The organism is Amycolatopsis sp. CA-161197 (genome assembly GCF_050942255.1).
Taxonomy (GTDB): Bacteria; Actinomycetota; Actinomycetes; order Mycobacteriales; family Pseudonocardiaceae; genus Amycolatopsis.
In genome coordinates this window covers 2,405,001-2,515,691 of record NZ_CP192059.1, presented here as the reverse complement: position 1 = coordinate 2,515,691, position 110,691 = coordinate 2,405,001, and the positions used below count along the sequence as shown (strand labels likewise).

Below are 110,691 nucleotides of genomic sequence, written 5' to 3'. Positions count from 1 at the left end.
CCGGGCCAGCTCCACCGGGTCGCCCGCGTCGCGCAGATCGGCGAAGTTGACGCCCTTCACCACGCGACCCGCGTCGACGTCCAGACACGGGATCACCCTCACCGCCACAGCCATGCCACCAGGGTAGCCGTCCACCTGCGACGGTCCGCCCGCCCGGTCGGGGCACGGGCGGTCAGAGCACGGGCGGCGTCCAGTCCCACAAGGGCGCGGCCTGGCCGCGGATCACCGACGCGGGCATCAGCGGCACGGTCACCGTCAGCAGCGCGTGCAGCCACCACGCCGACGACGTGTCCGCCACCGCCTTGCCGCGCGCCTGCTTCGTGACGTACGCCGCACGCGGGCGGCGCGCGGCGTCGTACGCGGCGAGTGCCTCGGGCACGGGGTGGTCCCGCAGCGAGGCGGCGAGGACCACGGCGTCCTCGATCGCCTGGCACGCGCCCTGGCCGAGGTCCGGCGGCACGGCGTGAGCCGCGTCACCGAGCAGCGCGACGCGTCCGCTCGTGAACGCGGGCAGCGGGTCGAGGTCGAGGATGTCGTTGTGCAGCACGGCGTCCGGCCGCGTCGCCGCCACGAGCTCGCGGGTCTCGGCGGGCCAGTCCGCGACGCGGCGGGTCACCTCGGCGTGCTCGCTCGGGTAGCGCACGCCGGGTGTGGACTCGGCGGTGCCGAGGGCCCAGCAGGCCCGGCCGCCGGGCAGCGGGTGGATCATGAAGTACGCGCCGCGGCCCATCGTGAAGCTGCCGCCCACCGGCGGCGCCGCGCCGGGCTCGGTGACGCCGCGCCAGGCCGTGTAACGGAACCCCGGCTCGGGCGCGGCGGGGAAGAGCCGGCGGCGAAACCCGCTGTGGACTCCGTCGGCCGCCACGATCACGTCCGCGTCCACTTCGGACGGATCGGTCACCTCGGTTCCCGTGTGCACCAGGGTTTCCGGCAGCTCCGCGAGCAAAGCCGAGTGCAGCTCCGCGCGGTGGAACGCGGCGAGCGGCTCGTCGCGGCCCTCCCGGAACCGGCGCAGGAACCGGCCCGAGGACGTCCGCAGCGTGCCGGTGACCTCCGACGGCGCCGAATGCTTCCGCACCCGCTCCCCGATCCCCAGCGCGTCGAGCGCCCGCATCGCGTTGGGCGCCAGGGAAAGCCCGGCGCCGATCTCCCGCAGCTCGGGCGCGCGCTCCAGCACCGTGACGTCGTGTCCGGTGCGGCGCAACGCGATCGCGGCCGTCAGCCCGCCGATCCCACCGCCGACCACCGTAGCCTTCAAACTGGCCTTCACTCTGCCCTTCACTGTGCCGTTCACTCTGGCTCCCCCGCGTCCGCGAACGCCTCGGCCAGCCACGCGAACGCCGCGTCGGCACTGCGCACCCGGGCCGCCCGGGCGCCGTCGCGTTCGAGCAGCTCGATGCCGGCGTTGGTGATGTCGCGGAACGAGCCCAGCGTGGCGATGCGGCGGCGGATCACGCGCTGCCACGCGTCGTCGTCCACGCGGTAGTAGGCGGTGCGCTCGCCGCGGCCGGGGCGTTTGCCGACGAGCCCGGCGTCGAGCAGCAGCCGCAGGTTCGTGGTGAGCGACGCGCGGCTCGCGCCCACCGCCGCGGCCAGCTGCGCCGCGGACTGCTCCGGCGGGTCGCACGCCATGAGCCAGCCGAGCACGCGCCCGGCGATCGGCGGCAGGCCGTACTCCTGCGTGAGGAAGCCCGCGACCCGCTCGACCCACACGAGCACCTCGTCGTCCATGAGTGTCAGCATAGGCTAGTCGTCACTGAAATTCGCCCGGAATGCATCAGAACGGGTCCCTCGCGCGTCTGAGGGAACGTGACCACCAGCTTCGACGAGTTCGTGGCGGAGCGCCTCGACGGGCTCCTGCGCTACGCGACCGTCCTCACCGACGATCCGTACCTGGCGCAGGACATCGTGCAGGACGTGCTGCTGCGCGCCCAGGAGCGCTGGGCGAAGATCGACTCGCCGCCCACGTACGTGCGCCGGATGGTCACCAACGAGTACCTGTCCTGGCGGCGCCGCGCCGTGCGGCGCGTGGTGCCGTCGAGCCACGAGGTGCTCGACGCGATCAGCCCGCCGGCGGCCGACCCGTCGGTGGCCTACGACGAGCGTGACGAGATGCTGGCCCGCCTCGCGACGCTGCCGCGCAAGCAGCGTGCGGCGCTGGTGCTGCGCTACTACGAGAACTACTCCGACGAGGAGATCGGCGACGTCCTCAGATGCGCCACCTCCACCGTGCGAAGCCAGATCTCGCGCGCGCTCGCGACCCTGCGCGCCACGGCGTACCCCTTGCCCACCGCCCTGACCACCGGAGCCGGAGAATGAGCCAGCCCGCCCGCGACACCGAGACGCTGCTGCGCGACAGCCTCGAACGGCTTGCCGAACGCGCTCCCGACGGTCACGAGGTCCGCAACGCGCTGGCGCGGGCCCGGCAGGCGCGGCGACGTCGGCCCGGGTTGGCGTTGGCCGCGGTGGCTGCTGCGGTCGTTGCGGTGACCGTCGGGGTGTCCGTGGTGGTCACGTGGCCTTCGCGGGTGCCGCCGGCCGCGGGTGAGCCGGTGCTCGGGTACTCGCCGGGGTGGTTGCCGGACGGGTTCACGGAGCAGTACCGCTCGGCCGGCCCGGAGACGGCGCCGCAGGTGCGCCGGTGGTTCGCGGGGCCGAGCCGGATCGAGTTGTCGGCGTTTTCGACGAAGGATCCCGAGTGGTCGGCGACGGCGCTGAGGATCGCGGCGGTGCGTGACCAGGTGCTGGTGCACGGGCGGGTCGCGATGCTGACCGGGTCCACGACGTCGGCGGAGCTGACCTGGTCGCCTGACGAGACCCATGTGCTGCGGGCCGAGGTTGATGCGGTGCCGTCGGCGAAGGAGGTCGCGCAGAGGATCGCGGAGGATGTTTCCCGGTCTCAGCCGATCCCGGTTCGGGGAGAGGTGCGGTTCGGGACGTTGCCGGATGGGCTTCGGGAGACGGGGACGACCGTCAGCGGGATGAGTGCCGCGGAAGCGACGACGACGTTGGAGGCCGGGCCGGTTCGGGTCACGGCGGGGGCGGCGTCGCCCGGACTTGGGGGGTCGGTGCCGGTGACGGTGCGGGGCGTGCCGGGCGCGGCGGTGGCGGATCTGGTGACGGTGCGGTTGACCTCGGGGCGGTGGCTGACGGTGTCGGGGAAGGTGCCGCGGGGGGAGTTGGTGGCGGTTGCCGGGGCCGTGGTGGTGGATTCGGCGCCGGATTACGGCTGGCTGGGGTCTTGATCGCGGCTAATGTGGATCCATGTCTACGGAGCTGAGCCGGTTTGCCGGTGAGAAGTACGTGGTTCTCACTACGTTTCGCCGGGATGGGCGGGCTGTGCCCACCGCTGTGTGGTTCGGGATCGACGGCGACGAGCTGCTGATTTATTCGGAACGCAAGGCGGGGAAGGTCAAGCGGATCCGTAATGGTGGGCGGGTGGAGGTTCAGGCTTCCGATGTCCGGGGGCGGACGCATGGGCCTGCGGTGGGGGGAACTGCGCGGTTGCTGGATGATGCCGGGACTGAGCGGGTTCGCAAGGCGATTCGGCGGCATTATCCGTTGGTGGGGCCGGTGTCGATGTTCTTCAGCAAGTTGCGTGGGGGGCCGGAGCGGACGATCGGGATCGCGGTGAAGCTGGACTGAGGGTCATGGGGTGTCGGTGAGTCCTGCGGCCAGTTTTGCCGGGTCGTGGTCTGGGGCTACGCCGTCGATCAGTACTACGTCGCCGGTCAGGTGGTCGGTGCGGAGGGGGAGGATCTTGCGGTAGGCGGGTGAGTCGTACCAGTTCCGGGCTCGGGTCAGGTCCGGGAAGGAGATCACGACGATCGGGCCCGGCCATGCTCCCTCGACGACTTGTGCTTGTGCTCCGTGGATGAGGAAGCGGCCCTTGAAGGGGTCCAAAGTGGATTGGATGCGGCGGAGGTATTCGCCTACGTCGGGGTGGATGACGCCGGGCTGGCGTAGGTGGGCGATGGCGTAGGCGGTCATTTCGGTCTCCTTGGATGGGGTTTTCTGGGTGGGACCGATGGTGCCTGGGGGACGTAAGGGAGTCGATTACCTGGGGGGTAATGGCTGTTCTCAGGGGTGGTGGCGGCTCGGCGCGCGGAGCGCGCCATTGCGCCGGGGAGTGTGTGGTGGGCACCCCGATTTTTGATTGTGACGACGGTAGAGATCGGCTTGTCAAGGCGGGAAAGCGTGCCTTGACAAGCCGATCTCTACCGTGTGGGGAAAAGAATCGGGGGCTGGGAGGGGGAAGGTTGCGGGGAGGGGTAGGGGGATTGTGGGTTGGGTTGCCGGGTGGGGGTTGGGTGGGGACAAGGGCGCGCGAAGGTCCGTTGTGCGGTGGGGTTGTGCTGGCGGCCGGAGGCTGGGCAGAGGCAAGAACGCGCGCGGGCCCGTCGGGCGCTAGGGATGTGCAGGCGGCCGGAGGCTGGGCAGAGGCAAGAACACGCGCGGGCCCGTCGGGCGCTAGGGATGTGCAGGCGGCCGGAGGCCGGGCAGAGGCAAGAACACGCGCGGGCCCGTCGGGCGCTAGGGATGTGCAGGCGGCCGGAGGCCGGGCAGAGGCAAGAACACGCGCGGGCCCGTCGGGCGCTAGGGATGTGCAGGCGGCCGGAGGTTGAGGTGGGGCCAAAGCGCCCCAATGTGGCGTTCGGTGCGTTGAGCGCACCCAATGCGGCGTTCGGTGCGTTCAGCGCAACCAACGCCGCATTGGGGTGAGGGGGCGTCTAGCGGACGGCGGCTAGGGCTTCCGGGAGGGTGAAGGCGCCGGCGTAGAGGGCCTTGCCGACGATGGCGCCTTCGATGCCGTCGCAGGAGAGGGAGGCCAGGGCCTTGAGGTCGTCCACACTGGACACGCCGCCGGAGGCGATGACGGGGGCGTCGGTGCGGGCGGCAACTTCGCGGAGCAGGTCGAGGTTCGGGCCCTTGAGGGTGCCGTCCTTGCTGACGTCGGTGACGACGTAGCGGGAGGCGCCGTCGCGGTCGAGGCGTTCGAGGACCTCCCACAGGTCGCCGCCGTCGGAGGTCCAGCCGCGGGAGGAGACGCGGTGGCCGGCCTCGGTGATGCGGACGTCGAGGCCGATGGCGACGCGGTCGCCGTAGGTGGTGACGACCTTGGCGGTCCAGGAGGGGTCCTCCAGTGCCGCGGTGCCGAGGTTCACGCGGCGGGCGCCGGTGGAGAGGGCGGCTTCCAGGGAGGCGTCGTCGCGGATGCCGCCGGAGAGCTCCACCTGCACGTCGAGGCGGCCGATCACCTCGGCCAGCAGCTCGCGGTTCGAGCCCTTGCCGAAGGCCGCGTCGAGATCCACCAGGTGGATCCACTCGGCGCCGTCGCGCTGCCAGGCGAGGGCGGCGTCGAGCGGGCTGCCGTAGGACGTCTCGGTGCCGGCCTCGCCCTGGACGAGTCGGACGGCCTGGCCATCGGCCACATCAACTGCGGGAAACAGCGTGAAAGTCACGGCGACAGCGTAAAGGCGCCGGTCACGGTGCCGGCCCACCGGGCCGACCTACCGCGCCGAACCAAGCCGGACTAGAGCGTGTCCAACCAGTTGCGGAGCAGCTTCGCGCCCGCGTCGCCCGACTTCTCGGGGTGGAACTGCGTGGCCCACAGCGGGCCGTTCTCCACCGCCGCCACGAAGTCCTCGCCGTGGTTGGCCCAAGTCACCTTCGGCTGCCGCCCCGCCAGGCCCGACTCCAGCTCCCACCGGCGCGCCGCGTAGGAGTGCACGAAGTAGAAGCGCTCGTCCGGGTCGAGGCCGGCGAACAGCTGCGAGTCCGCGGGCGCACGGACGGTGTTCCAGCCCATGTGGGGCAGCACGTCGGCGTGCAGGCGCTCGACGGTGCCGGGCCACTCCCCCGTGCCCTCGGTCTCCTCGCCGTGCTCGACGCCGCGGCCGAAGAGGATCTGCATGCCCACGCAGATGCCGAGCACGGGACGGCCGCCGGCCAGGCGCTTGCCGATGATGCGGTGCCCGTGCACGTCGAGCAGCCCCGCCATGCAGGCGGAGAAGGCTCCCACCCCGGGCACGACCAGACCGTCGGCCTCGAGCGCGGCATGCGGGTCGGCGGTGACCTCCACCTCGGCGCCGGCGCGCGCGACGGCGCGTTCGGCGGAGCGGAGGTTGCCGGAACCGTAGTCGAGGATCACCACACGAGACACACCTCAAGCGTAGTCCCGGGGCGGGAGCGCACGTCAGCCGCGGCGGAAGGAGTAGACGTCCGTCACGGTGTTGCAGGGCGCGGGCGGCACGACCTCGACGCGCAGCGTGCCCGTCGGCGCGTCGTAGTCCACGCCTTCCGGGGTGAACGCGCCGGCGCACGTGCTCGACAGCGGCAGCTGGCCGAGCTCCTTCACGTGCGCCCGGACGTCGCGGCCGGTGAGCGCGTGGGGCAGATCGACCTGCAGGAGCGGGTAGCTCGTGGGGTACAGGTCGTTGTTGGAGTCCGACGTCGCGCACAGCAGGCGCGTCGCCGAGACGAAGTCGCAGCCCTGCGCCGCGCGGATCGGGTGGTCGAGGTGGATCCGCGCGGCGAGCGGCAGGTCGCCGGCCACGCGCGGGGCATGGCGGTTGAGGAACGGCGTCGGCGAGACGAACAGCTCCGTCGCGTCGCCGAGCGCGCCCGAGACGAGCCACTGGCCGTCGGGGCTCACGGCGACCTGGGCGTTGGCGTTGGGCGCGGGTTCGTCGGCCGCGAGCGGGTGCACGAACTCCGTGGTCTGTCCGGACGGCGAGGTGACCAGGTACATCTTCGACACCGGCGGGTTGGTCACGGTGTCCTGGTAGACGTCGAAGGTGTAGCCGCGCAGAGAATCGGGGTCGCCGACGTGGCCCCAGCCCTCGTCCTTGAGCGGCTGCGGGATGGTGGTGCCGTTGCGGTAGACGGTCTGCGGAGCCTGGCCCGGCAGCCGCAGCGTGGTGATGCCTTCGCCGCTGATCGAGTTGGCGACGGAGACCTCGCCGGTCCGGCGCCAGCCGCCGAGGGAGGCGGCGGGGCTCGCCGCGGCAAGGGAAGCGCAGCTCAGCAAGGCTGCGGTGGAGAGTGCGAGGGCTTTCGCCGCCGACGTCGACAGACGCATGGTTCGCTCCTTCGCGAACGTGACCTTGGCGGCGGCCCGCGAATTTTTGCACGCGACCCCGTTTCACCGGAGGCCCCGCTGGGTATTCACCCGTTCGGCTGAGGCGCAGCGGGCGCCCCCGGACGAGGGAAGAGGAAGACATGTCCGAGTCGGACCTCCTCTGCCAGATGTTCGAAGCGTGGCGGGACGACATCGAAAGCGTGCCGTTTCCGCAGTTCACGACCCTGGTGATCCCTCCGCAACCCTCCCGCGCCCAAGTCGACGCATGTCGTTCTCGTGACGCTCGCAAAGAGAACGTGATGAATCCCACGCACTGGAACCCGGGTCATCTGTGATTTCCTGCTGGCACCGCGTCGAAGCGAGCCAGTAGGAGCAGCCCGATGAGCAAGAACCCGGATCCACACGACTTCCTCGACCTCGACGCCGAACTGGCCGAGGAGGAGCGCGCCATCCGGGACGCCGTGCGCGACTACGCGCGCGACCAGCTCCTCGACCACGTGGCCGACTGGTACGAGTCCGGCTCACTGCCCGCGCGCGACCTGGCCAAGGGCTTCGGGCAGCTCGGCCTGCTGGGCATGCACCTGGAGGGCTACGGCTGCGCCGGCACGAGCGCGGTCGCCTACGGCATCGCGTGCCGGGAGCTGGAGGCCGTCGACTCCGGTCTGCGCAGCTTCGTCTCCGTGCAGGGCTCGCTCGCGATGTTCGCGATCCACCGCTGGGGCAGCGAGGAACACCGGCAGGAGTGGCTGCCGAAGATGGCCGCGGGCGAGGCGCTGGGCTGCTTCGGCCTCACCGAACCCGACGCCGGCAGCGACCCGGGCAGCATGCGCACCCGCGCGGTGCGCGACGGCTCCGACTGGGTGCTCACCGGCACGAAGATGTGGATCACCAACGGCACCGTCGCCGACGTGGCCGTGGTCTGGGCGCAGACGGACGAGGGCATCCGCGGCTTCGTGGTGCCGACGTCGACGCCGGGCTTCACCGCCAACGAGGTGAAGCACAAGCTGTCGCTGCGCGCGTCGCTCACGGCCGAGCTCGTGCTCGACGGTGTGCGCCTGCCGGAATCCGCGGCGTTCCCGGAGGTTCGTGGGCTGCGCGGCCCGCTGTCCTGCCTCAACGAAGCGCGCTACGGCATCCTGTTCGGCGTCGTCGGCGCCGCCCGCGCGTGCTACGAAACCGCGCTGGACTACACGCTCTCGCGCGAGCAGTTCGGCAAGCCGCTGGCGAGCTTCCAGCTCACGCAGCGCAAACTGGCCGATCTACTGGTCGAGGTCAACCGTTCGGGGCTCGTCGCGCTGCAGATCGGCCGGCTCAAGGACTCCGGCGCGCTGCACCACAACCACGTGAGCTTCGGCAAGCTGGCCAACGTCCGCTCGGCGCTCGACGTGGCCCGCACCGCGCGCTCGATGCTGGGCGCCAACGGGATTTCGCTGGAGTACCCGGTGATGCGGCACATGGCGAACCTCGAAACGGTGCTGACGTACGAGGGCACCGAGGAGATGCACGCGCTGTCGCTGGGCCAGTCGGTGACGGGCATCGCGGCGTTCCGCTGATCTTGGGTGAACCTCGGGTCGCCGGGACCCCCAGCCCCGGCGACCCGAGGTTCACGGCCGCAGGAAGTCCTTGAGGGACAACGCGATCGAGCCCGCGTCGAGGCCGTGCGCGAGATCGTGGTCGGCCCGTTTCCCGTAAGTGCGCACTTCCGTGTCGCGCAGGGTGCCGAGCGACAGCAGGCGATGCGGAACGTCTCGCAGCGCTTCGCTCACGTGGTGGGCCGAAGTGCCGTTGAGGTACGGCTCCACGAGCACGACGTCGGCGACGTCCCCCACCGCGGCCCGCAGCCCCGCGGCGTCGAACGGGCGAATGGTCGACGCGTACAGCACTGTCACGTCGAGGTTTTCGCTCGCGGCGAGCACCCGGTCGAGCATCGGGCCCACGGCGAGCACGACGCCGTTGCGGCCGCTGCGTACCCGCTGGAACCCGACGCCGAGGTGCGGCGCGGCGTTCTGGTCGGCCGAGAGCCGCAGGTACACGCGGCTGTCGCCGGGCACGGAGTCGAGCAGCAAGCGGCGGGCCTCGTCGGGGTGCCCGGGCACGTGGACGTACCAGCACGGCAGGGAGTCGATCAGCGCGACGTCGCCCGGCGACTGGTGCGTGCGGCCTTCGGCGGGCATGTCGTAGGAGGAGCCGTAGGACACGAGCACGGCGCCCGCGTCCTGGTGGACCAGGTCGAGCTTGATCTGCTCGAACGCGCGCTCCACGAGGAAGGCGTTGAACGTGTGGATGATCGGCCGCAGGCCGGCGAGAGCGAGCCCGGCGCCCGTGCTCACGAGCAGCTGCTCGCGGATGCCGACGTTCACCACCCGGTCCGGGTGCCGCCGCGCCGCGCCGGCGAGCTGGGCGGCGGAGATGTCGGCGAGGACGACGGCGACGTCCGGGTCGGCGTCCACGATCTCTTCGGTTGTGGCGAGGAAGGTTTCGCGCATGTTCAGCATGTCCGTCAGCCCTTCGGTTCGACGACGGCGACCACGGCCAGCGGGCGCCCCGGGTGTTCGCTGGTGAACGCGTCGTAGAGCGCTTCGTGGTCGCGGCCGGAGACGGTGCGCGTGGCCCAGCCCTCGACCTCGAACCGGCGGGCGATGCCGCCCGGCCAGCCGTGCGTGGACGACTGGTTGTCCACGACCACCGTGGTCAGGTTTTCCAGGCCCAGGCGCGCGGCGACCACGATGGCCTCGGAGTTGGAGCCTTCGTCGAGCTCGGCGTCGCCGACGAGCGTGACGACGCGGCTGTCGTGGCCGCGCGCTCGCAGGCCGAGCGCGGTTCCGAGGGCGATCGGCAGGCCGTGGCCCAGCGAGCCGCTGGAGATCTCGACGCCGGGCGCGCGCTTGCGGTCCGGGTGGTGGCCGAGCCGGGAGCGGGCCGAGGACCAGTCGGCGAGCTCGGCCTCGTCGAGGAAGCCCCTGACGGTGAGCACGGCGTAGTAGGCCATCGGCCCGTGTCCCTTGGAGAGCAGGAACCGGTCGCGGCCGGGGTCGTGGAAGTTCTCGGGTGAGATGTCGAGGACGCGGCCGTAGAGCACCCAGATGACGTCCACTGTGGACTCTGCCGCGGCCTGGTGTTTGTCGTCGCCGGTCATCAGCGAGATCAGCCGGGGCAGATCCGCGTAGGCCGTTGCTGTGGTGGTCATGTTTCCACGGTGCAACCTCGACCAATGTCTAGGTCAAGCGCTAACCTGGACCAATGACGAGGTTGGCGGAGCACTTGAGCATCGGGCAGGTCGCCGAACGCAGCGGCGTCCCGCACACGGCCCTGCGGTTCTACGAGGACAAGGGGCTCATCACCTCCGAACGCTCGGCGGGCAACCAGCGCCGCTACCCGCGTTCGGTGCTGCGGCGCATCGCGTTCATCCGGGCGGCGCAGCGCGTGGGCCTTTCCCTGGAGGACATCAGCGGCGCCCTCGCCACCCTGCCCGCCGACCACGCACCCACGAAAGCCGACTGGGCCCGGCTCTCGCGCGAATGGCAGCACGAGCTCGACGCGCGCATCGACGCGCTGCAGCGCCTGCGCGACCGCCTCACCGGCTGCGTCGGCTGCGGTTGCCTGTCGCTGCGCAGCTGCAGCCTGTACAACGCCGACGACGAGCTGGCCCGCTTCGGCCCCGGCGCGAGCAAACTGCGCCCGGTTGCCGAGGGCGGGATCTGAATTTCCGTTGTGGCGGCGGGGCGGATGTGGGTCACTGGTGTGGTTATGGACGAGAAGCAGATGATCCGCGTCTCGAAGCGGCTCTCCCGCCACCTGCGCCACGACCCCTCGGCGATCGGCCTCACCTTGGACGCCGCCGGCTGGGTCGGAGTCGACGAGCTGCTGGCGGCGTTGCGCCTTCACGGCATGCGCGTGAGCCGCGCCGAACTCGCGGAAGTGGTGGAGCGCAACAACAAACAGCGCTTCGCCTTCGATGAGAGCGGGCGCCGGATCCGCGCCAACCAGGGCCACAGCGTCACCGTCGAGCTGGGCCTGGAACGCCTCACGCCCCCCGAGGTGCTCTACCACGGCACCGCGACGCGCTTCCTGCCCGCGATCTACCGGGAAGGCCTGCGGCCCATGCGCCGCCACGCCGTGCACCTGTCGGCCGCCGTCGAAACGGCGCTCGCGGTCGGGGCCCGACACGGCCGCCCGGTGGTGCTCCGCGTCGCCGCCGGCGCCATGGCGGCTGCGGGGCACGAGTTCCAGCGCAGTGAGAACGGCGTGTGGCTGACGGCGTCTGTCGCGCCGGAGTTTCTGACGGAGAACTAGCCCGATCGCTGAGGCCAGGCGCTACGCACGACTTCATGCGAAGCAGGCCGCGCCGTCTCGGCGAACAACCATCGCGCCCGATCGACTCGACGTCACACCAGTAGCACGCTGCAGCCACAGGTTCCGGCCCAGCGAAAACCCCATCCGCGGAGCCGCCGCGCCGGAGTTCCTGACGAAGAACCAGCCCCAGGCCACGGTGGGCCACGCGCCCGGCGATCCCGAAGGCCACCGCCAGGTGCGGTGAAGCACTCGCACTCACCGAAGCGGGCCGCGCCATCTCGGCGAACAACCATCGCGCCCAGCCAACTCGACGTCACGCCGGCAGCCCGCGCTGCGGGCACAAGTTCGGGTGCAGCGAGAACCCCGCCCACGGCGCCGCCAGGGCTTACAGATCAAGAAGGGCTAGTCGTGGTGCCGACGGGGCCGGCCGAGCAAGCGGCGGCCCGCGTCCACCAGTTCCCGGCGCAGGCTTTCGTCGTCGAGTTGGGCGATGTCCGGGGAGCCGCCCGTCATGGCGAGGCCCGTGAGGGTCACCAGGGCGGCCACGCGGGAGGAGATGTCGGGCTCGGGGCCGGCCAGGATGTCGATGAGGGCGTTCTTGAAGCCCTCCATGCCGCGCGTCGAGTTCTCGATCGCGCGGTTGATGCCCGGGTCGCTGGAGAACAGGGCGACGAGCACGCGGTGGCGCACCACCAGATCCACGAAGCCCTCGAGCAGGTAGTCGACCTGGGTGCCGCGGCGGCGTTGCTTCGCGGCCTCCGACACGATGTGGTCGAGCTCGCGGATGGCGGGCGCCGCGACGGCCTCGGTGATCTCCGCCTTGGTCTTGAAGTGGTAGTACACGGCCGCCTTGGTCACCCCGAGCGCGTCGGCGATCATCTGCAGCGACGTGCCCTCCACGCCGTGTTCGGCGAACAGCCGCAGCGCGGTGCCGAGCAGCCGCGTCCGAGTGTCCTCTGCCGGGGCGGCGGTAGTCATCGTTCCTCCTCGTCAAGCCCAGGAAGCGTACGTGACCGCTTGTCGATCGGCAAACCGAGATACTTGCCGATCGACAAGCAAACTCCTAGCCGTGCGGCTAGTCACATACTTGCCGATCGGCTTGGCAGCCTCCTTGCCGATCGGCTAGCTTCGGCGTCACTGGTTCGTGTGACGAAGGCCCTATCCGGGCGAAACGGAGAAACACTCGTGGCGACATTTCTGTACCGGCTCGGCCGGTTGTCGTTCCGGCGGCGCGCTCTCGTCTCGGCCGTGTGGGCGGCCGTGCTGGTGGCGCTCGGCATCGGCGCACTCACACTGTCTGGCCAGCTGTCGGACTCGGTGACGATCCCCGGGACCGAGTCACAGCAGGCGATCGACCAGCTCCAGGCGAAGTTTCCGCAGGCCGCGGCCGGTGGTGCGACCGCGCGGGTCGTGATCGCGGCGCCGCAGGGCCACACCGTGACCGACGCGGCCGGCAAGGCCGCGGTCGAGTCGACGGTGGCGAACCTCAAGACGGCGCCGAAGGTCTCGAGCGTGGCCGACCCGTTCCAGGCCAAGTCGATCTCGCCGGACGGCCGTGTGGCACTCGCCCAGGTGAGTTACCAGGTCAAGGGCTTCGAGCTCACGGACAGCGACCGCCAGGCGCTGCTCGACAGCGCGACCGGCGCCAAGCAGCGCGGTTTCGAGGTCGAGTTCGGCGGCGACGCGGTGCAGGCGATGCCCGCCACCGGCGCCACCGAGGGCCTCGGCGTGGCCGTGGCGGCCGTCGTGCTGATCATCACGTTCGGGTCACTGCTGGCCGCCGGCATCCCGCTGCTCACCGCGTTGATCGGCGTCGGCATCGGCATGGCGGGCATCATGCTGGCCTCGGGCTCGCTCGAACTGAACTCCAACACCCCGGTGCTGGCCCTGATGATCGGGCTCGCCGTGGGCATCGACTACGCGCTGTTCATCGTCTCCCGCTACCGGCACGAGCTCAGCATCGGACGAGAACCCGAGGAAGCCGCGGGCCGGGCCGCGGGCACGGCCGGGTCCGCCGTGGTGTTCGCCGGGCTCACCGTGATCATCGCCCTGGCCGGGCTCACCGTGGTCGGCATCCCGTTCCTCGGCCAGATGGGCATCGCCGCGGCCGCGACCGTCGCGATCGCCGTGCTCATCGCGCTCACGCTGCTGCCGGCCATCCTCGGCTTCGCCGGTTCCCGCGTGCTGGGCGGCCGCATTCGCTTGCGCCGCAAGACGGACAAGGCTTCGCACGGCGAGCGCTGGGCCCGGCTCGTCGCCCGGCACCGCTGGCCCGTGCTGCTGACCGCGCTCGCCGGCCTCGTCGTAGTCGCCATCCCGGCGCTGAGCATGCAGCTCGGCCTGCCCAACGACAGCACCGCGGCCCCGGATTCCACGCAGCGCAAGGCCTACGACCTCGTGAGCGAGAGCTTCGGCGCCGGCGCCAACGGGCCGCTGCTCGTCGTCGTGGACACCGGGGTGAACCACGACCCCGAGTCGCTGAAGCAAGCCGTCGCGGGCATCAGCACGCTCCCCGACGTCGCCGGGGTGACACCGCCGCGCGTGAACGCCGACGGGGACACCGCGCTGCTGACCGTGATCCCGAAGAGCGGGCCGAGCAGCAAGCAGACCGAGGACCTGGTGGCGGCGATCCGCGCGCAGTCCGAGCCGCTGCACGAGACCACGGGCGCGAGCCTCGCCGTGACCGGCCAGACCGCCGCGAACATCGACGTGTCCGAGAAGCTCTCCGACGCGATGATCCCCTACCTCGCGCTGATCGTCGGGCTCGCGTTCATCCTGCTGATGCTGGTGTTTCGCTCGATCGTGGTGCCGCTGAAGGCGACGCTCGGATTCCTCGGCTCGGTGGTCGCGACGTTCGGCGCCGTGGTCGCGGTGTTCCAGTGGGGCTGGCTGACCGACCTGCTCGGCGTCGCGTCGACCGGGCCGATCATGAGCATGCTGCCGATCCTGCTCATCGGTGTCCTCTTCGGACTCGCGATGGACTACCAGGTGTTCCTGGTGACGCGGATGCGCGAGGAGCACGTGCACGGCGCCGACCCGCAGGAGGCCATGGTCACCGGCTTCCGCCACGGCTCGCGCGTGGTCACAGCCGCGGCCCTGATCATGATCAGCGTGTTCGCGGGCTTCGTGCTGGCGGAGTCGACGCTGATCCAGTCGATCGGGTTCGCACTCGCGTTCGGCGTGCTGGTGGACGCGTTCGTGATCCGGATGACGATCGTGCCGGCCGTGATGTCGCTGCTCGGGCGCCACGCCTGGTGGCTGCCGCGCGGCCTGCACAAGGTGCTGCCGAACGTCGACGTGGAGGGTGAGGGCCTGACCAAGGCGCTCGACGCGTCCGGCAGCCGCGGTGACGACGAGCGCGAGCCCGCTCGCGTGTGAGGCCGGGCCGTCCGCCTGGCGGGTCGCTCAGCCGACCAGCCAGGCGACGGCGCCGCCGACCGCCAGCAGGGCCGCCACACCCAGCGCCACGGCGATGAACTTCGCCGTCTTCCACGTGGAGTAGACGCCGCCGGCCAGGAAGCCCGCCAGGGCCAGCAGCAGGACGGCGACAACCTCTTTGCTCACGAGGCTCAGCGTGCCACACGGCCCTCACCCGGCCGGGACGGGGCAGCGGCGCTCTCAGGTGGGTGCGACGGCGCGCCGAAAACGTGACGCACGTCTCCTCGCTGTTACAGACCTGGACCGACCGTCGCGTCCGGCGCCGCGACGTGGCAAGCTCTCCGCGTGAGCGGAGCGTCCGATTCGGAGATCGTCCTGACCCCCCTCGACGAAGAGGCCTTGGTCCGGCTTCTGGACGTCGCGGTCGAGGGCGCCGACCCGCTCGACGTGCTGCCGCCGATGGACGGCCCGCCGGGCTGGACTCCCGAGCGGCGTGAGGCGTTCCTGACCTTCCACCGGCGGGTTTCGCTCGACCCCGAGACGGCGACCACCAGCGCCTGGACCATCCAGGTCGGCGGCACGATCGTCGGCGGCGCGCGGCTGCACCCCGTCCACCGCGGCAAGTCGGTCGAGATCGAGGCCCAGGTCTGGGTCGCCCGCTGGGCCCGGGGCCGCGGGATCGGCAGGTGGGTCACCGAGACCCTGATCGACGCGGCCCGCGAAGGCGGCGGGGGCCGGTATGTCGCTTCGACCACCACGGACAACAAGGCGGCACAACGCCTGATGAAGTCCGTCGGCGCGAACATCGACCTGCGCGAAGACGGGGTCGACTCCCACCTCGAGATCTAGCGGGCAGTCGACCCCGGCCGGCGCTACAGAACGCCCTTCGTGGACGGGATGCCGCCCGCGCGCGGGTCGGGTTCCGTGGCCGCGCGCAGCGCCCGCGCGACGGCCTTGTACTCCGCCTCCGCGATGTGGTGCGGGTCGCGGCCGTGGATCACGCGGACGTGCAGCGCGATCTGCGCGTGGAACGACAGCGAGTCGAACACGTGGCGCGTGAGCACGAACGGGTAGTTGTTGCCGATCGTGAAGGTGTTGAACTGCTCCGGCTCGCCCACGTGCACGCAGTACGGCCGGCCCGAGACGTCGATCGCCGCGTGGGCCAGGGTTTCGTCCATGGGGATCCACGCGTCGCCGAAGCGGCGGATGCCGCTCTTGTCGCCGAGCGCCTGACGCAGCGCCTGGCCCAGGACGATCGCGGTGTCCTCGACGGTGTGGTGCGCGTCGATGTGGATGTCGCCGGTGGCCTCGACCTGGAGGTCCAGCGAGCCGTGCACGCCGAACGCCGTGAGCATGTGGTCGTAGAACGGCACGCCGGTGGAGATCTCGACCTGGCCGGAGCCGTCGAGGTCCAGCTGGACCAGGATCGACGACTCCTTGGTCGTGCGCTCCACCTTGCCGATGCGGGTCATCGCGGTACTTCCTTACTCGCCTCGAGGAACGCGTCGTTCTCTTCCGGGGTGCCGATGGTCACGCGCAGGTGGCCTTCGATGCCGACGTCGCGGATCAGCACCCCGTGGTCCAGGTAGGACTGCCAGCTCGCCTTCGCGTCGGCGAACGGTCCGAAGAGAACGAAGTTCGCGTCGCTCGGCACCGGCGTGAACCCGAGGCCCAGCAAGGCTTCCACCACGCGGTCGCGTTCGGCGGAGAGCTTGTGGACGGTGGCGAGCGTGGCGTCGGCGTGGCGCAGCGCGGCCCGCGCGGCGGCCTGCGTGAGCTTGGACAGGTGGTAGGGCAGCCGCACGAGCTGCAGGGCGTCGACGATGGCCGGCGCGGCCGCGAGGTAACCCAGCCGTCCGCCGGCGAAGGCGAACGCCTTGCTCATCGTGCGCGAGACGATCAGCTTCGCCGGGTACTCCCCGATCAGCTGGACCGCGCTGGGCTGCGAGGAGAACTCGGCGTAGGCCTCGTCCACCACGACGATGCCCGGCGCCGCCTCGAGGACCCCGCGCAGCTGGTCCAGCGGGATCGACCCGCCGGTGGGGTTGTTCGGGCTCGTCACGAACACGACGTCCGGCTGCCGCTCGGCCACCAGCTCGGCGGCGCGCGCGGTGTCGAGCGTGAAGTCGGGCCGGCGCGGGACCGGCACCCACTCCGTGCGCGTGCCGGAGGAGATGATCGGGTGCATCGAGTACGACGGTTCGAAGCCGAGCGCGCTGCGGCCCGGCCCGCCGAAGGCCTGCAGGATCTGCTGCAGGATCTCGTTGGACCCGTTGGCGGCCCACACGTTCGCCTCCGACAGCACCACACGCGTCGACACCGTGAGGTAATCGGCGAGCTCGGTACGCAGCGCGACGGCGTCGCGGTCCGGGTAGCGGTGCAGCGAAGCGGCTTCGGCGCGCACGGCATCGGCCACGTCGGCCACCAGCTCCGGCGGCGGCGGGTACGGGTTCTCGTTGGTGTTGAGCCGCACGGGCACGTCGAGCTGCGGCGCACCGTAGGGGCTCTTGCCGCGCAAGTCCTCGCGCAGCGGCAGGGCGTCGAGGGTCACCTCGGCGCCGGGCACGGCCGGGGTCTCCTCGGTCATCGGGCCTCCCCCGCGAACCGCGCGGTCACGGCCTCGCCGTGGGCGGGCAGGTCCTCGGCGTCGGCCAGCGCGACGACGTGGCCGGCGACCTGGCGCAGCGCGTCCTCGCTGTAGTCGACCACGTGGATGCCCTTGAGGAAGCTCTGCACGGACAGGCCCGAGGAGTGCCGCGCGAAGCCGGCGGTGGGCAGCACGTGGTTGGAGCCGGCGCAGTAGTCGCCGAGCGACACCGGCGCGTAGGCCCCGACGAACACCGCGCCCGCGTTGCGCACGCGGCCGGCGACCTCCCGGGCGTGGGCGGTCTGGATCTCGAGGTGCTCGGCGGCGTAGGCGTCGACCACGCGCAGGCCTTCGTCCACAGTGGACACCAGGATGATGCCGGACTGCTTGCCGCCCAGCGCCTGCCCCACGCGTTCGCTGTGTTTGGTGGCCGCGACGCGCTCGACGAGCTGCTTGTCCACAGCGTCGGCGAGTTCCTCCGACGTGGTGACCAGCACGCTCGCGGCGAGCGGATCGTGCTCCGCCTGGCTGATCAGGTCGGCCGCGACGTGGACCGGGTCGGCCGTCTCGTCGGCGAGGATCGCGATCTCGGTGGGGCCGGCCTCGGAGTCGATGCCGATCACGCCGCGCACGAGGCGCTTGGCCGCGGTGAGGTAGATGTTGCCCGGCCCGGTGACGATGTCCACGGGGGCGAGCTCGGCGCCGTCGGTGTCCGTGCCGCCGTACGCGAGCAGCGCCACGGCCTGCGCGCCGCCGACGGCCCACACCTCGTCGACACCCAGCAGCGCGGCGGCCGCGAGGATCGTCGGGTGCGGCAGGCCGCCGAAGGCCGCCTGCGGGGGCGAGCAGACCACCAGCGAGCGCACGCCCGCGAGCTGCGCGGGGACGACGTTCATGACCACGGTGGACGGGTACACGGCCAGCCCGCCTGGCGCGTACAGCCCGACGCGCTCCACCGGCACCCAGCGCTCGGTGACGGTGCCGCCCGGGACCACCTGAGTGGTCACGTCGTGGCGGCGCTGGTCGGCGTGCACCTTGCGGGCGCGGCTGATCGACTCCTCCAGCGCGGCGCGCACCTGCGGGTCGAGCGCTTCGAGGGCCTTGGTGAGCTCGTTCGCTTTGACGCGGACGGTCGCCGGGCGGACCTTGTCGAACTGCTCGGTGTACTCGAGGACGGCCTCCACACCGCGGTCGCGGATCGCCTCCACCACCGGCCGAACGTGATGCAGCGCCGCGTCCACGTCGTATTCGGCGCGCGGCAGGGCGGCGCGCAGTTCGGCGGCGGTCGGGACCTGCCCACGCAGGTCGGTGCGGTTCAGCATGGTGACCAGGGTACGAGGTGGCTCTCCGCGTCCGGGCAGGGATACTCGGTGGTGACCTGCCGTCCCACGATGAGGGAGAACGCCGTGCCGCGGATCGCGTTGTGCCAGCTGAACTCGGGCGACGATCCGGAGGACAACCTGAAACTGGTTCGCTCCGGTGTCGAGGCCGCGGCGGCTGATGGTGCCCGGATTGTCGTGTTCCCGGAAGCGACGATGGCGCGGTTCGGGCGGCCGTTGGGGCCGGTCGCGCAGCCGCTCGACGGGGCGTGGGCGTCGGCGGTGTCGGCGATCGCTTCGGAGCATGACGTGGTGATCGTGGCGGGGATGTTCACCCCGGCCGATGACGGGCGGGTGCGGAACACGCTGCTGATCACCGGGCTGGGGGTGCGGTCGTCGTACGACAAGATCCATTTGTACGACGCGTTCGGGTTCGCGGAGTCGGACACGGTCGCGCCTGGGGACAGTCCCGTGACCTTCGAGGCGGAGGGGACGGTGTTCGGGGTCGCCACGTGTTATGACATGCGGTTTCCGGAGCTGTTCCGTCGGTTGGCGGATGACGGTGCGGACGTTGTGTTGGTGCCGACGTCGTGGGGTGCGGGTGAGGGGAAGCTGGATCAGTGGCGGGTGCTGGTGCGGGCTCGGGCGTTGGATTCCGGGTGTTGGGTTGTGGGGTGTGGGCAGGCTGATCCCTCCGTGTCGGGGATCGAGGTGAATCCGAAGGCGCCGACGGGGATTGGGCATTCTCTGGTGGCGGATGGGTTCGGTCGGGTGTTGGTGGAGTTGGGGGATGGAGCGGAGATGGTGGTGGTGGATCTCGACCCATCCGTGGCGGGGAAGGCTCGGGGGGCTACTGGGGCGTTGGCTAATCGGAGGTTGTGAGGGTTTCTCGGTCCTGGGTTCGTGGGTTTCGGTCCTCGCAGGGCGTGTTGCGTCAGGTGTGCACCCCGAAGCTGGATTGTGTTGACGGCCGGTGAGCCGTTGTCAAGGCGGGAAAGCGTGCCTTGACAACGGCTCGCCGGCCGCAAAGAGGCTTCGGATCGGGGTGCCGGGGCGGGGCTGGGTGCAGGTTTCGTCGCGTGGGTGGGCGGCGGTTGGTGAGGTTGGCGCGGCCTGGGCGACCCGTGAGTTGGGCAGGCGGGTGGCGGTTGGTGAGGTTTGCGCAGCCCGGGCGGTCCGTGAGTTGGGCAGGCGGGCGGCGGTCGGGTGGTGGCCAAAGCGCCCCAATGTGGCGTTCAGTGCGTTCAGCGCACCCAATGCGGCATTCGGTGCGCTCGGCGCACCCGAGGTGGCATTCGGTGCGCTCGGCGCACCCGAGGTGGCGGCTGGTGAGGGTGGACCCGGCCCAGGTTGGGCGTGAGTTGGGTGAGCGGCCGGCCGTCGGGTGGTGGCCGGAGCGCCCCAATGTGGCGTTCGGTGCGTTGGGCGCAACCAACGCCGCGTTGGGGAGGGCGGGCGGATGAGGTTAGCGGAGTAAGCCCTCGCGGATGGCGACGCGGACGAAGCCCGCGCGGCGGCGTTCGCCGGTTTTGTCGCGGATGCGGTCGAGGTAGGAGCGTACGGTGCGGACGCTGATGTTGAGGATTTCGGCGACGTCGACGTCGCGTTCGCCGGCGGCGACCAGGCGGAGGACCTGCTTTTCGCGTTCGGACAGGACGATTTTGGGGCCGGCGTGGCGGTCTTCGCTGTCCTGGATGATCATGCCGGCCAGGGTGGGTGAGACGTAGGCGTTGTCCTGGGCGATGGTGCGGATGGCGCGCAGCAACTCGTCGCCGTCGACGTCCTTGGAGAGGAAGCCCTTGGCGCCGGCCTGCATGGCGCCGAGGACTTCGGGCTGTTCGGCGTGGGCGGAGACGACGAGGACCTTGTGGCCCATGTGGCCGACCTCCAGGACGGCGGCCGCGTCCTGGACGCCGCGGAGTTTGAGGTCGAGGACAACGACGCTGCCGGCGGGCTGATCCTGCACGGCGAAGCGGGCGACAGAGTCGGCGACGGCCCCGAGTTCGATGTCCGGGGCCTCGGTCAGCACGCGCGCGACGGCGTCGCGGTAGAGCGGGTGGTCTTCGATCACGCCGACGCGAATCCGCTCGGGAGCGGCCGAACCCTCCGTGCCGCGGTCCGACGCGGGCGAGCCCGCCGTGGTGCCGTGGGGCGCGGTCGAGCCCGCCCCGGTGCGGTTCGTCACGGCCGAGCCGCCCGTCGCGCGGTCCGTTTCGGCGGAGCCCTCCGTGGCGCGGGTCCCTGCCGAGCCAGCCCTGGCACGGTCTGTCACGGCCGAACCCGCCCTGGCACGGTCCGTCGCGGCCGAGCCGCCCGTCGCGCGGTCGATCGCGGCCGAGCCCTCCGTGGCCCGGGTGGTCCCGGCTGAGACCTCCGCGGCGCCTCCCCCAGCGTCGGTCATGTCACGAAGTCCTTCCGGCGCCGCCGACCAGGCCGCGGCGGATGGCTTCCTTCACGAGGCCCGGGCGGCGGCGTTCGCCCGTTTTGTCGCGGATGCGGTCGAGGTAGCCGCGCACGGTGCGGACGCCGATGTCGAGGATGGCGGCGATGTCGATGTCCCGTTCGCCCGCCGCGACGAGGCGCAGGACCTGCTCCTCGCGGGGCGAGAGCTCCATCTCGGGCCGCGCCACCGGCCGTTCGGTGTTGTCCTTGATGATCATCCCGGCGACCACGGCCGACACGTACGAACCACCCTCGGCGACCGCTCGAATCGCGGTCAGCAGCTCGTCGACGTCCACGTCCTTGGACAGGAACCCCTTGGCCCCGGCGGAGATCGCGGCGAGCACCTGCTCCGACTCGGCCTGCGCCGAGACCACGAGCACGTGGTGCCCGAGCTCGCACACCTCCAGCACGGCGGCCGCGCCCGCGACCCCCGGCAGGCCGAGGTCGAGCAGCACGACCGAGCCCGGCGGCTGGCGTTCCACGTGGAAGCGCGCGACGGAGTCGACAACCGCCCCCAGCTCGATGTCCGGCGACTCGGCGAGCACGCGCTCAACCGACCGCCGGTAGAGCGGGTGGTCTTCGATCACCGCCACCCGGATCCGGGCGGACTGCGTCTCTTCGGCGCGTGGCCGTTCCTCTGTCATGTGCACCGACTCGCTCACCCTGTTCCACCCGACGGCACCGGCTGCCCGGCCGTGGCCGGATCCAGCGCGGGTCCCGTCGGCACCAATGCCAGGAGACCGCTCGCGAGCGCTTGCCTGGCCACGGAACCGTAACCGAGCGAGGCCAGCGCCGGGGCGGTCGCGACCGGATATTTTCTCCCCAGGTCCGTGACCAGGTAGGTCGTGCCGGAGCCCGTGTCGGAAACGACGGCGCCCCCCGAGGGCGGCACGTACACCTCGTCGGCCACGCGCGCGTCGCGCCGAGTCGTCACGGGCAGCGCGCGCCCGCCCGGCGGCACCGGGACGTCGGCGGAGACGAAGATCCGGCCGCCCTGCGCGCACAGCGTCACCGACGAGCCGGTGATCGGGGCCTTGCCGGGGATCCGGTCCGGGTAGGCGGCGGGGTCCGCGCCACCGGCCCGCGACGCCGCGACCTTCGGCACCGCGGCGACGTCGGCCGCGCGTACGCGCACCGGTGCCGGGTTGCCGTCGTACGCGCGTTCGTTGTCGGGCGTGGTGACGAGCAGGCTCGCCTCCGTCGGGCCGACGGGCTCGAGGCCGTCGGAGTGCACGAGGTAGTACGAAGCGGCGTCGCCGGCGCTGGCCATCGCGTCGACCACGGCGAGGACTTCGCCCACGCGGGTGTTCACGTCGCCCACCCGCGGGCCGGGGCCGCCGGCACCCGGCACGGCGATCTCGCCGAGGTCGCGCCCGGCGGGCACGGTGTCGATCCACCGCGACGACACGGCGATGGTCGGGTAGCTGTCGAACTGAAGCGCGGCGGCGGCTTCGTCGCTGAGCTGGTAGCGGCGCCCGTCGGTGACGAGGTAGCGCGGGCCCGCGGGCAGCCGGACGATCACGCCCGAGCCGCGCGGCAGCTCCGTTCCCCCGGCCGGCGCGCCGAGGACCACCGCCACGAGGGGTTCGGCGGACGCGGGCGCGTCCTGCGTTGTGCGGCTGCAGCTGGTCCACGGCGCGGAGACCAGTGCGGTCGTGGCCGGCAGGGAGTCGGGGGCGCCGGAGATGCCGATCTCCGTGCCGCGCGGGGCGGTGCCGAGGTCGGTGGAGGACACGGACACCGTCGCGTCGCCGTTGCCGCCCGCGAGGAGGCGGGCCGACGCGTAGTTGAGTACCGGGTGCACCGCGCCGTCGGCGCCGAACACGAACCGCGCGCCCGTGCCCTGCTCGACGATCACGTGCCCGCCGGCCAGCCAATCCTTGCCGCCGGAGGGGTTGAGCAGGCCGATCACGCCGAACACGGCCGTCACGAGCAGCGCGGCGGCCAGGCCCAGCACCGTGCCGAGGACGAGCCGGCGGCTGGGCGAGACGGGGTGATTGGCGTCGGCGGCCACGAGCGCGGAGACGAGCCGGCGCCGGAGGAACTGGTAGGCCTGGATCTGGTCCCGCTGCGTCCACACGCTGCCCTGGCCCCCTCACACCTTGTTCCGGGCGCGAGCGTAGGAGCGCGCGGAGCGGGCGAAGAGGGTAATTTTTACGCCCTCGTGCCGGTGTGTGGAGCACTAGCGTTACCGGTACCGCCCGGGGAAGGGGACGCCGTGTCCGTGTCAGCACCGCCGGCCCCACTCGCGCCGGCGGCCACCACCACGCCGCCTTCGCGGGCCGGCGCCGCCGCGCTGCCCTGGCTGCTGCCGGTCCGGCCGCTTCAGGCCGCGTTGTGGGAGATCGCGACGATCGCGGTGCTGCTGGTGTTCTTCGTCGACGGCGTCACGCAGCCCGCGCGGATCGCCGTGGCCGCGGTGGCCGCGGTGCTGGTGCTGACCACGTCGGTGCGCGTCGGTGGCCGCCACTTCGCCGCGTGGGCCGGCGCGTGGCTCGGCTACCGGCTGCGGCGCCACGACAGCCGCCGTGACAGCCCCGACCCGCTGCACCGCGTTGCCGGGCCCGTGCGAGTACGCCAGCACGTGGACCGCGCCGGCAACCGCTTCGGCGTCGCGGAGGTCGACGGCGACTGGAGCGCCATCGTCCGACTCACGCCCGGCGCGGCCGAGCCCCCGGCCGAGGCGCTGCTCGCCATCCTGCGCAAGTCGTTCCACGGCACCGACATCCCGCTCGCCGCCGTGCAGCTGCTCACCTGGGCCGTGCCCCGCGGCACGCAGGTCTACCGCGCACGCTGGCTCGCCGTCCGCTACCGCCCCGAAGACGCCCCCATCGCCGCCCTCGCCCGCGGCGGCGGCGAGCTCGGCGCACTGCGCAGCACGGCGAGCGCGGCGCTGAGCCTCATGGTCGCGCTGGCCGAGGCGGGCTATCCGTCCACTGTGCTCGAAGCCGGCGAGCTGACCGCGGAACTTCGCGTGGCCCTGGGCGTCCCCGCTTCCCCCGTGCCCCTGGAAACCGACGGCGACGGCTGGCGCGCCTGGTCCTGGGCCGGCGCCACCCAGTCCTGCTACCGCCCCCGCTCGACGCGCGGCCTCGCCGGCATCCTCGGCCTCTCCGTGGCGGACGCCGCCTTCACCGCCACGTCCGCCACCCTGCGCCGCACCCCGGGCGGGCGCGAACGCATCGACGTGACGCTGCGCGTCGGCGCCCGCTCGGGTGCGGAAACGCCGGTGGTGCACGGGGTTTCGGCCGTTCCGCTGCACGGCGGACACGAGGCGGGGGTGCGGCGGACGTTGCCGCTCGCGCTGACCTGAACCCCGCTCCCGCACCGGCCCGATTGGCACTCCGTTCGGCCCCCGAATCGGCCCTTCTGAGAGGGCCACCGGCCGGTTAGGGTCGGGCGCATGACGCTGGATCTCGCGGTGGCCAACGCGGCCGCCTTCTGGACGATCGTCGCCGAGAGCCGCGGCCACGCCGTGACCACGCGGCCCGGGTTCGTGTGCGTGCACGGCAGCGAGCGCAGCGGGATGCGGATCGTGCTGCGGACCGCGACCCCGAGCCCCGACGACGTCGCCGAGCTCACCGAGCTGGCGAAGAACGCGCCGACAGTCCTGGTCGAAGACGCGTACGGCACTGTCGACATGTCTCCCCTCGGCCTCACCGATCGGCAGCTGCCCGTGATGACCCGCACCGGCCCCGGCTTCGGCGAGCGCAGCGCCCTCCGCGCCGACACTCCGGATCTGCTCGCGACGGTGGAAAACGTGGTCGTCCACGGCTTCCCGCTCGGCCGCCACCAGCCCTACGTCCGCGGCGAGGTCTTCCCGCCCGCCCTGCTGAAGCGAGAAGGCGTCACCACCTGGCTCGTCACCCGCGACGACGAACCCGCCGGCGCCTGCCTCGCCATCGACGACGGCACGGCGGTCGGCCTCTACTGGGTCACGACCCTGCCGGCCCACCGTTCCCGCGGCGTCGGCCGTGCGCTCATGCACACCGTGCTGTCCGAAGTGGACGGGCGAACCGTCACCCTCACCGCCGCCAAACCCGGCAAACCGCTCTACGACTCACTCGGCTTCACGGCGGTCGGCTCGGCCACCTGGTGGTCCTAGGTAGGTTGTCGGCATGACGGTGGGCAGCGCGTTCTGGATCGCCGCGGTGCGGGCTCGCGAGTCCGAGCGCGAAGACCGGCTTTTCGACGACCCCTTCGCCCGGGAACTCGCCGGGGAACGCGGCTTCACGACGATGGCCGCGTCCGAACGCGCCACCGGCGGCGAGAACCCGTACATCCCCGTCCGCGTCCGCTGGTTCGACGACCTGGCCACGACGACACGGGACGTGACACAGGTCGTGCTACTGGGCGCGGGCCTGGACACCCGCCCGTACCGGCTGGACCTGCCGGCCACGCTCGACTGGTACGAAGTGGACCGTGCGGAAGTGTTCGCCACCAAGGAACCCGTGCTCGCTCAAGCCGTCCCGCGGTGCCGCCCCCACACCGTCGTCGCCGACCTCAGCACCGACTGGACGACACCCTTGCTCGACGCGGGCTGCCAACCCGGTGAGCGAACCCTCTGGCTCGCCGAAGGCCTGTTCTTCTACCTCACCGAAGACCAGATCGTCACACTGCTGAAGACCGCGGCACAACTCTGCGCACCGGGCAGCCGTTTCGCCGCCGACGTCACCGGCACCACCGGCCTCGACTCCCCCGCGATGCAGCCCTACCGAAACTGGTGCGCCGACAACGGTTTCCCGCCACCGTTCGGCTCCGACGACCCGGCCGCGCTGTTCCAAGCCGGCGGCTGGCACACGGACTACCTCACCGCACCGGGCGCGGCGGACGCGAACCACGGACGCCTCCACCCCCAGCCCGGAGGCGTCGTCCCCGGCCGCACCCACTTCGTGACCGCGACAACCTAGCCGCGCACGGCTTCGTACACCCCCGCGATCATCCCCACGAACGGCACCAGCGCCAGCAACACCAGGAACTCCGACACGTCCAGCAACCGCGACCAGTACGGCGACCGCACGCCCTTCGCCACGCGGGTCGCGTACACCAGGCAGACCACGGCGGCGATCAGCAAAGCCGCACCGGCCGCGAGAAGGACCGTGCGGTTGTCGGTCGCGATGAGCCACGCGCCGGCCGTGAGCACCGTGACGACACCGAAACCGGCCAGCACCAGGCGTTGCAGCCGGCCCGCGTACGACCGCGAACGCTGCACCCAGGCCACGCCCACCAAAGCCGCCAGGCCCGCTTCCCACGGCCCGCCCGAAACCGCGAGCGTCACCGCCGAAGCCAGCACGACGAGGCCCAAAGCCACGAGCAAGGCGGTCAGCAACATCTGCGCGTACGTGGTCCGGCCGATGACCTCCGCCCCGAGCGACGGCTGTTCGTTGGCCCGGAAGGATTCCATGTCGTCCGGCACCCGCGGCAGCGGCAGCCGGCCCAGGCGCAGCGCGAGCATCGGCGCCACGGCGGCCAACGCCGTCGCCAGCACCGCCGCGACCGCCGCCGCGGCGACCGGCTTCACCCCGGACAGCAGCACCACACCGGTCGTCAGCGCGCCGAGCCCCGCCGAACCCGTGATGGCCACGAAAAGCGGCAGCCGGTCGGCCACCGACACCGCGGCCAGCACGCCGTACACGGTCACCGCGGCCAGACCGGCGGCCAGCGGGCCGGCCGACAACGAGAACACGCCGTGCGGCGGCAGGATCGACATCCCCGCCAGCAGCGCGACGAACACCCCCGCCACCGCACCGGCCGCACCCGCGCCGGAATCGCCGTAGGCGCGGCTCAACGCGCCGCCGCCGAGCAGCAGGATCAACGACAACAGCCCCGTCGCGATCGGCGCCAGCACACTGCCCGCCGTCGACGCCTGCACCAGCAGCCCACCGGCCGCCAGCAGCACCACGGCCGCCGCGATGCCGGCGCACCGCGCGATACGAGGGCCCCACGCGGTGGACGCGGCGTCGCCGACACTTGCGATCGAGTCGACGACGTCGTCGAACAGGAGGGGTCCGCGGGGACGTTCGCGCGGCGTCAGGTGCAGCACCTCACCGTCGCGCACCTGCGCGGCGGCCACAGTGAGCCCGAGCGCGAGCGGCGCGCCGCCCAGCCGCGAGAGCACCCACCCCGGGTGCTCGGCCGCGGCCTGGCCCGTCGCGCCCGCGAGCCGCACGAGCTGCGGCACGAGCTCCGCGAACGTGCTCTGCTGCGGCAACGCCACGTCGACGCGGGCGCGCGGCGTCACGATCGTCACGCGCCGGGTGGACCCGGCCAGAGCCGGCGCGCTCACTGCACGGACCTGGACGCCTCGATCACCGGGGCGAACTTCGCACTGCTCGCCTCGGCCAGCTTCTGCAGGCCCGCGTTCACCGCCTCGAGCACGATCTCCGACAGGTTGCGCGCGTCGTACTCGCGGATCGCGCGCGGGTCGATGTCGATGGAGGTGAAGCGGCCGTCGCCGCGCAGCGACACCGTGACCTCGTTCTGCCGCGAAGCTGCCTTGACCTCCATGGCCTCGACCGAGCGCTGGATGCGCTGCACCTCCTCGGTCTGCCGGCGGACCTGCGCCAGCAGCTCGTCCATGTCCGGCACGGCGTACGGGTCGGTCACAGCTGTTCTCCTTCTCCTGCGGGGTGGGTGCGGCGGACGTGCACGCTGGCGACGAACTTCCGGAAGTCGGGGGTGAGGCGTTGCGCGGCCTCGGGTTCGGCCGTGAAGACGAGCTCCAGCACCACGCGCCCGATGGGACCGTCGGCGCCCGGCACGGTGAGGTGCACCTGCGTCTGCACCAGGTCGGTGCCCTCGCCGGTGCGCATCCGCAGCACCTGCGTGAGGCCGGGCGCGGCGGCGTTGCCGACGTCGTGGCGGCTCACCACGTCGAGCAGCGCCATGGTGCGGCCCAGCCGTTCCACGGCCTCGTCGGCGATCTCGGCCAGCGTCGCCGGATCGGGGCGCTGGCGGACGCCGAGCGTGATGTTGGGCGTGAAGCCGGCTTCGGGGTGCACCGCGACGAACGCGACACCCGGCGCGCCCGCCCCCGCCGGGTCGAGCGGCGTCCACCCCTCGGGGACGTCGAAACCCAGCGGGAGCGAGACGGTGTCGGAAGGCAGTTCTGTCACTGTGTCTTCACCAGGACCCCACGTAGTTCACGGCGTCGTCCCACGTGTGCCCGACGTAGTCCGCGGCCTCACCCGCCACGTTGCCGACGGCGTCGACCGCCGCGCCGCCGTACTCGCCGATGGTGTGGCCCAGTTTCGGCAGATCGATGTCGATCTTCGCCCCCACGCCCGCGCCGAGGCCGAGCGCGACGCCCGCCTTGAAGTTCACCTTGATGTGCCCCGCGTCGTACACCGCCTGGCCGTCGAGCTGCGCGCCGAGGCCGTACTGCAGGGTGCCGTTGGCGCCGACCCCGACACCGGCGACGTCGGCCGAGACCTCGCCCTCGACCTTGCCGCCGACGAACGCGTTGCCGTGCAGCCCCAGCCCGTGGGCGCCGAGCTGCGCCGAACCGCTCACCTCACCGCCGGCGAAGACCGACGCCTTCCCTTGCGCCTCCGCGACGCCGTACTCGAGCTTGCCGTCCGCGCTCTTGTCGAGCGCGGCGAGCTGGGCGTGGCCCGACGCCTTGGCGTCCCAGCCCTCGGAGGTGATTTTCCCGTCGTACTCGGGGGAAAGGCCGTCCTGGTCGTGCTGGGTCTTGTAGTAGGTGATCTCGGTGTTCTTGAAGGCCTTGTCCTTCAAGGTTTCCGGCTCCGGCTGGCCGAACGGCGTGTCGGCCTTCTTCGGCGCGCGGGTGCCCTGAAGGCCGTCCCAGGTGAGTTTCTTCCAGCCGGAGTTGCCGAACCACGAGGGCACGGTGCGCGGCCGGCTGCGCCCGTCGAGCGGTTCCCCGTTGAGCCAGTGCAGCGCGCCCGTGCTCCACTTGCCCAGCTCGTGTTCCAGCCGGCCGACGCCCTCGGGCGGGAAAAGCTGTTCCAGCGCTTCGGAAAGCTCGTCAGCCACCTGCTTGGCCATCGCGACGGCCTGTTCGCCGAGCGAGCGCGCGGCCGAGATGAACGCGCCGACCGCGTTGGGGTTGGCGGCCTTGGCCTGGCTGGTGAGCTGCGCGCCGTACTGGTCGAACTGCGCGAGCACGGAATCGAGTGCCTGCCGGGCCCATTGCAGCAGCTGCGCGGCCTTCGCCAGCCGCTGCGCCTGGTCGGCCAGCTTGGTGCCGTCTTCGGTCAGCTCGTCGGCGGACTTCTGCGCGGCCGTGACGTAGGCGGTGTAGGCGGCGCCGTCCCAGTCGGTGTGGAGGTCCTTGGCCGCCTGGGAGATCTCGGTCGCCTTGCCGGACACCGTCGACGCCTGCGTGCCGCACTGCTGCGAAGCGGTGTTCAGCGCAGCCGGGTCGCCCGTGACCCGGCGCTGGTACTCGAGGAGCACCTGCCGATACGACGACAGGACCGAGCTGACGACCCCGGAGGCGTCGACGGCCATGGCCTAGGCGCCCTTCGCGTCGATGCCGACGTGCTGCTGGAAGTGCTGGCCGTTGTAGGTGAGGTCCAGGTCGATGTCGAGGTCCTGGCCCGCGGGCGCCTCGACCGTCGACTGGCCGGTGGACAGGTCGGTGTGGATCACGACCTCGTTGGCGCCGGCGGGGGCGATCGGGCTGACGGTGCCGCCGGCCGGGGGCGTGCTCGGAGCCGTGCCCGGAGCCGAGGTGCTCGGGTCGACGGCGATCCAGCTGTTCGACGGGTCGAGCGGGGTGCCGTTGGCCGTCACCGGCGTGGTCGGCGTGGTTCCCGCGGTCCCGGCCAGCGCGGGCGGCGTGTAGTTCGTGAACGGCGGCTGCCCGGCCGGCGCGGTCGCCCCGCCGCCGACACCGCCGCCGGTGCCCCCGGCGATCGCCTGCTGCCCGGCCGCGCTCGCCACCGACGGCGGCGCCTGCGGAGCCGTGACCGGCGTGCTCGACACGGCCGTGTTGCCCGTCGCCCCGGCCGCGGCGGCCGAACCCGCGTCACCGCCGTGGAACAGCTTCTCGATCTCGCCGATGATCTGCGCGACCTGCGTGATCTGGTTGGCCAGATCCCCCGCGCCGAGCGCCTTGAGCAGCGCGCCGATCGCCATGATGAACGCCTTGAGCGAAGCGCTCGTGGCCGTGGACAGGGCCACGGCGGCGCCGTAGGTCCACCAGTTCGACATGAGCGACGCGACGGTGGGGTTCACCGCCGAGACCACCGAGCGGTAGGCCTCCTGCGCCGTCTTCACGAGCGTGCCGGACACGCCGAGCAGCTGCGCGCCCTTCTCGATCACCCCGATGATCTTCGTGAGCTGGTCGAGCGAGTCGGTGATCTTCTTCAGCGCCGTCTCCGACGCGCCGCCGGACCAGACCTTGCCCAGCTGGTCGGCCGCCTTGCTCAGCTCGGCGTAGAGCGACGCGAACTCGCTCGCCTTGTGCAGCAGGTCGAGCACGTGCTTCGCGATCTGCTCCGGCTGCCCGGTGACGATCTGCGGCAGCGTGGTGATGGGGCCACCCGAGGACGCCGTGGCGTCCATCGCGCTGGAGTTCGGGAATGTCAGCATCGGACCTCACTTGCTCGGGAGTCGGGAGTCAGACGGATGCGGGCCGGTAGACGCTGAGCTTGGCCAGGCCGCCGAGGCCGGGGTCGACGAGTCCGTGGTTGTAGAGGGCGCCGCCGTCGCCGGCCACGCCGATCACCGGGCCGGAGTCGGCGAATAGCAGGGGTTCGACCACCACGACGTCGCCCGCGTGCACGCCACCCGGCACATCGCCGAAGGTGCGGGCGGTGCCGGAGTAGACCTCGATCAGGCCGACCCGGGCCTGGTTGTCGGCGTCTCCGGCGAGCCAGTCGTTGAAGTCGGCGACGCCGTGGAAGCGGGCGTCGGTGATCGGGTGCTCGCCCAGCTTGCCGAGGTCCGCGTCGCCCAGGTAGCGCAGCACGTTGCCGACGGAGCTCGGCTCGCCGTGGGCGCCGGCGCTGTCGTTGATCGCGATGGTGGCCAGCTCGCCGGCGTGCGGGGTGCCCCAGATCGACGACGAGGGCGCGGTCGCGGTGGAGGTGCCGTAGCCGCTCGCCGCGGCCTGGTCGGCCGCCTGGTAGGCGTCGGCGCTGGTCTTGACCAGGCCGTTGATCTGCTGCAGCAGCTGCAGCAACGTGCGCACCGCCGTGACCTGGGTCGACTGCAGCGCCGAGTTGGCCGCCGCGACGGCGCTGCCGAAGGCGGCGAACGACGTCGGCTGGACCACGAGTTTCTCGAGGTCGGCGACCGCGTTGATGCCGTGGGCGACGATGCCGCCGACGTTGCCCACGATCGAGCGCATGGCCTCGGGTTCCGCCCGGTACTCGCCCGCGGTGACCATGGCTCTCCTTCCTGGGTGCGTCGTGCCGCCTCCCCCGCGAGGGTGGCCTCGGCAGAGCGTAAAAGCGTGCCCGGCTGCGAGCGGACGGCAAAAGTACCCACCAGGACGGCCGCGGTGGTGGCGAAAATACGGGGTATGAGCCCGTCGGTCGACCGCCTGGACCTGCTCGGCGAGCAGCCCGGGGAGATCATGCTGCAATCCCCGCCGATGCTGCCCAAGAGCGGCTCGGGCGGGCTGGTCCAGCTCATGATGTTCCTGCCGATGATGCTCGGCATGGGCGCGATGTCGTTCGTCTACATCGGACGCGACGGCGGCGTGATGACCTGGATCTTCGGCGCCCTGTTCGTGACCGCGATGGGCGGCATGGTCGTGATGTCGCTCGGGCGCGGCGGGATGGCCAAGAAGGCACAGATCAACGAGGAGCGCCGCGACTACCAGCGATACCTGGCCGGCCTGCGCACGAAGGTGCGCGCGGTCGCCGACGAGCAGCGCGCGGCGCTCATCGCGCAGCAGCCCGACCCGGCCGACCTGTGGGCGTACGTGGAGACCGGCCAGTACTGGGACCGTCGCCGCGGCGACCGGCACTTCGCGCTGGTCCGGGCGGCCACCGGCCCGCAACCGCTGGCGACGCCGCTGCGCGCGCCGCAGACCGTGCCGCTGGAGGACCTCGACCCCGTCTCGTCGACGAACCTCAAGTACTTCATCCGCACGTATTCCACTGTGGAGGGTTTGCCCGTTTCGCTTTCGCTGCGCTCGTACGCGGCGGCGACGCTTTCGGGCCGGCGCCCGGACGTGCTCGGGATGACGCGTTCGCTGCTGGCGCAGCTGGTGACGTTCCACTCCCCCACCGACCTGCGCGTCGCGTTCTGCGTGGCCCCGGACCGGCGGCACGACTGGGAGTGGGCGAAGTGGCTGCCGCACGCCACCGCGCCCGCCCTGACCGACGCGACGGGCCGGCGCCGGCTCGTGGCCTCGGGCCCGGTCGAGCTGGCGGAGCTGCTGGGCCCGGACCTGGGCGACCGTCCGGCGTTCACGCGCCGGCCGGGCACGCCGCAGGACCCACCGCACGTGGTGGTCGTGGTCGACGGCGGCGGCACGCAGGGCGAGCCGCGGCTGCTCGCCGAGGAGGGCCGGCTCGGGATCACCGTGCTGGAGGTCGGCGGCGAACAGCCGCGTGCGGCGTCGAACGAGCAGCTGCTGAGCCTGCACGTCGCGCCGGACCAGCTCGGCATGGTCGTGCTCGACGGCGGCACCGAGGCGCGGCTGGGCTTCCTCGGCACGCCCGACCAGCTCGACCGCGGCGCGGCGGAGGCGCTCGCGCGCACCCTGACGCCGCTGTACCAGGGCACGGCCGTGGTGAGCGAGAAGCCGATGTCGGCGACGTTCGGGCTGGCGGGGCTCCTCGGCATCGGCGACCCGCGCGACACCGACACGACCGTGACATGGGCACCGCGCGCGGCCCGCGACCGGCTGCGCATCCCGCTCGGCGTGAACCCCGAGGGCCGGTCGGTGGAACTGGACTTCAAGGAGTCGGCCGAGGGCGGCATGGGCCCGCACGGTCTCGTGATCGGCGCGACGGGTTCGGGCAAGAGCGAGCTGCTGCGCACGCTCGTGACCGCGCTGGCCGTGACGCACTCGTCGGAGAAGCTGAACCTGGCGCTGATCGACTTCAAGGGCGGCGCGACGTTCGCGGGCATGACCGGGCTGCCGCACGTGTGCGCGGTGATCACCAACCTGTCCGACGACCTCGCCCTCGTCGACCGCATGGCCGACGCGTTAAACGGAGAGCTCCTGCGCCGTCAGGAACTCCTGCACTCGGCCGGCAACTACGCCTCGGTGCGCGACTACGAGAAGGCGCGCGCCGACGGGGTGCCGCTGCAGCCGTTGCCGTCACTGCTGGTGATCATCGACGAGTTCTCCGAGCTGCTTTCGTCGCGGCCCGAGTTCATCGACCTGTTCGTGGCGATCGGGCGGCTGGGGCGTTCGCTGGGGATCCACCTGCTGCTGGCTTCGCAGCGGCTGGAGGAAGGCCGGCTGCGCGGGCTCGACTCCCACCTGTCGTACCGGATCGGGCTGCGGACGTTCTCCGCTTCTGAGAGCCGCGCGGTGCTCGGGGTGGCGGACGCGTACCACTTGCCGCCGGTGCCGGGTTCGGCGTATCTGAAGTCGGACAACGACACTTTGACGCGGTTCAAGGCCGCTTATGTGTCGGGTGAGCTGCCGCCGCGGAGCACGATCGTGCGTGAGGACGGCCGGCAGGTGGGGGTGCTGCCGTTCACCTTGGACGCGGTGGATGTGCCCTTGGCGGCGCCGGTTCCCGTGGCCGAGACGGCCGAGACGGGCACCGGGGAAACCATCATCGGCGCGATGCTTTCCCGGCTGGAAGGCCGTGGCCCGGAGGCCCACCAGATCTGGCTGCCGCCATTGTCCGAACCACCCACGTTGGACCAGCTCCTGCCGCCGCTGGGCGACGACCCGTCTCGCGGCCTGTGCCCCCTCGGCTGGGGCGGCAACGGCAAGCTCACCATCCCCGTCGCCCTGGTCGACAAACCCTTCGAACAACGCCGCGACATGCTCTGGGCCGACTTCTCCGGCGCGGCCGGCAATGCGTTGGTGGTGGGCGCACCGCAAAGCGGCAAGTCGACTTTGCTGAAGGACATCGCGGCGATGCTCGCGTTGACCCACACCCCTGCCGAGGTGCAGCTCTTCATCCTGGACATGGGCGGCGGCGCGCTGGCCCCGATCGCCGGCCTGCCGCACGTCTCGGGCTACGCCACCCGTCGTGATGCCCAGCGGTGCCGCCGGGTGGTGGCCGAGCTGACGACGTTGCTGGAGCAGCGCGAGGAGTTCTTCGCGGCTCAGGGTCTGGAGTCGATGGCCGCGTTCCGCGCGCGGCGCTCGGAGTTGGTCGAGAGCACCGACGGCCGCGAATTCGGCGACGTGTTCCTGTTCGTGGACAACTGGACCACCATCCGCCAGGAGTACGAGCAGCTGGAGGAACAGATCACCGGGCTCGCCGCGCGCGGTCTCGGTTTCGGCATCCACGTGATCGTGACGGTGAACCAATGGATCGGCGTCCGCGCCCAGCTTCGTGACGCCATCGGTACCCGTTTCGAGCTGCGCCTGGGTGATCCGGCTGATTCTTCGATCGACCGCAAGGTTGCCTTGAATGTGCCGGCCGACCGCCCCGGCCGTGGCCAGACTGCCGACAAGCTGCACTTCCTGGCCGCCCTGCCCCGCGTCGACGGCGACCAACGCCCGGAGACGATCGGTGCCGGTGGCCTGGACCTGGTCCGCCGGGTGACTGCGGCGTGGCCTGGTGCCCGGGCTCCTCAGGTGCGTTTGCTGCCTTCGGAGGTGCCGCTGGAGTCGCTGCCCTCGGCGGCTTCCGGGCGAGTCGTCCTGGGCATCGCGGAGTCGACCCTGCGCCCGGTCGAGCTGGACTTCGCCGCGGACCCCCACTTCCTGGCCTTCGGCGACGTGGAGTCGGGCAAGAGTTCCCTCTTGCGAGCTCTGGCTTCGGGCATCTCCACCGCCTTCTCCCCCGACCAGGCCCTGATCCTGGTGGGCGACTACCGGCGTGGCCTGATGGGCGCCGTTGATCAGCCGCACCTGCTCGGCTACGCCGGCGCGGAGAACACCTTGACGGACCTGGTGGGCCAATGCGCCACGGCCATGCGGAACCGGCTGCCGGGCCCGGACGTGACGCCAGAGCAGCTGCGCTCGCGGTCTTGGTGGCGGGGGCCGGATCTGTATGTGTTGATCGACGACTACGAACTCGTGGCCACGGCTGGGAAGAATCCGCTGTTGCCGCTGCTGGAGTTTTTGCCGCAGGCTCGGGATATCGGGCTGCACCTGATCATCGCCCGCGCTTCGGGTGGGGCTGGGCGGGGTCTTTACGAGCCGGTGTTGCAGCGGGTGCGGGAGCTGGGGTCGCCGGGGCTGATCATGTCGGGCACAAAGGAGGAGGGGCCGTTGTTGGGTGAGGTGAAGCCTTCACCCCAACCCCCGGGTCGGGGGACGCTGGTGTCGCGTCGGCATGGGACCGGGTTGGTGCAGGTCGCGTGGACGAAACCAGTGGAGTCCTAGGGTTGGAGCCGGCCCTGCCCGAGCCCGAGGCAGACTTCCGTCACATCACCGGACCGGCCAGCGCGTCGCGGAGATCGAGCAACTCGCGCTGGACCTCGTCGGCGGGCTCGAACGGCACTCCCGCTCGGTCGAGCATCACGAGGCAGACCCCGAGAAACCCCCGAGTGAGCTCACGGTACATGCGATTCGCGACCACCGAACTCGCCAACAGCCGCTGGACGAACAACGCCAACGCCGGCGGGTCGATACTCCAGAAGTCGTTCGCACACATCCCGGAGCCGGCCGCCTCGAGGTCGAGGTTCTCGTTCGCCGCGAGAGTCTCGGCCATATTCATGAAAAACTTGCCGATCTGCAGCGCGGGGCTCCAGACCTCCTCGTCACCGACGAAAAAGATGTAGCTCATTTGCGGGAACGCCAAGTGGATGGTGGCCTCCAGGGCCGCGGCCATTACGTCAGTCCGCCGACGGCTTCTGTTTCAGGAATTCGAGTACAGGAGGCGCATCAGCGCGGCGTCAGGAGGGCGTCGGCGGGTTCGGGATCTCGACTTCACGGAAGGGTGAGCCACCGGCGTAAGTCACGTCCCAGGTTTCGTCGAGTTCTTGTCGCACCCTTCGTGCGAGTTCCCAACCCCGCGCGTGGAAGTCGCGCTCAGCCGCCTCCGACGGGAACCCCGGAGAAGATGCCGGATCGTCGAGATCGTAGGTGGCGTCCAACTCGTCCTGCCATGCCAGCAGTCCTCTCACCACGTCGTCGCTCAGTCCCAACTCGGGTGACGCGGGATGGACGTTGTCCATTGCATCCGGACCTTCGAACCACAACGGCCAGCACGACACGTCCGCGTAAACCTTGATCGAGCGCCACCACGGCACGGTGTAGGGCGTCGGCTTCCGTGGCCAAGGCAGCCAGTCCAGCCAACGAAACGCACTCACCACAACCCCCGGACACCCACGCCTCCGACGAGATCAACGATACGGACCCGCACAACCGCAAATCCCGATCGCCGCCGGCACCCTACTTCCGTCGGTCCGAGACCCGACGGAAGTAGGTTATCAAGTTTCCACATGCCACCTACGTTGGTGAAAACATTTCACCGACCGGAGGGGCTCACACATGCGTTTCGCGAAGGCAGTGGCCGTGGTGGCGGGGGCGGCCGCGGTGTTCGGCGTGGTGTCGGCGGGGGCGGCGAGCGCCGGGCCGCGGATCATCGGTGGCGAGACGGTGGACTCGGCGCCGTGGGGTGCGCAGGTCTTCTGGGACGACGCAACGGACTTCGGCGGGTTCGAGTGCTCCGGCACGATCATCGCCGCGCAGTGGGTGCTCACCGCGCAGCACTGCCTGAACGCGCCGGGCATGCACGTGAAGGTGGGCAACGTGGCGCTCGGCCAGGGCACCGAGGCGGCCGTGGACCAGCAGAAGGCCTCGCCCAACGGGGACGTCGCGCTGCTGCACCTCTCGTCCGCGGTCGACGCGACGTTCATGAAGCTCGGCGACGCCGACCCGGAAACCGGTGCCACCAACCAGATCTACGGCTGGGGCCGCACCGAGGGCAACAACCCACCGTCGGACACGCTGAAGACCGCGGACGTCAAGGTCACCGGCCAGGGCACCGACGCGTTCAACGGCACGGCCATCACCAGCGAGGGCGTCACGGGCGCCTCGTGGCACGGCGACTCCGGCGGCCCGCAGCTCGCCGACGGCGTCCAGGTCGGTGTGTGCTCGACGGGCGAGAACTCGGGCAGCGACAAGAACGGCACGCAGAACTACGCCAGCGTCGCCGCGAGCCGCGACTGGATCAAGCAGACCGCGGGCGTCTGATTCCCGCGCAATAAACGAGCCGCCCGCCGCGTCGGGCGGCTCGTTATTGCGATGCGCCCGCCGGGCCGGTTCGGCACACTCGGTTCCGTGCTCACCGCCGAGATCGCCTTGGACGTGTTGTCCCGCCTGCGCGCCGCCGGCTGCCACGCCTGGATCGCCGGCGGCTGGGGCGTCGATGCCTTGCTGGGCCGCGAAACCCGCGCGCATTCGGACCTGGACCTGCTGCACCGCGCCGAGGAGGAGCCCACGGTTCTCGCGGCACTGCACGACTTCACCGAATCCGAGGACTTCCGCCCGGTCCGCTTCGTCCTCACCCGCCCCGACGGCGCTTCTCTCGACCTGCACCCGCTTCACTTCGAGCCCGACGGCTCCGCCACCCAGGCCGCCGACTCCTCCGGCGGCCTTTTCAGCTATCCGGCGGACTGCTTCGTCACCGGGGCAATCGGCGCCGTCACCGTGCCGTGTCTGTCGGTGGAGCAGCAACTCGTCTTCCACGAGGGCTACGAACCGAGGCCGCACGATCTCGCCGACGTCGCGGCCCTCCGAACAGTCTTCGGTCGGCCCTGAACGGTCGCTACCACTCCGACGACATGTTCGCCGACACGAGGACCTCGAGCACTGTGCCCTCGCGCGTCTCGCGCGTGATCCGCATCGTGCCCGCCGCCAGAAAGCCCTCGGCGTCGGCGCCGTGGATCTCCACGAGCTTCGCGGGCCTGCTCAATGCTTCCGGGTAAGGCCCGTGCCGATCAACCACCAGGAGCCGGACCGGACCGCGGTAGTGCGTCGACAACTCGACTCTTAGAACACTGGAGAACGCCAGTCGAACGACGTCCGGGTAGTCGTCCGACCACGGAGTCCGCAAGGACAGCTACAAGTGGCCGACCCCGTAGCGCCACAGTTGAAGACCTCGGTCACTGGACCACAACGTCTTCGGTTCGTCGCTCAAGCACACGATGGTAGCCGTCAATCCAGCAGCCCCAGCAACGCCGCCTTGTCCGGCTTCCCCGAAGCGGCCACCGGTACCTCGTCGATCACCTTCACCAGCGCCGCCTCCTCGCCGACGAAACCGGCGATCACGGCGCGCAAAGAAGCCACGTCCGGAACTCGACCCGGAGCCGGCACCACGAAAGCGTACGCCGCTTCGCCGGTGGCGGGGTTGGGGGCCGCGACGACGTAGGCCTGGTCCACGTCGGCGTGCGAGGCCAGAGCGCGCTCGATCGGGCCGGTGTAGTGGATGACCGCGTTGACGATCACGACGTCCCGGGTGCGGCCGGTCAGATGGAGGAAGCCGGAAGCATCGACGTGGCCGATGTCCTGCGTGCGGACCCAGCCGTCCTGCAACACCGAGGCCGTCTGCGATGGATTGCCCCAATATCCGGAGAACTGGCCGGCCGAGCGGACGTAGATCTCGCCCGAAGCGCCGGGCGCGACGGTGGTCCCCGAAGAGTCGCGGACGGAGATCTCCACGCCGGCGCAGGGGCGGCCGGCGGAGGCCAGCGCGTCCGGGAACGCGGCGACGTCCGCGGGGGTCAGCACGGTCAGCTTGCCCACCTCGGTCTGGCCGTACGCCTGCTGCATTCCTGGCCCCACGCGGGAAAACGCCTCCGCCATCAAGCCCGGTGCGACGGGCGAGCCGGCCACGACCAGCATCCGCACGGAGCTGAGATCCACCGGAGTGGTCCGCAGTACGTCGAGGATCTTGTACAGCCGCGGCACCGTCGTCAGGGCCGCCGTGATGTCCAGCCGCGGCAGGATCCACGGGAAATCCGGGAGCTGCGCGGGAATCACCACCGTTCCGCCCGCCAGCAGGCAGGACCGCAGGTGCGTGATCATCACCGCGCTCGTCAAGGTGCCGAACAGCAGGAACCGCCGGTAGCGCGCCGCCAGGTCCGCGGGGCTCTCCTCCGGGCGCTGCTCGATGCCCTGCGCCGTCAACGCCGCGAAGCTGTACGTCACGCCCTTCGGCAAGCCCGTGCTGCCGCTGGTGAACACGACCCAGCCGATGTCCGAAGGCCGCCCGGCGGGCACGGGTTCCTCGAAGACCGACAGCAGTTCCGGCCCGACCCGCAGGATCTTCGCCCCCGCGGCCGTCGCGCGCAGTTCCGGTGTCTCCGACGCCTCGTCGACGACGACCGCCGCCAGGTCGCCCACCACCGTCCGCAGGTGCGCGACCGGCAGGCCCGCGCGGATGCCGACGGTGCGGCACCCCAGCGTCTGCGCGGCGATCTGCGCGGCCCACCCCTCCGGCGTCACGGCGGTGGCGACCCCGACGCCGTCACCGCGCGAGACGCCCGCGCCCCCCAGGGCGGCGACGAAGCGGCCGATCAGGTCGCGCGCCTCACCCCGCGTGACCTTTCGCGGGCCGTGCTCGAACGCCACCGCGTCCGGCTCGGAGCTGAGCGCGTCGAGCACCGCCTGCGGGTAGACCATCGCACCATCCCTCGTCCGAGCCGGAAACGCAGGACCATCCCTACCCGGAAGATCTCAGAATTCCGTCAGAGCATGCACTCTCGGTGAACGCAGCGACAGCGCCACTCCCGCCGCCACCACCACGATCAGCCCCGCCGCCGCGGACAGCGTCCAGAAGTCCGGCCGGACGATCGACTGGCCGCGCAACGCCTGCCACGTCACCAGAGCCAGCACCCCCGCGTAGCCGACGACCGCGGTCCGCACCAGCCGCCGGCGCACGAGGTCCGACGACAGCACGGGATACCGCCGCGCGAGCGCCACGAGGGCCAGCGCGACGAGCGGCAACGCCTGAATCGCATGGATGCCCACGAAGTGCGGGATCCGCAGATCGCCACCCACCGTGCTCCAGCCGAGCAGCGGCAGCCCCGGCCCGCCGTCCGCGAGACCGACCGTGTGCCCGCCGAACGTCGACGGCCGCTCCCCGGCCGCGTACATCGCCTTCTGCTCCGGCGTCGCCGAGAACATCAGCAACGCCAAGCCCATCCCCACGGCCGCGAGCGCCGTCCCCCACCGCAGCGCCGACGCGAGCGCCCGGTCCGGCAGCTTCTGGAACAGCAGCAGCACGACCACAGCGGCCGTCGCGCCCCACGCCGTGAACGCGCCGGTGGCGACGATGTTGTTGATCGTCACGTCGGCCGGGGTCGCGCGGTTGAAGTGCAGCGTCCGGTCGCGGACCACGACCTGCCACACCAGCAGCGTCATGTCCATCCCGATGCCGACGGCGAACACCGTGCCGATCCACCACCCGGCCCGCCGGCCGCGCCGCAGCAGCGTGAGCAGCCACGCGAGCGTCAGCGCGTACATCCCCACCGACACCGAGAACTTGAACGGTTTGGCCCACAGCGGCGCGTTGACGAGCGTGCGATCATCGAACACCAGCCCCAGCGCCGACACCACGAGCAGCAGCGCCATCGCCCCCGCGAGCACCACGAGCGGCCGGTGCAGCCGAGCGAGTGAAATTCCCCCAGTCGTCATGCCTTCAGGGTCGCGAGACCAGCGGGAAAGGGCACTGGAGAGCGCCCCCGTCCCCGCGGTGGGGCGCGCCCCACCCCGTGTAGGTAATAGTGCCGTCAAAGCGACCGGCAGTTGTGCCGTTTGACCACACCGCCGGGTTTTCTAGCGTGACATTCACAACGCGCGGGCAGGGGCAAGCCTCTCGCGCACCGGGATCTTCCGCGAGAGGGAAGGAGGTGGCCCGTCATGTCCAGTCCGGGATTCCAGGCAGATTCCGCTGCGATGACGCGCGCCGTCCAGGGCTTCGAGGAAACCGCGTCGAACGCGAAGACGACCATGGCCAGCTTGGAGTCGGAGCTCACCGAGACTCTGCGCAACTACAAGGGCGACCAGGCCGTGGCGTTCTGGGACCTGCAGCGCCGGCTCCAGGAGAAGATGCAGGCCGCGGTGAAGGAGCTCGACACCATGTCGCAGCTCGTGCACACGAGCCACACGAACTACAACACCGGCGACTCGGACGTGCACCAGAGCTTCCAGAGCGTCGGCCACAACCTCGAGGGCGCTTCGGTGATCCCTCGCCTCAACCTTTGAGTCACGGAGAGGACCGGCAAGATGGCTGACGTCGTCGAAATCAACTTCGCCGCGCTGCAGTACAGCTCGGCGTCGCTGGCCGCCAAGGCCAAGGCACTGACCTCGCAGCTGGAGCAGCTGCACCAGAACCTCCAGCCGATCACGGCGACGTGGTACGCCTCCGGCAGCTCCGCCGGTGAGGCCGCCCGCCAGGCCGAGACGCGGCTGCGGCAGGCCACCGCCGACATCGTCGCGATCATCGCGCAGTTCGGCGGCAAGGTGGGCGACGCCCACGACCTGCAGTCGCAGCTGGAGAACCGCAACCAGGGTCTGTTCGCCTGATCCGCTCCCGACGTCGGTCGGCCGGTGCGAGAAACCCCCCGCTCGCACCGGCCGACCGGCTTTCCAGCGTCCGTTCTGCACGAGAGGGTCGGGACCGATGCACGACCAGTCGTACTACGTTCACCTCCAATCGCTGAAGGACTTCGTGCGGGAGCTGGAAACCCAGATCCACGCGATGTCCAAGCCCGACGACTTCCTCAGCACGCTCGGCGACCACCCGCTGCTGTTCGGGGAGTTCGGGGAAGCCGGCTCGCTCGTCGACGCCCACCGCGCGGCCGTCGCGGAGATGCGGGGACTGCTCGAACAGGTCCGCGGCGCGATCACGTTCGCTCAGGACGTGACCACCACCGTCGCCGACGGCTACGAGCAGGCCGACCAGTCGGTGGCCGGCGATCTCCACCAGTCGGGCAGCGAGACCGGGCTGCTCGATCCGCTGCTTTCGCTGCTGGGCCTCGGGTCCGGCGGCTCGAACCACTCCGGGGGGACGGACGTATGAGCGGCGCGCACACCAACTTCGCCGCGTACACGCACCAACAGCTGTACGCGATGCTGCAGGCCGGCGACCCCAGTAGCGCCCAGGCCGCGGCCGACCAGTGGAACTCCACCGCGATCGGGCTCCACGAGCAGGCCGAGAACCTGTCGAAGGAGCTCTCGGACTTCTCGGGCGAGTGGACCGGTGGCGCGGCGGACCAGTACTCGCACATGATCACCGACCTCGTCGGCGGCATCCGCAAGGTCGCGCAGACCGCGCAGGGCATGCAGCACATGCTGGAGGACGCGGCCGACGCGCTCGTGAAGGCCAAGGCCGAGATGCCGCCGCCGGTTTCGGTGCCGGACGTCTCGCCCGGTGAGGTTGCGCTGGCCGTGAACCCGCCGTTGCTGCCGCCCGACTCGTCGCCGGCCACCCTCGCCGCCGCGGCTCAGCAGCGGCAGCAGGCGATCGCGAACGTCGAGGCGCAGCAGCAGGCCGCGAACGCCGCGGGTTCCGCCCATGCCAAGGCGATCGTGGTCATGACCAACCTGGCCACGAACTACACCACCGCCGAGGACTCGATCCCCGTCTCGCCCAACGCGGTCGACGCGCCGGCCGCTCCCCCGGCCGGTGGCGGTGCGTCCGGTGGCGGCGCGACCGGCAACGGCCTGGCCGACCCGGGGGTCGTCGTCGGCACGCCGGCCGACTCGCACCCGCTGCCGGCCGACGGCTCCGTGGCGGGAACGCCGGGGGTTCCGGGCTCCGACCCGGCCACCGCGGGCAGTCCGCTGTTCGGCGACATGTTCACCGCGGGTCTCGCGGCGGCGTCGGCGGCGGCGTTCGGACGGTTCGGTTCGATCATGCCGAAGGTGCCGGCGTGGGCGTCCGGAAAGGACTCCGACGACAAGAAGGACGAGCCGGCGGGCACGAAGCTCGGCGGCGGCGCGGGCACCGAAGGCGGCGCCGGCGGTGGCATCCCGATCGGCGGCGGTGGCGCGCCGTCGCTCGACGGCGGCGGAATCCCCGGCGGCGGAGGGCTTTCCGGCGGCAGCGACGCCCCGGCGGCCCACTCCGGCCTTGCGGGCGACGGCGGCGCGTCGAACGTCCTCAGTGGACTCGCGGGCGGTGCGGCCGGTGCCGCGGGCGCGGCGGCGAAGAGCGCGATGCCGATGATGCCCATGATGCCGATGGGCATGGGCGCGGGCAGCGACCTCGGTTCGGGCCGCCGGATCCCGGCGTGGCTCGTGGAGACGGAGAACGTGTGGGGCCAGCAGGCGCCCGTGGCTCCGTCGGTGATCGGCGAAGAGCCGGAAACCTACTGATCGGGAGGACGGCTCGGTGACTGCTGCAGTGAACTCCGGGGGTTACCGGGTCGCTCCCGCCAAGCTCGACGCGGCCGCGGCGGACCTGGGCGGGCGCGCGGGCGCGCTCGAGACGGCGCAGAAGGCCGTGGCGGGGATTTCCGTGCCCACCACGGCGTTCGGCCAGGTTTCCGCTTCGGCGGACTGCGCCGCGACGTTGAAGAAGACGTTGTCCGAGCTCGGCGAGAAGATCGACGAGCAGGTGCAGCGCGCCAAGGTGCTGCAGAACGGGCTCACCGCGGCGGCCGCGGGGTACCGGCGGGCCGACGAGCAGGTGGCGGCTTCGTACCGGTCGTTGCTGCCCGAGGACCCGCTGCCGGCGGTGAGCGGTCCCGTCGGGGCGGCGGCGAGCGGGGCGTGGGCTCAGGACATCGCGGCGAACCGCACCAAGGTTTCGGCCGCGCTGACTTCGGAGCAGACGCATCTTGCGCAGCTTCAGTCTGCCGGTGGCAGCGCCGACGACATCGCGCGTTCGCAGCGCAGGATCGCGCTGTACCAGGACATTCTGGCGAACAACCGGCAGATCCTGCGGTTCGACCCCGAGGCCGACGGACGGATCGCCGAGCTCGTGGGCTCGATCCAGCCGGGGACGCGCAACGTCGGGCTGTTCGTGCCGGGTGTGAACACGCGGCTGGACAACTTCCAGGGTTACGCCGACCTCGGCCGCAGCCTGGTAGCCGCCGACCCGACGGGCCGTACGGCGATGGTCGTGTGGGCCGATGGCGATTTCCCGCAGAACCCCCTGGTCGAAGGCCCGGACGCGAGCTACGCGCAGACGATGGCTCCGGACCTCAAGACGTTCGGCGACGAGCTGCGCGGCCAGGTCGACATCCAGACCGGCGGCGCCGCGACTATCACCGCCATCGGCCACAGCTACGGCGGCGCGACCGTCGGACTGGCCGACTCCCAGGGGCTGGCCGTCGACCGTGTGCTGCACGTGGAGTCGGCCGGCATGGGCCACGGCGTCTGGAGCCCGGCCGACCTGCCCGCGAGCCAGGCGGGCGTGCAGCGCTTCTCGATGACGGCGCCGCTCGACCCCATCGTCGTCGCCCAGGGCAACGCCTGGGGCGCCGAGTGGACCGGCATCGGCCACGGCGCCGACCCCGACACGTTCCCGGGCGTCACGGACCTCGCGACGGGCCACGACGCGGCCGGCAACGAGCTCTGGGGCCTGTCTTCCCACAGCGACGTGCTCAAGCCCGGCTCCGACTCGTGGACCAACATCTACGGCGTCCTCACCGGCGGCGCGCTCACGACCGTGCCGGGGGTGCAGCGATGACCCTCCCGCTGCTGGCCGACGAGCTCACGGCCGTCATCGACGGCGTCGCCGCCACCTTCGGCCCCGGCGCCGTCCCCACGGTCGACGGCGAGCTCGACTGCGACCCCGCCCACCCGGGCACCCTGGTGTGCTGGCAGTACGGCGTCCGCCTCGACCACCGCGGCGACGCGGAACACCAGCTGGCGGAATCGGTGCTGCCCTCGCTGGAAGCCGTGGGCTGGTCCGCGCACGACCGCAGCACCCCGCGCGAACTCATCGCCCGCTTCCACCGCGACGGCGCCGACTTCACCGTCCACGTCGCCCGCTCCGGCGGCGGCGTCGCGATCATCGGCTCGACGCGGTGTGTGGTGCCCGCCTGAGGTCACGAGCTGCCGTCGCCTCGACATCGAGGGCAGGCAAGCGGCCGAACCCGTTGGTGCGACGGCGAATCCGCGCCACGACCGCCGACCGCAACGACCTGCGAGGCAGCGACACCGGCGCGGGACACGGGGTAGCGCGCCTGGCTCGCCGCAGCCACCCACGGCGCGGTTCAGAACGTGCTGTGCCCGGACGAACCCATTGGTGCAACGGCAAATACACGCCGCGACCGGCCTACCGCGTCGACCTGCGAGGCAGCGAAATCGGCGCGGAACGCGCGGTAGCACGCCTGACTCGCCGCCGCAGCCACCGCGGTTCAGCACGTGTCGAACCCGTTGGTGCGACGGCGAATCCGCGCCACGACCGCCGACTGCCCGCCCGTTCCGCGCCGTCTTCGCGGCGACCCGGACGGCGGTCGCGGTGCCGGGGTGAGGTGTCAGCGAAGCCAGCGCAGGGCGGCTTCGGCCGTGTCCTCCGGAGTGCGGTTGAAGGCGATGGCCGCGGTGGGCGCGAGGCGGTGGACGAGGTTCACGACCTGCTCGAAGAGTTCCAGCAACGGCTCGTGGCCGCGGATGCCGCCGCCGATGACGATGCAGCCGTAGTCGGTTTGGGTCAGGGCGGATTCGATGGTGGCCCGCGGGTTGTCGTCCGGAGCGATCAAGCAGAGGTCGGACGCCAGGCCGTGGGTGGCGAAGGTGGCTTGGCCGCGCGCGATGGCGGCCTGGACCGGGGCGGGGTCCCAGCCGTCGAGGCGGGTGGGGTCGAGGCCGATCACCAGGACGCGGCGCACGGGGATCACGCCCCGAACCGGGAGGCGCGCCACGAGCGGCGGCGGCCGCGGCGGACGGTGGCGACGGCGATGCCCGCGGCGGCGGCCAGCGCGACGCCGCCGAGGGCGATGGCGGCGGCGGGGACGTCCACGGCCGAGGTGTGCGGGGCCGGAGCAGGGGCGACGGCAGGCAGGGCAACCGGAGCGACCGACGCGCCCGGGCCCGCGACGGAAGCGGGCAGCGTCGACGAAACGGCGGCATAAGCGTCCACCACGCCCCAGCCGCGGCGGGGGTCGTGGCCGCCCGACGGGGGGCGCGAAGCCGTGAGGGTCAGGCGGGTCACGACCTGATCGCCCGTGAAGTCCGGGTGGGCGGCGCGCACCAGTGCGGCGACGCCGGCGACGTAGGCGGCGGCCAGGCCCGGGTCCGTCACCGGCCAGCGGTGCGCGACGGCGCCGCCCGCGCCGGCCGAGGTGCTGACCAGGTCGGCGCCCGGGGCGGCGACGCCGAGGTAGTCGCCGGCTTCGGTCTGGACCGGGGCGCCCGCCTGGTTCGTGGAGCCGACGGCCAGCACGCCCGACGACGCGGTGGGATAGGTGTGCGCGCCCTGCTGGGTGGCGGCCGCGGCGGAGACCACGACGGCGCCGCGGGCATGGGCGCGCGCGACCGCCGCGTCCAGAGCCGGGCTGTCGAACGCCGCCGGCACGGCGATGAGCAGGACCCCCGCGCCCCGGTCGAGGGCCGTGTCCATGGCGCCCGCCAAGGCGCCGGGGTCGCCGCCGTCGTGGGAAGAAGCGTCGACGTACTGCAGCGGCAGGAGCTTCGCGCCCGGTGCGACGCCGACGAACGTCGTCTCCCCCGAAGGCTGCGCGGCGACGATGCCCGCGGCGATGGTGCCGCGGCCGTCGCAGTCGGACGGGGCCGTGCCGGGGCCGGTGAGGACCTGGCCGGGCGCGAACTGGCCGTTCTGGGCGTCGATCCCCGTGCCGATCACGGCCACGACCTGGCCGTCGCCGCGGGTGAGCGGCCACAGGCGCTGCGGGTCGACGAGCCGCTGGCCCCACGACACGGCGCCGGTGTAGGTGCCGGACGGGTTCGCGCACGCCCCCACCGCGTTCGCGGACCCGGCGACACCGACGGACGACAGGGAAGAGGCGGCCACCAGACCGGCCACGGCGAAGACGGCTGGCCACCTCACCGCGGCACCCTCCCGGAGAATCTCGCTGTCCGACAACGGGATTCTAGTCGAGCGGGCGCCGCGGCGACAGGTTCAGCGCAGGTCCATCCCGAGGTCCAGCGCGGGCGAGGAGTGCGTGAGCGCCCCCACCGCGAAGTAGTCCACACCGGACTCGGCGTAGGCCCTAGCACGGTCGAGGGTGAGGCCACCAGAGGATTCCAGCCGCGTTTTCGGCGAAACGGCGTTGCGCCGCTCCACGGCCTTCGCGCAGTCCTGCGGCGTGAAGTTGTCCAGCAGCACCTCGTCGGCACCCGCGGCGAGCGCCTCCTCCAGCTGCGCCAGGTTGTCGACCTCCACCTCGCACGCCAGCTCCGGGGCGTGCTCGCGCGCCGCCGCCAGCGCGGCCGTGACCGAACCCGCGGCGACGACGTGGTTGTCCTTGATCAGCACGGCGTCGCCGAGGCCCATGCGGTGGTTCACGCCGCCACCGCAGCGCACCGCGTACTTCTCCAGCAGCCGCAGGCCCGGCGTCGTCTTGCGGGTGTCGCGGATCGCGGTGCCCGAACCCTCCACTTCGGACACCCAGCGGGCGGTCGCCGTCGCGATGCCCGAGAGGCGGCAGACGAGGTTCAGCGCCGTCCGCTCGGCCGTCAGCAGGCCGCGCACGGTGCCCCGCACCGCGAGCGCGGGCTCGCCCGCCGCCACCCGCGACCCGTCGGGCCGGCTGGACACCACCTCGTAGTCCGGACCCAGCACCGTGTCGAACACCGCCAGCACCACGGGCAGCCCGGCCACGACACCGGGCGAACGCGGCGTCAGCTCGGCCACCGCGCGCGCGTCGGCCGGGACGGTCGACGCCGTGGTGGCGTCCGGCCCGTAACGCAGGTCCTCTTCGAGCGCCGTGGTCACGACGCGGCGGACGTCGGCCACCTCGAGCCCCGCGTCCACGAGGGCGCGCGAGACGGCGTCGGAAAACGGGAACAACTCGGTCATGCCACACCTTCCAGGGCGATCGGGTCGGCCAGCACGGGCTGGCCGGAGGGGCTGAGCCGGATGAGCTGGCTGCGCTGCCAGACGTCGGAGCGCTCAGGAAAATCGGACCGCACGTGACAGCCACGCGATTCGGTGCGTCGCGCCGCTGCCGCGAGCAACGCCTGCGCCACCACGGTGAGCGCCGCGTCCTCCACGGCCGCGTGCGTCCACAACGGACTGTCCTGCGTGGACAGGTCCACCACGGAACCCGCCGCCGCCAGGCCGTCGGCATCGCGGCCGATCGCGGCGTAACGGCTCATCACGCGCTGCAACGCGTCGCGCTCGGCCGCCGGCGCCGACGTCCGCGAGGGCAGGCGCCCCCGCGACGGGTCCGGCAGCCGCCCGGCCGCGAGGTCGGCGGCCACGGCCTGCGCCACGCGGTGCCCCACCACGAGGCCTTCGAGCAGGCTGTTGGACGCCAGCCGATTGGCCCCGTGCAGCCCGGTCCGGGCCACCTCACCCGCGGCGTACAGGCCGGCGACACCGGAACGTCCGTCCACAGTGGTCACCACGCCGCCGCACGCGAAGTGCGCCGCGGGCGTCACCGGGATCGCGTCCACGGCCGGGTCGAGACCCAGCACCGCGCACGCCGCGTGCACGGTCGGGAACCGCTTCGCGAAGCCGGAAATGTCGGTGGCGTCGAGGAAAACGTGGTCGTCGACGCCGCCCGGCGCCAGCCCCATCCGCCGGGTGATCGCGGCCGCCACGACGTCACGCGGGGCCAGGTCGCCCAGCGGGTGCACGCCGGCCATCACCGGCTGGCCGGCGCCGTCGACAAGTGTGGCGCCTTCACCGCGCACGGCTTCCGTGACGAGCGGGCACCGGCCGCGCGCCCCGGGCGTGTAGAGCACCGTCGGGTGGAACTGCACGAACTCGACGTCGGCCACGGTCGCCCCCGCCCGCAGGGCGAGTGCCAGACCGTCGCCGGTCGCGATCTCCGGGTTGGACGTCGCCTGGTAGAGCTGGCCGAACCCGCCACTGGCCAGCAGCACGGCCGAAGCCCGCACCACGCCGGGCACGCCGTCGCGGTCCAGCACGGTCACGCCCGCCACCTCGCCGAGCGGGGTGAGCAACGCGTCGACCGCGATGTGGTGCTGCAGCACCGGCACGCGCCGGTCGCCCGCCTGCGCCACCAGAGTGCGCTCCACCTCGGCGCCCGTGGCGTCGCCGCCCGCGTGGATCACGCGGAACGCGCTGTGCCCACCCTCCCGGGTGCGCGCCAGACCCTCGGTACCGGCGTCGAACTCCGCGCCACTGGCCCGCAGCCACGCCACCGCCGCCGGGCCGCCGTCGAGGATCGAGCGCGCCGCATCTTCGTCGCACAGGCCGGCGCCCGCGGTGAAGGTGTCTTCGGCGTGCTTCGCGACCGAGTCGCCGCGGTCGTGCTCACCTTCCAGCACCACCGCGACGCCGCCCTGGGCCCAGCGCGTGTTGCCGTCGGACACCGCGGCCTTGGTCACCACGAGCACGTGGAGCCCGAGCTCCTGCGCCCGCAGCGCGGCCGTCAGCCCGGCCACCCCGCTGCCCACGACGACGAGGTCCGCGCGGGCCTCCCACAGCGGGGTTTTCGCCTGTGAAGCGTTAACCGGGGTGGTCATTCGCCGCCGCCGGGCTGCCCGATTTCGATCATCCGCTGCACCGAGGCCCGCGCCCGGGCGGCGGTCTCGAGGTCCACGTGGACCTCGTCCGCGCCTTCACGCAGGCTCCGCAGCAGCGCGGCGGGCGTGATCATCTTCATGTACCGGCAGGACGCGCGGTCGTTCACCGCGCGGAAGTCGATCTCCGGCGCGGCCTTGCGCAGCTGGTGGATCATGCCGATCTCGGTCGCCACCAGCACCGAGCGCGCCTTGGTGTCCCGAGCCGCGTGCACCATGTCGCCGGTGGACAGGATCTTCACCCGCTCCGGCGCCACCACGCCCTCGCCCGCGAGGTAGAGCGCCGACGTCGCGCAGCCGCATTCGGGGTGGATGAACAGGTCGGCGTCGGGGTTCTCCTCGGCCCGCGCGGCCAGTTCGGCCCCGTTGATCCCGGCGTGGACGTGGCACTCGCCGGCCCAGATGTGCATGTTCTGCCGGCCCGTCACGCGCTTCACGTGCGCGCCGAGGAACTGGTCCGGCAGGAAGAGAACTTCCTGGTCAGCGGGGATCGAAGCCACCACGTCGACCGCGTTCGACGACGTGCAGCAGATGTCCGTCTCGGCCTTCACCTCGGCCGTGGTGTTCACGTACGACACCACCACCGCGCCCGGGTGCTCGGCCTTCCAGGCCCGCAGTTCGGCGCCGGAGATGGAGTCGGCGAGCGAGCAGCCGGCCCGCGCGTCGGGGATGAGCACCGTCTTCTGCGGCGCCAGGATCTTTGCGGTCTCGGCCATGAAGTGCACGCCGCAGAAGACGATCGTGGACGCGTCGCTGCTCGCCGCGATGCGGCTCAGCGCCAGCGAGTCACCGGTGAAGTCGGCGATGTCCTGGATCTCGGGGACCTGGTAGTTGTGCGCCAGCAGGACGGCGTCGCGCTTGCGGGCGAGCTCGCGCACCTCCTCCGCCCAGTCCGCGTTCGCCTCCACCCCGCCGTACGGGGTCAGGTCCTGCTCATCAACCGTGGTGGTCATGTCTGGCCCTCCTGGACCGTCGACGGGTTTTCGCCTTATAATCGAAAACCGTGCGGAGTCATCTTAACACCCAGACCCCCCTGGCCCACGAGGTTCTGTGCGCCGTCCTGCAAGTGCGCTCGGACACACTGCGCGTGCTCCTGTGGCAGCGCGCGCTCGACCCGCACCTGGGCCGCTGGTCGCTGCCCGGCGGCCGGCTGCGCCCCGACGAGGACGTCGAAACGTCCATCCGCCGCCAGCTCGCGGAGAAGGTCGACGTGCGCCAGCTCAAGCACGTGGAGCAGCTTTCGGTCTTCAGCGCACCCGACCGCGTGCCCGGACCGCGCGTGGTCGCCACGGCGTTCCTGGGCCTCGTGCCGTCGGACGTCGACCCGGAGGTCCCCGAGGACACGCAGTGGCACGACGTCACCGCGCTGCCGCGCACCGCGTTCGACCACGAGGCGATCGTGCTGCGCGCCCGCGACCGGCTGCGCTCGAAGCTCAGCTACACCAACCTCGGCTTCGCCCTGGCGCCCGAGCAGTTCACGATCTCCGCGCTGCGCGGGCTCTACTCCGCCGCGCTGGGCTACCGGGTGTCGGCGACCAACCTGCAGCGCGTGCTGTCGCGCCGGGGACTCCTCGTGCCCACCGGGGACACCGCGTCACCCGGCCGGGCCGGCGGGCGCCCGGCGGCGCTGTTCTCCTTCGCGGGCAAAGGGATGCAGATCACGGACCCGTTCGCAGTCCTCAAGCCGCCGCCGAAAAGGTGACGGACTGCGAGCGTGCCCCGGTACCCGTACGGTGGACGCGTGACCGAGCCGGAGCAGGAGCAGAACCCCAGCGGGACGGCGACACTGCCGTTGTTCCCGCTGCAGACCGTACTGCTGCCCGGTACGCACCTGCCGTTGCACATCTTCGAACCGCGCTACCGGCAGCTGACCGCGGACCTCGTGGGCGGCACCGTGCCGGGGCGCGAGTTCGGCGTGATCGCGTTGCGCGCCCCGCTCGTGCGTGAGGTACGTGGTCTGGACCATGTATACGACGTGGGCTGCAGCACCGTGCTGCGCGAAGCGAAGCGGCTGCCGGACGGACGCTACGACGTGGTCACCAAGGCCGCCCGCCGCTTCCGCCTGCGCGAGCTCGACTGCACGTCGGCGCCCTACCTGATGGGCGTGGTCGACTGGCTGCCCGACGACGCCGTGCCCGCCAGCGCGGCCGAACCCGCGCAGCGCCTCGGCGAGGTCGCGCGCGCGGCCCACCGCCGGTACTGCGAGGCCGCCTGGCACGACGACGACTGGACCACACCGGACGACGACGCCGACGTCAACGAGCTCGCCTACCAGCTCGCCGCCGACTGCCTGCTGCCGCTGGAAGACCGCCAGCTGCTGCTGGAGGAGACGCACCCGTTGCGGCGCCTGCGCATCGTCTGCCGGCTGCTCACGCGCGAAGCGTGGTTCCTGGACACGCTCAGCGCCGTGCCGCTGCCGCCGACCGAGTTCGCCGACTTCTCGAAGCCGGCGAACCTCAACTAGCCACTCAGCCGAGCCGACGGCCCAGGTCCTCGCGGCCGTTCCACGCCGCGAGCAGCCCGTAGACGAGCGAGGTCACCAACGGGGCCGCCAGCCAGATCCACCCGGACTCCAGCTGCGGCGCCGCCGAGATCACCGCGCCCAGCGCGGGCGCCGTGTCGATGGCGTACTTCGAGTTCACGAACGCCACCCCGACCTGCGTGCCGAGCCAGCCGGCCAGCGCGGCCCCGCCCGCGGCCGCCACGAAGACGACCGGACCCCGGCGTTCGCGCATCAGCCACACGATCACGCCGATCAGCAGTCCCGTGGCCAGCGCCAGGAAGCCGTAGATGGCCAGGTCGTCGAAGCGGTGCCAGCTCTCCAGCTCCAGCGGCACGCGCTGCCCGTCGGCGGTGACCACACGCTCGCGCTGCGGCGGCGCCATCAGCGACCACAGCCAGCCGAGCGGGATGCCGAGCAGGCCCGCCGTCGACAGCACGCTCACGGCCGGCAGCAGGTCGGCCTTCACCACGACCTTCGGCCGCGCGCGGTGCGGGGGGAAGAGGTTCGGCACCGACCAGGCGTCGGCCACGGCGGACGACCGGTGTGCTGCCTTGCCCGCGGAATCGACCACCCGGGACTCCCTCCCTGCGTTTGTGCGGACCGAGCGTAACCGGTCAGCACCCGCGGTCAACCACTGGCGGTCTCGCCGTGCCTGCTGCAGCGCGCCGTCCACCCGACGGGCGTCACCTGAACCACCATCCGGCGGGCGCAGAACACGCAGAACCGCGGCGGTTCCAGCGCCGTGCGCGGGTTGTGGCAGGCGTCGTGATCGGCGCCGCCGGGCGACGCCTGTCCACAGTGGACGCAGAAGGCGGGTGCGTCAGCGGCTGGTTCAGAGGCTGTCACTGAGGGCCTTGACCGGCATCTTCAGCTCGTCGAGCATCTTGAGATCCGCGCTCGCGGGCCGGCCGAGGTTCGTCAGGTAGTTGCCGACGATGATCGCGTTGATCCCGCCCAGCATGCCCTGCTCCGCGCCCAGGTCGCCCAGGGTCAGCTCGCGGCCGCCGGCGAAGCGCAGCATCGTGCGCGGCATGGCGAGCCGGAACGCCGCGACCGTGCGCAGCGCGTCCTTGCCCTCGACGATCTCGAAGTTCTCGTACGGCGTGCCCGGCTGCGGGATGAGGAAGTTCATCGGCACCTCGTGCGGGCTCAGCTCGGCGAGCTGCACGGCGAACTCCGCGCGCTGCTCGACCGTCTCCCCCATGCCGATGATGCCGCCGCAGCAGACCTCCATGCCGGCCTCGGCGACCATGCGCAGGGTGTCCCAGCGCTCTTCCCACGAGTGCGTGGTCACGACGTCGGGGAAGTGCGAGCGCGCCGTCTCGAGGTTGTGGTTGTAGCGGTGCACACCCATCTCGACGAGCTCGTCCACCTGCTCCTGGGTGAGCATGCCGAGCGAGCACGCGATCTGGATGTCGTTGCCGTCGGCGCGGATCGCCTGCACGCCCTCGCGGACCTGCGAGAGCAGCCGCTTGTCCGGACCCCGCACGGCGGCGACGATGCAGAACTCGGTCGCGCCTGTCTCAGCGGTCTGGCGCGCGGCCTTGACCAGGCCCGGGATGTCGAGCCACGCCGAGCGCACTGGCGACGGGAACCGCCCCGACTGCGAGCAGAAGTGGCAGTCCTCGGGGCAGCCGCCGGTCTTGAGGCTGACGATGCCCTCGACCTCGACTTCCGGGCCGCACCAGCGCATGCGCACCTCGTGCGCGAGCTGCAGCGCCTCGCCGAGCCGTTCGTCGGGCAGCCGGAGCACGGCCAGCACCTGGTCCTCGGACAGCCCCACCCCGCGCTCGAGCACCTGCTCGCGCGCGACGGCCAGCACGTCCGCGGTCTCCGGCTTTCCCGCCACTGCGGTCACGACGTCTCCTGTCTGTCGGGGTACTGCACGGGCGCGCTCCCCGTCATGGTGCCTGAGAGCCCGCCGCACGGGTTGCGACGCCCGTCACTTATTCACGGAAGCGGCCCGCGTGAAAGCCTCGGGATCGAACTCCCCGCCGAACCACGGCGAGAGCCCGGCGCGCGCCCGTTCCACGAACGTATCGTGATCCGTCGCCGCCAGCCCCCCGGGCAGCACCCCGAGCAGGGGTGCCCCGGCCGCGTTGGGCAGGTCGCGCAGGTTCTCCACGGACGCGAGATCCGGCTCGGCCGGCCACGCGCCGACCACGACACCCGCGACGTTGAGCCCGCGCCGCGTGGCGACCTCCGCGGTCAGCGCGGTCGCGTTCAGCGTGCCGAGGCCCGGCTGGGCCACGATCACGATCGGCGCGCCCAGCGCCCACGCGACGTCGGCCAGCCCGCTGCCGTCGGCGTCGAAGCGCACCAGCAGCCCGCCGGCGCCTTCCACGAGCGTGAGATCGTGCTCGGCGTCGAGCGCGGTGGCGGCGGCCGCGATCTCGCCCGGCCCCAGCGTCGGCAGGCCGCTGCGCCGCGCCGCCGCCTCCGGGGAGAGCGGATCGGGGTAGCGCCGCAGCTCACTCGTGGTCACGCCCTTGCCGGCCAGGCGCACGACCTCGTCGAGGTCACCCGCCTCGCCCGGCGCAACCCCGGTCTGGGCCGGCTTGAGCACCGCGACGCGCTGCCCCTGCGCGAGCGCCAGCGCCGCGATCGCCGCCGTGGTGATCGTCTTGCCGACCTCGGTCCCGGTCCCCGTCATCACCAGCATGGTCACGGGCCATCAACTTAGTCACCCGCACCCGGTGCGCACCACGTCCGGGTGGGATCACCCACGATGTGGGGTGACGGGTGTCCCCGCCGCCACGAACGCGCCCGCCACCGGGTCGGACAGGTAGACCTGGGCCGCGCCGACGTCGAAGTACAGGCCGGTGAGCAGCAGCTCGCCGCGAGCTTCGGCCTCGGCGACCAGCGGGTACGCGCGCAGGTGGTCGAGCTGCTGCAGCACGTTGTGCAACGCCAGCCGGTCGGGCTCGCGGGCGGGAAGCTCGCCCCCGAGCGTGACCGGGCCGTCGCGGCGCAGGCTGGGCTCGGCGTGACGCAGCCAGCCTTCCAGCGCGGTGCCCGCCGGCGGCCCGTCGGCGAGCGCGCCCATCGCGCCGCACGAGGAGTGGCCGCACACCACGATCTCGCGCACGTGCAGCACCCCCACCGCGTACTCGACGGCGGCGTTCATCGACGGGTCGGCCTGCGCGGGCGGCACGAGGTTGCCGATGTTGCGGACGGTGAACAGGTCGCCCGGGCCGGACGTGGTGATCAGGTTGGGCACGATGCGCGAGTCGCCACAGGTGATGAACAGCGTGTGCGGGCGCTGGCCGTCGGCGAGGCCCGAGAGCGTCTCCTTCAGCAGCGGCGCGGCCCGGCGCTGGAACTCCGTGGCGCCGCGGTGGGTCCGCTGGCCTGGCAGGCGGACGTCGGCGGCCTGCCAGTCGGACCACGGGGCGAGCCAGCGCGGCACGGCGCGCGCGGCCGCCGTGCGCCGCAGCGTCGGGGTGCCCTCCTTGCCCTTGCCGAACCACGGGTGGCCGACTTCGTCGACGACCACGGTGCCACCGGCCCGTTCGTGGGCCTGCTGCCAGCTCGACAGGCTTTCGAAGGCGGCGTGGTCGAGGTAGTCGGCGACCAGTTCGAGCGTCACGACCGTGCCGGGCGGGACGGCGCCGAGCACCTTCGACAGGCGCGGCACGGACAGGAACGTGAGCACGCCTTCCACGACCACGCGCCACTCGTCGCCGTCGCGCTCGGCGTGGACGCCGGACCACACCGTGCGGCGCAGCATGAGGGCCACGGCCAGCACGATCCCCGCGAGCACGCCGGTCAGCAGGTCGAACACCACCACGCCGGCGAGCGTCACGAGGTAGAGCGCGAGGTCGCCGTGGCGCAGGACCTGCCTGAGATGGCCGGGGTTCACGAGCTTCACGCCGACGTGCACGAGCAGGCCGGCGAGCGCGGCGAGCGGGATGTTCTCGATCAGCCCGGCGAGCGCGACCACGAAGACCAGCACCCACACGCCGTGCAGCACGGCGGACACGGGGGTCTTGGCGCCCGCGGCGACGTTGGTGGAGCTGCGCACGATCACGCCCGTCACGGGCAGGCCGCCGAGCGCGCCGGACACCAGGTTGGCCGCGCCCTGGCCCACGAGCTCGCGGTCGAGGTTCGCGCGCGGGCCGGTGTGCAGCTTGTCCACGGCGACGGCCGAGAGCAGGCTCTCGACGCTCGCGATCAACGCGATGGTCACCGCCGCGAGCACGACGTCGGTCCAGCCGTCGCCGGGCAGCTGCGGCGCGAAGCGGATCTGCAGCAGGTCGCCGGGCAGCTCCACGCGCGGCAGCGTCATGCCGGCGACGAGCGAGATCACCGTGGCCACGGCGATCGCCGCGAGTGGCCCCGGCACCTTGCGCACCGCGGCGGGCAAGCGCGGCCAGACCACGAGGATCACAATGGTGAGCAGCCCGATCACGGCCGCCGCGTCGTGGTGGGCCACGACCTGCGCGGGCAGCTCGGCGATGTTCTCCAGCGCGGAGCTCTGCGCCTTCCCGCCGAGCAGCACGTGGAGCTGGCCCAGCACGATCGTCACGCCGATGCCGGCGAGCATCCCGTGCACGATGGCCGGCGAGATCGCCAGCGCCGCCCGCGCGATGCGGCTCAGGCCCAGCAGGACCTGCAACGCACCGGCGAGCACGGTGATCAGGCACGTGACGGCCCACCCGAAGGTGGCGATCGTCTCGGCCATGATCACCGTCAGCCCGGCCGCGGGCCCGCTGACCTGCAGCGGCGAGCCGCCCAGCGCTCCGGCGACCACACCCCCGACCACAGCGGCGATCAGCCCGGCGACGATCGGCGCCCCGGACGCGAGCGCGATGCCCAGCGACAACGGCACGGCGACGAGGAAGACCACGAGCGAGGCGGGCACGTCGTGGCGAAGCACGGCAAGTCGGCTCATGATCACCAGGTAACCCGAATGTGGGTGAAATGTCCGCTATGTCCCACCTGATGGCATGAATTTTTATCGGACACCCCACTTTCGGGTTGCGCGAGCGCTCGACCACCGGGCCGGCGCGCGTGCGGGTGCGCGCCGGCCCGGCGGATCAGTGCACGGCCGAGCCCGCCGGGACGAAGCCGCGGCGGATGTCGTCCAGCAGGGACACCTGGGCGGCGCCGACGTCGAAGTACATGCCCGTCAGCCTCAGGTCGCCGGCGGCCAGGGCGGCGGCCACGACCGGGTGGGCGCGGAGGTGGTCGAGCTGCTGCACGACGTTGTGCAGCGCCAGCTGGTCGCACTCCGCGGACGGGCGGTGGCCGTCTAGCAGCAGCGGCACCTCCGCAGCGCGGCGGCGGAGAGTGGCCTCGCCGTGGCGCAGCCAGTCACCGAGGCTCGTGAGGCCCTCGGGGGCCTGCCCCAGCAGCGCCTTCATCGCACCGCACGAGGAGTGGCCGCACACCACGATCTCGGGCACCTTCAGCACGCCGACGGCGTATTCGACGGCCGCGCCCACCGAGGAGTCGGTGCCGTCGCCGGCGGCCGGCACCAGGTTGCCGATGTTGCGCACGGCGAACAGGTCGCCGGGACCCGACGTGGTGATCAGGTTGGGCACGATCCGCGCGTCGCCGCAGGTGATGAACAGCGTGTGCGGCTGCTGGCCGTGCGCGAGGCCGCTGAGGGTGTCCCGCAGCAGCGGGGCGGTGCGGCGCTGGAACTCCGACGCACCACGGGACAGCGGTGAGCCGCGGTGGCGCTGTCCGGGTATCGCCACGTGCTCGGCCTGCCACTGCGACCACGGCGCGAGCCACCGCGGCAGCACCCGCGCCGCGAGGCTGCGCCGGACCGTGGGCTCACCGGAGCTGCCGCGGCCGTACCAGGGGTGGCCGATCTCGTCGACGTTCACCGTGCCGCCGGCCTTCACGTGCGCCTGCTGCCAGCCGCGCAGGCAGTCGAACGCCGCGTGGTCGAGGTAGTCCACGAGCAGCTCCAGCGTCACGTCGGCGCGCTCGGGCACGTCAGCGAGCACCTTCGTCAGATGGGGCACCGAAAGGAACGTGAGCGCGCCCTCGATCACCACGCGCGTGCCGCGTTCGCCCGCCTCGACGTGCACGCCGGAGTGCACCATGCGCCGCAGCATGAACGCGAGCGCCAGCAGCACCCCGGCCGCGACGCCGGTCAGCAGGTTCACGAACACCGCGCCGACGAGCGTCACCGCATACACCGCGATGTCGCCGTGGCGCAGCACTTCCTTGAGCGCCTTGAGGTTCACGAGCTTCGCGCCCACGTACACGAGCAGCCCGGCCAGCGCGGCGAGCGGGATGAAGCGCAGCACACCGGTGAGCAGCAGGCAGAACCCGAGGATCCAGCAGGAGTGCAGCAGCGCCGACGCGCGCGTCTTCGCGCCGGCCTCGTAGTTGGTCATGGTCCGCACGATCACGCCGGTCACAGGCAGCCCGCCGAGCGCGCCGGACGCGACGTTGCCGGCGCCCTGGCCGATGAGCTCGCGGTTGAGATCGGTGCGCCGGCCGCCGCGCAGCTTGTCGATGGACACGGCCGAAAGCAGGCTCTCCAGGCTCGCGATGAGCGCGACCGTGATGGCGGCGAAGGCCACGCCACTCCAGCCACCGGACGGCAGCTGCGGCACAAACCCGAACGACGGCAACGCGGCCGGCAGGTCCACGCGCGGCAACGACATCCCGGCGACCACGGACACTCCCGTCGCGACGGTGACGGCAGCCAGCGGCCCCGGCACCTTCCGCACCGGCGCCGGCAGCTTCGGCCACACCAGCAGGATCACGACGGTGAGCACGCCGATCAGCACGGCCTGGTCGTGGTGGCCGACGATCTGCCCGGGCAGCGCCGCGAGGTTCGCGAACGCGGAGCCCTGGGCGCGGCCGCCGAGGACCACGTGGAGCTGGCCGAGCACGATGGTCACGCCGATGCCGGCCAGCAGGCCGTGGACGATCGCGGGCGAGATGGCCAGCGCGGCGCGGGCGAAGCGCAGGAGCCCGAAGAGGATCTGCAGCAGGCCGGCGCCGACGGTCACGGCGCAGGTGACGGCCCAGCCGTAGGTGGCGATGGTGTCGGCGAGCACCACGGTCAGGGCCGCGGACGGCCCGCTGACCTGCAGGGCCGACCCGCCGAGCAGGCTCGCGACCAGGCCGCCGACGACGGCGGAGACGAGGCCCGCGAGCAGCGGCGCGCCGACCGCGAGGGCGACGCCGAGGGAGAGCGGCACGGCCACGAGGAAGACGACCAGCGAGGCCGGCACGTCGTGGCGCAGGATGTTCCGAAGGGTCTGGTCGGCCTTGGTGCGGCGGGACGGGGGTCCGGTGTCGTGTTCACCGCGAACGATCTCGATCATGGCGACAGGAAAGCGGAAAAAGATCGAAAAGTCCGCTACGCGAACGATCTTCGGGTTCGTTTGTGAACCGGAGAACTAGGACGTTTCCGGCAAAGCTCACCAATCAGTCAGACGCTCACGAAGTGGCCCAGACCTGATCGCGTGGAAACCCCTGTCTTCCGGCAACTTTGCATGACTCACGGTATACAGCCCGTGTCTTATGGCCACGGTCACACCCGGCCGGGTGAATTCAGGCTTTTTCCGCCGCCGCGAGCATCGCACCGGTGATCACGGCCAGGTCCGCGTCGTTCGTGACGTACGGCGGCATCGCGTACACGAGGTCGCGGAACGGCCGCAGCCACGCGCCCTCCGCCGTCACGATGTCCGTGGCCACGCCGAGGTCGACCTCGTGGCCGAGCTGCAGCACGCCGATCGCGCCGAGCACCCGCACATCGCGCACGTGCGGCAGGTCCCGCGCGGGCTCCAGTCCGCGCCGCAGCCCCGCCTCGATCCGGGCGACGTCCGCACGCCACCGGCCCTCGGCCAGCAGCCCGAGCGACGCGTTGGCGACGGCGGAGGCGAGCGGGTTGCCCATGAACGTGGGCCCGTGGGCCAGCACCGGCAGGTCGCCGCGCGCGATGCCATCGGCGATCTCGGGCGTGCACAGGGCCGCGGCCATCGTGAGGTAGCCGCCGGTGAGCGCCTTGCCCAGGCACAGCACGTCGGGCGTCACGCCGGCGTGCTCGGCCGCGAACATCCGGCCGGTGCGCCCGAAGCCGGTGGCGATCTCGTCGAACACCAGCAGCACGTCGTGCTCGCGTGTGAGCTCGCGCAGCGCGCGCAGGTAGCCGGGGTGGTGGAAGCGCATCCCGCCGGCGCCCTGCACCACGGGTTCCACGATCACCGCGGCCAGCTCGTGCGCGTGCTCCTCCAGAGCGGCGGCCAGAGTGTCCACATAGGACTGGTCGACGGGCGCGTCGAAGCCGGCCGGCGGTTCGGGCACGAACACCTGGTCCGGCAGGACTCCGCGCCACAGCGAGTGCATGCCGCCGTCGGGGTCGCAGACGCTCATGGGCGTGAACGTGTCGCCGTGGTAGCCGCCGCGCCACGTGAGCAGCCGCCGCTTCTCCGGCAACCCGCGCGAACGCTGGTACTGCAGGCACATCTTCACGGCGACCTCGACCGAGACCGAGCCGGAGTCGCACAGGAACACGTGCTCGAGGCCCTCGGGCGTGAGGTCCACGAGGGACTTGGCGAGCGTGATGGCCGGCTCGTGCGTGAGGCCGCCGAACATCACGTGGCTCATCCGCCCGGCCTGCTCGGCCAGCGCCGCGTCGAGCACCGGGTGCCGGTAGCCGTGCACCGCCGCCCACCACGACGACATGCCGTCGACGAGCTCACGGCCGTCCGAGAGCTTCAGCCGCACCCCGCTCGCCTCGGCGACGAGCAGCGGCGCCACCCGTCCCGGCATCGGCGCGTACGGGTGCCACACGTGTGCGGCGTCGAGGGCGAGCAGGTGGTCGGCGCTGGTGTCCACGCGCCGACCCTACGTGCCGCCCCGCCCGCTCCGCGCACAAGACCTCAGCCGAGCAGCACCGGCAGCGACTTGACGCCGTGCACCAGCGGGCTCGTGCGGTAGACCAGATCCTCCTCCGACCCGGCCAGCCGCAGCTGCGGGAACCGGGCCAGCAGCGCCGTGAGCGCGATCTCCGCCTCCATGCGCGCCAGCGGGGCGCCGACGCAGTAGTGGATGCCGTGGCCGAAGGCGACGTGGCCGCCGGCCGCGCGCGTGACGTCGAGGTCGGCCGGGTCGGGGAAGCGCCCCTCGTCGCGGTTGGCGGCGAGCAGCGAGACCTGCACGAACTCGCCCGCCGGGATCTTGTGGTCACCGACCTCCACGTCCTCGACGGTGTAGCGGAGGGTGGCGATGTTGATGGGCCCGTCGAAGCGCAGGAACTCCTCGACGGCGCCCGGCATCAGCGACGGGTCCGCCGCCAGCTTCGCGCGCTGCTCGGGCGCGCGCAGCAGCGCCAGCACCGCGTTGCCGATCAGGTTCACGGTCGTCTCGTGGCCCGCGACGAGCAGCAGGAAGGCCATCGAGACGAGCTCTTCCTCGCTCAGCGAGTCGCCCTCGTCGGTCGCGTGCACGAGCCCGGACAGCAGGTCCTCGCCCGGCTCGGCGCGCTTCTGCGCGACGAGCGCCACGAGGTAGGTGTGCATGGCGATCGCGGCCGCCTGCATCTCCTCGACGTCGCCCGCGCCCAGCAGGATGTTGGACCAGCCGGTGAACTCCCCGCGGTCCGCCTCGCGCACGCCGAGCAGCTCACAGATCACGGTGATCGGCACCGGGCCGGCGAACGCGGCCATGAGGTCGACCTGCTCGTGCTCGGCCATCGCGTCGAGCAGCTGGGTGGTGATCTGCTCGATGCGCGGACGCAGCCCGGCGATCGCCCGCGGGGTGAACGCCTTGTTCACGAGCTTGCGCAGCCGCGTGTGGTCCGGCGGGTCGGTGTTGAGCATGTGCGCGCCGAGCAGCTGGCCGAAGTTCCGGTTGATGTTCTCGGCCCCGACCTTGGCGGCCATCAGGTCGTAGGCGCCGCGGTTGTCCTTGCTCAGCCGCGGATCCGCCAGCAGCGCCCGCGCCTCGTCGTAGCCGGTGACGAGGTACGACGGCGTGCCGCGCGGCATCCGGATCGGGCACACGGCGCCCTGCTGGTGCAAGCGCCCCAGCGTCTCGTGCGTGTGCTGCATGAACTCGTCGTCGATCACGGGAATTTCTTCGACGGCCACTTCGCCCCCAAGGTTTCCGTCTGACTGGTCACGTGCTCCCCAGTATGCCCACGCAGCGGTGTGCTGCGTGTGGCCCGAGGGCAGGATGGTTTTCCGTGCGCTACCGACCGATCTCCCCCGATGTCCTGGCCGCCGAGCTGACCGAGCGCGTCGCGGCCCTGCCGCACCGCCGGCTGGCGGTCGCCGTGGACGGCGCCCACGGGGCCACCGACACCGCGGGTCTCGCCGACGCGCTCGTGGACCCGTTGCGGCTGCTGGGCCGCGCGGCGGTGCGCGTGCCCGCGAGCGGGTTCCTGCGGCCCGCGTCGCTGCGGTTCGAGCACGGCAAGCGCAACCCCGACGCGCGCTACACCGACTGGCTCGACCTCGGCGCCCTGCGCCGGGAGGTCCTCGATCCGCTCGGCGACGAAGGCAGCGGCGAGGTGCTGCCGGCGCTGTGGGACACCGAACGCGACCGCGCGACGCGGCTGGCGCGCGTGCCCGTGCCCGAAGGCGGCGTGGTTCTCGTCAACGGCGAGTTCCTGCTCGGAGCCGGCCTCGCGTTCGACGTCGTGGTGCACCTGTGGCTCTCCCCCGCCGCGCTGCGCCGCCGCCTGCCGGGCGACGACGCGTGGGCACTGCCCGCGTACGAGCGCTACGAATCGGAGGTCGACCCGGGTGCGCTCGCCGACGTCACGGTCCGCGTCGACGACCCGCGCCACCCGGCCGTGTACGAGCCCTAGCGCACCGCGGCGACCGGATCGCCGTCCAGCAGGCCGGACAGGCGCTGCGCCATCGTGTCCCAGCGCCAGTTCTCCGTGACCCACGCGCGCCCCGCCTCGCCCATCCGGCGGGCCCGCACGGGGTCGGCCAGCAGGGCCTCGAGGGTGTCGCGCAGCTGGCCGACGTCCCGGCCGTCCACGACGTGGCCGGTCACCTCGTCGAGCACGGCCTCGGGCGCACCGCCCGACGTGCCGGCCACCACGGGCAGCCCGGTCGCCGACGCCTCCAGGTAGACGATCCCCAGCGCCTCCACGTCGAGCCCCTTGCCGCGGGTGCGCGCGGGCATCGCGAAGACGTCGCCCGCGTTGTAGTGCGCCGGCAGCTCGGCCCACGGCACGGAGCCGGTGATCACCACGTTGTCGGCCACGCCGAGCTCGGCGACGAGCTCGGTGAGCCGCTTGCGGTACGGACCACCACCGACGAGCAGCAGCGCCACGTCCGGCACGCGCTTGCGCAGCTCCGGCAGGGTGCGGATGAGCATGTCCTGGCCCTTGCGCGGCACGAGCCGTGACACGCAGACGACCGTCGGCCGGTCGCCCAGGCCGTGGCGGGCGCGGATCTCCTCGCGCGCCCCCGCGTCGGGCGCGAAGAGCGTGGTGTCGACGCCCGACGGCAGCATCTCGAGCCCCGCCATCGGCCCGAACGCCGCGCCGAAGCGGCGGCGCGTGTACTTGCTGACGTAGGTGAGCACGTCGACCGTGTCACCGATGCGCCGCAGCGCCTGGCGCGAACCCGGCAGCATCGACCAGCCCACCTCGTGCCCGTGCGTGGACGCGACGACCCGCCTCGCGCCGGCCTGGCGCAGCGGGTGCCCGAGCAGCGCCAGCGGCGCCGCCGCGCCGAACCACACGGCTTCGCAGTCGCGAGCCCGCATGATCTGCTTCGCGCGCCGCAGCACGTCGGGCGTCGGCAGCATCAGCGACGTCGGGTGCCGCACGACCTCGAAGGGCGCCGAGGCGTCGAAATCGACGTGCGAGCCGGTTTTGCCCTCCCACGACGGGGCGTAGACCACCAGGTCCTCGGCCGGGAGCCGCGTGGCCAGCGAGTTGAGGTAGTTCTGGATCCCCCCGGGCCGCGGCGGGAAGTCGTTGGTCACGAGCAGCGTCCTCAGCACACGGGCAGGCTATCGGGCACGCCGCCGGCGCCGAGAGCCCACCGACGACGACGGGGCGGCACCGCGTGTGCGGTACCGCCCCGTGGTCACGGAAGGGTTGCTGCTCAGCTGCTGGGGCGGCGAGCGCCCACGTACTGGCTCTGCAGCGGCGAGATCTTCACGACGTCGCCGGTGGTCGGAGCGTGCACCATCTTGCCTTCGCCGATGTACATGCCCACGTGGGAGACCGGGGTGTAGTAGAACACCAGGTCGCCCGGCTGCAGCTGGCTGCGCGGGATCGGGGTGCCGAAGGTCGACTGCTCCCGGCTCGAACGCGGCAGCGAGATGCCCGCCTGCCGGTAGGCCCACTGCATCAGGCCCGAGCAGTCGAACGTGCTCGGCCCGGTGGCGCCCCACACGTAGGCGTCGCCGAGACGGCTCAGCGCCGCGTCCACGGCCGCCTGGGCCGCGGGCCCGGGCGCCTTGATGTTCACCGGCGGGGCGCTGCCCTTGTCGCCGCGCAGGGCCTGGTCCAGCGTCGACAGCGAGGGCTCGGTCTTCTTGAGCTGATCGATCTGGTCGTTGAGCGTCTTTTGCTTGGCCTTGATGTCGTTCGCCAGCTTGGCGGCCGCGTCACGGGCGTCCGTCGCGCGCTTGGCGGCGTCGGCTGCCAACTTCGTGGCGTCCTGCGCCTGCTTCACGGCACCGGCCAGCGCGTTAAGCGCGGCGTCCTTCTGGGACGCGATCTGGTCCAGCGCGGAAGAACGCTCGAGGAACTCCTGCGTCGACGTGCCCGCGAGGAGCGCCGAGAGCTTGTTCATCTGCACGCCGCTGAGGAACGAGGCGCCGGCGAACTTGTCGACGTCGACGCGGTAGAGCTTCTCGTTGTTCTCGGCCTGCTGCACGGACTTCTTCGCGTTTTCGACGTCGCCGTTGGCCTTGTCGAGGTCCTTCTGGCGGGCCGCTTGGTCGTCCTGGGCCTTGAGGAGGTCCTCGTTGGCCTTCTCGGCCTGCGAGGCGAGGTCGCGGTACTTCGCGAGGGCGTCCGAACCGGAGTCGGGCGGGGTCTGGAGGGCGGGGATGGGAGCTGCGATGGCCGTGGCCGAGGGCTGGGCGACGGTGACCATGGCGATCACCGAAGCTGCCGCGAGGGCACCTGACACCACGCGCTTGACTGGATGCGACTGCACGGTCGCGCGTGTCTCCTTTGCTGTCGGGCCGCCGTCGGAACCTCGTGACGCCAAAGAGGTCGGGGGCCCTCTTCCGTGCGTCCACCCCGCGCGTTCCGGCCGCGTTTCACTGCAACAGCCTCACGCGCACGGTGTGGTTCCGGTCCTGGCTCCCCGACAAAGCCTTTTCCGGCGGCGATCCCGCGTCGCCGTCTTGCCGACGGCTGCTGGCCGCGAGATCTCGGACAGGTTACGAAAAGACCGTCACCGCGTCCACCGGGCCCCACATAAAAACTCTCCGTAGTTCGCCGAAACACCATCGGACCAGCGAGGGAGGGTTTGTGTGACGACAGTCATACTCTGTGGTGTCAGAATTGCGTGAATTCGCTACCGACCGTTCATCTGATCCGATCGACCACTCGTCGCGCCGTTATCACCCACAAGTGTCACGCTGGCTTACGTTCGGGCTCCGAAACCAAGCGCAGCCGGGGCACCATCCCCGCCTCGGCGAGCGCGTTCACGGCTCGCCGTTCGTCCGCGTCCCACGCCAGGGCGACCGGCGGGCCGAGCAGCACGCTCACCACGCAGTCGTGGCACGCGTGACCCCGCACGGCGCAGCGGTCGCAGTCGACGACCAGCGTGTCGAGGTCCGCCGGATCGACGTCGCTCACGTCGATTCCACCGAGGTCGAACTCGCCGAGCTCAGTGGTCTCCACGCGGTCGAGGTCGCGGTCGGCCGGTTCGCCGGCTTCGGTTCGGTCGGGCGGGTGGTGGTTCGTGTTCTCGGTCACGGGAGGCTCCTCACCGCAAGTTGGCTGTCGTGCTTCCTGGAACGCACGGTAGGAGCCACCACCGACAGTTTCCGGCCCGTCGGCCCCGGCCGTCCCCCGGACGGGTCTCAGACGCGGCTCAGGCGGCTGACCAGCACGGCCGAGGGCGCCGAGTGCGCGCCGGTCGCGCGGACGGAGTCGGCGACCGCCCGGTCGGACGTCGCCACGACCATCGGCCGGCCCTTCGGCTCGGCCGCCACGAGCGAGCGGATCACGTCGTCGGCGAGCACGCCGCGGTCGGAGAACAGCACGCGCACGCCACGCGGCACCGCCGCCGGCACGGACAGCACGCCGGCCCCGTCGAACACCACCGTGACCTCGGCGCTCGTGCGCGCAGCGAGCGCGGAGAGCTGGTGGATGAGCCGGTCGCGCTGGTCGGCCAGCGCCAGCTCGGGGTAGCCGGTCTTGGTGACGTTGTAGCCGTCGACGATGAGGTGCACGTTCGGCAGCGCGAGGTAGCGGTCGAGCGCCCCGACGTCCTGCACGCGTCCGCCCGGACCAAGCCCCGACGTGGCGCCGCGCACCATGTCGGCGGGCCGCGCCCCACGGTCGCTCAGCATCAGCTCGCGGCGCAGGCCGGTCACGGCGCCGTCGATCGTGTCGACGAGCAGCGCCAGGCGCACCTCGTCGGCTTCCCGGGCCTCACGCGCCGACTGACGGGCGATCTCGGCGTCGGCGACCGCCCGCTCCGCCCGCGTGCGCTCGGCCGCCACGCGGCGCCGCTCGCGGTCCAGCTGGGTGGTCAGCGCGTCGATCTCCTCGGCCTTCGCGGTGCCGCCGCGCGCCAGCTCGGCGCGGGCCTCCTCGGCGGCGTCACGGGCCTGTCGCAGCTGCACACCCTGCTCGCGCAGCCGGCGCAGCAGCTTCTCCACTTCGGCCTCGCGTTCACCGCGGGCGGTCTCCACGGCGCCGCGCGCCTGCTCCAATTCGCCCCGCAGCTCGGCCAGCTCCGCCTCGAGCTTCTGGTTGCGCGCGAGCGCGGCGTCGCGTTCGGCCCGCAGCGCCGTCTCTTCCGCGTTCTTCGCGACGAGCCGCACGCGCCCGGCCGCGCCCGACTCCCCCAGCAGCACGGCGGCGGCCGCGCCGACGACGGAATCGGCGGCGTTGGGGTCCAGCGCGTCGGTGCGGTGCTCGCGCAGCCACTCGATCACGGCGGTGCGGAACTGCGCGGAGTCGCCCAGCGCGGCCAGCAACGCCGCGCCACCCAGCTTCGCGCGCTTCGCCGGGGCGAACTTCGCGACGGGACGAAGCTGGCGCGGCACGTCCGTGGGCGGCAGCTTCGCGACGGCGGTGGCCGCCAGCTCGGCGATGCGCTCGCGCACGGCGTCGGGCAGACCGGTCCACGAAGCGGGCTCGGGTGCCGCCGTGTCGGCGTCGGTGGTCTCGGCCGCGGCGGTCCCGGCCGGTACCTCGGCGGCGTCAGCCCGCGCCGGGACGCCCGAGGGGCCGACGGCTTCCTCGGGTTCCACCGGATCCACGGGCTGGGGGTGCATTGGTCCAGGGTAGGCCCCGGGGCCGGATCGCGCCCCGCTGGTTACCGGACGTGGGAACCACCTCACCAGGCTCCCGCGCCACACCCGTCACACGGATCGTGCCGTCCGGGATTGTCGGTGCCCCGTCCTAAGGTGCCCGATCATGGACACCGGACCGCGGCCCGGCCAGGCGCAGCTGGCCTTCGACGAGCTCGGCACCCCGTTGCGGGACACCACGTTCGTCGTCTTCGACCTCGAGACCACGGGCACGAAGCCGGGGCCGGACGCGATCACCGAGATCGGGGCCGTGAAGGTGCGCGGCGGTGAGGTGGTGGCCGAGTTCGCCACGCTGGTGAACCCGGGTTCACCGATCCCGCCGCAGGTGGTGGAGCTCACGGGCATCACGCAGGCGATGGTCTACGACGCACCGCGCATCGAGCGCGTGCTGCCCGCGTTCCTCGAGTTCATCTCCGGCGCCGTGCTCGTGGCCCACAACTCGGGGTTCGACACGGGCTTCATGCGGGCCGCCTGCGAGGGCCACGGCTACGTCTGGCCGCGCGCCACGGTGATCTGCACGGTGAAGCTCGCCCGGCGCGTGATCCCGCGCGAGGAGGCCCGCAGCTACCGCCTGTCGAACCTGGCCATGCTGCTCGGCTCCCGCACCCGGCCCACGCACCGCGCGCTCGACGACGCCCGCGCGACCGTCGACGTGCTCCACGCCCTGCTGGAGCGGGTCGGCAACGTCGGCGTGCACACCGTCGAAGAGCTCGTGGACTACCTGCCCGAGGTGACCACCGCGCAGCGGCGCAAACGCCACCTGGCGGCCGACCTGCCGTCGCGGCCGGGGGTGTACCTGTTCCGCGGAGCGCGCGAGGAGGTCCTCTACGTCGGCACTGCGCGGGATCTGCGCCGGCGGGTGCGGCAGTACTTCACGGGCTCGGAGAGCCGCGGGCGCATCCGCGAGATGGTGGCGCTGGCCGAGCGGGTGGAGGCCATCGAGTGCGCCCACTCGCTGGAGGCCGAGATCCGCGAGCTGCGGCTCATCGCGGCCCACCGGCCGATGTACAACCGGCGTTCGAAGAACCCGCACCACGCGTGGTGGGTCGGGCTCACCGACGAGGCCTTCCCGCGCCTGTCCGTGGTCCGGCTGCCGCGCGAAGGCACGCTCGGCCCGTTCCGCAGCCAGGCCGACGCCCGCACGGCGGCCGACACGCTCGCGGGCGCCGCCGGGCTGCGCACCTGCACCCTGCGGATCTCGGCCCGCGGCGGCTCGGCCACGCCGTGTGTGCTCGCCGAGCTCGGCCGCTGCGGCGCGCCCTGCGCCGGCCGCCAGAGCGTGGCGGACTACTCCCCCGGCGTCACGGCCGCACGCGACCTCATCTCCGGCCACGACGGCCGTCCCCTGAAGCTCGCCGCCGCCCAGCTCGACCGGCTGTCGGAGGGCCGCCACTACGAGCAGGCCGCCCGCCATCGCGACGAGCTGGCCGACCTCGTACGCGCCGTCGGCCGGTCCCACCGGCAGGCCGCGCTCGCGGACATCGCCGAGCTCATCGCCGCCAACCCGGACGGCAACGGCGGCTGGGAGCTCTCCGTGATCCGCCACGGCCGTCTCGCGTCCGCCGGCGTCGCCCGCCGCGGCGTGCCACCGATGCCGGTGGTGGAACACCTCGTCGCCGCCGCGGAAACCGTGCTGCCGGGCGAAGGACCGTTGCGCGGTGCGTCGGGGGAAGAGGTGGCGGTGTTGCTGCGCTGGCTGGCCCGCCCCGGCGTGCGGCTGGTGCGCACCACGCGCCCGTGGGCCGAACCCACCGCCGTGGCCGGCTGGCGCGGCTGGCTCGACCTCGCAGCGGGTGCGCGGACGCTGGAGCGGGTGGCGGGGTGATGAAGGCTACGATCAGCGCTCGTCGGGTACCGCCAGGGAGTGGAGGAACGCTGTGATCACGGCGATCGTGCTGATCAACGTAGAGGCCGAGGAGATCCCGCAGGCCGCGCAGGCGATCGCGGACCTCGAAGGGGTCAACGAGGTCTACTCGTGCGCCGGTGACGTCGACCTGATCGCCACCGTGCGCGTGAAGGCCCACGAGGACCTGGCCGACCTCATCCCCGGCCGCATCGGCAAGGTGAGCGGCGTGCTGGACACCGTCACGCACATCGCGTTCCGCTCGTACTCGCGCGCCGACACGGACTCCGCGTTCGAGATCGGCGTCGAAGGCGCCTGAGCCTCGCACCGCGACCCAACGCCGGACCGCACAACTTCGGACAACGAGGAAGGCCCCTCCACCCGCCGGGTGAAGGGGCCTTCCTCGTCTTCGAGAGCTAGTGCTTGGTACCGACCTCGTGCGACTCCGACTCCGAGCTCTCCAGCTCGGCGTGCCCGTTGCCGTGGGACGCCCGCTCGAGAGCGGCCGACTCCTCCGGCGGGTCCGGGCTCCAGATCGAACCGGGGACGGCGTGCCCGGCGGTGCCGAGCTTGTTCATCTTCTTCGGCACCGCGGCACCCTGGTACTCGAGCGGGATCGCGTGGCCGTGGCCGTCCACGCCGCCGAGCGGCTGGTGGACCTCTATGAACTCACCGTGCGGCAGGCGCTTGATGATGCCCGTCTCCACGCCGTGCTCCAGCACCTCGCGGTCGGCCCGCTGCAGACCCAGGCAAATCCGGTAGGTGAGGTAGTACGCGATCGGCGGCACGATCAGCACGCCGATGCGGCCGGCCCACGTGGTGGCGTTCAGAGAGATGTCGAACTGGTCGGCGATGATGTCGTTGAAGCCCGAAAGCTCGATGACCAGGAAGAACCCGAGCGCCATCATGCCCAGCGCGGTGCGGACCGGTGCGTCGCGAGGCCGCTGGAGCAGGTTGTGCGCCACGTTGTCCTTCGACAGCTTGCGCTCCAGGAATGGGTACGCGAGCAGCAGACCGATCAGCACCGGCATGCCCACCGCGCCCGGGAAGAACACCGCCGGGATCGTGTAGTTCCCGAGGTAGACCTCCCACGCGGGCCAGATGCGCAGCATGCCGTCGGCCCAGGCCATGTAGAAGTCGGGCTGCGAACCGGCTGACACCATCGACGGGTTGTACGGCCCGAAGTTCCACACCGGGTTGATCTGGAACAGGCCCGACATCAGCGCGATGACGCCCGTAACCAGCGTGAAGAACGCGCCGCCCTTGAGGGCGAAGTACGGCATGATCCGCACGCCGACGACGTTGGTCTCCTTGCGTCGCACGCCGGGGAACTGCGTGTGCTTCTGGTACCAGACCAGTCCCACGTGCACGCCGATCAGCGCAAGCATGATGCCCGGGATCAGCAGGATGTGCAGCGTGTACAGCCGCGGGATGATCTGGTCGCCGGGGAACTCGCCGCCGAACAGCGCCCAGTGGATCCAGGTGCCGATGACCGGCACCGAGAGGACGATGCCCGACAGGGTCGCGCGGATACCGGTACCGGAGAGCAGGTCGTCCGGGAGCGAGTAGCCGAAGAAGCCCTCGAACATGCCCAGGACCAGCAGCAGGCCACCGATGACCCAGTTGGCCTCACGCGGCTTGCGGAACCCGCCGGTGAAGAAGACCCGGAACATGTGGATCATCATCGAGGCGACGAAGATCAGCGCGGCCCAGTGGTGCAGCTGCCGCACGAACAGGCCCCCGCGCACGTCGAACGAGATGTCCAGCGTGGTCCGGAACGCCTGCGACATCTCGACGCCCTGCAGGTTCTGGAAGCTCCCGTGGTAGGTCACTTCCTGCATGGAGGGGTCGAAGAACAGGGTCAGGTACACACCCGAGAGCAGGATGACGATGAAGCTGTAGAGCGCGACCTCGCCCAGCAGGAACGACCAGTGCGTGGGGAAGACCTTGTTCATCTGGTGACGCAGGCCCTTGGCCAGCTTGTAGCGCTGGTCCGCGTTGTCCGCGGCTTCGCCGAGGTGCTGCTCGAGCGCGCTCGTGCCCTTGGTGGGCGTGGTGAGTGAACTCATGACTTACGCTCCCAAAAGGCCGGACCGATGGCCTCGATGAAGTCGCCCCGAGCGATCAAGTATCCCTCTGCGTCAACCGTGATGGGCAGCTGAGCCAGCGGCCGCGTCGCCGGGCCGAAGATGGGCTTGGCGTAGTGCAGGGCGTCGAACTGCGACTGGTGGCACGGGCAGAGGATGCGGTTCGTGCGCTGCTCGTACAGGGAGGTCGGGCAGCCGACGTGGCTGCAGATCTTCGTGTACGCGTAGTAGTCGCCGAAGTTGAAGTCCTCCTGGCCCTTCCGCTTCACCACGCGCGCGGCGTCGGTGGGGCGCAGCCGGATGAGCATCACCGGGTTGTCGACGCGGGTCAGCGCGGCGGCCAGCGCCTCGCGGTTGCCCGCCTCCGACTTGCGGTACGGGAACACCGTCTCCATGGCACCGGCGTCGAGGTCCTCGGCGCGCAGGAGCGTGACGCCGTTCTTGACGTCGTCGTCGAGGCTGCCGGTGTTGGCACGCAGGTACACGACCTCGCCCGGGTGCTGCGGCTGCCAGCCGGTGTGCCACAGCGAGTTCTCGTTGTCGGTGTCCTTCCACGGGTCCTTGATGAAGGACGCCAGCGGCAGAGCCGCGATCGCGAGACCCAGCACACCCGCACTCGCGCCGGCGGTGCGCTTGATCAGCGAGCGGCGGGCGATGGTGCTGCGGCTCCCGGCGTCGGCCAGGTGCGCGAGGATCGTGGCGCGGTCGACCTCGGCCGACGGGCCGTCGCTGCGCTGCTGGATCGCGGTCTCCTGCGGCACGAACTTCTTCGTGTACAGGATCACGCCGATGCCCAGCGCCAGCACCGCGACGCCGAGCGTGACGCCCAGCGCGGGGGTGTAGAGGCTGTAGGTGGCGTGCCCGCTCGCGTCGCTCGGGTCCTTGTACTCCCACCAGTGCGGCCACGCGACGACCACGACGAACGCCAGGCCCGCGAGCGCGGACAGGGCGAACCAGAACGCCACGAGCCGTTGCGCGCGGCGTTCGGCGCGGGTGTTCTTGACCGGCCACGGTTCCGGGTAGTCGATGATCTCGACGCCGTCCAGCTGACCGCCCAGCTTGAGCAGCTGATCGCGGTCCATCTCAGCCAGTTCCGCCTCCGAGGGCGGCTGGGGCCCTTCGGCACTCATGCCTTCGATCCAATCCACAGCGTAATGCCGACCAGTGCGGCAATTCCGACGACGAACGCGATGAGGCCTTCGGAGGCGGGACCGAACCCGCCGAGACCGTTGCCACCCGGGTTGTTGTTGCCGTCCGACACCGACTTTACATAAGCGATGATGTCTTTCTTCTCCTCCGGGTTGAGCTGCCGGTCGGAGAATTTCGGCATGTTCTGCGGCCCGGTGAGCATTGCGTCATAAATCTGCTCTTCGGTGGCAGGGTCGAGGTTCGGCGCGTACTTGCCCGCCGAGAGCGCGCCACCACGACCGGTGAAGTTGTGGCACGACGCGCAGTTGAGGCGGAACAGCTCGCCACCGCGGGCCGGGTCGCTGCCGCGCAGCGCGGCACCGGTCTCTTCGGGGCGCTGCGCACCGCCGCCGTGGGCCTGCACGAAGGCGCCGACGGCGTCGATCTCGCTCGGCGTGAGCTTCGGCGGCTTGCGCGCGATCTGCGCCTCCTGGCGCGCGGCGGGCATGCGGCCGGACGAGGTCTGGAAGTACACGGCCGCGTCGCCGACGCCGATGAGGCTCGGACCGCGGTCCTGCACGCCCTCGAGGTTCTTGCCGTGGCACTCGATGCAGGTGTTGTTGTAGACCTGCTCACCCTGCCGCAGCAGAGCCGGGTCGCCCTGGGCCTGCGCGGTCTGGGGCTCGGGCGCGAACACGGCGTACAGGGCGCCGGCTCCCACCAGCGCGACACCGAGTGCGAGCAGGCCGGCGAAACGCCTGCGCAGCTTCGAACGCGCGCGGAACCGGCGCTCCGGGGACTTCTTGCTGGTGGTCATCTTGCGGCAACCCTTGCTGTCAGTTCAGGCCGATGGTGGTGGCGGCGGGCGGGATCAGGGGAGGATGTAGATCACCGCGAAGAGGCCCACCCACACGATGTCGACGAAGTGCCAGTAGTACGACACGACGATCGCCGAGGTGGCCTGCGCGGGCGTGAACTTGCTGAGCTTGGTGCGGATCAGCAGGTACACGAACGCGATGAGCCCGCCGATCACGTGCAGGCCGTGGAAACCGGTGGCGAGGTAGAACACCGTGCCGAATGGGCCGGACGGGATCGTCAGCCCCTCGTTCACCAGGTTGTGGTACTCGTTGGCCTGGCCCGCGACGAAGATCGCGCCCATGATCAACGTGACGATGTACCAGCGCCGGAGGCCGTAGACATCCCCGCGCTCCGCGGCGAACACACCGAACTGGCACGTCAGCGAGGACAGCACCAGGATCACCGTGAACGGGATCGCGTAGGGGATGTTGAGGTGGAATTCCTCGCCGTGCAGGGGCGGCGGCCAGGGGGCGCCGGCCGCGTTCTGCGCCTTGACGGTGAAGAACATGGCGAACAGTCCGGCGAAGAACATCAGTTCGCTGGACAGCCACACGACTGTGCCGACGCTGACCATGTTCGGCCGGTTCAGCGAGTGGACCCGCTGGCTGATGGTGGGAGCTGCCGTTGTCACGGATCGCATTATGTCCTCCCGCGCGGGCACCCCGCCCTTCGGGTCCACGGCGGGTCGTGGGAGCTTCGCATCACACCCGAACCCGGCAGAGGCAGGAGCTACTCGTGAGTTTGCTCGGTCGGCTTCGTGACCTGGCCCGAAAGCGCGAAAGTCCCGGTCTGACGCCTGATGCGCCCGGTTTGGTGATCGTCGCGGAAGCCTTCGACCCCGCCGTGGCGGACTCGGCCGTGCTCGCGAATTCACCCGGCTGGGTCGCGTCGGCGCCCGCCGTGTTCGTCCACCACCTGAGCCTGCCGCCCGATCGCGTGGCCGAAGCGGCCGCGATCCTCGCGCAGGACGGGTGGGAACTGCGCGAGCAAGGCCCCGACGGCGACCGAGTGCTGGTCCACGCCCTGCGGGTGCAGGTGCTCGACGCCCTGCACTGCGCCCAGGAACGCTCGCGGATGGCCGGTCTGGCGCAGCGCCTCGGCGGCGACGCGCTCGGCTGGGACGCGCGGCAACCGGGTGAGTCGCCCACCGCGTCCGCGTGAGATGCATCTCGGCCGATACGATCGCGAAGTTCCACTCGTGACGAGACGGAGGCGTGCTCAATGGGCGAGCAGACGAAGCGGATCCTGGTGTTCAGCCACAAGGCCGAGGTCCGTGACGCGATCATCAACGCCGTCGGCCGGCGGCCCGCCGCCGACCTGGGCCGCGTGGAGTACGTCGAGGCGGCCGGGATCGCCGACGTGCTGTCCGAGGTGGACGCCGGCACCGTCGACCTCGCGATCCTCGACGGCGAGGCCCAGCCCACCGGCGGCATCGGCCTGACCCGCCAGCTGAAGAACGAGATCACCGACTGCCCGCCGATCGTGGTGGCCGTGCGGCGCAAGGACGACCGCTGGCTCGCCACCTGGTCGCAGGCCGACGCCGTGCTGGTGCACCCGCTCGACCCGCTGACCGCGGCGGAGACCGTCGCCGGCGTGCTGCGCGCCGGGCGCGTGCCCGCCGTCAACGGCTGAGCCGGGGATGGGCACCACCCCGGTCCCCCACACGTGGTCCGGCCTGCTGACGCAGCTGATCGGGCGCTCGGACCTGTCCGCCGACGACACGGCCTGGGCCATGGACCAGATCATGTCCGGGGAGGCCTCGCAGGCGCAGATCGCCGGGTTCGCGATCGCGTTGCGCGCCAAGGGCGAGACGCCCGAGGAGATCTCCGGCATGGCCGAGGCGATGCTGGCGCACGCGCGCCGCATCGAGCTGGACGCGCCCGCCGTCGACATCGTCGGCACGGGCGGCGATCGGTCCAATTCGGTCAACATCTCCACGATGGCGACGATCGTCACAGCGGCCGCGGGCGCGCCGGTGGCCAAGCACGGCAACCGCAGCGCGTCGTCGAAGTCGGGCGCGGCCGACGTGCTGGAGACGCTCGGCGTCGCGATCGACCTGCCGCCGGACGCGGTGCACCGGTCGTTGCGCGAGATCGGCATCGGTTTCTGCTTCGCGCCCGCGTTCCACCCGGCGTTCCGCCACACCGGCCCGCCACGGCGGGAGCTGGGCGTGCCGACGACGTTCAACCTGCTCGGCCCGCTCACCAACCCGGCGCAGCCGCGCAGCGCGCTGATCGGCTGCGCGTACGCGGACAAGACCCGCGTGCTGGCGGAAGTGTTCGCACAGCGCGGTTTCTCGGTGCTCGTGGCCCGCGGCGACGACGGCCTCGACGAGATCACCACCACCACGACCACGTCGGTCTGGGTGGTTTCGGCCGGCACCGTGGCCGAACGCAGCTTCGACCCCAGCGCGCTGGGCATCCCGCGCGCCACGGCCGAGGACCTGCGCGGCGGCGACGCGACGGCCAACGCCGAGGTCGTGCGCCAGCTCGTGGCCGGCAAGACCGGCCCGGTGCGCGACGCCGTGGTGCTCAACGCGGCGGCCGCGCTCGCCGCGTTCCGGGGCTTCTCCGGCTCGCTGGAGGACGACCTGGCCACCGGTCTGGAGCAGGCCAACCGCGCCATCGACTCCGGCGCGGCGGCGGCGTTGCTGGAGCGCTGGATCGCCTTCTCCTCCGCGTCCCGCTGACCCGCCGGCCCGGCCCACCCCGATGTGGCGTTCGGTGCGTTGAACGCAACCAACGCCACATTGGGGTGCTTGGGGCGAGCGGAGCGGGGAGGCCGCGGGAAGGGCTCAGGAGCCCTGGAAGGCCGCGCGGTAGGCGCTCGGGGTGGTTGCCCGCAGGCGCGTGAACTGGTGGCGCAGCGCGGCCGCTGAGGCGTAGCCACAGGCCGTCGCGATGTCCTCGACGGACAGCCCGCCCTCCTCCAGCAGCGCCTGGGCTCGGTCGAGCCGGCGTTCGGTGAGCCAGCGGTGCGGAGTGGTGCCCGTGGCGGCGGAGAAGCGCCGCAGGAACGTCCGCTCCCCCAGGCCGCTGCGGCGCGCGAGCTCCGCGACCGTGAACGGCCGGTCCAGCCGCCGTTCCACCCACTCCAAGGCTTCGGCGACCACGGCGTCGTCGGGCGCGGCGGTGGCCGGCAGCGGCGCCTCGACGAACTGCGCCTGCCCGCCGGCGCGGTGCGGGGCCGCGACCATCCGTCGCGCGAGCGTGGTGGCCGCCGCGACACCGCGCAGCCGCCGCACGAGGTGCAGGCACAGGTCCACGGCCGCGACGGTGCCCGCGCTGGTCGACACGCCGTCGTCGTCCGCGTACAGCGCCTGCGGGTCCACACGGGCTTTCGGGAAGAGCCGGCGGAAGTCCTGTTCGTACACCCAGTGCACGGTGCAGCGGCGGCCGTCGAGCAGGCCCGCGTAGCCGAGCGAGAACACGCCTGCGCAGAACCCGGCAACCCACGCTCCACGCTCGTGGGCATCGCGGAGGACGTCGAGAACCGGTTCCGGCGGCGCCACCGTGCGCGGTTCGCACGTCGGCACGATCAGCAGATCGGCCGAAGCGGCGAAGTCCAATCCGGACAGCCCGCTCAGCCCGAATCCCGACCAGGTGTCCACTTCGGACCCCCTCGGCGAGCACACGCCGAACTCCCAGCCCTCGATGCCGTCCGCGCTGCGGTCGGTGCCGAACACCTCGCACGCGACGCCCAGCTCGAACGGCGAGACCCGGTCGGCCAGCACCACCGCGACCCGTTGCACGTCCATGCGCCCAGCGTGTCACAAGTTTTGCGGCCATTGTCATTTCTGACACTGGCCGGGCGCGGCTCGCGGGCCGAATCTGAGACGCATGAAGAACCCCGAAACCCGTCCCGTCCTGCAGTGGTCGGCGGCCATGGCCCTGTCGGGCACGATCGGCGCGGTCGTGCTGGAAAGCGGTGCCGCCGCGCCGGCCGTCGCGTTCGCCCGCTGTCTCGTCGGCGGTGTCCTGCTCGTCGTGTGGTGCCTGGCGCGCGGCTGCCTGCGCAGCTGGCGGCCGTCGTTGCGCGACCTGCTGCTGGCCGCGCTCGGCGGCGTGCTGCTGGTGGCCAACTGGGTGTTGTTGTTCACGTCGTACGCGCTGTCGTCGATCGGGGTGAGCACGGTCGTCTACCACACGCAGCCGCTCATCCTGGTGGGTCTGGCGGCGGCGTTCCTCGGTGAAAAAGTCGCGAAGACGCACTTGGCCCGGGCGGGCGTCGCGTTCGCCGGCGTGGTGGTGATTTCCCTCTCGGCCCACGGCGACGACGGGCAGCCGGTGCGGTTCGCGGGAATCGCGCTCGCGCTGGGCGCGGCGGTGCTCTACGCCGGCGCATCGTTCGTGGCGAAGCAGCTCACCCACGTGCGCCCGCACCTGCTCGCGGCGGTGCAACTGGCGGTGGGGACGGTGCTGCTTGCCCCGGCGCTGGCGTTCACGCCGCTCCCGCACTCGGTTCCGGGGCTGCTGTGGCTGGTTCTGCTCGGCACCGTGCACACGGCGGTGATGTACGTGCTGATGTACGCGATCATCGGCAAGCTGCCCACCACGACGGTGGCGCTGCTGTCCTACCTGTACCCGGTGGTCGCGGTGGTGGTGGACGTGCTGGCGTTCGGCCACCGGCTGTCGTGGCCGGAGGGCCTGGGGATGCTGGCGGTGCTCGCCGCCGCGCTGGCACCCCAGCGCGGCGGCAGGCCCCGGTCAGGAACGACCGGGGAAAGCGTCACTCGTGGTTCGGGCCCGTGTGGTACTCGAACACCAGCCCGCCCACGGCGATGAGCAGGGCGACGAGTGCCATGACCAGCAGCCAGATGTGGAAGAACGCGAGCGCGAGACCACCCAGCGCAGCCGCGGCCGCCATGGCGATCGGCCAGTAGCTGCCCGGGCTGAAGAAGCCCAGCTCGCCCGCGCCGTCGCTGATCTCGGCGTCCTCGCGGTCCTCGGGGCGCGGTTCGATCCGGCGGGACACGAACTGCATGTAGCTGCCCGCGAGGAACGCGAGGCCACCGGTCAGGAAGAGCGCGACGATGCCGACGGGCTCGGCCTTCTGGTCGGTCGCGTAGAGGGCGGTCATGACCCAGTAGATGACGGCCATGACGACGGCGAACGCCGCCACCATGTAGAAAATCCGGGCTTCGACCTTCATGGGACTTTCTCCCCTACTCCTCTGGTTCGCCGGAACCGGTCAGTTGGACGCGGTGCGCGCGGTGCGGTCGGTGTTGAACGGCTGCGTGGTCACCGCGTGCGGGGTGCACAGCTCGCCGCAGTTCATCGCCGCCAGCGCCTCGGAAGCCGTGTTCGGCAGGCCCGTCTTCGGGTTCGTTTCCGTGCGCAGCTTGATGTACTGGTCGTACTTGTCCGGCGAGAGCGCACGCACCTCGAAGTTCATCACCGAGTGGTACGTGCCGCAGAGCTCCGCGCACCGGCCGACGAAGGAGCCTTCGCGGTCGATGGAGTTCTGGAAGGAGCTGTCCTGGTTGTTCTTCTCGGGGTCCGGGAAGACGTCGCGCTTGAAGTGGAACTCCGGGACCCAGAACGAGTGGATGACGTCGGTGGACCGCAGGCGGTACTCGATCGTCTTGTTCGTCGGGAGCACGAGCAGCGGGATCTCGCCGGACGAACCGACGGTGCTCACCTGGGTGCCGTCCGGGCGCTTCGCGTTCGCGTCGTCGTACTTGAACTCCCAGTTCCACTGGAAGGCCACCACGTCGACGGTCACGTCCGGGTCGGGCTTCTTGTCGAGGACGTTGCTCTCGGTCGTCGCGGTGAAGAAGAACAGGACGCAGACCATGATCGTCGGGACGACGACGGTGAAGATCTCGAGCGGGATGTTGTACTGGAACTGCCGCGGGAGGTCCTCGGGACCCTCGACCGCGGAGTTCTTCTTCTTGCGGTGGAACGTCGCGGTCCAGAAGATCAGGGCCCACACGATGACACCGACGGCGAGCGCCGCGATGACCGTCCACGTCCAGAGGTTCTGCATCTCTTCGGCTTGCGGGGTGACCCCGACCGGCCAGCCGAATCGGAGGATCGCGTCCCCGGAGCAGCCCGTCGCGGTCAGCGCGACCAGCACGGCCAGCGCGGCGACGCGGCCGACCCGCTTACCCCCGTGGGTGCGCGCTGGTTTTCCCACTGCACCTCGCCCTTTCACCCAGAGCCTCCTCGACCGATCTTCGTGACAGGCGGAGCCTAGCCGAGTTCACGATTCCCGCTGTCCAAGGGGTGACCACAACGCGCGCGCGTCCACCCGATGCGGTCCGCGGTGCACGGTTCGCGGCATACTGTGCCCTTCCCGGACCGGCGAAGACCCTGAGGTGTGTGAGTACGCGTGTGCGGCCTGCTTGGACTGATCTGCGGCACCGAGACCGACGCGGCGAACGCCCGTGAAGCCGTGGGCGCGGCGATGCGCTGCCAGCGCCACCGCGGCCCCGACGAGCAGGACACCTGGGCCGACGCCGAGGTCGTCTACGGCTTCAACCGGCTGGCGTTCATCGACGTCGACCACGCCCACCAGCCGCTGCACTGGGGCCCGCCGGAAGCTCCGGGCCGCTACACCATGAACTTCAACGGGGAGATCTACAACTACCGCGAGCTGCGCGACGAGCTCGCTGAAAAGTTCGGCGCGAAGTTCGAGACCGAGGGCGACGGCGAGGCCATCGTCGCGGCCTACCACTTCCTGGGCGCCGACGCGGTGAAGAAGCTGCGCGGCATGTTCGCCTTCATGATCTGGGACTCCGCCGAGAAGGTCGTGTTCGGCGCGCGGGACCCGTTCGGCATCAAGCCGCTGTTCTACGCCGCCGGCCCCGGCGGGGTGGCGTTCTCCAGCGAGAAGAAGAGCCTGCTGGAGCTCACCGACACGCTCGGCGTGGCCCAGGAGCTGGACCGCAAGGCCCTGCAGCACTACCTGGTGCTGCAGTACGTGCCGGAGCCCGAGTCGCTGCACACGGCCGTGCGCCGCGTCGAGTCGGGCACGTCGTTCCGCGTGGTGCCGGGCGGGCAGGTCGAGTTCACCCGCTACTTCCACCCGCAGTTCGCGGCGAAGCCGGTGAACGGCGCCGCCGAGGCCGAAGCGCTGTACGAGCGCATCGCGAATGTGATGCGCGACTCGGTGGGCAAGCACATGATCTCCGACCCGGACGTGACGGTCGGCGCGTTCCTGTCCGGCGGCATCGACTCCACGGCCACGGCGACGCTGGCGAAGGAGCACAACCCGAACCTCATCGCGTTCACCACCGGGTTCGAACGCGAGGGTTATTCCGAAGTGGACGTCGCCGCCGAGTCGGCGGCCGCGATCGGCGTGAAGCACGTGGTGCGCACGGTTTCGGCCGACGAGATGATGGAAGCGCTGCCGCTCATCGTCTGGTACCTCGACGACCCGGTGGCCGACCCGGCGCTGGTGCCCCTGTGGTTCATCGCGCGCGAGGCCCGCAAGCACGTGAAGGCCGTGCTGTCGGGCGAGGGCGCGGACGAGCTGTTCGGCGGCTACACGATCTACAACGAGCCGATTTCGCTGGCACCGTTCGAAAAGGTGCCCGGCGGTGTGCGCAAGCTCATCGGCAAGGTGTCCACGAAGATCCCGGAAGGCACGCGCGGCAAGGACTTGCTGCGCCGCGGCGCGCTGCCGCTGGAGGACCGCTACTACGGCAACGCGCGCAACTTCCGCGACGACCAGCTGCGCAACGTGCTGCGGACGTACACCGAAGGCGTGGGTTTCAAGGACGTCACCGCGCCCTGGTACGACGTCTCGCGCGGCTGGGACCCGGTGGCGCGCATGCAGCACGTGGACCTGTTCACCTGGCTGCGGGGCGACATCCTCGTGAAGGCCGACAAGGTCACCATGGCCAACTCGCTGGAGCTGCGCGTACCGTTCCTCGACGCCGAGGTGTTCAAGGTCGCCGCTTCCATTCCCCTGGACCAGAAACTCGCGCACGGCACCACGAAGTACGCGCTGCGCCAGGCACTCGCGAAGATCATCCCCGCCCACGTGCTCAACCGCCGCAAGCTCGGCTTCCCCGTGCCGATCCGCCTGTGGCTGCGCAACGAGATGTACGACTGGGCGCGCGGCATCATCAACGACTCGAAGACCGACGAGCTGCTCGACAAGCCCGCCGTGCTGCGCCTGCTGGAGGAGCACAAGGCCGGCCAGCTCGACCGCAGCCGCCAGATCTGGGCCCTGCTGGTGTTCATGCTGTGGCACGGCATCTTCGTCGAGCACCGCATCAAGCCGGAGATCCCGGAGCCGGTCTACCCGGTGAAGCTCTGACGCCGTTTCCGCTAGGTCCGAACGGGGATTTCGACGCAGCTTGAACAGCTTGGCGGCGAGGTCCCCGTCCGGCAGCGTGCGTCACATGAAAACTCTTCGGAAAGTGATTCTGACCACGGCGGTGGCCGCTGCCGCCCTGTCTTTCGCCGCGGTGTCTGCCAACGCGGCCCCGCTGTCGAGCGCGCCGTACGGCGCCTACGCGAACGAAGGCACGTTCCCGTCCAGCGGCCCGTGCCCGCACGGCAGTTTCAGCGCGGCTCGCCGCGTGTTCACGCAGGCACCCGGCTCCGACGGCACCCTGCACCCCTTGCAGATCGACCTCATGTACTACGGCGCGTGCGGCGCCTTCGCCGAGGTCACCGACACGCTCACCAATTCGGGCACCGACAACTGCACCGTCTACGTCGACCGCTCCGACGACGGCCTCGCGACCTGGGTCAACACCACCGACCAGATGGAATTCGGGTACGGCGAAACCAGGATCGCGAACAACCTCAACGGCCGCCTCGCCCGGGCCGCGGTGTCGTGCAACGGGGAGCTGACCAGAAACCGGCTGGTACTGATCCGCTGATACGACAGTGGCCGCCCCCGTGCGTTCGGGGGCGGCCACTCTCGTGCGACGCGGAACGTCAGGCGCTCGGCAGCACCGTGGCGATCTCGTCCGCCGCCTGTGGGCCGAAGGCGTCGCCGAGGCGGGCGAGGGCGTCGGTGCGGTCGAAGGTCCACTCCTGGGTGCCGACGGTTTCCAGGACCAGCACGGCGATGAGCGAGCCGAGCTGGGCGGCGCGCTCCAGCTCCAGGCCGCCATCGAGGGCGGCGAGGAAGCCGGCGCGGAAGCCGTCGCCGACGCCGGTCGGGTCGGCCTTGCCGCGTTCGGGGACGGCGCCGATCTGCATTGCGAGGCCGTCGCGGCCGACGATCTCCACGCCCTTCTCGCCCAGCGTGGTGATGCGCATGCCGACGCGTTCCAGCACGTCGGCCTCGGTCCAGCCCGACTTCTGGAGCAGCAGCTCCCACTCGTAGTCGTTGCTGAACAGGTACTTGGCGCCGGCGATGAAGTCACGCACCTGGGCGCCGTCCATGCGGGCCAGCTGCTGCGACGGGTCCACGGCGAAGGTGTAGCCGCGCTGGCGGCACTCCTGCGCGTGGCGGACCATGCCCTCGGGGTCGTCCGGGCTGATCAGCACGAGGCTCAGCTCGCCGGCGCGGTCGGCAATGGGCTTGAGCTCGATGTTGCGCGACTCGGCCATGGCGCCGGCGTAGAACGTCGCGATCTGGCACAGGTCCTCGTCGGTGGTGCACACGAAGCGCGCGGTGTGCGCGACCTCGGACACCAGCACGCCCGAGGTGTCCACACCGTGGCGCTCGAGCCACGACGCGTAGTCGGCCCAGTCGGAGCCCACGGCACCCACCAGCACGGGCTTCACGCCCAGCACGCCCAGGCCGAACGCGATGTTGGCACCGATGCCGCCGCGGCGGACGACGAGGTCGTCGGCCAGGAAGCTCAGCGACACCCGGTGGAGCTGCTCCTTCACGAGCTGCTCGGCGAACCTGCCGGGGAAGTGCATCAGGTGATCGGTTGCGATGCTGCCGGACACGGCGATCCTGGCCTTGTCTGCCACCGGTTCTCCTCTGGGTGTCTCGTTCGTGCGGCTCTGGCGGGGTTACCCGCAGGTCATGACCCGTCCGGGTAGTTCCCGCGCCTCGGCCGACACTACCGGCTGGTACCGCTTTCCCAGTCGCTGAAGGATCAATAGCGTTACGGAAGTGAACACGGCCACTGAACCGGAAGACCTCGGCGAGCTGATCGCCGACTGCGCCCACATCCCGTCCGCGCTCCGCAGCGAGGGACTCACCACCGACCGGATGCCGCACCCGCGCGCGGCGCGGCCGTGGCAGGTCGACGACGCCTGCCACGCGCAGGTCGCCGACCTCGACGCCTACGTCTGAGAGCCGGCTCCGAGCACGAAGAAGGGCCCCCGCCGAGTCGGCCGGGGCCCTTGTTCGTGTGCTTTACCGAGCGCGCGGGCTCAGTGGAAGCTGTCACCGCACGCGCACGAGCCGGTCGCGTTCGGGTTGTCGATCGTGAAGCCCTGCTTCTCGATCGAGTCGACGAAGTCGATCACAGCCTCGGACACGTACGGAGCGCTCATCCGGTCGACCGCCACGCGCAGACCGTCGAAGTCGCGGAAAAGGTCACCGTCGAGCTCGCGCTCGTCGAAGAACAGCTGGTAGCGCAGGCCCGCGCAGCCACCGGGCTGGACGGCGATGCGCAGGTGCATGTCGTCGCGGCCCTCCTGCTCGAGCAGGGCCTTCGCCTTGACCGCCGCGGCGTCGGTCAAGGTCACGCCGTGGGTCTCCTCGGCGGTCTCGGCCTGCGCCGCACCGGTCTGCTCAGCGGTCGTCATGGCACTCCCTCTAGGTCGAACTCACTGCGGGTACTTCTCGTCCGAAACAGTTCAACTCTCCGGGTACCCGATCTGTTCCCCCTCCATGGTTGCACATCGCACGACCTGCCGAACATCGTCGTGACGCCTGCAATACCCTGGTGAGGTGAGGTTCCTGCGCCGAAGCACCACCGAGACCCCTGCGGACGCCGTCGAGGCCGACGTCGTCGAGTCCGATTCGACCATCGGCAAGGCGTACACGCCGGGCAAGGGCCGGGCGACGCCGAAGCGGCGGGAAGCGGAAGGTCGCAAGCGCGGACCCGTCGCCCCGCCGCCCACCAGCATGCGCGAGGCGATGAAGCGCAACAAGCAGCTCCGCAAGGAGAACCCGGTCAGCAAGGAAGACCGGCGCGCCGCCGCCAAGCAGCGCCGCGAACGCATGATGTCCGGCGACGACAAGTACCTGCCCGTGCGCGACCGCGGGCCGGTCAAGGCGTACGTGCGCGACCTCGTCGACTCCCGGCGCAACATCCTGGGCCTGTTCATGCCGCTCGCGATCCTCGTGTTCCTCGCGCTGCTGATCCCGGTGCCGGCGGCGCAGCAGTACATCACCCTCATCTGCATGGCGATGCTGCTGGTCATGGCCATCGAGGGCGTGGTCAACGGCCGCAAGATCTCCCGCCTGGCCCGCGAGCGGTTCCCGAAGGAGCCCACCCGCGGCGTCGGCTGGTACGCCTTCGTGCGCGCGAGCCAGATCCGCAAGCTGCGGGTCCCGAAGCCGCGCCTGCGCCCGGGCGACCCGATCCCCGGCTGAGCACTTCTGTGACGGCCGCCACACCCGCGAGGGTGGGGCGGCCGTTGTCGTTTCCGGCTGGTTGCCGGTGAGCACCACCACTGCCCGATCGGGGAGGTTCGTTAGCAACGCGAACAACCCCCGCCTAGGCTGAACGGCATGGAGTTTCGACGACTCGGCCGCAGCGGCCTCAACATCAGTGAGATCTCCTACGGCAACTGGCTCACCCACGGGTCCCAGGTCGAAGAGGAGCAGGCCCAGGCCTGTATCAAGGCGGCGCTCGACGCCGGCATCACGACCTTCGACACGGCCGACGTGTACGCGAACACGGCGGCGGAGTCCGTGCTCGGGCGAGGCCTGAAGGGCCAGCGCCGGGAGAGCCTCGAGATCTTCACGAAGGTGTTCTGGCCCACCGGGCCGAAGGGCCAGAACGACAAGGGCCTCTCGCGCAAGCACATCATGGAGTCGGCCACCGCGTCGCTGCAGCGGCTCGGCACCGACTACCTCGACCTCTACCAAGCGCACCGCTTCGACCACAACACGCCGCTGGAAGAGACGATGGTCGCCTTCGCCGACCTCGTCCGCCAGGGCAAGGTGCTCTACATCGGCGTCTCGGAGTGGTCGGCCGACCAGATCACGCAGGGCGCGGCGCTCGCGCGTGAGCTGAAGGTGCCGTTCATCTCCAACCAGCCGCAGTACTCGATGCTGTGGCGCGTCATCGAGTCGCAGGTCGTGCCGGCGTCCGAGCGTGAAGGGCTGAGCCAGATCGTCTGGTCGCCGATCGCGCAGGGCGTGCTCACCGGCAAGTACAAGGCGGGCCGGCCGCTGCCGGAGGGTTCGCGCGCGACCGACCAGAACGGCGGCGCGAACATGGTCAAGCGTTTCCTCAACGACGAGACGCTGACCGCGGTCGCCAAGCTGGAGCCGCTGGCCGCGCAGGCCGGGCTGAGCATGGCGCAGCTGGCCGTGGCGTGGGTCCTGCAGAACCCGAACGTCGCCTCGGCGATCATCGGCGCCTCCCGCCCGGAGCAGGTGCACGAGAACGTCAAGGCCGCCGGCGTGAAGCTCGACGCCGACCTGCTGACGGCGATCGACGAGGCTCTCGAGTCCGTCGTCGAGCGAGACGCGTCGCTGACCCGCAGCCCGTCGCTGTGATCTGCGCCGCTGGGCATCCGCTCAGCGGGAGAGCAACCGCTCGGCCACCGCGAGGTCGTGCGGGTAGGTGATTTTCAGGTTCTCCGCGCCGCCGGGCACCCAGTGCACCGGCAGCGCGGAGAACCGTTCCATGCACGAAGCCGTGTCCGTGCCCAGGAAACCCTCGGTCTCGGCCTGCTCGTAGGCCGCCAGCAGCGGCTCGGCGCGGAAGCCCTGCGGCGTCTGCACGCGGATCGCGCCCGGCAGCCGGGCGGCGACCGAACCGTCGGCGGCCATCGAGACCACGTCGTCGGCGGCCAGTCCCGGCACGGCACCGCCGTACTCGCGGGTCCGGGCCAGCACGTCGCCGATCAGAGCCGGCGTCGCGAGCGGGCGGGCGGCGTCGTGGATCAGCACGGCGTCGACGGCGCCCGATTCGATGCGCGGCGCGAGGTGGCGCAGGGCGTTCAGCTCGGACCCCTGCCGCGTCGCACCCCCGGTCACGACCTCGACCTGGCCCGGGTGAGCGGCCAGCACCTCTTCCGCCAGCTCGGCGTCCTGCTCGCGGATCACGAGCACCAGCACGCCCACCTCGGGCACCGCGGCGAACGCCGCCAGCGACCACGCGACCACCCGGCGGCCCGCCATCGGCAGGTACACCTTGTTCAGCGCCGCGCCGACCCTCGTGCCGGCGCCGCTGGCCAGCACGACCCCTGCCGCTGTCGTCTCCACGGTCGGCGACCCTACTGGGCCGCGTTCGCCGGGGTGTAGCTGAGGATCACCATCCCGTTGCCGAACACTTCGCTGCCGTTGAACGTGAAGTTCGCCTTCGCGGTGTCGCGGTAAAGCAGCTCGTCGGGCTTGGTCGCACCGGAGATCACGGGGTGCAGCCACACGCGCAGCTCGTCGAGCAGGCCATTGGCCAGCAGCAGCCGCGTGACGTCGCCGAAGCCGTACTGCAGGATGTCGCGATCGGTCCGCTCCTTGACCTCGCGCACCGCGGCCACGGCGTCACCACCGGCACCGCCGAGCACGTGGCTGTTCGTCCACTGCGGATCGATCAGCGACGAGGAGACGACGTACTTGTCGATCGAGTTCATCCGGTCGGCGAACGGGTCGGTGCCGGCCCGCTGCGGCCACGCGGCCGAGAACCCGTCGTAAGTCTTGCGGCCCATGATGAGGGCGTCGCTGCGGTCGAGTTGGGCCTTCGCGGCGGCGGTGGCCTCCTCACTGAAGTAGTCCCAGTGCCAGTCCGCCATGTTCGTGCTGTCGCCGTCGAGCGTCATGAACGTGGCGTTGACGATCCTGCCCATCGGGTCCTCCTTGCGTCCGGTTCCGCCCGCGCTGGGCGGCTCTCGAAGACGCGACGAACGGCACCGCCGCGGTTCGACCCGGCCGGGGGAGTTTTTTCTTCAGCGGCCGGTAGGTTGACGCGTGAGGACTCCCGCGAGAGAAAGGCCTGGCGTGGACGCGGACACCAGCATCGAGTTCGGCGAGATCGAACCACCCAGCGACCAGGCCCGGTCGGCGGCGATCGCCCTGCACGGCAAGCTCGTGAAGCCCGCGGGATCCCTGGGGCGGCTCGAGGAGCTCGGCGTGTGGATCGCGTCGTGCCAGGGCCAGGCGCCGCCGCGGCCGTTCACGCGGCCCCGGGTCGTGGTCTTCGCCGGCGATCACGGCATCGCGAAGAAGGGCGTGTCCGCGTATCCGCCGGAGGTCACGTCGCAGCTCGTCGGCACGATGCTGACCGGCGGCGCGGCCATCAACGTGCTCGCGGCCGCGGCCGGCGCCAGCGTGCGCGTGGTCGACATGGCCGTGGACACCGAAGAGTCGGCCATGCGTTCCATCGGCGAGTACAAGGTCCGCCGCGGCTCCGGCTCGATCGACGTCGAGGACGCCCTCACCGACGCCGAGGTGCGCGCGGCCGTGCTCGCCGGCATGAAGATCGCCGACGCCGAGGTGGACGGCGGCGCCGACCTCCTCATCGCGGGCGACCTGGGCATCGGCAACAGCACCCCGGCGTCCGTGCTGGTCGCCGCGCTCACCGGCACCGAGCCGGTGGCCGTGGTCGGGCGTGGTTCGGGCATCGACGACAACGCGTGGATGCGCAAGGCCACCGCCGTGCGCGACGCGCTGCGCCGCGCCCGCGTGGTCCTCGCCGACCCGCTGGCCCTGCTGCGCACCTCCAGCGGCGCCGACATCGCCGCCATGGCGGGCTTCCTGGCCCAGGCGGCCGTGCGCCGCACCCCGGTCGTCCTCGACGGTCTCGTCGTCTGCGCGGCGGCGATGGTCGCCGAGGAGCTCGCGCCCGGCGCGCGCCGCTGGTGGATGTCCGGCCAGCTCACCGGCGAGCCCGCCCACGCCCTCGCGCTGGAGCACCTCGACCTCGGCGGGCTGCTCGACCTCGACGTCCGCCTCGGCGAAGGCACCGGCGCCGTCACCGCGCTGCCGCTGCTGATGATGGCCGCGCGCGTGCTCGCGGAGATGACCACGCACGAGCAGTCCGGGGTGGCCGGTCCGCTCACGCCGGTGCCGGCTTCCTGAAGCCACTCAACGAGAAGGGCCGCCCGGACGAACCCGGGCGGCCCTTCTCGTGTCCACAGTGGATCAGTTCAGGGGATGCATCCAGCCGTCGGGGAAGGCGAGGTCGCCTTCCTGCATGCCGACCAGTTCTTCCCGCAGCTTCATGGTGATCGGGCCCGGCTGCCCGTCGCCGATCGTGAACTCGCCGCCGGCGTGCTTCACGTGCCCGACGGGCGTGATCACGGCCGCGGTGCCGCACGCGAAGACCTCGGTCAGCTCGCCGGAGGCGGCCGCCTTCTCCCACTCGTCGGTGGAGATCCGGCGTTCCTCGACGCGGTGGCCCGCGGTCTCGGCCAGCTGCAGCAGCGACTTGCGCGTGATGCCCGGCAGCAGCGAGCCGGACAGTTCCGGCGTGACCACGCGGGCGTCGGACCCCGAGCCGAAGACGAAGAACAGGTTCATCCCGCCCATCTCCTCGACCCAGCGCCGCTCGACGGCGTCGAGCCACACCACCTGGTCGCAGCCCTGCTCCACGGCCTGCGCCTGCGCCACGAACGACGCCGCGTAGTTGCCGGCGCACTTCGCCGCACCGGTGCCGCCGGGGGCCGCGCGCACGTACTCCGTGGACAGCCACACGCTGACCGGCTTCACGCCACCGGCGAAGTACGAGCCGGCGGGCGACCCGATGAGCGTGTACAGGTACTCGGTGGCCGGCTTGTTCACGCCGAGGCCGGTCGAGGTGGAGATCATGAACGGCCGCAGGTACAGGGAGTCGCCCTTGCGGGTGGGCACCCAGCGCTCGTCCACCGCGATGAGCTCGCGCAGCGACTCGAGGAACAGCTCCACCGGCAGCTGCGGCATCGCCAGCCGCTCGGCCGAGGCCTGGAAGCGCTCGGCGTTGGCGTCGGGCCGGAACGCGGCCACCTTGCCGTCGGCCTGGCGGTAGGCCTTGAGGCCTTCGAAGATCGCCTGGCCGTAGTGCAGCACCGACGTGGCCGGGTCGAGCGAGAACGGTTCGTACGGCCCGACTTTGGCGTCGTGCCAGCCGAGTTCCTCGCTCCAGCGGATCGTGACCATGTGGTCGGTGAAATAGAGACCGAACCCGGGCTTGTCGAGTACCTCGGCGACGCGCTCGGGAGTCGCGGGGTTCGGGTGCGGGACTCGGGAGAACTGCGTCGCTGTCGTCATGGCCCAACTTTAGCGCTTGGTCGGATGCGCGTTAGTCGGAAGACCACCTGTTTCACACGCCGCGTACCCGCGTGGCCGGTGCGTGAGCGCCGAAGTCCCCTACGATGGGCTGGTGAGCTTCCCAGCGACCTCCCAGGGACGCCGACCGGCCCAGCCGGGCGCCGGTGTCGACGTGAAGACCTTCGCGACCGCTGTGCTGCTGACGTTCGGCGTCGGCCTGCTCGGCATGGTGGGCTGGGCGCTGCTGAGCAGCGGATTCGGCGCTGTCCTCGGCCTCGCCGCGGGTGGTTTCGGCGTCTACTGGTGGCGCAGCCTGCACGGCCAGGTGTTCGCGCCGAACCTGCCGACCCGGTCGGTGATCATCCTGCTCGTGGTGAACGTCGTGCTCACCGGAGCGCTGCTGCTCCTCGTGGCCTGAGCTTCGGGCCTCAGCGCAGACCGGTCAACGCTCCGCGTCACAGCAGGGCGGCGGGCAGCTCCGGCGCGGGCCATGACGGGTCCGGCCGGAAGTCCGTGTGCGAGCCGTCGAACGGGAATGCGCCGGCGTCGGCCAGCGCCCCGATCCGCTCGCCCTCCGCGCGCAGCCGGTCGAGCTGCTCGCGCGTGAGCCGGCCGACGGCGAGCGCTTCCTCGGCTTCGTCCTCGTCGTCCCAGCGCCAGCCGGCGCCGGGCGTCACCACGACGTCGAGCACGCCGTCGATGCGGTCCGGGCCGCTCGCGGTGCGCCCGAGCGGGATCTCGAGGTTCACGTACCACTCGAGGAACGTGCCGTCCGGCGCGAAGAACCACCACACCGAGGACCACTGGCCCTCGGGGATCATCCGCAGCGTCGAAGTGCCGTGCCACGTGTCGGGCACCGGCACGCGTGGCACGCGGAAACGCTCTTCCAGCCGGGCTTCGCGCATCGTGCGGCCGTCGGCGAGCCGGCTCCCGACGATCGGCGTGCCCATCGGGAGCCAGCCGAACAGGGTGCGGCCGTCGTCGGACACCACGCGCAACGGGTGGTGCTGGCCGATGCTGCCGTCGGGCCGCAGGAACCGTTCGACGACGGTCTCCCCCGGCTGCCAAAGGTGATCACTCGCGGGCATGGGCGTCACGGTAGCGGCGGGCGCGCAGCACCAGCTCCAGCACGGTGCCGAGCCCGGCGACGACCAGCACCGCGTACGGCGTCGCGAACAGCGCCGCGGCCACCGTGACGACCGCGCCCGCGGCGGCGAGCCAGCCCTGGTCCAGCGCGTACCTCTCGCGCGCGTCGGTGTAGGTGGTGAGCGCGGCGGGGACCGTCGCGAGCACGACGACCACGGTGAGCAACGGCTGCAGCTGGCCCGCGTCGGCGGCGTAGAGCAGGTCGCGGATCGACGTGGCCGAGAGGCCGAGCCGGTCCGGCCCGAGCTGCACGAGCGCGACGATCGTGACCAGCACCGCGATTCCGCCCAGCGTCAGCGCGCGCAGGGTGACTCGGTCGGACGCGACCGGCAGCAGGAACGGCAGCGTGACCACCGCCGCCACGATGACGCCGGCGACGTTCGGCGCCGCGATCGGGCTGGAGGTCACGACCGGGGCCACCACGGCACACAGCACGATCAGCACCACGGCGGCGGCGATCAACACGATCGTGAGCCAGCGGACCAGGACGGCGGGCAGCCGCAGACCGGCGAAATCGGCCACGGCGACCACGAGCACGAGCACGGCCGCCGCGTACGCGGGTTGCGCCGGAACGACGTACGCGCCGAAGACGATCGCCTGCACGGCCACCAGCGCCAGGCGGGTGATCCCGCCGGTCCAGCGCTCGGCCTGCGTGTCGCCGAGCGCGGGCAGCCGGGCCGTGACCCCGGCGGCGATCGCCGCGAGCACGACGCCCGCCAGCACCCAGTAGCCGGCCCCGGCGGCGCCTACCGCCAGCACCACGAGGAGCCCGCCCCCGAGTCGCACGATGGTCCCCTCCCGACGTCCGGCCGCGCTTGTCATTAGCATGGCTCACGATCCGTCCGGGCACGTCGCCCGGTACCACCGCGACAGCGCGAGGAGCCAGAAGTGACCGTGCCGAAGCTTGCCCTCACCGAGAACACCGAGGCGGCGCTCGCCAAAACGCGCGCCGACGTGGTCGTGATCGGCACTCTCCAGGGCGAGGACGGCCCGGTGCTCGCCGCGGGCGCCGCGGTCGCCGATGCCGCGTTCGACGGCAAGCTCGCCGAGGTGCTCGCCACGCTCGGCGCCACCGGCAAGGCCGAGCAGGTCGTGAAGCTGCCCACGCTGGGCAAGCTCGCCGCCGGCGTCGTGCTGGCCGTGGGCCTGGGCAAGGCGACCGACGGTGCCGTGACGGCCGAGCAGGTCCGCCGCGCCGCGGGTGCCGCCGCGCGGACGCTGGCCGGCACGGAGCGCGCGTTCGTCACGCTCTCGGCGCTCGACCTGCAGGCGGCCGTGGAGGGCACCGCGCTCGGCGCGTACACCTTCACCGAGTACCGCTCCTCGAAGGGCGACGCCCCGCTGGCCAAGGCCGACTTCGTCAGCCCGGAGGACGGCACCGCGCGCGAGCACAAGGCGACGCTGAAGGCCGCCACCGCCATCGCGGAGTCGGTGATCATCACCCGCGACCTGATCAACACCCCGCCCAACGACCTGTTCCCGGCCTCGTTCGCCGACCGCGCGAAGCAGCTCGCCGAAGAAAACGGCCTCGACTTCGAGGTGCTCGACGAGAAGCAGCTCAAGCGCAAGGGCTTCGGCGGCATCCTGGGTGTCGGCGGCGGTTCCGCGCGTCCGCCGCGCCTGCTGCGTGTGGGCTGGAAGCCGGCCAAGGCGAGCAAGCGCGTCGCGCTGGTCGGCAAGGGCATCACGTTCGACTCGGGCGGCATCTCCATCAAGCCGGCGGCGGGCATGGACCACATGACCTCGGACATGTCGGGTGCCGCCGCGGTGCTGGCGTCGGTCGTGCTGGCCGCGAAGCTGAAGTACCCGCTCGAGGTCACCGCGCACATCCCGCTGGCGGAGAACCTGCCCTCGGGCAGCTCCTACCGGCCGGGCGACGTCCTGACCATGTACGGCGGCAAGACCGTCGAGGTCCTCAACACCGACGCCGAGGGCCGCCTGGTCCTGGCCGACGCGATGGTGCGCGCCGCCGAGGAGAACCCCGACTACCTCATCGAGACCGCCACTCTCACCGGCGCCCAGGTCGTGGCGCTTGGCAACCGCACCGCCGGTGTGATGGGCTCCGACGAGTTCCGCGACCGCGTCGCGGGCATCATGCAGGCCACCGGCGAGGGCGGCTGGGCCATGCCGCTGCCCGAGGAACTGCGCGCCGACCTCGACTCCCGCCTGGCCGACCTGGCCAACGTCACGGGCCACCGCTGGGGCGGCATGCTCGCGGCCGGCCTGTTCCTCAAGGAGTTCGTGGCCGACGGCCTGCCGTGGGCCCACATCGACGTCGCGGGCCCCGCCTTCAACACCGGCGGCCCCTGGGGCTACACCGGCAAGGGCGGCACGGGCGTCCCTGTCCGCACCATCGCCGCCGTCCTGGCCGACATCGCCGACCGCGGCTGACCCGTTCCCGGAGAAGGCCCCTCACCGCACGCGGTGGGGGGCCTTCTTTTGTGGCACCCTCGCGCCATGGACGCCGACGCCTACCTCGAAGCCGCGGTCCGCGACGTGCTCACCGCAGACGAGCCGACGCTCGACCGGCGCGTCGGGCAGGCCGCGCTGGTGCTCGCCACGGCAGGGGCGGGGACGGCCGCGGATCGGCTCGTCGGGCACTGGCGCGCGGTGACGGAGCGGCCCGTGACGCGGCTCGCCGACGACGCCGTCCGGGCGCGCGCCTGGGCGATGCTGTTCGAGGCGCGCGGCAACCGTCCACAGTGGGCGGACGAGCTCGTCCCGCTCGACCTCGATGCGGAAGAGCTGGCACACCAAGCATTCCTGACACGGAAAGTGTCCGATCTGGACGGTGTGCTCGACGGCTCACCCGTCGCGGAGGTCGTGTCCGCGCTGGCGCCCGGGCGGCCCGACCGCGTCCGCGCGGCGCTGGCCGAAGGCGACCTCGAGCGGTGGGCGGAACTCACCGAAAACCACCCGAGCCCCGACGTCGCCGCCCTCGCCGCGACGCGGGCGCTGGCGCCGCGGCTGGTCGCCGGCGCCGATCCGCTGGGGCTCGGCCCGGACTGGCCCGACCAGTGCGCCGGCGCGTTGATCGCCGCGTTGCGCGAGCGCTACCCGACGCATCCGGGCAGCTGGCCCGAACTCGTCGCCGCGATCATGCTCGAACGCGACCAGACCGCGCCGCCGCCCGCGGACGAGGGAGACATCACAGAAGCCGAACGCCGGCTCGGCACCACACTGCCCGCCGACTACCGCGCGTTCCTCCGCACCGCGAACGGCCTTCCCGACGACGTCACCTTCCCGCGCCTGCTGCCCGCCCAGGAACTCCGCGCCGACCACGGTGTCGTCATCGTCTCCGATCCCGCGTTCGTGCTGCTGACCCCGACCGGCCACGCCGTGGAGGTCGACCTCGCGTTCGGCAGCACCGCGCACCCGTCGTTCCGCGCGCTGTTGGAGCACCACCTCGGGCTGCTGGAAGCGAGCCGCTAGACCTGGCCGCGCTTCTTCCGCTCCGTGTACTCGCGCATGCGCTTGGGGTAACCGACCCGCGACACCTCGTACACCGGAATCGACCGCTTCTCGCCGAAGTGCAGCGCGGCCTGGAGGCTGCCGATGCGCCGGCGGGTCCATTCGCCGTCGTGGGCGATGAGGACCACAGTGGCTTCCGTCACGGTGGTGCGGGGCTCGACGTATGCCTCGACGCCACGCCTCGACGCGGCCCATTCCTCCAGGTGACGGGTGTCTTCGGAGGTGGCCTTGCGCATCGTTCCCGGACGTCTGCCGCCTCGGCCGCGCCGACGCAGCGAGTCGAAGATCCCCACTCCGACCACCTCTCTTCCTGCAGGAGTACGAACTCCATTATTCCCACGATCAGGTGTGGTCGGTGTCGCACGGCCGGGTTGGTCGGCCGGATCGGCGTAGTGACAAGATGGCTGGTGTCGCGCGCGCGGTTATACCGGGGCTGCGCGACGACCGAGCTTCACCCCTACACCGCTGCCGAGGAGTTATTGAAGTGAGCGACACCTCCGCCGACCTTGTGATCCTGGGAGGCGGATCGGGCGGCTACGCCGCGGCTTTCCGCGCGGCCGAGCTGGGCCTTTCCGTCACGCTGATCGAGAAGGACAAGCTGGGCGGGACCTGCCTGCACCGAGGGTGCATCCCGACCAAGGCCCTGCTCCACGCCGCCGAAGTCGCCGACGAAACTCGCGAATCGGAGTCGGTCGGGGTCAAGGCCGTGTTCGAAGGCATCGACATCGCCGGGGTCAACAAGTACAAGGACGGCGTCGTCGCCCGCCTTTACAAAGGCCTGCAGGGCCTGGCCAAGGCGCACAAGGTGAACCTCGTCGAGGGCACCGGCACGTTCGTCGGCGGCACCACGGTCGAGGTCGACGGCACGCGCTACACGGGCAAGAACGTCATCCTCGCCACCGGTTCGTACTCGCGCACCCTGCCCGGCCTGGAGCTCGGCGGCCGGATCATCGCCAGCGAGCAGGCGCTCGCGCTCGACTGGGTGCCGAAGAAGGTCGTGGTGCTCGGCGGCGGCGTGATCGGCGTGGAGTTCGCGAGCGTCTGGGCCTCCTTCGGCGTCGACGTCACCGTGGTCGAGGCCCTGCCTCGCCTGGTGCCCGCCGAGGACGAGTTCGCGTCCAAGCAGCTCGAGCGCGCGTTCCGCCGCCGCAAGATCGCCTTCAAGACGGGCGTGCGCTTCACCGGCGCGAAGCAGGACGACAACGGCGTGAGCGTGTCGCTGGAGTCCGGCGAGACCATCGACGCCGACCTGCTGCTGGTCGCCGTCGGCCGCGGCCCGAACTCCGCGGGCCACGGCTACGAGGAGGCCGGCGTCAAGATCGACCGCGGCTTCGTCCTCACCGACGACCGCCTGCGCACGAACCTGCCGAACGTCTACGCCGTCGGCGACATCGTGCCGGGCCTGCAGCTGGCCCACCGCGGCTTCCAGCAGGGCATCTTCGTCGCCGAGGAGATCGCCGGGCTCGCCCCGCGCGTGATCGACGAGAAGGGCATCCCGCGCGTCACCTACTCGCACCCCGAGGTCGCCTCGGTCGGGCTCACCGAGTCGCAGGCCAAGGAGAAGTACGGCAACGACGTCACCACCTACACCTACGACCTCGGCGGCAACGGCAAGAGCCAGATCCTCAAGACCTCCGGTGGCGTGAAGCTGGTCAAGGCTCCCGACGGCCCGGTCGTCGGCGTGCACATGGTGGGCGACCGCGTCGGCGAGCTGATCGGCGAAGCGCAGCTGGTCTACAACTGGGAGGCGTTCCCGGAGGACGTCGCCCCCCTCATCCACGCGCACCCCACCCAGACCGAGGCCCTCGGTGAAGCGTTCCTCGCCCTCGCGGGCAAGCCGCTGCACGTGCACAGCTGACGTCTCACCAGCACAATCCAAACCTACGTCTTACAGATCAAGGGAGTCAGCGAACGATGGCCTACTCCGTCACGTTGCCGGAGCTCGGTGAGAGCGTCACTGAAGGCACCGTCACCCGGTGGTTGAAGCAGGAAGGCGACACCGTCGCGGTCGACGAGCCGTTGCTCGAGATCTCCACCGACAAGGTCGACACCGAGGTCCCGTCCCCCGTGGCCGGCACCCTGGTGAAGATCAGCGCCGGTGAGGACGAGACCGTCGAGGTCGGCGGCGAGCTCGCGGTGATCGACGACGGCACCGGCGGCGTCCCCACCGCTGCCGAGCCGGCCGCCGCGCCCGCGCAGGAAGCCGCTCCGGAGCCGCAGGCGGCGCCCGAGCCCGAGCCGACGCCGGCGCCCGCCGCGCAGGCTCCGCAGGCCGAGGCCCCGTCGCGACCGGACACCGCGCCGGCGTCGGGTGGCCAGGGCACCGAGGTGAAGCTGCCCGAGCTGGGCGAGAGCGTCACCGAGGGCACCGTGACCCGCTGGCTGAAGGCGGTCGGCGACTCGGTCGAGGTCGACGAGCCGCTGCTCGAGATCTCCACGGACAAGGTCGACACCGAGGTGCCGTCGCCGGTCGCCGGCACGGTGCTCGAGATCCGCGCCGGTGAGGACGAGACCGTCGAGGTCGGCGGGGTTCTCGCGGTGATCGGTGACGCGGGTGCGGCCGCCGCCCCGGCGCCCGCCGCTCCGGCCCCGGCGGCTCAGGCTGCCCCGGCCGCCCCGGCTCCGGCCCCGGTTCAGGAGAGCAAGCCGGCGCCCGCCGCGCCTGCGCCCGCCCCGGCGGCTCCGGCTCCGGCCGCGGCGCCGGCTGCCGCTGCCCCGGCCGCCAAGGCCGAGGACAACGGTTCGGCCGACGGCCCGTACGTCACGCCGCTGGTGCGCAAGCTCGCGTCCGAGCACGACATCGACCTGTCGACGCTGACCGGCAGCGGTGTCGGCGGCCGGATCCGCAAGCAGGACGTGCTCGCGGCGGCCGAGGCCAAGCAGAAGGCGGCCGCCCCGGCGCCCGCGGCTGCTGCCCCGGCTCCGGCCGCGCAGGCTCCGGCTCCGGCCGCGGCCGCCCCGTCGGCTCCGGCCGCCGTCTCGCCGGACATCGCCGCCCTGCGCGGCACGGTGCAGAAGGCCAGCCGGATCCGGCAGATCACGGCCACCAAGACCCGCGAGTCGCTGCAGGTTTCCGCGCAGCTCACGCAGGTGCACGAGGTGGACGTGACGAAGATCGCCAAGCTGCGCCAGCGTGCGAAGGCGGCCTTCCGCGAGCGCGAAGGCGTGAACCTCACGTTCCTGCCGTTCTTCGCGAAGGCCACCGTCGAGGCGCTCAAGCAGCACCCGAACGTCAACGCGTCCTACAACGAGGACACGAAGGAGATCACCTACCACGGCGCCGTGCACCTGGGCATCGCGGTGGACACCGACCGCGGCCTGCTGTCGGTCGTGATCCACGACGCGGGTGAGCTGAGCCTCGCCGGTCTCGCGCACCGCATCGCCGACCTGGCGGCGCGGGCGCGGGCCAACCACATCAAGCCGGACGAGCTGACGGGCGGCACCTTCACCGTCACGAACATCGGCAGCAACGGCGCCCTGTTCGACACGCCGATCATCGTGCAGCCGCAGTCCGGCATGCTCGGCACCGGCGCGGTCGTGAAGCGCCCGGTCGTCGTCTCCGACGCCGAGGGCAACGACACGATCGCCGTCCGTTCGATGGTGTACCTGCCGCTGACCTACGACCACCGCCTGGTCGACGGCGCCGACGCCGGCCGCTTCCTCACGACCATCAAGCAGCGCCTGGAAGAGGGCAAGTTCGAAGACGAACTCGGCCTCTGACGCGGTAGCCGGTCTGTCGAAGGCCCCGCACTCCTCCAGGGGTGCGGGGCCTTCGCCGTTTCCCGGTGACCGTCGCGCGCACGACCACCCACAATGGACAGACGATCCGCCGGGCAGCCGCGCCCGGGCGTGCGCCCGGCGGAGGGATAGGACACGATCTGAGGCATGCGGGTACTCATCGCGGGGTCCGGCGGGCTCATCGGCACGGCACTGGCAGCGAAACTGCGCTCGGCCGGCCACGACGTGCGCCGCCTCGTGCGGCGCGCCGCGCAGGCGGCCGACGAACACGGCTGGGACCCGCCGGCGGCGCGGATCGACGAGGGCGCGTTCGACGGTGTCGACGCCGTCGTGAACCTCTGCGGCGCGCCTCTGCTGCCGGGCCGCTGGAGCGCGATGCGCAAGCAGGTGCTGCTCGACAGCCGCGTCGAGCCCACGGAGGTGCTCGCCGAAGCCGTGGCCGAACACGGTGTGAAGGTGCTCGTGAACGCCTCCGCCGTCGGCTTCTACGGCAACACCGGTTCCCACGTGGTCGACGAAACCGCCGCCACGGGCACGGGTTTCCTGGCGGAGCTCTGCACGGCGTGGGAAGGCGCCACCGCGGCCGCGAAAACCGCCGGCGCCCGCGTGGTGCTCGTGCGCACCGGCCTCGTGCTCGCACGAAAAGGCGGCCTGCTCGACGTGCTACGGCCGCTGTTCGGTTTCGCCCTGGGCGGCCGCCTCGGCGACGGCCGCCAGTTCATGCCGTGGATCTCGCTCGACGACGAGGTCGGCGGCCTCGTCCACGTGCTGGAGCACGAGACCCTGGCCGGCCCGGTCAACCTCGCCGGCCCCGCGCCCGTCACCAACGCGGAGTTCACCAAAGCCCTCGGCCACGCCGTGCACCGGCCCGCGCCCTGGTGGGTGCCCGGGATCGCGCTGAAGTTCGCACTCGGGCAGGCCGGCGAGGAAATGGCGTTGTACGGCCAGCGCGCCGTCCCCCGGAGGCTTGAGCACACGGGTTACGAGTTCCGCCACCGCACGCTGGAGAGCGCGCTGGCCGCCGCGACATGACCGTGCCGCGGGTCCGCTGGGTCGTGACGGGCGTGGTGCTGCTCGCCGCTTTCGTCGCCCTGGGCCTGCTCGTCGACCGGCAGCCGCTGCAGCTCGACACAGAGGTGGCGAACGCGTTGCGCGGCCAGGACACGCGCCCGGCCGGATTGGTCGCGGGTGTCGTCACGAACGTCCTCGGGCCCGTGCTGCCCTGGGTTCTCGGCGTGGCGCTGGTGGCGCTGGTGTTGCGGGACCGGTCGAACCGGTCGGTGTGCGTGCGGCTGGCCGTGGTGCTGGTGCTGTGCCGGCTGACGAGCGTGGCGTTCAAACCCGTGTTCCTGCGCCGGCGTCCCCGCGAGTACCCGGACCTGAGCTACCCCAGCGGCCACGTCGTCGCGGTGGCGTCGACCGGGCTGGTCGTGGTGCTGGCGTGCGGCTGGCTCGCCCCGCGGTTCGTCCGCTGGGCAGCGGGGATCGCGGCGGCCGCGACCGTGGTGGCGGCGGCCTGCCGGATCGTGCTGGGTGTGCATTGGGTCACGGACACCGTCGGCGCCGTGCTCGCGGTGCTGGGAGTGGGCCTGGTGTCGGCGACGGCACTGCGGCTCGTGCCCTTTCGCGAGCCCGACGGGCGTAGCCTCGACGAGTGAGTTCTTCGACCGATTCCTGCCGTGCCGCCACCGAACCCGTCGTAGTCCGGGAGCTCGGCACGATCGACTACACCGAGGCCTGGGACCTGCAGCGGGAGATCCTCACCGCGCGCGCCGACGAGACCGGGCCGGACACCCTGCTGCTGCTGGAGCACCCGTCGGTCTACACCGCGGGCAAGCGCACGGAGCCCGAGGACCGGCCGGCCGACGGCACGCCGGTGATCGACGTGGACCGCGGCGGCAAGATCACTTGGCACGGGCCCGGGCAGCTCGTCGGCTACCCGATCCTGCAGCTCGCCGACCCGATCGACGTCATGCACTACGTGCGCCGCCTCGAGGAGGCGCTGATCGTGGTGTGCGAGCAGCTCGGCGTGCGCACCGGCCGCGTCGAGGGCCGCAGCGGCGTGTGGATCCCGGCCGACGACCGCGGCATCGAGCGCAAGATCGCCGCCATCGGCATCCGCGTGCAGCGCGGCGTGACCATGCACGGCTTCGAGCTCAACTGCAATGCCGACCTCGGCGCGTTCGACTCGATCGTGCCGTGCGGCATCCGCGACGCCGGCGTCACCTCGCTGTCCTACGAGCTGCAGCGCGACGTCACCGTGGCCGAGGTGCTGCCCCTGGCGCGCGACGCCGTGCTGGCCGCGCTCGAGGGCGAGCTGGTCGTGCGTGACGACCGCTGGCTGCCGCGCCCAGAAGCGCCTTCGGCGCCGGGCGTCACCTTCGCCCTGCAGAACTGAGCACCCGTGAGAGGCGGCGCCGGTACGAGCGCCGCCCCTCACGAGTGGTTCACAGCTGCGGCGCCACGGCCGAGGCGATGAACTCGAGGTGGTCCAGGTCCTGCAGGTCGAGCACCTGCAGGTAGAGCCGCGTGATGCCCGTCTTCTCCCGCCACTGCCCGATGCGGTCGACGACCTGGGCCGCCGTGCCGGCCAGGCCGTTTTCGCGCAGCTCACCGAGGTCGCGGCCGATGGCCCCGGCCCGGCGCGCCACCTCGGCGTCGTCGCGGCCGATCGCGACGGTGAGCGCCACCGACCGCAGGATCTCCTTCGGGTCGCGGCCCACGGCCTCGGCCGCGGCGGCGACGCGCTCGAACTGCGCCAGCGCGGCTTCCGGGCTCGCGAACGGCAGGTTGAACTCGTCGGCGAAGCGCGCGGCCAGCTCGGGCGTGCGCTTCTTGCCCCCGCCACCGATGATCACGGGCGGCGCGGGCGACTGCGCCGGCTTCGGCAGCGCGGGCGAGTCGACGACGGTGTAGTGCTCACCGGAGAACGAGAACGTCTCGCCCACCGGCGTCTTCCAGAGGCCGGTGATGATCTCCAACTGCTCCGCGTAGCGGTCGAAGCGCTCCTTCAGCGGCGGCAGCGTGAGCGCGTAGGCGGTGTGCTCGGTGTCGAACCAGCCCGCGCCGAGACCGAACTCCACGCGGCCACCCGACATCTGGTCGACCTGCGCCACGGAGATCGCGAGCGGGCCGGGGTGGCGGAACGTCGCCGCCGTGACGAGCGTGCCGAGGCGGATCCGCTGCGTCTCGCGGGCGAGCCCGGCCAGCGTGATCCACGCGTCGGTGGGCCCGGGCAGGCCGTCGCCGTCGCCCATCTTCAGGTAGTGGTCGCTGCGGAAGAACGCGTCGAAGCCGGCGGCCTCGGTCGCCTTGGCGACGCGCAGGAGGTCGTCGTACGTGGCGCCTTGCTGGGGCTCCGTGAAGATCCTCAAGTCCATGGCGCCACCCTAGCCACGACACTGGTCACGGCGCCGTTCAGCTCGCGGCCGGCCGCTCCCCCGCGTCGCCCGGCTGACGCAGGCGCAGCAGCATCCGCACGATCACGTCCTCGATCTGCTCACCGACCTTCTTCGGGTCGGCCGCGCTCGCGATCTCCGTGGCCGCGCTGGACAGCGCGCCGAACAGCAGCCGGGCCGTGATGTCGACCGGCACGGGCTCGACCTCGCCGGCGTCCACTAGCGACTGCAGGCCCGCGCGCACGAGCCCGAAGCTGCACTGCTCCTCGGCCTCGCGCCAGCGTTCCCAGCCCATCACCACCGGCGCCTCGTGGATCGCGATGCGCTGGTAGGCCGGATCGAGGCAGCTCTTGATGAACGCGTTGAGCGCGCCCATCGCCCGTTCCCACGGCGTGCCCGGGCCCGTCATGATCTTCTCCAGCCGGTCGTAGACCAGGCTCTCCACGGAGTCGAACGCGGCTTCGAAGAGGGCCTGTTTGCCGCTGAAGTGGTGGTACAGCGCGCCTTTGGTGACGCGGGCACGTTTGGCCACCTCGTCGAGCGAGGTACCCGCGTAACCGCGTTTCGTGAACAGCTCGACGGCGCTGTCGACCAGGGCGGATCGTGTGGACTCCGAGTAGTCGAGTCGTCTGGACCTCATCGTCGGCACCCTCACAACCTTACGCCGGACGGCGATCTCCATACCCATGGTATGTTCACGGCGTCAGGTCCGTACCGGGAGTATGCCGCAAACCCGCGGTACGACCCGGGCCACGGAAGGGGAGCCCACACCATGAGCTGGACCGACTTCTACCGACGCCGGGAGATCCTCGAGGCGGCCGTGCGCCACGCGCAGCGCACCCCCGGTGAGCCGCTCGTTCTCGCCGAGATCCCCGGTGCCACCGACGTTTTCGGCTGTGAAGAGAACCTGCTGCTGGCGCTGCAGTACAAGTGGACGCAGGTGCTCGGGGGGCATCTGCGCGCCGAGCTGGCCGACCCGGAGGACGCCGCGGCCGACGGCGTCGGCGACCAGGTCGACACCGTTGCCCGCGCGTGGCGGCGCGCGCAGTCCGAGCACGAGACGCTGCGCGCGGTGCTCGACGGCGCGCTGACCCGGCACCCGTCGCTGGTGAACCTGCACGAGGGCGAGCTGCGGATGCTGGCGCTCACGGCGGGGCTGGCCGAGCCCGGCGAGCCCGTCGAGGAGCTCACCCGCGTCGGCTACGCCTTCGATTCTCTGGTGCGTGCCGGCACCGACCGCGCCGGGCGCCCGATGCGGCGGCGCAGCCCCATGGGACACCTCATGCGCCTGCTCGCGCCCAGCGCGTGACCGCGTAGTTACAGGCGTGTAGTTAGGTGAGCCCCATGAACCCACGCTGGACCGAGGCCGAGCTGGCCGACCAGACCGGCCGGACCGTCCTGATCACCGGCGCCAACTCGGGCCTCGGTCTGCGCACGGCGGAAGTCCTCGCCGGCCGCGGCGCGCGGGTGCTGCTCGCGTGCCGCTCGGCCGAGCGTGGTGCCACCGCCCTCGACCGCGTGCGCGCCGTGGCCTCCGGTGCCGCGCCCGAGCTCGTGCCGCTGGATCTGGCCGACCTCGCGTCGGTGCACAAAGCGGCGACGTCGGTGCGTGAGGTGACCGGCGACGCGCTCGACGTGCTCGTGAACAACGCCGGCGTCATGGGCACGCCCAAGGGCCGGACGGCCGACGGCTTCGAAACGCAGTTCGGCACCAACTACCTCGGGCCGGCCGCGCTCACGTGGCTGCTCATGCCCGCGCTGCGCGGCGGCACGGCGGCGCGCGTGGTCACGCTGACGAGCATGGCGGCCACCGGCGCGCGCATCCGGCTGGCCGACCCGAACTTCGAGCACGGCCGGTTCAACACGGGCGCCGCCTACGGGCAGTCGAAGCTCGCCGACCAGATCTTCGGGCTGGAGCTCGACCGGCGGCTCCGCGCTGCCGGTTCCCCGATCATCAGCGTGCTCGCCCACCCCGGCTACACCGAAACCGGTTTGCAGGCGGGGATGGCGAAGTCCTACCCCAACCCCGTCGTGCGTACCTTGATGCTCGGCACGATGCGCCTCGGCAACCTGCTGCTGGCGCAGGACCTCGCGCACGGGGCGCTGCCGCAGCTCTACGCGGCCACGCAACCCGACGTCGAGGGCGGCGACTACTACGGCCCGGACCGCCTGTTCGGCTCCCGTGGGCATCCCACGAAGGTGCGCCCGCTCGCCGCCGCCCGCGACCTCGCGACGGCGACCGCATTGTGGGACTTGACGGCCCGTTTGACGAACGTCACGCCCGACCCGCAGTAGGCGATTCGCCCCGTACCACGGGCGTAGTGTGGTCGACGTGACTGCTGCGCCTGAAGGGCGGAAGTTGCTGCGGCTCGAGGTCCGCAACAGCGAGACGCCGATTGAGAAGAAGCCGTCGTGGATCAGGACGAAGGTGCGGATGGGGCCGGAGTTCACCGAGCTGAAGGGCTTGGTGCGGCGTGAAGGCCTGCACACCGTCTGCGAGGAAGCCGGCTGTCCCAATATCTACGAGTGCTGGGAAGACCGCGAGGCGACGTTCCTGATCGGTGGGGACCAGTGCACGCGCCGGTGTGACTTCTGTCAGATCGATACCGGCAAGCCCGCCGAGCTGGACCGCACGGAGCCGCGCAAGGTGGCGGAGTCGGTGCAGGCGATGGGTTTGCGGTACTCGACGGTCACGGGTGTCGCGCGCGACGACCTGGCTGACGGCGGGGCCTGGCTGTATGCGGAGACGGTGCGGCAGATCCACGAGCTGAACCCGGGTACGGGTGTCGAGTTGCTCATCCCGGACTTCAATGCGGTTCCGGCGCAGCTGGCCGAGGTGTTCGGGTCGCGGCCGGAGGTGTTGGCGCACAACGTGGAGACGGTGCCGCGGATCTTCAAGCGCATCCGCCCCGGGTTCCGCTACGCCCGTTCGCTGGAAGTCATCACGAAGGCCCGTGAGGCCGGGTTGGTGACGAAGTCCAACCTGATCCTCGGCATGGGCGAGACGCCCGACGAGGTCGAGCCCGCGATGCGCGACCTGTTCGAGGCGGGCTGCGAGATCCTGACGATCACGCAGTACCTGCGTCCCTCCCCGCGGCACCACCCCGTGGACCGGTGGGTGAAGCCGGAGGAGTTCGTGGAGCACTCCCAGGCGGCCGAGGCACTCGGGTTCAGTGGCGTGATGGCGGGACCGCTCGTGCGCTCGTCCTACCGCGCCGGACGCCTCTACGCGCAGACCAAGGCCCACCGCGGCGAGGAGCTGCCGGAAAACCTGGCGCACCTGGCCGAACAAGGCCCGGCGGCGCAGGAAGCCAGCTCGCTGCTCGCGCGCTGACCGGCGTTTCACCCCGAAGGGCCCGCTCACGTCGAGCGGGCCCTTCGTCGTTTCCGGCCCCTTACGGGCTTCCCCTGGGAAGTCCCCCAGGTCGGCCAGAACGCCGTGACGGATTCCAAAGAATCCGTAAAGTAGCCTTGTGGCTTTGGTAACGGATCTTCTGAACTGGCTGCACGGACTCCCGGAACCGGGACTGGTCGCGGCGGCCGGCGGGCTCGTGTTCGCCGAGTGCACCATCGGCCTGGGGTTCGTCGCGCCCGGCGAGTCGGCGCTGCTCATCGCGGCCACGACGGCGACCACGACCCCGCGCTTCCTCACGCTGTGGGCGGTGGTCACGGTGTGCGCGGCGCTCGGCGACTCCGTCGGCTACGCGCTCGGCCGCCGGTTCGGACCACGGCTGCGCGAGACGAAGCTGATCCGCAAGTACGGCCTCGACGCGTGGGACAAGGCCGCCGGCGTGCTGGAGCGGCGCGGCGCATGGGCGGTGTTCTTCGCACGGTTCCTGCCGGTCTTGCGAACGTTGACGCCCGCCGCCGCGGGCGCGTCGCGGCTGCCGTTCCGGAAGTTCCTGCCCGCGACGGCGGCGGGGGCGCTGTGCTGGTCGCTCGTGCACATCAGCCTCGGCGCCGCGCTCGGTGAGGCGGCCAAGAAGGTGGAGGGCGCGCTGAGCACGGGCTTCCTCGTGGCGGCGGCTGTGGTCGTCGGCGTGCTGGTGTTTTTCCTGGTGCGGATGAAGAAGCGCAAGGCACTGGCGCCGGAGAAGACCGAGGAACCCGTGCGCGTGGCGGAGTGATCCGGTGCGGCATCACACGTCCGTGACGCCGCCGTGAGCGCTCACGCTTACTACATTCGGCGGTATGACCCCACTCGATCTCCCCGGGCCGGTGGCGTTCGTGCTCGGCGGCGGAGGGAGCCTGGGCGCGCTGCAGGTCGGGATGCTGCGCGCGCTGGACGAAGCCGGTGTGACGCCCGACCTCGTGGTCGGCACGTCGGTGGGTTCGCTCAACGCGGCCGTGCTGGCGTTGCCCGGCGCGGACCGGCTCGGGCGCCTGCACGACATCTGGAAGCACATGACGAAGCACGAAGCCTTCCCCGGCGGCGTGTTCAGCCAGGTGCGCACGCTTCGCCACAGCAAGACGAACCTGTTCCCCAACACGGGTCTCACGAAGATCATCGACGACCACCTCGGCCCCGGCCGCCGTTTCGAGGACCTGGAACTCCCGCTCGGCGTGGTGACCACGGACGTCGACACGGCCGAGCCGGTGCTGTTCCGGGAGGGGCCGCTGCGTGAGCCGTTGCTCGCGAGCTGCGCGATTCCGGGGATCTACCCGCCGGTGGAGTACGACGGCCGGCTGCTCTACGACGGCGGCCTGGTGGCCAACGTGCCGATGCGCCAGGCGCTCGCGATGGGCGCTCGTTCGCTCGTGGTGCTGGACTGTGCGTTCCCGGGCAAGATGCCCGGTGCGCCGCACACGTTCGCCGAGGTGATGATGTTCACCGCGTTGATCAGCATGCGCAACCAGGCGGCGCTGGAGGCGCCCGCGGCGGCGCGGCGGGCGCCCGTGGTCTACCTGCCCGGGCCGGCGCCCGTGCGGGTCAGTCCGTTGGACTTCACGCGGACCGACCACCTCGCCGAGGAGGCTTACCAGTCTGCCCGTGACTACCTGAAGGAACTGGTCGTCGACGGCCCCGGTCTCTACGGCGCACCAGGGCTCGTCACGGCGTGATCCACGCCACTGCGATGCACCTATCCGCTGCGTGGGGCGTCTTCCTGATCGCGTAGTTTTGGAATGGAAGAAGCCTGCCGGCCCGCGATACCCCGCAAAAGAGACAAAATGTTCCCGAAGAAGACTTTCCTTTCGGTTGCCGGAATTCTCGCGGCAACCCTGCTGGTTTCGGCCTGCTCCTCCGGTGGGGACACCACCGGCGGCAGCGCGGCACCCGTCACCCCGGGTGGCACGAGCCAGGCGGCGGCGCCGGCGACGGTGTCGATCGACCCGGCCGACGCCTCCGGGATCAGCCCGACCACCCCGATCGTCGTCAAGGCCGCCAACGGCAAGCTGACCGACGTGACGGTGACCAACTCCAAGGGGAAGTCGGTCGCCGGCAAGCTCGCGACGGACGGCTCGAGCTGGACCAACACCGAGGTACTCGGCTACGGCGGCACCTACAAGGTCGTCGCGCACGCCCAGGGCGCCGACGGCAAGCAGGTGGAGAAGGACGGTGACGTCACCACGGTGTCGCCGAAGAAGCAGGCGAACGCGAACCTGATCCCGGCGCCGTCGGCCGTGAAGTCGACCGGTGTCGGCGTGGGGCAGCCGATCGTGTTCAGCTTCGGCGTCCCGGTGAAGAACAAGGCCGCCGTGGAGAAGGCCCTGTCGGTGCAGTCGTCGCCGAAGCAGGACGGCAGCTGGTACTGGATGGACGACAAGAACGTCCACTACCGGCCCAAGGAGTACTGGCAGCCGAACACCACGCTGACTGTCACGGCGAAGATCTACGGCGTCGACTTCGGCAACGGCGTGTTCGGCGCCGAGGACCGCACCGAGACCTACAAGGTGCACGACTCCTGGATCGCCAAGGCGGACGGCAACAGCGAGCAGATGCAGATCTTCCACAACGGCTCCATGGTGAAGTCCATGCCGATCTCCATGGGCAAGGACGCCACGCCGACCCACCTCGGCCCGCACGTCATCTCGGACAAGCAGGCCAACTACACGATGGACTCCTGCACTTACGGCGTCTGCCCGCCCGACCCGAAGGCCTACCGCTCCAACGAAAAGTGGTCCGAACGCATCTCGAACGACGGCGAGTTCGTCCACGAGAACCCGAACAGCGTGGGCCAGCAGGGCAGCTCCAACGTGTCCCACGGCTGCATCAACCTCAACGCCGCCAACGCCCAATGGTTCTTCCAGAACTTCGGCCTCGGCGACGTCGTGGAGGTCACCAACTCCGGCGGCCCGCAGCTCCCCGTGTGGGACCTGTACGGCGACTGGTCGAAGTCCTGGACCGACTGGCAGAAGGGCTCGGCTCTCTGAGCCGTTGAGGGCCTCCGTTCCGGGGTGAGGCCCGCGGGTGACGGACAGGCGAAAGGCGCCGGAGCGATTGTTGCTCCGGCGCCTTTCTCGTTGTCTGGGGGTTGTTCGGTGGGTTGGTGCGGGGCTTTGTGCCGGCGTTTCGCACCGAGTTTCGGGAGTTCCCTTTCCGGCCTGGGTTGTCGGCTGGGCTCTCTTGGCAGTTCAGGCAAAACGGGGTGCAGCTTCCGCTCAACTCTCGCTCGTCCACTTGGGGGCGATCGCAGTCAGATCCGGATCGCCGGCTGGGTTGGCTTGCCAGCGGCGGCGAAGCGCGCGGACCGATGTGGTGCCGGCGACCGAGTACTGCTTCCGCATCGCTCGGGTTAGCTCGGGTGGCGGTCGCGGTAAGAGGGTGCCGAGCACGGCGATGAGCTCTACGACGTTGTAGGCCGTCGGGAAGTCCTGTGCGGTGTAGACCAGCGTGCATCCGGCCCGGTGTTCCATTCCGGGCACAAGCAGGGCGCGTTCGGCCATGTGGGGCGGTGTACCTGGACCTCGAGCGCCACTGGGCTTCCGACGCTGCACGGGCGCACCGCGGCGCGGGTGGCCAGAGCCCGCAGCACCGCGTCCTCGATCCGCCCGCAGGCCTCCTCGGGGTGGACCATTGCGGCGGCGGGGGCGCCCAGCACTCGCTTCACCATCACGCTGTGGATGCCCAGGGCCACCTCGCCCACATGGCAGTGTTGCGGCCCAATTCGCCGACGGAGCCACCGTTGCACCGCGCGGCGGCGATCACGCGGCCAACGATCGGTGCACGACGACCGAGCAGGACCTGCCGGCTCCGAATCCCCTCGCCTCTCTGCCGGGCAAACAAATCCCGAGCAGCGGCCGGGCCGGACACAGGCCCCCGCCCTCCCGAGGGGGCGTCCCCGAGTCCATTCTATCGGCCCCCACCGACAAAAACGGACAACGCGGGCGCGGTGGGGGTGGTTGTCCACAACCTGATCGGGTGGGGATGAAGTTGGGGTGGGCAGTGGTGGTCGACGGGTTCGGATTGGCCTGCGTGGTGACAGCAGTGGGCGTTGGTGGCTGTTCTCGGGCGCCGAGCGGGCCGGGCAGATCCGGTGTCGGAACAAAGAAGCTCGACCGGGACAGGGTCTGCGGCGGTGGGGTGCGCGGCTGGGTGCCGCGGATCGGGTTGAGTGGGCGGAGTGCTGGCTGCTGCCTGCTGCGTGCCGTTCCAGAGGCGAGCTGGAGGCCTTCGTGGAACGCGCCCAGCGCTATGGCGAGACGACCACCTCGCTGGTCTTCTCGTCCCCGGTCGCGAGCCGGCCGGTCACCCGCCCACACTGAACGCGGGCGTCGAAAAAAGGGTGCGGAAATGCAGTCAGGCCCCGGGAGAACCACTGGGGGTTCTCAACCGGGGCCTGACTGTCAAAGTAAGTTCGGCGGCGTCCTACTCTCCCACAACCCTTCGGTTGCAGTACCATCGGCGCTACCAGGCTTAGCTTCCGGGTTCGGAATGGGACCGGGCGTTTCCCTGGCGCTATAACCACCGAAACACTATGAAACACGCGTGGTGTTTCAGAACCGTAGAGTGGATGCGTAACATCTTCGTAGGCAAGTCCTCGGCCTATTAGTACCAGTCAACTCAACAACACATTACTGTGCTTCCATCTCTGGCCTATCAACCCAATCGTCTTTTGGGGGCCTTAACCCACATGGGGTGGGATACCTCATCTTGGAACAGGCTTCCCGCTTAGATGCCTTCAGCGGTTATCCCTTCCGAACGTGGCCAACCAGCCATGCCCCTGGCGGGACAACTGGCACACCAGAGGTTCGTCCGTCCCGGTCCTCTCGTACTAGGGACAGCCTTCCTCAAGTATCCTACGCGCGCGGCGGATAGGGACCGAACTGTCTCACGACGTTCTAAACCCAGCTCGCGTGCCGCTTTAATGGGCGAACAGCCCAACCCTTGGGACCTACTCCGGCCCCAGGATGCGACGAGCCGACATCGAGGTGCCAAACCATGCCGTCGATATGGACTCTTGGGCAAGATCAGCCTGTTATCCCCGGGGTACCTTTTATCCGTTGAGCGACACCCCTTCCACCAGGTGGTGCCGGATCACTAGTCCCGACTTTCGTCCCTGCTCGACATGTCTGTCTCACAGTCAAGCTCCCTTGTGCACTTGCACTCAACACCTGATTGCCAACCAGGCTGAGGGAACCTTTGGGCGCCTCCGTTACTCTTTAGGAGGCAACCGCCCCAGTTAAACTACCCATCAGGCACTGTCCCTGAACCAGATCATGGCCCGAGGTTCAGATTCCCAATTCGACCAGAGTGGTATTTCAACAACGACTCCACAGTAACTAGCGTCACCGCTTCACAGTCTCCCACCTATCCTACACAAGCCGAACCGAAAACCAATACCAAACTATAGTAAAGGTCCCGGGGTCTTTCCGTCCTGCCGCGCGTAACGAGCATCTTTACTCGTAGTGCAATTTCGCCGGGCCTGTGGTTGAGACAGCCGGAAAGTCGTTACGCCATTCGTGCAGGTCGGAACTTACCCGACAAGGAATTTCGCTACCTTAGGATGGTTATAGTTACCACCGCCGTTTACTG

At 71.3% G+C, this 110,691-nt stretch carries 115 protein-coding genes and 2 rRNA genes (2 of these 117 running past the window's edge); 51 read left to right on the top strand and 66 right to left on the bottom strand.

Features of this window, described 5'->3' with window-relative positions; translation table 11 throughout:
• The 3 genes in view from hisF to ACQPXB_RS12110 are tightly spaced (at most 58 nt apart) and all read right to left on the bottom strand, a layout consistent with a single transcriptional unit that may run on beyond the window.
• Window positions 1-114, bottom strand: the start of a protein-coding gene (gene hisF / locus ACQPXB_RS12120) for an imidazole glycerol phosphate synthase subunit HisF (protein WP_360592030.1). Its footprint begins 660 nt before the window's first position; 114 of the gene's 774 nt are visible here — the first part of the coding sequence; its start codon is at window positions 112-114; the stop codon falls past the left edge of the window.
• Window positions 115-172: 58 nt separating this feature from the next.
• On the bottom strand, window positions 173-1,270 hold the full coding sequence (locus ACQPXB_RS12115) for an FAD-dependent monooxygenase (RefSeq protein WP_432851530.1): 1,098 nt from the start codon (window positions 1,268-1,270) through the stop codon (window positions 173-175).
• Between the two features lie 20 nt (window positions 1,271-1,290).
• Complete coding sequence (locus ACQPXB_RS12110) at window positions 1,291-1,731, bottom strand: GbsR/MarR family transcriptional regulator (protein ID WP_366583694.1); 441 nt, start codon at window positions 1,729-1,731, stop codon at window positions 1,291-1,293.
• A gap of 78 nt (window positions 1,732-1,809) precedes the next feature.
• Between ACQPXB_RS12110 and ACQPXB_RS12105 the strand changes: the two genes are divergently transcribed.
• From ACQPXB_RS12105 to ACQPXB_RS12095, 3 genes are read left to right on the top strand one after another with little or no spacing between them, the layout of a single operon-like run.
• Complete coding sequence (locus tag ACQPXB_RS12105; protein ID WP_386955985.1) at window positions 1,810-2,319, top strand: sigma-70 family RNA polymerase sigma factor; 510 nt, start codon at window positions 1,810-1,812, stop codon at window positions 2,317-2,319.
• Entirely contained in the window at window positions 2,316-3,245 is a 930-nt protein-coding gene (locus tag ACQPXB_RS12100) for a hypothetical protein (RefSeq protein ID WP_432851527.1), read from the top strand. Before ACQPXB_RS12105 ends, ACQPXB_RS12100 begins: the two co-directional genes overlap by 4 nt.
• A 19-nt stretch (window positions 3,246-3,264) precedes the next feature.
• Window positions 3,265-3,645: a PPOX class F420-dependent oxidoreductase gene (locus ACQPXB_RS12095; protein ID WP_386955984.1), complete on the top strand. Its 381-nt coding sequence runs from the start codon at window positions 3,265-3,267 to the stop codon at window positions 3,643-3,645.
• Window positions 3,646-3,648: 3 nt separating this feature from the next.
• Here ACQPXB_RS12095 and ACQPXB_RS12090 read toward each other — a convergent pair whose 3' ends face one another.
• The 4 genes from ACQPXB_RS12090 to ACQPXB_RS12075 all read right to left on the bottom strand — a co-directional run bounded on the left by ACQPXB_RS12090 (window position 3,649) and on the right by ACQPXB_RS12075 (window position 7,081).
• A complete protein-coding gene (locus ACQPXB_RS12090; protein WP_432851525.1) occupies window positions 3,649-3,990 on the bottom strand; it encodes a DUF1330 domain-containing protein in 342 nt (113 codons plus the stop codon).
• 740 nt (window positions 3,991-4,730) lie between these two features.
• A complete protein-coding gene (priA, locus tag ACQPXB_RS12085; RefSeq protein WP_366585909.1) occupies window positions 4,731-5,462 on the bottom strand; it encodes a bifunctional 1-(5-phosphoribosyl)-5-((5-phosphoribosylamino)methylideneamino)imidazole-4-carboxamide isomerase/phosphoribosylanthranilate isomerase PriA in 732 nt (243 codons plus the stop codon).
• A 71-nt stretch (window positions 5,463-5,533) separates the two neighbouring features.
• A complete protein-coding gene (hisH, locus tag ACQPXB_RS12080) occupies window positions 5,534-6,154 on the bottom strand; it encodes an imidazole glycerol phosphate synthase subunit HisH (RefSeq protein ID WP_366585931.1) in 621 nt (206 codons plus the stop codon).
• A 42-nt stretch (window positions 6,155-6,196) separates the two neighbouring features.
• A complete protein-coding gene (locus ACQPXB_RS12075) occupies window positions 6,197-7,081 on the bottom strand; it encodes a hypothetical protein (RefSeq protein WP_432851522.1) in 885 nt (294 codons plus the stop codon).
• 140 nt (window positions 7,082-7,221) lie between these two features.
• On the opposite strand from ACQPXB_RS12075, the gene ACQPXB_RS12070 reads away from it, so the two are divergent.
• Complete coding sequence (locus ACQPXB_RS12070) at window positions 7,222-7,416, top strand: hypothetical protein (protein ID WP_366585905.1); 195 nt, start codon at window positions 7,222-7,224, stop codon at window positions 7,414-7,416.
• A gap of 45 nt (window positions 7,417-7,461) precedes the next feature.
• Complete coding sequence (locus ACQPXB_RS12065; protein ID WP_366585903.1) at window positions 7,462-8,634, top strand: acyl-CoA dehydrogenase family protein; 1,173 nt, start codon at window positions 7,462-7,464, stop codon at window positions 8,632-8,634.
• A 51-nt stretch (window positions 8,635-8,685) separates the two neighbouring features.
• Here ACQPXB_RS12065 and ACQPXB_RS12060 read toward each other — a convergent pair whose 3' ends face one another.
• A complete protein-coding gene (locus ACQPXB_RS12060; RefSeq protein WP_432851520.1) occupies window positions 8,686-9,576 on the bottom strand; it encodes a transketolase family protein in 891 nt (296 codons plus the stop codon).
• Between the two features lie 5 nt (window positions 9,577-9,581).
• Complete coding sequence (locus ACQPXB_RS12055) at window positions 9,582-10,268, bottom strand: thiamine pyrophosphate-dependent enzyme (RefSeq protein WP_432851518.1); 687 nt, start codon at window positions 10,266-10,268, stop codon at window positions 9,582-9,584.
• Window positions 10,269-10,321: 53 nt separating this feature from the next.
• Here ACQPXB_RS12055 and soxR point away from each other — a divergent pair, with 53 nt between their 5' ends.
• The gene (gene soxR, locus ACQPXB_RS12050; RefSeq protein WP_366585897.1) at window positions 10,322-10,783 is read left to right on the top strand and encodes a redox-sensitive transcriptional activator SoxR; all 462 of its coding nucleotides are present in this window, start codon (window positions 10,322-10,324) and stop codon (window positions 10,781-10,783) included.
• Between the two features lie 45 nt (window positions 10,784-10,828).
• Window positions 10,829-11,374, top strand: coding sequence for an RNA 2'-phosphotransferase (locus tag ACQPXB_RS12045; RefSeq protein WP_432851515.1), 546 nt, complete (start codon window positions 10,829-10,831; stop codon window positions 11,372-11,374).
• 402 nt (window positions 11,375-11,776) lie between these two features.
• Here the strand turns inward: ACQPXB_RS12045 and ACQPXB_RS12040 are convergent, their stop codons facing one another.
• Window positions 11,777-12,352, bottom strand: a complete 576-nt coding sequence (locus ACQPXB_RS12040; RefSeq protein ID WP_364179473.1) for a TetR/AcrR family transcriptional regulator — start codon at window positions 12,350-12,352, stop codon at window positions 11,777-11,779.
• Window positions 12,353-12,559: 207 nt separating this feature from the next.
• Here ACQPXB_RS12040 and ACQPXB_RS12035 point away from each other — a divergent pair, with 207 nt between their 5' ends.
• On the top strand, window positions 12,560-14,752 hold the full coding sequence (locus ACQPXB_RS12035; protein WP_432851513.1) for an MMPL family transporter: 2,193 nt from the start codon (window positions 12,560-12,562) through the stop codon (window positions 14,750-14,752).
• 27 nt (window positions 14,753-14,779) lie between these two features.
• Here ACQPXB_RS12035 and ACQPXB_RS12030 read toward each other — a convergent pair whose 3' ends face one another.
• The gene (locus tag ACQPXB_RS12030; RefSeq protein ID WP_366585891.1) at window positions 14,780-14,938 is read right to left on the bottom strand and encodes a hypothetical protein; all 159 of its coding nucleotides are present in this window, start codon (window positions 14,936-14,938) and stop codon (window positions 14,780-14,782) included.
• Window positions 14,939-15,097: 159 nt separating this feature from the next.
• Here ACQPXB_RS12030 and ACQPXB_RS12025 point away from each other — a divergent pair, with 159 nt between their 5' ends.
• A complete protein-coding gene (locus ACQPXB_RS12025; protein WP_432851510.1) occupies window positions 15,098-15,601 on the top strand; it encodes a GNAT family N-acetyltransferase in 504 nt (167 codons plus the stop codon).
• A 23-nt stretch (window positions 15,602-15,624) separates the two neighbouring features.
• On the opposite strand, the gene hisB is transcribed toward ACQPXB_RS12025, so the two are convergent.
• From hisB to hisD, 3 genes are read right to left on the bottom strand one after another with little or no spacing between them, the layout of a single operon-like run.
• Complete coding sequence (gene hisB / locus ACQPXB_RS12020) at window positions 15,625-16,224, bottom strand: imidazoleglycerol-phosphate dehydratase HisB (protein WP_432851508.1); 600 nt, start codon at window positions 16,222-16,224, stop codon at window positions 15,625-15,627.
• Window positions 16,221-17,339, bottom strand: coding sequence for a histidinol-phosphate transaminase (locus tag ACQPXB_RS12015; RefSeq protein WP_366585887.1), 1,119 nt, complete (start codon window positions 17,337-17,339; stop codon window positions 16,221-16,223). The genes hisB and ACQPXB_RS12015 overlap by 4 nt, the downstream gene beginning before the upstream one ends.
• Window positions 17,336-18,661, bottom strand: coding sequence for a histidinol dehydrogenase (hisD, locus tag ACQPXB_RS12010; protein ID WP_432851506.1), 1,326 nt, complete (start codon window positions 18,659-18,661; stop codon window positions 17,336-17,338). The genes ACQPXB_RS12015 and hisD overlap by 4 nt, the downstream gene beginning before the upstream one ends.
• A gap of 84 nt (window positions 18,662-18,745) precedes the next feature.
• Here hisD and ACQPXB_RS12005 point away from each other — a divergent pair, with 84 nt between their 5' ends.
• A complete protein-coding gene (locus ACQPXB_RS12005; protein ID WP_432856577.1) occupies window positions 18,746-19,540 on the top strand; it encodes a carbon-nitrogen hydrolase family protein in 795 nt (264 codons plus the stop codon).
• Between the two features lie 583 nt (window positions 19,541-20,123).
• Here the strand turns inward: ACQPXB_RS12005 and ACQPXB_RS12000 are convergent.
• The 3 genes from ACQPXB_RS12000 to eccB form a co-directional block, all read right to left on the bottom strand.
• The gene (locus tag ACQPXB_RS12000; protein ID WP_366585927.1) at window positions 20,124-20,741 is read right to left on the bottom strand and encodes a response regulator transcription factor; all 618 of its coding nucleotides are present in this window, start codon (window positions 20,739-20,741) and stop codon (window positions 20,124-20,126) included.
• A 319-nt stretch (window positions 20,742-21,060) separates the two neighbouring features.
• The gene (locus ACQPXB_RS11995) at window positions 21,061-21,744 is read right to left on the bottom strand and encodes a response regulator transcription factor (protein WP_364057430.1); all 684 of its coding nucleotides are present in this window, start codon (window positions 21,742-21,744) and stop codon (window positions 21,061-21,063) included.
• Between the two features lie 14 nt (window positions 21,745-21,758).
• The gene (eccB, locus tag ACQPXB_RS11990) at window positions 21,759-23,180 is read right to left on the bottom strand and encodes a type VII secretion protein EccB (protein WP_432851503.1); all 1,422 of its coding nucleotides are present in this window, start codon (window positions 23,178-23,180) and stop codon (window positions 21,759-21,761) included.
• Between the two features lie 138 nt (window positions 23,181-23,318).
• Here eccB and ACQPXB_RS11985 point away from each other — a divergent pair, with 138 nt between their 5' ends.
• The 3 genes from ACQPXB_RS11985 to ACQPXB_RS11975 all read left to right on the top strand — a co-directional run bounded on the left by ACQPXB_RS11985 (window position 23,319) and on the right by ACQPXB_RS11975 (window position 26,010).
• Entirely contained in the window at window positions 23,319-24,413 is a 1,095-nt protein-coding gene (locus tag ACQPXB_RS11985; protein WP_432851501.1) for a type VII secretion protein EccE, read from the top strand.
• Window positions 24,414-24,503: 90 nt separating this feature from the next.
• A complete protein-coding gene (locus ACQPXB_RS11980) occupies window positions 24,504-25,205 on the top strand; it encodes a GNAT family N-acetyltransferase (RefSeq protein WP_432851499.1) in 702 nt (233 codons plus the stop codon).
• 13 nt (window positions 25,206-25,218) lie between these two features.
• Window positions 25,219-26,010, top strand: a complete 792-nt coding sequence (locus ACQPXB_RS11975) for a class I SAM-dependent methyltransferase (RefSeq protein ID WP_432851497.1) — start codon at window positions 25,219-25,221, stop codon at window positions 26,008-26,010.
• On the opposite strand, the gene eccD is transcribed toward ACQPXB_RS11975, so the two are convergent.
• Genes eccD through ACQPXB_RS11945 form a run of 6 tightly spaced genes read right to left on the bottom strand, consistent with a single transcriptional unit; the run spans window position 26,007 to window position 31,460 of the window.
• On the bottom strand, window positions 26,007-27,386 hold the full coding sequence (gene eccD, locus ACQPXB_RS11970; protein WP_432851495.1) for a type VII secretion integral membrane protein EccD: 1,380 nt from the start codon (window positions 27,384-27,386) through the stop codon (window positions 26,007-26,009). The genes ACQPXB_RS11975 and eccD overlap by 4 nt on opposite strands.
• Entirely contained in the window at window positions 27,383-27,706 is a 324-nt protein-coding gene (locus ACQPXB_RS11965; protein WP_220237990.1) for a YbaB/EbfC family nucleoid-associated protein, read from the bottom strand. Before ACQPXB_RS11965 ends, eccD begins: the two co-directional genes overlap by 4 nt.
• Complete coding sequence (locus ACQPXB_RS11960) at window positions 27,703-28,215, bottom strand: hypothetical protein (protein ID WP_432851493.1); 513 nt, start codon at window positions 28,213-28,215, stop codon at window positions 27,703-27,705. Before ACQPXB_RS11960 ends, ACQPXB_RS11965 begins: the two co-directional genes overlap by 4 nt.
• 7 nt (window positions 28,216-28,222) lie before the next feature.
• Entirely contained in the window at window positions 28,223-29,575 is a 1,353-nt protein-coding gene (locus ACQPXB_RS11955; protein WP_432851491.1) for a WXG100 family type VII secretion target, read from the bottom strand.
• 3 nt (window positions 29,576-29,578) lie between these two features.
• Window positions 29,579-30,661: a hypothetical protein gene (locus ACQPXB_RS11950; RefSeq protein WP_432851489.1), complete on the bottom strand. Its 1,083-nt coding sequence runs from the start codon at window positions 30,659-30,661 to the stop codon at window positions 29,579-29,581.
• Between the two features lie 28 nt (window positions 30,662-30,689).
• A complete protein-coding gene (locus ACQPXB_RS11945; protein WP_432851487.1) occupies window positions 30,690-31,460 on the bottom strand; it encodes a WXG100 family type VII secretion target in 771 nt (256 codons plus the stop codon).
• A gap of 135 nt (window positions 31,461-31,595) precedes the next feature.
• On the opposite strand from ACQPXB_RS11945, the gene eccCa reads away from it, so the two are divergent.
• The gene (eccCa, locus tag ACQPXB_RS11940) at window positions 31,596-35,549 is read left to right on the top strand and encodes a type VII secretion protein EccCa (RefSeq protein WP_432851485.1); all 3,954 of its coding nucleotides are present in this window, start codon (window positions 31,596-31,598) and stop codon (window positions 35,547-35,549) included.
• Between the two features lie 40 nt (window positions 35,550-35,589).
• Here the strand turns inward: eccCa and ACQPXB_RS11935 are convergent, their stop codons facing one another.
• Together ACQPXB_RS11935 and ACQPXB_RS11930 are read right to left on the bottom strand one after the other, a co-directional pair.
• Window positions 35,590-35,997: a DUF6086 family protein gene (locus ACQPXB_RS11935; RefSeq protein ID WP_432851483.1), complete on the bottom strand. Its 408-nt coding sequence runs from the start codon at window positions 35,995-35,997 to the stop codon at window positions 35,590-35,592.
• A gap of 64 nt (window positions 35,998-36,061) precedes the next feature.
• Entirely contained in the window at window positions 36,062-36,478 is a 417-nt protein-coding gene (locus ACQPXB_RS11930; protein WP_432851481.1) for a hypothetical protein, read from the bottom strand.
• A gap of 181 nt (window positions 36,479-36,659) precedes the next feature.
• Between ACQPXB_RS11930 and ACQPXB_RS11925 the strand changes: the two genes are divergently transcribed.
• The gene (locus ACQPXB_RS11925; RefSeq protein ID WP_432851479.1) at window positions 36,660-37,364 is read left to right on the top strand and encodes a S1 family peptidase; all 705 of its coding nucleotides are present in this window, start codon (window positions 36,660-36,662) and stop codon (window positions 37,362-37,364) included.
• An 87-nt stretch (window positions 37,365-37,451) separates the two neighbouring features.
• A complete protein-coding gene (locus ACQPXB_RS11920) occupies window positions 37,452-37,931 on the top strand; it encodes a nucleotidyltransferase domain-containing protein (protein WP_432851477.1) in 480 nt (159 codons plus the stop codon).
• Window positions 37,932-37,938: 7 nt separating this feature from the next.
• On the opposite strand, the gene ACQPXB_RS11915 is transcribed toward ACQPXB_RS11920, so the two are convergent.
• The 3 genes from ACQPXB_RS11915 to ACQPXB_RS11905 form a co-directional block, all read right to left on the bottom strand.
• The gene (locus ACQPXB_RS11915; protein WP_432851475.1) at window positions 37,939-38,085 is read right to left on the bottom strand and encodes a hypothetical protein; all 147 of its coding nucleotides are present in this window, start codon (window positions 38,083-38,085) and stop codon (window positions 37,939-37,941) included.
• 242 nt (window positions 38,086-38,327) lie between these two features.
• On the bottom strand, window positions 38,328-39,794 hold the full coding sequence (locus ACQPXB_RS11910; protein WP_432851473.1) for a class I adenylate-forming enzyme family protein: 1,467 nt from the start codon (window positions 39,792-39,794) through the stop codon (window positions 38,328-38,330).
• Window positions 39,795-39,848: 54 nt separating this feature from the next.
• On the bottom strand, window positions 39,849-40,808 hold the full coding sequence (locus ACQPXB_RS11905) for a hypothetical protein (RefSeq protein ID WP_432851471.1): 960 nt from the start codon (window positions 40,806-40,808) through the stop codon (window positions 39,849-39,851).
• A 225-nt stretch (window positions 40,809-41,033) separates the two neighbouring features.
• Between ACQPXB_RS11905 and ACQPXB_RS11900 the strand changes: the two genes are divergently transcribed.
• From ACQPXB_RS11900 to ACQPXB_RS11875, 6 genes are all read left to right on the top strand, one after another.
• Window positions 41,034-41,378 carry a WXG100 family type VII secretion target gene (locus tag ACQPXB_RS11900; protein ID WP_326569543.1) on the top strand — a complete coding sequence of 115 codons (345 nt, stop codon included), beginning with the start codon at window positions 41,034-41,036 and terminating at the stop codon, window positions 41,376-41,378.
• Between the two features lie 21 nt (window positions 41,379-41,399).
• Window positions 41,400-41,699, top strand: a complete 300-nt coding sequence (locus tag ACQPXB_RS11895) for a hypothetical protein (RefSeq protein WP_285969303.1) — start codon at window positions 41,400-41,402, stop codon at window positions 41,697-41,699.
• A gap of 97 nt (window positions 41,700-41,796) precedes the next feature.
• Window positions 41,797-42,195, top strand: a complete 399-nt coding sequence (locus ACQPXB_RS11890) for a hypothetical protein (protein ID WP_366585848.1) — start codon at window positions 41,797-41,799, stop codon at window positions 42,193-42,195.
• Window positions 42,192-43,493, top strand: a complete 1,302-nt coding sequence (locus tag ACQPXB_RS11885; RefSeq protein ID WP_432851468.1) for a WXG100 family type VII secretion target — start codon at window positions 42,192-42,194, stop codon at window positions 43,491-43,493. Before ACQPXB_RS11890 ends, ACQPXB_RS11885 begins: the two co-directional genes overlap by 4 nt.
• 16 nt (window positions 43,494-43,509) lie before the next feature.
• A complete protein-coding gene (locus ACQPXB_RS11880; protein ID WP_432851466.1) occupies window positions 43,510-44,811 on the top strand; it encodes an alpha/beta hydrolase in 1,302 nt (433 codons plus the stop codon).
• Window positions 44,808-45,170: a hypothetical protein gene (locus tag ACQPXB_RS11875; RefSeq protein ID WP_432851465.1), complete on the top strand. Its 363-nt coding sequence runs from the start codon at window positions 44,808-44,810 to the stop codon at window positions 45,168-45,170. Before ACQPXB_RS11880 ends, ACQPXB_RS11875 begins: the two co-directional genes overlap by 4 nt.
• Before the next feature lie 434 nt (window positions 45,171-45,604).
• Here the strand turns inward: ACQPXB_RS11875 and ACQPXB_RS11870 are convergent, their stop codons facing one another.
• The 5 genes from ACQPXB_RS11870 to nadA all read right to left on the bottom strand — a co-directional run bounded on the left by ACQPXB_RS11870 (window position 45,605) and on the right by nadA (window position 50,755).
• A complete protein-coding gene (locus ACQPXB_RS11870; RefSeq protein ID WP_432851463.1) occupies window positions 45,605-45,967 on the bottom strand; it encodes a hypothetical protein in 363 nt (120 codons plus the stop codon).
• Complete coding sequence (locus tag ACQPXB_RS11865; protein WP_432851461.1) at window positions 45,964-47,136, bottom strand: S8 family serine peptidase; 1,173 nt, start codon at window positions 47,134-47,136, stop codon at window positions 45,964-45,966. Before ACQPXB_RS11865 ends, ACQPXB_RS11870 begins: the two co-directional genes overlap by 4 nt.
• A gap of 72 nt (window positions 47,137-47,208) precedes the next feature.
• On the bottom strand, window positions 47,209-48,108 hold the full coding sequence (nadC, locus tag ACQPXB_RS11860; RefSeq protein ID WP_432851459.1) for a carboxylating nicotinate-nucleotide diphosphorylase: 900 nt from the start codon (window positions 48,106-48,108) through the stop codon (window positions 47,209-47,211).
• On the bottom strand, window positions 48,105-49,745 hold the full coding sequence (locus tag ACQPXB_RS11855; RefSeq protein WP_432851457.1) for an L-aspartate oxidase: 1,641 nt from the start codon (window positions 49,743-49,745) through the stop codon (window positions 48,105-48,107). Before ACQPXB_RS11855 ends, nadC begins: the two co-directional genes overlap by 4 nt.
• On the bottom strand, window positions 49,742-50,755 hold the full coding sequence (gene nadA / locus ACQPXB_RS11850) for a quinolinate synthase NadA (RefSeq protein ID WP_386956592.1): 1,014 nt from the start codon (window positions 50,753-50,755) through the stop codon (window positions 49,742-49,744). The genes ACQPXB_RS11855 and nadA overlap by 4 nt, the downstream gene beginning before the upstream one ends.
• 113 nt (window positions 50,756-50,868) lie before the next feature.
• On the opposite strand from nadA, the gene ACQPXB_RS11845 reads away from it, so the two are divergent.
• Both ACQPXB_RS11845 and ACQPXB_RS11840 read left to right on the top strand, forming a co-directional pair.
• Window positions 50,869-51,504 carry an NUDIX hydrolase gene (locus ACQPXB_RS11845; RefSeq protein WP_285974736.1) on the top strand — a complete coding sequence of 212 codons (636 nt, stop codon included), beginning with the start codon at window positions 50,869-50,871 and terminating at the stop codon, window positions 51,502-51,504.
• A 39-nt stretch (window positions 51,505-51,543) separates the two neighbouring features.
• On the top strand, window positions 51,544-52,266 hold the full coding sequence (locus ACQPXB_RS11840) for an LON peptidase substrate-binding domain-containing protein (RefSeq protein WP_366585830.1): 723 nt from the start codon (window positions 51,544-51,546) through the stop codon (window positions 52,264-52,266).
• A 4-nt stretch (window positions 52,267-52,270) separates the two neighbouring features.
• Here ACQPXB_RS11840 and ACQPXB_RS11835 read toward each other — a convergent pair whose 3' ends face one another.
• The 8 genes from ACQPXB_RS11835 to ACQPXB_RS11800 form a co-directional block, all read right to left on the bottom strand.
• Window positions 52,271-52,876, bottom strand: a complete 606-nt coding sequence (locus ACQPXB_RS11835) for a DUF2567 domain-containing protein (protein WP_432851454.1) — start codon at window positions 52,874-52,876, stop codon at window positions 52,271-52,273.
• Window positions 52,877-52,932: 56 nt separating this feature from the next.
• The gene (locus ACQPXB_RS11830; protein ID WP_366585826.1) at window positions 52,933-53,151 is read right to left on the bottom strand and encodes a hypothetical protein; all 219 of its coding nucleotides are present in this window, start codon (window positions 53,149-53,151) and stop codon (window positions 52,933-52,935) included.
• A complete protein-coding gene (gene bioB / locus ACQPXB_RS11825; RefSeq protein WP_386956621.1) occupies window positions 53,138-54,154 on the bottom strand; it encodes a biotin synthase BioB in 1,017 nt (338 codons plus the stop codon). Before bioB ends, ACQPXB_RS11830 begins: the two co-directional genes overlap by 14 nt.
• A gap of 93 nt (window positions 54,155-54,247) precedes the next feature.
• On the bottom strand, window positions 54,248-54,967 hold the full coding sequence (bioD, locus tag ACQPXB_RS11820; protein WP_432856572.1) for a dethiobiotin synthase: 720 nt from the start codon (window positions 54,965-54,967) through the stop codon (window positions 54,248-54,250).
• Window positions 54,968-55,024: 57 nt separating this feature from the next.
• Entirely contained in the window at window positions 55,025-57,199 is a 2,175-nt protein-coding gene (locus ACQPXB_RS11815) for a bifunctional SulP family inorganic anion transporter/carbonic anhydrase (protein ID WP_432851452.1), read from the bottom strand.
• Between the two features lie 145 nt (window positions 57,200-57,344).
• A complete protein-coding gene (locus ACQPXB_RS11810) occupies window positions 57,345-59,603 on the bottom strand; it encodes a SulP family inorganic anion transporter (protein ID WP_432851450.1) in 2,259 nt (752 codons plus the stop codon).
• 229 nt (window positions 59,604-59,832) lie between these two features.
• Window positions 59,833-61,119: an adenosylmethionine--8-amino-7-oxononanoate transaminase gene (locus ACQPXB_RS11805; protein WP_432851448.1), complete on the bottom strand. Its 1,287-nt coding sequence runs from the start codon at window positions 61,117-61,119 to the stop codon at window positions 59,833-59,835.
• 44 nt (window positions 61,120-61,163) lie between these two features.
• Window positions 61,164-62,372, bottom strand: a complete 1,209-nt coding sequence (locus ACQPXB_RS11800) for a cytochrome P450 family protein (protein ID WP_386956588.1) — start codon at window positions 62,370-62,372, stop codon at window positions 61,164-61,166.
• Window positions 62,373-62,467: 95 nt separating this feature from the next.
• Between ACQPXB_RS11800 and ACQPXB_RS11795 the strand changes: the two genes are divergently transcribed.
• Entirely contained in the window at window positions 62,468-63,094 is a 627-nt protein-coding gene (locus tag ACQPXB_RS11795) for a uridine kinase (RefSeq protein WP_432851446.1), read from the top strand.
• Here ACQPXB_RS11795 and ACQPXB_RS11790 read toward each other — a convergent pair.
• The 4 genes from ACQPXB_RS11790 to ACQPXB_RS11775 all read right to left on the bottom strand — a co-directional run bounded on the left by ACQPXB_RS11790 (window position 63,091) and on the right by ACQPXB_RS11775 (window position 67,719).
• Window positions 63,091-64,248, bottom strand: coding sequence for a glycosyltransferase family 4 protein (locus ACQPXB_RS11790; RefSeq protein WP_432851444.1), 1,158 nt, complete (start codon window positions 64,246-64,248; stop codon window positions 63,091-63,093). The two genes, ACQPXB_RS11795 and ACQPXB_RS11790, sit on opposite strands and share 4 nt — an antisense overlap.
• A 104-nt stretch (window positions 64,249-64,352) precedes the next feature.
• Window positions 64,353-65,417: an NlpC/P60 family protein gene (locus ACQPXB_RS11785; RefSeq protein ID WP_386956585.1), complete on the bottom strand. Its 1,065-nt coding sequence runs from the start codon at window positions 65,415-65,417 to the stop codon at window positions 64,353-64,355.
• A gap of 425 nt (window positions 65,418-65,842) precedes the next feature.
• Window positions 65,843-66,073, bottom strand: coding sequence for a hypothetical protein (locus tag ACQPXB_RS11780; protein ID WP_432856542.1), 231 nt, complete (start codon window positions 66,071-66,073; stop codon window positions 65,843-65,845).
• A gap of 221 nt (window positions 66,074-66,294) precedes the next feature.
• Window positions 66,295-67,719 carry an NYN domain-containing protein gene (locus ACQPXB_RS11775; protein WP_432851441.1) on the bottom strand — a complete coding sequence of 475 codons (1,425 nt, stop codon included), beginning with the start codon at window positions 67,717-67,719 and terminating at the stop codon, window positions 66,295-66,297.
• A 142-nt stretch (window positions 67,720-67,861) separates the two neighbouring features.
• Between ACQPXB_RS11775 and ACQPXB_RS11770 the strand changes: the two genes are divergently transcribed.
• Both ACQPXB_RS11770 and ACQPXB_RS11765 read left to right on the top strand, forming a co-directional pair.
• Entirely contained in the window at window positions 67,862-69,580 is a 1,719-nt protein-coding gene (locus tag ACQPXB_RS11770; protein WP_432851439.1) for a DEDD exonuclease domain-containing protein, read from the top strand.
• Window positions 69,581-69,632: 52 nt separating this feature from the next.
• The gene (locus ACQPXB_RS11765; RefSeq protein ID WP_220237955.1) at window positions 69,633-69,917 is read left to right on the top strand and encodes an Lrp/AsnC family transcriptional regulator; all 285 of its coding nucleotides are present in this window, start codon (window positions 69,633-69,635) and stop codon (window positions 69,915-69,917) included.
• Window positions 69,918-70,014: 97 nt separating this feature from the next.
• Here the strand turns inward: ACQPXB_RS11765 and qcrB are convergent, their stop codons facing one another.
• From qcrB to ctaE, 4 genes are read right to left on the bottom strand one after another with little or no spacing between them, the layout of a single operon-like run.
• The gene (gene qcrB, locus ACQPXB_RS11760; RefSeq protein ID WP_432851437.1) at window positions 70,015-71,667 is read right to left on the bottom strand and encodes a cytochrome bc1 complex cytochrome b subunit; all 1,653 of its coding nucleotides are present in this window, start codon (window positions 71,665-71,667) and stop codon (window positions 70,015-70,017) included.
• On the bottom strand, window positions 71,664-72,815 hold the full coding sequence (gene qcrA, locus ACQPXB_RS11755; protein WP_432851435.1) for a cytochrome bc1 complex Rieske iron-sulfur subunit: 1,152 nt from the start codon (window positions 72,813-72,815) through the stop codon (window positions 71,664-71,666). The genes qcrB and qcrA overlap by 4 nt, the downstream gene beginning before the upstream one ends.
• A complete protein-coding gene (gene qcrC, locus ACQPXB_RS11750) occupies window positions 72,812-73,630 on the bottom strand; it encodes a cytochrome bc1 complex diheme cytochrome c subunit (protein ID WP_432851433.1) in 819 nt (272 codons plus the stop codon). Before qcrC ends, qcrA begins: the two co-directional genes overlap by 4 nt.
• 54 nt (window positions 73,631-73,684) lie before the next feature.
• Window positions 73,685-74,311: an aa3-type cytochrome oxidase subunit III gene (ctaE, locus tag ACQPXB_RS11745; RefSeq protein WP_285969328.1), complete on the bottom strand. Its 627-nt coding sequence runs from the start codon at window positions 74,309-74,311 to the stop codon at window positions 73,685-73,687.
• Window positions 74,312-74,406: 95 nt separating this feature from the next.
• Between ctaE and ACQPXB_RS11740 the strand changes: the two genes are divergently transcribed.
• Genes ACQPXB_RS11740 through trpD form a run of 3 tightly spaced genes read left to right on the top strand, consistent with a single transcriptional unit; the run spans window position 74,407 to window position 76,360 of the window.
• Window positions 74,407-74,832 carry a hypothetical protein gene (locus tag ACQPXB_RS11740; RefSeq protein WP_285969329.1) on the top strand — a complete coding sequence of 142 codons (426 nt, stop codon included), beginning with the start codon at window positions 74,407-74,409 and terminating at the stop codon, window positions 74,830-74,832.
• 60 nt (window positions 74,833-74,892) lie between these two features.
• Complete coding sequence (locus ACQPXB_RS11735) at window positions 74,893-75,303, top strand: hypothetical protein (protein WP_354863944.1); 411 nt, start codon at window positions 74,893-74,895, stop codon at window positions 75,301-75,303.
• Between the two features lie 7 nt (window positions 75,304-75,310).
• Window positions 75,311-76,360: an anthranilate phosphoribosyltransferase gene (gene trpD, locus ACQPXB_RS11730; protein WP_432851430.1), complete on the top strand. Its 1,050-nt coding sequence runs from the start codon at window positions 75,311-75,313 to the stop codon at window positions 76,358-76,360.
• Window positions 76,361-76,465: 105 nt separating this feature from the next.
• Here trpD and ACQPXB_RS11725 read toward each other — a convergent pair whose 3' ends face one another.
• Window positions 76,466-77,428: a GlxA family transcriptional regulator gene (locus ACQPXB_RS11725; protein ID WP_432851428.1), complete on the bottom strand. Its 963-nt coding sequence runs from the start codon at window positions 77,426-77,428 to the stop codon at window positions 76,466-76,468.
• Between the two features lie 82 nt (window positions 77,429-77,510).
• On the opposite strand from ACQPXB_RS11725, the gene ACQPXB_RS11720 reads away from it, so the two are divergent.
• On the top strand, window positions 77,511-78,455 hold the full coding sequence (locus ACQPXB_RS11720; RefSeq protein WP_432851426.1) for a DMT family transporter: 945 nt from the start codon (window positions 77,511-77,513) through the stop codon (window positions 78,453-78,455).
• On the opposite strand, the gene ACQPXB_RS11715 is transcribed toward ACQPXB_RS11720, so the two are convergent.
• Both ACQPXB_RS11715 and ctaC read right to left on the bottom strand, forming a co-directional pair.
• Entirely contained in the window at window positions 78,400-78,822 is a 423-nt protein-coding gene (locus tag ACQPXB_RS11715; protein WP_366585795.1) for a cytochrome c oxidase subunit 4, read from the bottom strand. The two genes, ACQPXB_RS11720 and ACQPXB_RS11715, sit on opposite strands and share 56 nt — an antisense overlap.
• 39 nt (window positions 78,823-78,861) lie before the next feature.
• Window positions 78,862-79,809 (bottom strand): aa3-type cytochrome oxidase subunit II, encoded by a 948-nt coding sequence (gene ctaC, locus ACQPXB_RS11710; protein ID WP_366585793.1) that lies wholly within the window; start codon window positions 79,807-79,809, stop codon window positions 78,862-78,864.
• Between the two features lie 195 nt (window positions 79,810-80,004).
• On the opposite strand from ctaC, the gene asnB reads away from it, so the two are divergent.
• The gene (asnB, locus tag ACQPXB_RS11705; RefSeq protein WP_366585791.1) at window positions 80,005-81,939 is read left to right on the top strand and encodes an asparagine synthase (glutamine-hydrolyzing); all 1,935 of its coding nucleotides are present in this window, start codon (window positions 80,005-80,007) and stop codon (window positions 81,937-81,939) included.
• A gap of 103 nt (window positions 81,940-82,042) precedes the next feature.
• Window positions 82,043-82,510, top strand: coding sequence for a hypothetical protein (locus ACQPXB_RS11700; protein WP_432851423.1), 468 nt, complete (start codon window positions 82,043-82,045; stop codon window positions 82,508-82,510).
• A 58-nt stretch (window positions 82,511-82,568) separates the two neighbouring features.
• Here the strand turns inward: ACQPXB_RS11700 and ACQPXB_RS11695 are convergent, their stop codons facing one another.
• Complete coding sequence (locus ACQPXB_RS11695) at window positions 82,569-83,561, bottom strand: carbohydrate kinase family protein (protein WP_432851421.1); 993 nt, start codon at window positions 83,559-83,561, stop codon at window positions 82,569-82,571.
• A gap of 145 nt (window positions 83,562-83,706) precedes the next feature.
• Here ACQPXB_RS11695 and ACQPXB_RS11690 point away from each other — a divergent pair, with 145 nt between their 5' ends.
• Window positions 83,707-83,889 carry a hypothetical protein gene (locus ACQPXB_RS11690; RefSeq protein WP_220237941.1) on the top strand — a complete coding sequence of 61 codons (183 nt, stop codon included), beginning with the start codon at window positions 83,707-83,709 and terminating at the stop codon, window positions 83,887-83,889.
• An 80-nt stretch (window positions 83,890-83,969) separates the two neighbouring features.
• Here ACQPXB_RS11690 and ACQPXB_RS11685 read toward each other — a convergent pair whose 3' ends face one another.
• Window positions 83,970-84,347 (bottom strand): HesB/IscA family protein, encoded by a 378-nt coding sequence (locus ACQPXB_RS11685; protein ID WP_220237940.1) that lies wholly within the window; start codon window positions 84,345-84,347, stop codon window positions 83,970-83,972.
• A gap of 145 nt (window positions 84,348-84,492) precedes the next feature.
• On the opposite strand from ACQPXB_RS11685, the gene ACQPXB_RS11680 reads away from it, so the two are divergent.
• The gene (locus ACQPXB_RS11680) at window positions 84,493-85,140 is read left to right on the top strand and encodes a DUF3043 domain-containing protein (protein WP_366585783.1); all 648 of its coding nucleotides are present in this window, start codon (window positions 84,493-84,495) and stop codon (window positions 85,138-85,140) included.
• Between the two features lie 138 nt (window positions 85,141-85,278).
• Window positions 85,279-86,274 (top strand): aldo/keto reductase family protein, encoded by a 996-nt coding sequence (locus ACQPXB_RS11675; protein ID WP_432851418.1) that lies wholly within the window; start codon window positions 85,279-85,281, stop codon window positions 86,272-86,274.
• A gap of 21 nt (window positions 86,275-86,295) precedes the next feature.
• On the opposite strand, the gene ACQPXB_RS11670 is transcribed toward ACQPXB_RS11675, so the two are convergent.
• Both ACQPXB_RS11670 and ACQPXB_RS11665 read right to left on the bottom strand, forming a co-directional pair.
• Window positions 86,296-86,985 carry an IspD/TarI family cytidylyltransferase gene (locus tag ACQPXB_RS11670; protein WP_432851416.1) on the bottom strand — a complete coding sequence of 230 codons (690 nt, stop codon included), beginning with the start codon at window positions 86,983-86,985 and terminating at the stop codon, window positions 86,296-86,298.
• Between the two features lie 11 nt (window positions 86,986-86,996).
• Window positions 86,997-87,566 carry a dihydrofolate reductase family protein gene (locus ACQPXB_RS11665; protein ID WP_432851414.1) on the bottom strand — a complete coding sequence of 190 codons (570 nt, stop codon included), beginning with the start codon at window positions 87,564-87,566 and terminating at the stop codon, window positions 86,997-86,999.
• Between the two features lie 151 nt (window positions 87,567-87,717).
• On the opposite strand from ACQPXB_RS11665, the gene cobT reads away from it, so the two are divergent.
• Window positions 87,718-88,797, top strand: coding sequence for a nicotinate-nucleotide--dimethylbenzimidazole phosphoribosyltransferase (gene cobT, locus ACQPXB_RS11660; protein WP_366585777.1), 1,080 nt, complete (start codon window positions 87,718-87,720; stop codon window positions 88,795-88,797).
• A gap of 63 nt (window positions 88,798-88,860) precedes the next feature.
• Here the strand turns inward: cobT and ACQPXB_RS11655 are convergent, their stop codons facing one another.
• Complete coding sequence (locus tag ACQPXB_RS11655; protein WP_432851412.1) at window positions 88,861-89,964, bottom strand: branched-chain amino acid aminotransferase; 1,104 nt, start codon at window positions 89,962-89,964, stop codon at window positions 88,861-88,863.
• 112 nt (window positions 89,965-90,076) lie between these two features.
• Between ACQPXB_RS11655 and ACQPXB_RS11650 the strand changes: the two genes are divergently transcribed.
• Entirely contained in the window at window positions 90,077-90,382 is a 306-nt protein-coding gene (locus ACQPXB_RS11650; RefSeq protein WP_366585773.1) for a hypothetical protein, read from the top strand.
• Window positions 90,383-90,419: 37 nt separating this feature from the next.
• On the opposite strand, the gene ACQPXB_RS11645 is transcribed toward ACQPXB_RS11650, so the two are convergent.
• Window positions 90,420-91,052, bottom strand: coding sequence for a DUF402 domain-containing protein (locus ACQPXB_RS11645; protein WP_432851410.1), 633 nt, complete (start codon window positions 91,050-91,052; stop codon window positions 90,420-90,422).
• Window positions 91,039-91,896 carry a sulfatase gene (locus tag ACQPXB_RS11640; protein WP_432851408.1) on the bottom strand — a complete coding sequence of 286 codons (858 nt, stop codon included), beginning with the start codon at window positions 91,894-91,896 and terminating at the stop codon, window positions 91,039-91,041. Before ACQPXB_RS11640 ends, ACQPXB_RS11645 begins: the two co-directional genes overlap by 14 nt.
• 102 nt (window positions 91,897-91,998) lie before the next feature.
• Between ACQPXB_RS11640 and ACQPXB_RS11635 the strand changes: the two genes are divergently transcribed.
• Both ACQPXB_RS11635 and ACQPXB_RS11630 read left to right on the top strand, forming a co-directional pair.
• A complete protein-coding gene (locus ACQPXB_RS11635; RefSeq protein ID WP_432851406.1) occupies window positions 91,999-93,501 on the top strand; it encodes a leucyl aminopeptidase in 1,503 nt (500 codons plus the stop codon).
• Between the two features lie 66 nt (window positions 93,502-93,567).
• Window positions 93,568-94,542 (top strand): SMI1/KNR4 family protein, encoded by a 975-nt coding sequence (locus ACQPXB_RS11630; protein WP_386956703.1) that lies wholly within the window; start codon window positions 93,568-93,570, stop codon window positions 94,540-94,542.
• Here ACQPXB_RS11630 and ACQPXB_RS11625 read toward each other — a convergent pair.
• Complete coding sequence (locus ACQPXB_RS11625; RefSeq protein ID WP_220237928.1) at window positions 94,539-94,883, bottom strand: oxidoreductase; 345 nt, start codon at window positions 94,881-94,883, stop codon at window positions 94,539-94,541. The two genes, ACQPXB_RS11630 and ACQPXB_RS11625, sit on opposite strands and share 4 nt — an antisense overlap.
• A 182-nt stretch (window positions 94,884-95,065) precedes the next feature.
• Here ACQPXB_RS11625 and lpdA point away from each other — a divergent pair, with 182 nt between their 5' ends.
• The 5 genes from lpdA (at window position 95,066) to lipB (ending at window position 100,717) form a co-directional block, all read left to right on the top strand.
• Window positions 95,066-96,439 (top strand): dihydrolipoyl dehydrogenase, encoded by a 1,374-nt coding sequence (gene lpdA, locus ACQPXB_RS11620; protein ID WP_366585765.1) that lies wholly within the window; start codon window positions 95,066-95,068, stop codon window positions 96,437-96,439.
• Between the two features lie 56 nt (window positions 96,440-96,495).
• Complete coding sequence (gene sucB, locus ACQPXB_RS11615) at window positions 96,496-98,301, top strand: 2-oxoglutarate dehydrogenase, E2 component, dihydrolipoamide succinyltransferase (RefSeq protein WP_432851403.1); 1,806 nt, start codon at window positions 96,496-96,498, stop codon at window positions 98,299-98,301.
• 165 nt (window positions 98,302-98,466) lie between these two features.
• A complete protein-coding gene (locus ACQPXB_RS11610; protein ID WP_366585761.1) occupies window positions 98,467-99,351 on the top strand; it encodes a TIGR01777 family oxidoreductase in 885 nt (294 codons plus the stop codon).
• Window positions 99,348-99,977 carry a phosphatase PAP2 family protein gene (locus ACQPXB_RS11605; RefSeq protein ID WP_432851401.1) on the top strand — a complete coding sequence of 210 codons (630 nt, stop codon included), beginning with the start codon at window positions 99,348-99,350 and terminating at the stop codon, window positions 99,975-99,977. The genes ACQPXB_RS11610 and ACQPXB_RS11605 overlap by 4 nt, the downstream gene beginning before the upstream one ends.
• Entirely contained in the window at window positions 99,974-100,717 is a 744-nt protein-coding gene (lipB, locus tag ACQPXB_RS11600; RefSeq protein WP_386956699.1) for a lipoyl(octanoyl) transferase LipB, read from the top strand. The genes ACQPXB_RS11605 and lipB overlap by 4 nt, the downstream gene beginning before the upstream one ends.
• 49 nt (window positions 100,718-100,766) lie before the next feature.
• On the opposite strand, the gene ACQPXB_RS11595 is transcribed toward lipB, so the two are convergent.
• Together ACQPXB_RS11595 and ACQPXB_RS11590 are read right to left on the bottom strand one after the other, a co-directional pair.
• Window positions 100,767-101,699: an LLM class F420-dependent oxidoreductase gene (locus ACQPXB_RS11595; protein WP_432851398.1), complete on the bottom strand. Its 933-nt coding sequence runs from the start codon at window positions 101,697-101,699 to the stop codon at window positions 100,767-100,769.
• A gap of 37 nt (window positions 101,700-101,736) precedes the next feature.
• Window positions 101,737-102,357, bottom strand: a complete 621-nt coding sequence (locus tag ACQPXB_RS11590) for a TetR/AcrR family transcriptional regulator (protein ID WP_366585753.1) — start codon at window positions 102,355-102,357, stop codon at window positions 101,737-101,739.
• 132 nt (window positions 102,358-102,489) lie between these two features.
• On the opposite strand from ACQPXB_RS11590, the gene ACQPXB_RS11585 reads away from it, so the two are divergent.
• The 6 genes from ACQPXB_RS11585 (at window position 102,490) to ACQPXB_RS11560 (ending at window position 108,089) form a co-directional block, all read left to right on the top strand.
• Window positions 102,490-103,026 carry a hypothetical protein gene (locus ACQPXB_RS11585; RefSeq protein WP_432851396.1) on the top strand — a complete coding sequence of 179 codons (537 nt, stop codon included), beginning with the start codon at window positions 102,490-102,492 and terminating at the stop codon, window positions 103,024-103,026.
• A gap of 35 nt (window positions 103,027-103,061) precedes the next feature.
• Window positions 103,062-104,012 carry an oxidoreductase gene (locus ACQPXB_RS11580; protein WP_432851394.1) on the top strand — a complete coding sequence of 317 codons (951 nt, stop codon included), beginning with the start codon at window positions 103,062-103,064 and terminating at the stop codon, window positions 104,010-104,012.
• Between the two features lie 37 nt (window positions 104,013-104,049).
• Window positions 104,050-105,051, top strand: a complete 1,002-nt coding sequence (gene lipA / locus ACQPXB_RS11575) for a lipoyl synthase (RefSeq protein ID WP_432851392.1) — start codon at window positions 104,050-104,052, stop codon at window positions 105,049-105,051.
• A gap of 139 nt (window positions 105,052-105,190) precedes the next feature.
• On the top strand, window positions 105,191-105,844 hold the full coding sequence (locus tag ACQPXB_RS11570; protein ID WP_432851390.1) for a DedA family protein: 654 nt from the start codon (window positions 105,191-105,193) through the stop codon (window positions 105,842-105,844).
• A 64-nt stretch (window positions 105,845-105,908) separates the two neighbouring features.
• A complete protein-coding gene (locus tag ACQPXB_RS11565) occupies window positions 105,909-106,778 on the top strand; it encodes a patatin-like phospholipase family protein (protein WP_366585743.1) in 870 nt (289 codons plus the stop codon).
• Between the two features lie 108 nt (window positions 106,779-106,886).
• On the top strand, window positions 106,887-108,089 hold the full coding sequence (locus ACQPXB_RS11560; protein WP_432851388.1) for a L,D-transpeptidase: 1,203 nt from the start codon (window positions 106,887-106,889) through the stop codon (window positions 108,087-108,089).
• A gap of 228 nt (window positions 108,090-108,317) precedes the next feature.
• On the opposite strand, the gene ACQPXB_RS11555 is transcribed toward ACQPXB_RS11560, so the two are convergent.
• The 4 genes from ACQPXB_RS11555 to ACQPXB_RS11540 all read right to left on the bottom strand — a co-directional run.
• Window positions 108,318-108,602, bottom strand: a complete 285-nt coding sequence (locus tag ACQPXB_RS11555; RefSeq protein WP_432857337.1) for a hypothetical protein — start codon at window positions 108,600-108,602, stop codon at window positions 108,318-108,320.
• Complete coding sequence (locus ACQPXB_RS11550) at window positions 108,503-108,733, bottom strand: hypothetical protein (protein ID WP_432856540.1); 231 nt, start codon at window positions 108,731-108,733, stop codon at window positions 108,503-108,505. The genes ACQPXB_RS11555 and ACQPXB_RS11550 overlap by 100 nt, the downstream gene beginning before the upstream one ends.
• Window positions 108,734-109,511: 778 nt before the next feature.
• A 5S ribosomal RNA gene (gene rrf, locus ACQPXB_RS11545) occupies window positions 109,512-109,628 on the bottom strand.
• Window positions 109,629-109,684: 56 nt separating this feature from the next.
• Window positions 109,685-110,691: ribosomal RNA gene (locus ACQPXB_RS11540) — 23S ribosomal RNA — on the bottom strand; it runs 2,110 nt beyond the window's last position.

What these genes read in the sequence shown, in the direction of transcription:
- nadC (WP_432851459.1), bottom strand. Translation starts at nt 48,108, where the DNA reads ATGACCGAGTTGTTCCCGTTTTCCGACGCCGTCTCGCGCGCCCTCGTG.
- ACQPXB_RS11975 (WP_432851497.1), top strand. Translation starts at nt 25,219, where the DNA reads ATGACGGTGGGCAGCGCGTTCTGGATCGCCGCGGTGCGGGCTCGCGAG.
- ACQPXB_RS12045 (WP_432851515.1), top strand. Translation starts at nt 10,829, where the DNA reads ATGGACGAGAAGCAGATGATCCGCGTCTCGAAGCGGCTCTCCCGCCAC.
- ACQPXB_RS11565 (WP_366585743.1), top strand. Translation starts at nt 105,909, where the DNA reads ATGACCCCACTCGATCTCCCCGGGCCGGTGGCGTTCGTGCTCGGCGGC.
- ACQPXB_RS12065 (WP_366585903.1), top strand. Translation starts at nt 7,462, where the DNA reads ATGAGCAAGAACCCGGATCCACACGACTTCCTCGACCTCGACGCCGAA.
- bioD (WP_432856572.1), bottom strand. Translation starts at nt 54,967, where the DNA reads ATGCTGGTGATGACGGGGACCGGGACCGAGGTCGGCAAGACGATCACC.
- ACQPXB_RS11815 (WP_432851452.1), bottom strand. Translation starts at nt 57,199, where the DNA reads ATGAGCCGACTTGCCGTGCTTCGCCACGACGTGCCCGCCTCGCTCGTG.
- ACQPXB_RS11590 (WP_366585753.1), bottom strand. Translation starts at nt 102,357, where the DNA reads ATGAGGTCCAGACGACTCGACTACTCGGAGTCCACACGATCCGCCCTG.
- ACQPXB_RS12060 (WP_432851520.1), bottom strand. Translation starts at nt 9,576, where the DNA reads ATGCTGAACATGCGCGAAACCTTCCTCGCCACAACCGAAGAGATCGTG.
- trpD (WP_432851430.1), top strand. Translation starts at nt 75,311, where the DNA reads ATGGGCACCACCCCGGTCCCCCACACGTGGTCCGGCCTGCTGACGCAG.
- qcrC (WP_432851433.1), bottom strand. Translation starts at nt 73,630, where the DNA reads ATGACCACCAGCAAGAAGTCCCCGGAGCGCCGGTTCCGCGCGCGTTCG.
- ACQPXB_RS11665 (WP_432851414.1), bottom strand. Translation starts at nt 87,566, where the DNA reads ATGGGCAGGATCGTCAACGCCACGTTCATGACGCTCGACGGCGACAGC.
- ACQPXB_RS11595 (WP_432851398.1), bottom strand. Translation starts at nt 101,699, where the DNA reads ATGGACTTGAGGATCTTCACGGAGCCCCAGCAAGGCGCCACGTACGAC.
- ACQPXB_RS11655 (WP_432851412.1), bottom strand. Translation starts at nt 89,964, where the DNA reads ATGACGACAGCGACGCAGTTCTCCCGAGTCCCGCACCCGAACCCCGCG.
- ACQPXB_RS11885 (WP_432851468.1), top strand. Translation starts at nt 42,192, where the DNA reads ATGAGCGGCGCGCACACCAACTTCGCCGCGTACACGCACCAACAGCTG.
- ACQPXB_RS12070 (WP_366585905.1), top strand. Translation starts at nt 7,222, where the DNA reads ATGTCCGAGTCGGACCTCCTCTGCCAGATGTTCGAAGCGTGGCGGGAC.
- ctaE (WP_285969328.1), bottom strand. Translation starts at nt 74,311, where the DNA reads ATGCGATCCGTGACAACGGCAGCTCCCACCATCAGCCAGCGGGTCCAC.
- ACQPXB_RS11685 (WP_220237940.1), bottom strand. Translation starts at nt 84,347, where the DNA reads ATGACGACCGCTGAGCAGACCGGTGCGGCGCAGGCCGAGACCGCCGAG.
- ACQPXB_RS11855 (WP_432851457.1), bottom strand. Translation starts at nt 49,745, where the DNA reads ATGACCACCCCGGTTAACGCTTCACAGGCGAAAACCCCGCTGTGGGAG.
- ACQPXB_RS11585 (WP_432851396.1), top strand. Translation starts at nt 102,490, where the DNA reads ATGAGCTGGACCGACTTCTACCGACGCCGGGAGATCCTCGAGGCGGCC.
- ACQPXB_RS11980 (WP_432851499.1), top strand. Translation starts at nt 24,504, where the DNA reads ATGACGCTGGATCTCGCGGTGGCCAACGCGGCCGCCTTCTGGACGATC.
- ACQPXB_RS11955 (WP_432851491.1), bottom strand. Translation starts at nt 29,575, where the DNA reads ATGGCCGTCGACGCCTCCGGGGTCGTCAGCTCGGTCCTGTCGTCGTAT.
- ACQPXB_RS11610 (WP_366585761.1), top strand. Translation starts at nt 98,467, where the DNA reads ATGCGGGTACTCATCGCGGGGTCCGGCGGGCTCATCGGCACGGCACTG.
- qcrB (WP_432851437.1), bottom strand. Translation starts at nt 71,667, where the DNA reads ATGAGTTCACTCACCACGCCCACCAAGGGCACGAGCGCGCTCGAGCAG.
- ACQPXB_RS11895 (WP_285969303.1), top strand. Translation starts at nt 41,400, where the DNA reads ATGGCTGACGTCGTCGAAATCAACTTCGCCGCGCTGCAGTACAGCTCG.
- ACQPXB_RS11995 (WP_364057430.1), bottom strand. Translation starts at nt 21,744, where the DNA reads ATGACAGAGGAACGGCCACGCGCCGAAGAGACGCAGTCCGCCCGGATC.
- ACQPXB_RS11770 (WP_432851439.1), top strand. Translation starts at nt 67,862, where the DNA reads ATGGACACCGGACCGCGGCCCGGCCAGGCGCAGCTGGCCTTCGACGAG.
- hisD (WP_432851506.1), bottom strand. Translation starts at nt 18,661, where the DNA reads ATGCTGAACCGCACCGACCTGCGTGGGCAGGTCCCGACCGCCGCCGAA.
- ACQPXB_RS12075 (WP_432851522.1), bottom strand. Translation starts at nt 7,081, where the DNA reads ATGCGTCTGTCGACGTCGGCGGCGAAAGCCCTCGCACTCTCCACCGCA.
- ACQPXB_RS11605 (WP_432851401.1), top strand. Translation starts at nt 99,348, where the DNA reads ATGACCGTGCCGCGGGTCCGCTGGGTCGTGACGGGCGTGGTGCTGCTC.
- ACQPXB_RS11810 (WP_432851450.1), bottom strand. Translation starts at nt 59,603, where the DNA reads ATGATCGAGATCGTTCGCGGTGAACACGACACCGGACCCCCGTCCCGC.
- soxR (WP_366585897.1), top strand. Translation starts at nt 10,322, where the DNA reads ATGACGAGGTTGGCGGAGCACTTGAGCATCGGGCAGGTCGCCGAACGC.
- ACQPXB_RS11735 (WP_354863944.1), top strand. Translation starts at nt 74,893, where the DNA reads ATGGGCGAGCAGACGAAGCGGATCCTGGTGTTCAGCCACAAGGCCGAG.
- ACQPXB_RS11580 (WP_432851394.1), top strand. Translation starts at nt 103,062, where the DNA reads ATGAACCCACGCTGGACCGAGGCCGAGCTGGCCGACCAGACCGGCCGG.
- ACQPXB_RS11555 (WP_432857337.1), bottom strand. Translation starts at nt 108,602, where the DNA reads ATGGCCGAACGCGCCCTGCTTGTGCCCGGAATGGAACACCGGGCCGGA.
- ACQPXB_RS12055 (WP_432851518.1), bottom strand. Translation starts at nt 10,268, where the DNA reads ATGACCACCACAGCAACGGCCTACGCGGATCTGCCCCGGCTGATCTCG.
- ACQPXB_RS11550 (WP_432856540.1), bottom strand. Translation starts at nt 108,733, where the DNA reads ATGGTCCACCCCGAGGAGGCCTGCGGGCGGATCGAGGACGCGGTGCTG.
- ACQPXB_RS11720 (WP_432851426.1), top strand. Translation starts at nt 77,511, where the DNA reads ATGAAGAACCCCGAAACCCGTCCCGTCCTGCAGTGGTCGGCGGCCATG.
- ACQPXB_RS11910 (WP_432851473.1), bottom strand. Translation starts at nt 39,794, where the DNA reads ATGGTCTACCCGCAGGCGGTGCTCGACGCGCTCAGCTCCGAGCCGGAC.
- ACQPXB_RS12110 (WP_366583694.1), bottom strand. Translation starts at nt 1,731, where the DNA reads ATGGACGACGAGGTGCTCGTGTGGGTCGAGCGGGTCGCGGGCTTCCTC.
- ACQPXB_RS12090 (WP_432851525.1), bottom strand. Translation starts at nt 3,990, where the DNA reads ATGACCGCCTACGCCATCGCCCACCTACGCCAGCCCGGCGTCATCCAC.
- ACQPXB_RS11925 (WP_432851479.1), top strand. Translation starts at nt 36,660, where the DNA reads ATGCGTTTCGCGAAGGCAGTGGCCGTGGTGGCGGGGGCGGCCGCGGTG.
- ACQPXB_RS11890 (WP_366585848.1), top strand. Translation starts at nt 41,797, where the DNA reads ATGCACGACCAGTCGTACTACGTTCACCTCCAATCGCTGAAGGACTTC.
- ACQPXB_RS12040 (WP_364179473.1), bottom strand. Translation starts at nt 12,352, where the DNA reads ATGACTACCGCCGCCCCGGCAGAGGACACTCGGACGCGGCTGCTCGGC.
- ACQPXB_RS12015 (WP_366585887.1), bottom strand. Translation starts at nt 17,339, where the DNA reads ATGACCGAGGAGACCCCGGCCGTGCCCGGCGCCGAGGTGACCCTCGAC.
- ACQPXB_RS11935 (WP_432851483.1), bottom strand. Translation starts at nt 35,997, where the DNA reads ATGGCCGCGGCCCTGGAGGCCACCATCCACTTGGCGTTCCCGCAAATG.
- ACQPXB_RS11560 (WP_432851388.1), top strand. Translation starts at nt 106,887, where the DNA reads ATGTTCCCGAAGAAGACTTTCCTTTCGGTTGCCGGAATTCTCGCGGCA.
- qcrA (WP_432851435.1), bottom strand. Translation starts at nt 72,815, where the DNA reads ATGAGTGCCGAAGGGCCCCAGCCGCCCTCGGAGGCGGAACTGGCTGAG.
- ACQPXB_RS12095 (WP_386955984.1), top strand. Translation starts at nt 3,265, where the DNA reads ATGTCTACGGAGCTGAGCCGGTTTGCCGGTGAGAAGTACGTGGTTCTC.
- ACQPXB_RS11775 (WP_432851441.1), bottom strand. Translation starts at nt 67,719, where the DNA reads ATGCACCCCCAGCCCGTGGATCCGGTGGAACCCGAGGAAGCCGTCGGC.
- ACQPXB_RS11715 (WP_366585795.1), bottom strand. Translation starts at nt 78,822, where the DNA reads ATGAAGGTCGAAGCCCGGATTTTCTACATGGTGGCGGCGTTCGCCGTC.
- ACQPXB_RS11725 (WP_432851428.1), bottom strand. Translation starts at nt 77,428, where the DNA reads ATGGACGTGCAACGGGTCGCGGTGGTGCTGGCCGACCGGGTCTCGCCG.
- ACQPXB_RS11875 (WP_432851465.1), top strand. Translation starts at nt 44,808, where the DNA reads ATGACCCTCCCGCTGCTGGCCGACGAGCTCACGGCCGTCATCGACGGC.
- nadA (WP_386956592.1), bottom strand. Translation starts at nt 50,755, where the DNA reads ATGACCACCACGGTTGATGAGCAGGACCTGACCCCGTACGGCGGGGTG.
- ACQPXB_RS11630 (WP_386956703.1), top strand. Translation starts at nt 93,568, where the DNA reads ATGGACGCCGACGCCTACCTCGAAGCCGCGGTCCGCGACGTGCTCACC.
- ACQPXB_RS11945 (WP_432851487.1), bottom strand. Translation starts at nt 31,460, where the DNA reads ATGGTCACCGCGGGCGAGTACCGGGCGGAACCCGAGGCCATGCGCTCG.
- ACQPXB_RS11645 (WP_432851410.1), bottom strand. Translation starts at nt 91,052, where the DNA reads ATGCCCGCGAGTGATCACCTTTGGCAGCCGGGGGAGACCGTCGTCGAA.
- ACQPXB_RS12100 (WP_432851527.1), top strand. Translation starts at nt 2,316, where the DNA reads ATGAGCCAGCCCGCCCGCGACACCGAGACGCTGCTGCGCGACAGCCTC.
- sucB (WP_432851403.1), top strand. Translation starts at nt 96,496, where the DNA reads ATGGCCTACTCCGTCACGTTGCCGGAGCTCGGTGAGAGCGTCACTGAA.
- ACQPXB_RS11950 (WP_432851489.1), bottom strand. Translation starts at nt 30,661, where the DNA reads ATGCTGACATTCCCGAACTCCAGCGCGATGGACGCCACGGCGTCCTCG.
- ACQPXB_RS11900 (WP_326569543.1), top strand. Translation starts at nt 41,034, where the DNA reads ATGTCCAGTCCGGGATTCCAGGCAGATTCCGCTGCGATGACGCGCGCC.
- ACQPXB_RS11675 (WP_432851418.1), top strand. Translation starts at nt 85,279, where the DNA reads ATGGAGTTTCGACGACTCGGCCGCAGCGGCCTCAACATCAGTGAGATC.
- ACQPXB_RS11905 (WP_432851471.1), bottom strand. Translation starts at nt 40,808, where the DNA reads ATGACGACTGGGGGAATTTCACTCGCTCGGCTGCACCGGCCGCTCGTG.
- eccCa (WP_432851485.1), top strand. Translation starts at nt 31,596, where the DNA reads ATGAGCCCGTCGGTCGACCGCCTGGACCTGCTCGGCGAGCAGCCCGGG.
- hisB (WP_432851508.1), bottom strand. Translation starts at nt 16,224, where the DNA reads ATGACCCGCATCGGCAAGGTGGAGCGCACGACCAAGGAGTCGTCGATC.